Below are 111,550 nucleotides of genomic sequence, written 5' to 3'. Positions count from 1 at the left end.
TCATGCCGAAGTCGTCGCCCGGCACGAGATCGGCCGACTTGATGTTGAACTTGCGGTATTGCGACTTCCGGAACCCCTCCGGCCCGGCCACGATCATGCCGCCGACCGCGTTGGTGCCCATGATGTGGGAATTGTCGTAGACCTCGATGCGCTGCGGCGGCGCCTTGAGGCCGAAGGTGGCGGCGACACCCTCCAGCAGCTTCGCCTGCGTCGCGCTTTCGGCGAGCGTGCGGGCCAGCGCCTCACGGGCGTTCTGCAAGGCGTGGTCGACGAGGTCGCGCTTCTCCCCCCGCTGGGGCACGGCGATCTCGACCTTGTAGCCGGCCTTCTCGGACAAGGCCTCGGCCAGAAGCTCCTGCTCCTCCACCTTGTGGGACAGCAGGAGAAGGCGCGGACAGGGCTTGTCCTCGTAGAACTGGGCGAGGAAGGCGCCGAGCACCTCGGCTTCGGTAAGCGAGCGGTCGGCGCGGGGATAATAGGCGCGGTTGCCCCAATTCTGGCCGGTGCGGAAGAAGAACACCTCCACGCAGGTGGCGCCGCCCTGCTGGTGGCAGGCGAACACGTCCGCCTCCTCCACCCCGCGCGGATTGATGCCCTGCGACCCCTGCACGGCGGAGAGCGCGGCAAGACGATCCCGCAGGCGCGCGGCGCGCTCGAATTCCAGTTCCTCGGCCGCCTGCTCCATCTCCTTCGCCAGCTCTTCCTTGATGGCGCGCGAGCGGCCGGAGAGGAAGGCGCGGGCCTCGCGCACCAGCTCGGCATAGTCCTGATGGCTCACCTCGCCGGTGCAGGGGCCGGCGCAGCGCTTGATCTGGAAGAGAAGGCAGGGCCGCGTGCGATTCTCGTAATAGCTGTCGGAGCACGAGCGCAGCAGGAAGGCCCGCTCCAGCGCGTTGATGGTGCGATCCACCGCCCAGACACTGGCGAACGGGCCGTAATAGTCCCCCGGCCGGTTGCGTGCGCCGCGATGCTTGGCGATCTGCGGCGAGGCATGGTCGGCGGTGATGAGGATGTAGGGGAAGGACTTGTCGTCCCTCAGCAGCACGTTGAAGCGCGGCTTCAGCTGCTTGATGAGGTTGGCTTCCAGCAGCAGAGCCTCGGGCTCGGTGCGGGTGGAGACGAACTCCATCTGCGCCGTCCCGGCGATCATGCGGGCGATGCGGTTGGTGTGGCCGACAGGGCGCGTATAGCTGAGCACGCGCTTCTTGATGCTCTTGGCCTTGCCCACATAGAGCACGGTGCCGTCCGCCGCGATCATGCGGTAGACGCCCGGCCCGTTGGGCGCGTGCTTTACCGCGCGGATGATGGCGGCGCGGCCCGTGGCCAGGCTTTCCTCGCCCGGCAGGGTGTCGTCCGCGGGCTCGAGCTCGAGAAGGACGGCCTCTTCCGTCTCTTCCGCCGTCCCCTCACCCGCTCCCGGCGGCAAGGCTTCGCCCGGCGCGTCGCCATCGGCGCGGGCAAGGGCAATCTCGGGTGGGTCGGCGGGGCGGCGGCGGGTCATGGATGCGTATGTAATGCGCCCGACGCCCGGAGGGAACGGCGCACCCGGCCGCCCGTTTTCACCGGGCGTCAACCATAGCGGCATTCGCTTCTTTTGCCGGGCCGCGCGCCAGCTCCGCACAAGGCCAAAAATCCACATTCAACGCAAAGTCATAGATAGTTACTACGTCATCAACCATGTGCGCGAACGACAGCAACCGCAGAGAAATAGGCAAGTTTCACCTGCGAGGGTGCGCGGAAGGCCGGATGCAAACCGGCCGCCCCCTCTCGGAGGATGATCCATGCGTATCCGTCTGCTTGCTTCCGCCGCTGCGCTGGCGGGCTTCGCTCTCGCCGCGCCGGTTGAAGCGGCCGACCTCGGCTATCCCGCGCCCTACGTGCAGCCGGTGGCAGCCTTCACATGGACCGGCTTCTACCTGGGCGCCAACGCCGGCTACGGCTGGGGCTCCTCGTCCTTCAGCAGCCCCAGCGGCTTCCTCGGCGGCTTCCAGGCCGGCTACAATTTCCAGTTCGGTAGCCCCTTCGTGCTCGGCATCGAGACGGATTTCGACTTCGCGGGCATGTCGGCCGGCGCTTACAGCCTCAACAATCTCGGCACCGTGCGCGCCCGCCTCGGCTATTCGTTCGACCGCGTGCTCATCTATGGCACCGGCGGCTTCGCTTATGGGCAGGGCAGCGCGAATTTCTTCAGCCTGACCTCCTCCTCGACCCAGACCGGCTGGACGCTGGGCCTTGGTGCGGAGGTAGGATTTGACCGAAACTGGTCCGCGAAGCTTGAATACCTTTATGTAGACTTGGGGAGCGCCACGTTCCCCACTGCAGTCGGTCCGGTCACTACTGGCTTCGACGCAAATATTCTTAGAGCCGGTGTGAATTATCGATTCTGAGGAGAGACATAACGCAACGAAAAGAAATGCGGCAAAACATGGGAACAATCCCAAATCTGCCGCGTTTACGCGCCAATGTGTCGCGGAGATTAAAGAAAGTTAGGAAAAGGCCACATCTCTGCCCGGTTTGATTTTTCGGGTGTGGCCCGATCGCTACAGACTGCACCGGTCAGGAGCTGTAAGAAAGAACCACCCGACGGCGACCTCCTCAGGGAGCAGCCGGCGAAACCACAAAGGTAGATACTCATGTTGAAGCGTGCACTTCTGGGCGCCACCGCCCTGGTTCTCCTCGCCGGCACCGCCTCTGCGGCCGACCTGGCCACCCGCTATCCGGTGAAGGCCGCCCCGATCCCCGTGCAGGTCTTCTCCTGGACCGGCTTCTACATCGGCGGCAACGTGGGCTGGGGCTGGGCTGACAACACCTACGACTACACCCCCTTCGCTTCGCCCACCTACAGCTACAGCCCCGGCACCTCCAACGGCTTCACCGGCGGTCTGCAGATCGGCTACAACTACCAGTTCGCCAACAACGTCGTGCTCGGCGTCGAGACGGACTTCAACTGGGCCGACATCAACACCAGCGGCGTGCTGTTCGGCGGCCCGCTCGGCGGCGGCGTGATCGACCAGAAGGTTGACTACTTCGGCACCATCCGCGCCCGCCTCGGCTACGCGATGGACCGCTTCCTGCCGTACATCACCGGCGGCGTGGCTTATGCCAACACCAAGTACACCGACCCCTATGGTCTGTCCGACAGCAACCTGAAGTGGGGCTGGACCGCCGGTGCCGGCGTCGAGTACGCCATCACCAACAACTGGACGATCAAGGCCGAGTACCTGTACCTCGGCTTCGACAACAGCAAGACCAACTACATCAACGGCGATCAGCTGTCCGTCGGCAGCAACATCCAGACCGCCCGCCTCGGTGTGAACTACAAGTTCTGATCCGAAGCACCCCCTTGCATTGGGCCCCCGGCATCGCCGGGGGCCTTTTGCTTTGGGCGGCCCAGTCAGACATCCGTCCGCAGCGGTACCTTCTTCTCGCAGCCGCTTTCGTCGCGGACCGCGAATCGGTAGGTGCCCGCGCTGTCGCGGGTGACCTCGTAGGTGAGCCGGCCGGTGATGCGGTTCTCCCTGTCGAAGGTCAGCACCTTCGGCCGCAGCGCCACGATCTCCCCTTCCGGCACATAGACCGAATTGCAGATGATGACCTCGTCGCCCGGCTGGCAGGTGCGCGCCGCCGCGCCATTGAGGATGCAGCACCGTGACCCGCGCTCGCCGAGGATGACGTAAGTGGAGATGCGGGCGCCGGAATTGCGGTTCCAGATCTCCACGAACTCCAGCGGCAGGATGCCGGCTTCCTCGCAATGCTCGGGATCGAGCGTGATGGAGCCGTGATAATTGAGGTCGGCCCCGGTCACGGTCAGTCCGTGCAGCTTGCCGGCGACGATCTTGCGCATGCCCCTGTCCCCTCCTCCCGCAGTCTGGTCCCGGCGGGTGATAGGCCGGCCCATCGCCGGAGGGAATAGGACGCGGCCATGCCCCCGCGCCGGACCGCGCGGTAACACGGGGATGCAATTCTTGAACGGGGCCAGGGGCCGGATTTGACCCACTGCCTCGCCTTCTCAACTATGATCGTGCTAGAGCGCGCAATCGTTGAACGGCAGAAGAGGGCTGAAATGGCTCATCCGGCAGCGCCCGATCAGGAGCGCGCCTCGAACCGTCCGGTACGCATCGGCGTCACGGGCATCGGCATCATGGGATCGAATCACGCCCGCGTGCTGGCCGAACTCCCCGGCGCGGAACTGGTGGCGGTGGCGGATCCCGACCAGGCACAGGCACAGCGGGTCGCCAATTTTCTCGGCTGCAAGGCGGTGGGCGACCACCGCGAACTCCTCGCCCTCGGCCTCGACGCCGTCGTGGTGGCAGCGCCCACCCACCTGCACCACTCCATTGCCCTCGACGTGATCGCCGCCGGCTGCTCGGTGCTGGTGGAGAAGCCCGTCGCGTCCACAACCGAGGAAGGCCGCGAAATCGTGGCCGCCGCCCGCGACAAGGGCGTCACCCTCATGATCGGCCACGTGGAGCGGTTCAACCCGGCGGTGCGCGCCATCAAGGACGCCATCCGCGACGAGAACCTGCTCTCCATCGCCATCACCCGCGTCGGCCCCTTCCCGCCGCGCATGTCCAATGTGGGCGTGGTGATCGACCTCGCGGTGCATGACATCGACCTGATCCGCTGGTTCACCGGCTCGGACATCCTGGAAGTGCAGCCGCAGACCCGCGCCGCCATCGCCGAGCGCGAGGACATCGCTTTGCTCCAGTTCCGCACCGCCACCGGGGCGCTGGCGCACATCAACACCAACTGGCTGACGCCCTTCAAGGCGCGCACGGTCCACGTCGCCACCTCCAAGAAATACGTCATCGGCGATCTGCTCACCCGTCAGGTGACCGAGCATTTCGACTATCGCCCCGACGGCTCCTATTCCACCCGGCACCTGCCGGTGGCCTATGCCGAACCGCTGCGCGCGGAGCTGGAGAACTTCCTCTCCGCCGTACGCACCGGCCGTCCGCCGGAAGTGACCGGCGAGGAGGGCGTGGCGAGCCTGGAGATCGCCATGGCGTGCCTGCCCGGTGCCGCCGCCTCGTCGCGAGGCTCCTCCACCAAGCGCCGCGCGGTAGGCTGAGCCTGCTGCTGAACGCGCGCCGCGCCGGCCCCTGGCCGGCGGGCGGGTGCGCGCCTGCGAAACGCCCGACGACCGGGCCTTCTGAAACGGACCAGAGATGACCTCTCCCGCGTCGGGCGCCAGCGCCCCCATCGCCTTCATCGACCTTGCCGCCCAGCGCGCCCGCATCGGCGGGCGCGTGGATGATGCGGTGCAGGCGGTGCTCGCCTCCTGCCGCTTCATCAACGGCCCGGAAGTGACGGAATTCGAGCAGAAGCTCGCCGCCTTCGCCGGGGCGAAATACGCCGTCTCCTGCTCCAGCGGCACGGATGCGCTGGCCCTGCTGCTGATGGCCTGGGGCGTGAAGGCGGGCGACGCCGTGTTCTGCCCGGCCTTCACCTTCTGCGCCACCGCCGAGGTGGTGCCGTGGGTGGGCGCAACCCCTGTCTTCGTGGACGTGAAGGAAGACACCTTCAACATGGACCCGGAGAGCCTGGAGCAGGCGATCCAGGTGGCCATCGAGCAGGGCCTCGACCCGCGCGTGGTGATCCCGGTGGACCTGTTCGGCCAGCCGGCGGACTATGACGCCATCCTGCCGATCGCCGAGAAGTACGGCCTGAAAGTGCTGTGCGACACCGCGCAGGGCTTCGGCGGCACCTGGAACAACCGGCGCACCGGCTCCATCGGCGATGCCACCGCCACCTCCTTCTTCCCCGCCAAGCCGCTCGGCGCCTATGGCGACGGTGGCGCGATCCTCACCGACAACGAGGAACTGGTGACGATCCTCAAGAGCCTGCGCGAGCACGGCCAGGGCGTGGACAAGTACCAGAACGTGCGCATCGGCATGACGGCGCGCCTCGACACCATCCAGGCCGCCGTGCTGCTCGAAAAGCTCGCCATCTTCGAGGAGGAGATCGCGGCGCGCGAGAAGGTGGCCCGGCGCTACAATGAACTGCTCAAGGACGTGGCCGGCGTGCCGGTGGTCGATCCGCGTGCGACGTCGGTGTGGGCGCAGTACACCATCAGGCTCGCCCCCGGCGTGCGCGACGGCCTCGCCGAGAAGCTGAAGGCGGAGGGCGTGCCCACCGCCGTCTACTACCGCCTGCCCATGCACCTCCAGCCCGCCTATCGCCACTACCCCTCCGCCGGCGCCATCCTGCCGGTGTGCGAGGCGCTGGCGGAGGAGGTCATCTCCCTGCCCATGCACGCCTATCTGGACGAGGCGACGCAGGACCGCGTCGTCGACGCGGTGAAGCGGGCACTGGCGGCCTGAAAACGCAGCACGGACCCATAAAAAGGGCCGCGGGAGACGATCTCCCGCGGCCCTTTCTTTTTCAGGCCGGAATGAACCGGCCGCGCCTCACTTCCCGCGCTTGAAGGTGTTCCAGGTCTTGGTGATGACCCGCTGCACCGGCGGCTCGTTGGTGGTGACGATGAAGAGGCGGTCGAACACCTCCTTCGTCGGATAGATGGACGGGTTGTCCATGATATCCTTGTCGATGAACTTCTGCGAGGCGAGGTTGCCGTTCGCGTAGGAAATGAAGTTCGAATTCTTCGCCGCCACCTCAGGCCTCATCATGTAGTTGATGAAGGTGAGGGCATTGTCGATGTTCTTCGCATCCTTGGGGATGGCGAAGTTGTCGAACCACATGAGCGCGCCTTCCTTCGGCAGCGCATAGTCCACGTTCACCAGCTTCTTCTTGGTCTTCTTCGCCGCCTCCTGGGCGCGGGTCCTGGCCTGGTAGATATCGCCGGACCAGCCGAGGGCGATACAGATGTCGCCGCGGGCGAGGGCGTTGATGTAGCCCGAGGAATCGAACTTCTTGATGTAGGGCCGGACCGTCATGAGCAGAGTGCCGGCCTTGGCGATGTCGTCCGGGTTCTTGGAATTGGGATCAAGACCCAGATACTTCATCGCGGTGGGGATCACCTCCTCCGGGCCGTCGAGGAAATAGACGCCGCAATCCTTCAGCTTGGAGAGGATCTCCGGCTTGAACATGATGTCCCAGGTGTTGAGCGGGATGTCGCCGAGGCGCTCCTTCACCTTGTCCACGTTGTAGCCGATGCCGGTGGTGCCCCACATGTAGTTGACGGCGTGATCGTTGCCGGGGTCATACACGGCGAGGCGCTTGGTGACCTCGGGCCAGGCGTACTGCAGGTTCGGGATCTTGGACTTGTCGAGGGGGATGAACACGCCCGCCTTGATCTGCCGCTGCAGGAAGGAGCCGGACGGCACCACAACGTCGTAGCCGGTCTTGCCCGCCAGCAGCTTCGTCTCCAGCACCTCGTTGCTGTCGAAGACGTCGTAGCGGACCTTGATGCCGGTTTCCTTGGTGAAATCTTCCAGCACGGTCGGATCGATATAGTCCGACCAGTTGAAGACGTTGACGACCTTTTCCTGGGCCGTCGCCACGCCGGTAAGGCCGAGCGTGGCCACGACGACTGCAGCTAGCGTTTGGCGAAGCATCCGCCGTTCTCCTCTTGCGCGGGGCGGGCTTATCCTGCCGTCCCCGGTGGTGGAAGGCTATTGCGTTGCGGCACAACGCTCAACAGGAAACGGCCACGCCGCAGCGCTCAGAGGTAGGTGTCGTATTCCAGCGGTAGAATCTGCCGGGTGAAGGCGGCGAGTTCCTCCCGCTTCATCACGCCATAGATGCGGCGATAGTCCTCACCGAAGGCGCGGGCGATGAAGTCGGACGCAAAGAACCGCCGCACCGCCTCCTCCATGGAGGGGGAAAGGCGCTCGGCCGCGTGCTCGTAGGCATTGCCCGAGAGCGGCGCAGGCGGCTCGATCTCCCGTTCCAGCCCCTCCAGCATGCCGGCGAGAATGCCGGCGAGGACGAGATGGGGATGGGCTTCCGCCCCGGCGATGCGATGCTCCAGCCGGCGGGCGGCGGGCGGTCCGTTGGGCACGCGCACGGCCACCGAGCGGTTGTCATAGCCCCAGCTGATGGACACCGGCGCATAGGAGCCCGGCACGAGGCGGCGATAGCCGTTGTAGCTGGGCACGAACAACAGCGTTGAGTCCGCCATGGTGGCGAGCAGGCCGCCCGCCGCGTGGCGCAGCGCCCGGTCGCCCACACCATCGGGCTTGGCGAAGAGATTGCCGCCGCCCGTCTCCATCAGGCTCACATGGACATGCATGCCGTTGCCGGCAAAATCCACGAGGGGTTTGGCCATGAAGCTGGCGCGCAGGCCGTGGCGCCGCGCCACGCCGTCGATGAGCCGGCGCAGCAAAATGGCGTCGTCCGCTGCCGCCAGCGCATCCACGCGATGGTAGAGATTGACCTCGAACTGGCCGGGCGCCGCCTCGGAGATCACCGTATCCGCCGGCAGGCCCTGCTGCTCGCAGGCGGCGCGCATGTCGTGCAGCACTGGCGCGAAGGCGTCGAGGTCCGACATGGAATACATGTTCTGCCGCGCCTGTCCGGTGGCGGGGAACACCGGCTCCGGCGGCGCGCCGGGTACGTCGGACGGCTTCAGCAGATAGAATTCCAACTCAAAGGCGACGCAGGGGGCAAGGCCCCGCGCGGTGAAGCGGTCCACGATGCCGGCGAGCTGCTGGCGCGGATCGAGCTTCCACGGCGCGCCCTTGGCCGAGCCATCGGGCTCATGCATGGTGATGAGCACCTGCGCGGTGGGCCGCGGCGCCCAGGGCACCGGCTTCAGCGTGCCCGCCACCGGCCAGCACAGGCCGTCCTTGTCGCCGGTCTCCAGGTGGATCTCGGTGGCCTCCACCTCGCAACCCCAGATGTCGAGGCCGAAGATGGAGAGCGGGATGGCCACCCCGTCCTTCCAGATCTTGGTGATGGACCGGCCGGGGATCCATTTGCCGCGCAGCACCGCGGACGTGTCGGGCAGAAGCACTTCCACCACCTCCGGCTCGCCGTAGGTGGAAAGATAGGCCGCGACCTCGTCGGCAGGCTCTGCTGTGGCAGAGGCCTCGTCGGGTCGGCGGCCGGGGAGTGTGACCGGCATGATACTCCGTCTTCAAAAAAGCGACGTTCAAGCCGCATCCAAGCGCTAACGCGGGGAACCTTCAAGCGAGTCCGCACTTATCACACCTTGAGCGGGCGCGGATTGATCCTGCAGAGGTTTCTTGTTACCGCGCCGCCGGAGAGGCGGGACGAAATGGGACAATGGGCGGCTCGCGCCCTCGGTGAGGCGGCTTCCGCGCGCGGCACGGTTGAGGCCCGCTCGGCCACGTTCGGCGGGCGGGCGCATTGGCGCGCGCGCCTTCCCATTCCGCCCGTTGGTACCCCGTCATGACGGCCACCCTCAGCGAAACCGCCCCGCGCCCCTGGCAACGCCGCTTCGCGACACCGGGCCCGACGCTGCTCCTGCTGCTCGGCTTCGCCATCCTCGTCGCCATCAGCGCGTCGTCGATCTCCCTCATCCACCGTGCGCGGTCGGATGCGGAGAGCGTCGCCCATACGCTTCAGGTGATGAACGCCGTTTCCCAATTGCAGGTCCTCATCCGCCGCACGGAAAGTGCCGAACGCGGCTACCTGATCACCGGACGCGAGGGTTTCGCCCGCTTCTATGAGCAATCAAAGGCCCAGACCGGGCCGACGCTCGAACAGATCGGCGCCCTCACCGCCGATAATCCCGCGCAGCAGCAGCGCGTCGCGGAGGCCCGCACCCTGATCGCCGAACGCCTTGCGTCCTACGAGCGGTCCATGGCGCTCAGGACCGCGGGCGATCTGGAGGGCGCCACCGCCGACCTTCGGGCCGATCGCACCGAGGGCGCCATGACCCGCCTCGGTACGCTGCTGGTGGAGATGAAGGCGGCGGAGACCGAGCTGCTCGACGAGCGGACCGATGCCTCCCACGACAGCACGGTCTGGCTCACCGTGGTGAGCCTCGCCGGCCTCGCGGTGGTGCTGGTCCTCGGCGCCCTCGCCCTCACCCTCAATCGCCGGCAGGTCGGCGCCTTGCAGGCGGCGCAGCGCGAGCTGGAGGCCGCCAACCAGGGGTTGGAGAAGCGCGTCGCCGAGCGCACCGCCGACCTCAAGGAAGCCAACGACGAGATCCAGAGCTTCGCCTACATCGTCAGTCACGATCTGCGCTCGCCCCTCGTCAACATCATGGGCTTCACCAGCGAGATCGAGGCCATGCGCGGCGACCTGTTCGAGCGCCTCGCCCAGCTGAGGGCGCAGGCGGGCGAGGCGCCGGAGGCCGATGCGCAGATCGCCGCCGACTTCGAGGAGGCGCTCGGCTTCATCAAGACGTCCATCACCCGGATGGATCGGCTCATCCACGCCATCCTCGCCTTGTCGCGGGAAGGCCGGAAGGAATTCGTGCCGGTGGACGTGGACATGGGCCAGCTTTTCGCGAACCTGCGGGACAGCATGACCCACCAGCTTCACGAGGCCGGCGGCGAGATCGCCATCAAGCGCCTGCCGGTGATCCAGTCCGACCGGCTGGCGCTGGAGCAGATCTTCACCAACCTCCTCGACAACGCCTTCAAATACCGGCGGGACGACGTGCCGCTCCGGGTGGAGGTGAGCGCGGTGGATACGCCCGGCTTCGTCACCTTCGTCATTCAGGACAACGGACGAGGCATCGATCCCAAAGATCGCGGCCGGGTGTTCGAGCTGTTCCGCCGCTCGGGCCGGCAGGACCGCCCCGGCGAAGGCATCGGCCTTGCCCATGTCCGCGCGCTGGTGCGACGCATGGGTGGCCTCATATCCCTCGATTCCAAGCTGGGCGAAGGCTCCACCTTCAAGGTGACGGTGCCGCGCCGCCTGCCCACGGAGACCGGAAAGAAGGACCATGGTTGAGCACGTCACCATCATCATGATCGAGGACGACGAGGGCCATGCGCGCCTCATCGAGAAGAACATCCGGCGCGCCGGCGTGAACAACGAGATCGTCGCCTTCAGGGATGGCACCAGCGCCGTCAATTTCCTGTTCGGCGCCGATGGCAGCGGGCGGGAGAGCAGCGGTCGCGCGCTCCTCGTGCTGCTCGACCTCAATCTGCCCGACATGACCGGCGTGGAGATCCTCGGCCGCATCAAGCAGAACGAGCATCTCAAGCGCTCGCCCGTGGTGGTGCTCACCACCACCGACGACAAGGTGGAAATCCAGCGCTGCTATGACCTCGGCGCCAATGTCTATGTGACGAAGCCGGTCAATTACGAGAATTTCGCCAACGCGATCCGGCAGCTTGGCCTGTTCTTTTCCGTCATCCAGGTGCCGGAGACCGACTGATGGAATGCGCCGTGTCCGACCCTCTGGCAACCCAACTGGACGCGGCATCCGCTCCGCCGCCGCCGCTGCGCGTGCTCTATGTGGACGACGACCCCGCCCTCGGGCGGCTGGTGCAGCGCCAGCTCGGCCGGCTCGGGTTCGAGGTGGTTCCGGCCTTCTCGGGCGAAGACGGGCTGGCCCGGCTCGGCACCGAGCGGTTCGACGTGGTCGCCCTCGACCACTACATGCCCGGCCAGGACGGCATGACCACCCTGCGCGCCATCCGCGCCCTCGAGAACGCCCCGCCGGTGGTCTACGTCACCGGCGCGCAGGACGGGCGCCTCGCCGTCGCCGCCCTCAAGGCGGGCGCGGCCGACTATGTGGTGAAGGAGGTGCAGGCCGACTTCATCGAACTGCTGCGCGCCGCGTTCGTGCTGGCGGTGGAGCAGGTGCGCATGCGCCGCGCCCACGAGGCGGCGGAGGCCGAGATCCGCGCCGCCCGCGACCGGTTCGAGGCTCTGGCTGCCGAGCGGGCGCTGCTGCTGCGCGAGATGAACCACCGCGTCGGCAACTCGCTGCAGATCATCGTCTCGCTGCTCAACGTGCAGGCCGGCGCCACCGATGAGCCGCGGGTGAAGGAAGCGCTGAATTCCGCCCGCAACCGCGTCTCCGCCGTCGCGCAGGTGCACCGGCGCCTCTACACCTCCGACCAGATCGCCACCGTCGCCCTCGACCAGTATATCGGCTCGCTGCTGGACGACCTTCAGGTGTCGGCGCACCGCGAGCACGGCGGCATCACCCTCACCTATGATGCGGACCCCATCCACATTGACCCCGATCGTGGCGTGGCCCTGGGCATCATCGCCACCGAACTCGTCATCAATGCCATGAAATACGCCTATCCCGACGGCGAGGGGCCGGTGCGGGTGAAGCTGAAGCGCATGGGCGACCGGCTCGACTTCACCGTGGAAGACGACGGCGCCGGTATCTCCCCGGAAAAGCCCGCGAAGTCCACGGGCCTCGGCAACCGCATCGTCAAGGCCATGTCCATGAAGCTCGGCTGCGAGCCGACATTCGACCCGCGCGATCGCGGCACCTGCGTGCGCCTCACCTTCCGCCTCGCCGATCCCGCCAAGGCGTGAGGCGCGGCCTTCGATGTGATTAGCCGTCATCCCCCGGCTCGTCCGGGGGATCCACCTCTCCGCTTGTCCGGATTGCCGGAAAGCCGTCCCGGCCCGACCGTGGATCGCCCGCACAAGGCGGGCGATGACAGCAGTGAGGACGTTGCCCGCAGACTTTTCAGATGCGGGGAACGATGATGAGCCGCTCCACCGGCTTGCCGCCGAGGAGATGCTCGGTGACGATCTCGTCGATGTCCTCGGGGGTCTTGGGCGTGTACCAGATGCCCTGGGGATAGACGACCATGATCGGCCCCGCCTGACAGAAGCTCAGGCAGCCGGCGGAGGTCATGGCGATGTCGCGGCGGCCGGAGGCTTCCAGCTTCTTGCCCAGACGCTCCCACAAGGGCTGCGCACCGTTGGCCCCGCAGGAGCCGCGCGGATGCATCGGCGGCCGCTGGGTGAAGCAGCAGAAGACGTGGTGGGTGTAGACCTGCGGGATATCGAGGACTTCGACTTCGGCGGCTTCGGACATGACGGCTCGCGGCTCGGTGGGCGTTCCCTGGAGCCATTCAAATTGCATGCCGTCCCATCAAAGCCATCGGAAAGCTTCGGCCGTTCAAGGGAATAGCAGATGCAGAAACGCCGGCGCCCCCGAGGGACGCCGGCGCGAATTGCCGGACTGGCGGGAATGCGACACGCCCCGAGCCCCGCGCCCCGCGCCCCGCGCCCCGCGCCCGACGCGTCACACGGTCATTTGCCCACGAACAGGCTGTCGAGCTTGCCGCCGGAAGCGAAATGGGTGGCCTGCACCTTCTCCCACCCGCCGAACACGTCCTCCACCTTCACGAGGCGGATGGGCGGGAACTGGCCCTTGAATTCCTCGACCACCTTGGGGTCCACCACCCGGTGGAAGGCCTTGGCCGCCACCGTCTGCCCGGCCGGAGAATAGAGGAACTCGAGATAGGCCGTGGCGGAGGCGCGGGAGCCGCGCTTGTCCACCACCTTGTCCACCACCGCCACCGGGAACTCGGCGAGAAGGCTCACGGATGGCACGACCGTGAGGAGCTTCTTGTCGGGATAGAGCCCCTCGATGGTGCGGGTCTCGGCCTCGAAGGTCACCAGCACGTCGCCGGTGTCACGCTCCACGAAGGTGGTGGTGGCCGCGCGGCCGCCGGTGTCGAACACCGGGACGTTGGCGAGCAGCTTCTTCACGAAGGCGTCCGCCTTGGCGGCGTCGCCCTTGTTCTGCTCCAGCGCATAGGCATAGGCGGCGAGATAGGTGTAGCGCGCATTGCCCGAGGTCTTGGGGTTCGGGAAGATCACCTTCACGTCGTCGCGGACGAGGTCGGACCAGTCCTTGATGTTCTTCGGGTTGCCCGCGCGCACGAGGAAGGCCGGGAAGGAATAATAGGGCGAGGCGGAATTGGGGAATTTCTTCGCCCAGTCCTTGGCCACATAGCCGGCCTTGGCGAGCGTATCCACGTCGATCACCTGGTTGAAGGTGACCACATCCGCCTCCAGCCCCTCGATGACCGCGCGGGCCTGCCGCGAGGAGCCGGCGTGGCTCTGGTTCACCGTCAGCTGCTGGCCGGTCTTCTCCTTCCAGAACGGGATGAACTCGGCATTGATGGCCGTGAACAGCTCACGGGAGATGTCGTAGGAGACGTTCAGCAGCGTGTTCGGCCCCTGCTGGGCCAGCGACGGCGCGGCGCCGAACGGGGCCGCGGCCGCGCCGGCGAGCGCGGTGGCGAGGAGGGCGCGGCGGGTGATCATGGAACGTGCTCCCGATTTCACATTTCACAAATGATGAAATGTTATATTCACATGCACCATGTCTAGCATGTGAAATCGGGACTGTGAACCTCCCGGCGCGCCCGCCGCCCAGAAACTTTCCCCATGGGAATAGGAAAGGCCCGCGAACAGGTCGCGGGCCTTCAGAAATCGCGGGCGGATCAGACGTCCGGCGTCAGAGATTCAGCATCGCCATGGCGGCCTCGGGATAGCGGGTGCCGGCCACGGCCTCGGGTGCGAAGAGCGCGTCGAGGGTGGCGACCTCCTCCGGCGAGAGGCGGATGCGGGTCGCAGCCACGTTCTCCTCCAGATACTTCTGCCGCCGCGTCCCGGGGATCGGGATCACGTTGTCCTGCTTGTTGAGGATCCAGGCCAAAGCGATCTGCGCACTGGTCGCCCCCTTCCCTGCGGCGAAGTCCTTGAGCGCCTCCACCAGCGTGAGGTTGGCCTTGAGCGCATCGCCGCTGAAGCGGGGATTGGCGCGGCGGAAATCGTCGGCGGCGAGCGTGTCGGGGCTCGTCACCGCACCGGTCAGGAAGGAGCGGCCGAGCGGGGAATAGGCGACGAAGGCGACGCCAAGCTCGCGGCAGGCCGCCAGCATGTCCTCTTCGGGATCACGGCTCCACAGGGAGTATTCGATCTGCACCGCGGAGATGGGATGCACCGCGTGTGCCTTGCGCAGCGTCGCCACCGAGCATTCGGAGAGGCCGAGGAAGCGCACCTTGCCGGCCTCCACCAGCCCCTTCATGGCGCCCACCGTCTCCTCGATGGGTGTCTTGGGGTCCACGCGATGCTGGTAATAGAGGTCGATGGTGTCGATGCCGAGCCGTTCGAGGCTGGCGTCGCAGGCGGAGCGCACATAGTCCGGCGTGCCGGAGACGCCGAGGCGCTCGCCATTGGGGCCGCGCACATTGCCGAACTTGGTGGCGAGGATGATCCTGTCGCGCCGCCCTTTCAGGAAGCGGCCGAGCAGGCGCTCGTTGTGGCCGACGCCGTACATGTCGGCCGTGTCGAAGAAATTTATGCCGAGGTCGAGAGCGGCTGCTAGGGTCGCGAGCGACTGTTCGTCGTCGCTCGGCCCATAGAATTCAGACATGCCCATGCAGCCGAGACCGATGGCGGACACGGACAGACCCGAGCGACCGAGGGAGCGATGGTCCATGGGGGACCTCATATGAAGGGGAAAGAAGGGTACAGCCAGGCGGACCCGCGCTGGCCATGAATGTAAACTACACCGTATAGTGTACTTATGTCAAGCGACAGTCCCTCCCCTCCGCCCGTGCCGGGCGCCGCGACCGATTTCGCACCGGCTGACGCCCGCACGGGGCGCGACCGCCGCACCACCGTGCCGCGCATCCGCGCCGCCGCGCGCCGGCTGTTTCTGGAGCGCGGCTATGAGGGCACCTCCATGGACGCCGTCGCAGCGGCCGCCCCCGTTTCCAAGCGCACGCTCTACCAGCACTTTCCCGGCAAGGCCGAGCTGTTTGCCGCGGTCATCGACGACGCCTGGTCCCACTTCACCCGCGCGCCCATGCTGCCCGGCGACACCGCCGGCGATCCCCGAGCGGTATTGCGCGCGTATGTGGGGCGCCTCACCGAGCATTGGGAGCGGCCGGACGTCGTGCCGCTGCTGCGGCTGGTGATCGCCGAGGCGCCGCGCTTTCCCGAACTGTCGCAAGCCTATTTCGCCGTGGGCAAGGAGCCGGCGCTGAAGGGCCTCGGCGCCTATTTCGCCACCCTCGCCGGGGAAGGCCGCCTCGCCACCAGCGATCCGCAGCTGGCGGCGGCGCAATTCCTGGGGGCCATCAAGGAGCCGTTGTTCTGGCCGCGGGTGCTCGGCGTGCCGGTGGCGTTCGATGCCTCCGCCGCGGTGGAGCGGGCCATCGACGGGGTGCTGAAGGACCGCTGAGGGCGGGGCATTTCGCCCCTTCCCTTGCCCCTTGGGCGCCCCCCTGCTAAGAGCCGCGCCATCCGCGGGATGCTCGCGGCATTCCTTTTCCATGAACAGACAGGACGGTCCCCCATGGCGATCGAGCGCACTTTCTCGATCATCAAGCCCGACGCCACGCGTCGGAACCTCACCGGCGCCATCAATGCCGTCATCGAGAATGCAGGCCTCAAGATCGTGGCCCAGAAGCGCATCCGCATGACGCGCGAGGAGGCCGAGACCTTCTACGCCGTCCACAAGGAGCGCCCCTTCTTCGGCGACCTCGTGGCCTTCATGACCTCCGGCCCGGTGGTGGTGCAGGTTCTCGAAGGCGAGAACGCCGTCGCCAAGTACCGCGAAGTGATGGGCGCCACCAACCCGGCGAACGCCGCCGAGGGCACCATCCGCAAGCTGTTCGCCGAGTCCATCGAGGCGAATTCCGCCCACGGCTCCGACAGCACCGACAATGCGAAGGTGGAGATCGCCCAGTTCTTCTCCGGCAATGAAATCGTCGGCTGAACTGGTATTTGATTAGGATTCCGCGGCGCGCGATCGAATTTGTGCGCCGCGGCGTCCGGTTTTTGTTGAGCGTTCCCTTCCGGCAGAATAACGTAGCGTCAAAATCCAAAATACGGCGCACCAGACGCAGAATACAATCTGGCGGTGACGCTGACGCTCTAATGGCCCGGGGTAGGGATCATGTCGCTCGATTCACCAGTGCTCTGGCTGGCACTGCTGCAGATCATATGGATCAACGTCCTGTTGTCCGGCGACAACGCGGTGGTGATCGCCCTCGCCTGCCGCTCATTGCCGGAGAAGGTGCGCCGTACGGGCATCATCCTCGGTGCTGGCGTGGCCGTCGGCCTGCGCATCATCTTCACCGGCATCGTCGCGACACTTCTGGCCCTGCCGTGGCTGAAGCTCGTGGGCTCCCTCGCCCTCATGTGGATCGCGGTGGATCTCGCCAGTCCTGACGAAGGCGGCGAAGAGGCCATTCAATCCAGCGACAACCTCTGGAAGGCCGTGGGCACGGTGGCGGTGGCCGACATCGTCATGAGCCTCGACAACGTGGTGGCCGTGGCCGCCATCGCCGACGGCAACTGGTTCCTGCTGGTCTTCGGCCTCGCCATCTCCATTCCGCTCATCATCGCCGGCTCCTCGCTGGTGATGGCCCTCATCAACCGCTTCCCGCTGCTGGTCTGGGCCGGCGCGGCGCTGCTCGGCTGGGTCGCCGGCGACATGCTGCTCGGCGATGTGGCCATCATCGAGCGCCTGGGCGAAGAGACCACCCATCACCTCCACCGCATCGTTTCGGCTGGAGGCGCCGCGCTTGTGGTCGGTCTCGCGCTGGCCCTGCGCTGGTACAAGGGTCGGCGCGCGCACGCCCACGACGACCTCGCAGCCTGAGACGATCGAGACGAAAGGGGCCGCATCCGGCCCCTTTTTTCTGCCCCTTAATTGACGTAACGGAAGTTCTGCTGCGTCATCAACATGACGTAACGTAATAATAACTGCGGCGTGCCCAAACCCGAGGGCCCCGCCCGCATCACCCGCCTGCACCCCATGGAGTGGACGATGGATTTCACCGCGCCGACCTTCTGGGTCGCCCTCCTGCAGATCATCTGGATCGACCTGCTCCTGTCCGGCGACAATGCGGTGGTGATCGCGCTGGCCTGCCGCTCGCTGCCGGCGAAACAGCGCAAATGGGGCATCCTGCTCGGGGCTGGCGCGGCGGTTGGCCTGCGCATCCTGTTCGCGCTGGCGGTGTCCTACTTGCTCGGCGTGCCGTTCCTGAAGGTGGTGGGCGGCCTCCTGCTGTTCTGGATCGCCATCAAGCTCGTCACCGACAATGGCGGCGATGCCCACGAGGTGGCCGCTTCGGACAGCCTGTGGAAGGCGGTGCGCACCATCGCCATCGCCGACGCGGTCATGAGCCTCGACAATGTGGTGGCCATCGCCGCCGCCGCACGCGGGCACTGGGAATTGTTCGTGTTCGGCCTGCTGCTGACCATTCCGCTCATCGTCTTCGGCTCCCAGCTGCTTCTCTCGCTGCTCACGCGCTTCCCCATCCTCATCTGGGCCGGCGCGGCGCTGCTCGGCTGGATCGCGGGGGAGATGCTGGTGGGCGACGTGATGGCGCTCAGCTACCTGCAGCACATCAACCCGGCGCTGGTGAAGGTGGCGGAGAACGGGCTCCACCCGGCCGCCCTGCCCCACTACGTGGCCAGCACCATCGGAGCCCTCTTCGTGCTGGGGCTCGGCTACGTCCTGCGCAACCGGGAGCGTGAGCGCGCCGCCGAGGCCGGGCACGGCGCCTGAGCCTCTCCTAACGTAAGACCTGAAAAGGGGGGCGACGGAACGCGTCGCCCCCTTTATTGTCTCGGGGCCATGAACGTCCATGCCCCGACCGTTTCGCATGCCGCCCACAGCCCGGTTGCGACCCACCCGTCCGTCTGTCCCCATGACTGCCCGTCCGTCTGCGCCCTGAAGGTGGACGTGATGGCCGACGGCCGCATTGGCCGGGTGCATGGCTCCAAGGACCAGCGCTATACCGCCGGCGTCATCTGCGCGAAGGTCGCCCGCTACGCCGAGCGGGCGAACCATCCGGACCGGCTGACCCATCCCCTGCTGCGCACCGGCCCCAAGGGCTCCGGCCAGTTCACCCGCATTTCGTGGGACGAGGCGCTGGACCGGGTGGCCGAAGGCCTGCTGAAGGCCGAGCGCGAGCACGGGGCGGAGTCCGTCTGGCCGTACTATTACGCTGGCACCATGGGCCTCGTGATGCGCGACGGCATCAACCGGTTGACCCATGTGAAGCGCTATTCGCGCTTCTTCGCGTCCATCTGCGTCAATCCCGCCTGGAGCGGCTACATGGCCGGCGCCGGTCAGATCTCCGGCGTGGACCCGAGCGAGATGGCCTCTTCCGGCCTCATCACCCTGTGGGGCACCAATGCGGTGTCCACGCAGGTCAACGTGATGACCCACGCCATCCACGCCCGGAAGAAGCACGGCGCCAAGATCGCGGTGGTGGATGTCTATCGCACCCCCACCATGGAGCAGGCGGACATCCCCCTCCTCATCCGCCCCGGCACCGATGGCGCGCTGGCCTGCGCGGTGATGCACGTGCTGTTCCGCGACGGCCTCGCGGATCGTGCCTATATGGACGCCTACGCCCGCGACGCCGCCGCGCTGGAGGCGCATCTCGCCACCCGCACGCCCGAATGGGCCTCCGCGCTCTGCGGCCTGCCGGTGGACGAGATCGAGGCCTATGCGCGGCTCGTGGGCACGACGCCGGCCTCCTATTTCCGCATCGGCTATGGCTTCTCCCGCAGCCGCAACGGCGCGGTGAACATGCACTCCGTGGCGTCCATCCCGGTGGTGGCCGGAAGCTGGCAGCATCTGGGCGGCGGCGCGCTGCACTCCATGTCCGGCACCTATGGCTGGCGCAAGAAGATGATCGAGGGGCTGGACCGACTCGATCCCACCGTGCGCGCCCTCGACCAGTCCCGCATCGGCCCCATCCTGATGGGCGAGGAAGATGCGCTGGCGGGCGGCGGCAAGGTGGCGGCGCTGTTCATCCAGAACACCAATCCGGTCGCCGTCGCCCCCGAGCAGGAGAAGGTGAAGCGCGGCTTCGCGCGGGACGACCTGTTCGTCGCGGTCCACGAGCAGTTCATGACCGACACGGCGAAGATGGCCGACATCGTGCTGCCCGCCACCATGTTCACCGAGCATGACGACATCTATGGCGCGGGCGGGCATCCCCACATCCAGATCGGCACCAAGATCGTCGAGCCGCCGGGTGAATGCCGAACCAACCATGACGTGATCTGCGCCCTGGCCTCACGCCTCGGCGCCGAGCACCCCGGCTTCACCATGACCGCCCGCGAGCTGATCGACTGGACCCTGCGCGAGAGCGGTCGTGGCCCGGTAGAAGCGCTGGAAGACGCCCGCTTCATGGACGTGGGCCAAGACTTCCGCGCCGCCCATTTCCTCGACGGCTTCGCCCACCGCGACAAGCGCTTCCACCTGGCGGTGGACTGGGCGAACCTCGCATTCCCCGCGCCCGGCAAGTTCGGCCCGGTGGCGGACATGCCGGCTTTGCCCGACCATTGGGCGGTGATCGAGGAGGCGGATGCAGACCATCCCTTCCGGCTCGTCACCGCGCCGGCCCGCAACTTCCTCAACTCCTCCTTCACCGAGACCCCCACCTCGCAGGAGAAGGAGGGCGCGCCCTCTTTGCTGGTCCATCCCGAGGACGCAGCGGCGCTGGGTGTGGCCGAGGACGATCTCGTGGCAGTGGAGAACCCGCGCGGGCGGGTGGAACTGCGCGTCCGCCTGTTCGACGGGCTGCGGCGCGGGGTCGTCGTCTCCGAGCAGATCCAGCCGGCCGGCGCCCATCGCGGCGGGCACGGCATCAACACGCTGACAGGCGCCGACCCGGTGGCGCCGGTGGGCGGCGCGGCGTTTCATGACAACAAGGTGCGGGTGGTGAAGGTCGGGGCGTGAGACTCTCACGCCCGGCCGACTGCAACGAAACGCCAGCGCCGTGGAGCGAGAACAGGCACGAGGTCAGTTCCCCGGACAAGCGACGGCGCAGCCGGAGCTGCTGATCCGGGGGCTAGCGCAACACTCCCGCGCAGCGGGGCAATGCCTGGGTATCGCACATCAGGAAGCGCCTGCGGCGGTCTTTTGCGCTGGGCTCCGGCTCGCATTCCGCTGACGCTCCATGCGTCCGGAGCACGAGGGCTGCCCTCACACCCCCGGCGAAACCAGCGGCGGCAGCCCGCCTTTGGCGCCGGTGATCTCCACCCGCTCGTCGGCGACCTTCAGCCGGCCGGCGGCCAGAAGCTCCAGCCCCTTGGGATAGATCACGTGCTCCTGCGCCAGCACGCGGGCGGCGAGGACGTCCGGCGTGTCGTCGGCTTCCACCGGCACGGCGGCCTGGAGAATGATCGGCCCCTCATCCATCTCGGCGCGCACGAAATGGACGGTGCAGCCGTGGAACCGCACCCCCGCCTCCAGCGCCCGCTCATGGGTGTGCAGGCCCTTGAAGCTCGGCAAGAGCGAGGGGTGGACGTTGATCATCCGGTTGCGCCAGCGCTCCACCAGCCAGGGCGTGAGCAGGCGCATGAAGCCGGCGAGGCAGACGATCTCGATGCCCTCTGCCTTCAGATAGGCGTCAAGGGCGGCGTCGAAGGCGAGGCGGTCGGAATAGCCCTTGTGCGACAGCACGAGGGTCGGCACGCCGTGCTCCTTGGCGAAGTCGAGGCCGGCGGCGTCCTCGCGGTTGGAAAGGACCAGCGCGATCTCGGCCGGAAAATCCGGCGCCTCGGCGGCCGTCACCAAAGCCGCCATGTTGGAGCCGCGACCGGAGATGAGGATCGCGGTGCGTTTCGGCGCCGCCTCGCTCATGACGCGAACCCGAAGTCGGCGGCCCCGTCGTAGACCACATGGGCCGCGCCGGCGCCGGGCTCGATGACGCCGAGGCGGATCACCGTCTCGCCCGCGGCGGCGAAGGCGTCGGCCACCTCTTCCTCGCGCTCCACCGGCACCACCACGGCCATGCCGACGCCGCAGTTGAAGGCGCGCAGCATCTCTTCCGGCGCCACCGCGCCGACGCTGGCCAGCCAGCGGAAGACCGGAGGAACGATGAGGTTGGAAAGGTCGATGCGGGCGATGGTCCCGGCCGGCAGCACGCGCGGCAGGTTCTCGGTGATGCCGCCGCCGGTGACATGGGCGAGGGCCTTCACCGCGCCGGTCGCGCGGATGACGGAGAGCACGCTCTTCACATAGAGCCGGGTCGGCGTGAGGAGCGCGGTGCCGAGGTTCTGACCCTTGTGGAAGGGGGCCTCGTCGGTCCACGCGAGGCCGGAACGCTCGACGATGCGGCGCACCAGCGAATAGCCGTTGGAATGCACGCCGTCCGAGGCGAGGCCGAGGATCACGTCGCCCGGCCCCACATCCTTGCGCGGCAGCAGCTCGGTGCGCTCGACGGCACCGAGGGAGAAGCCGGCGAGGTCATAGTCGCCGTCGCGGTACATGCCCGGCATCTCGGCCGTCTCGCCGCCGATGAGGGCGCAGCCGGCTGCCTTGCATGCCCGCGCGATGCCCGCGACGATATGGGCGCCCACATCCGGCGCGAGGCGGCCGGTGGCGAAATAATCGAGGAACAGCAGCGGCTCGGCGCCCTGCACCACGAGATCGTTAACGCACATGGCCACGAGGTCGATGCCGATGGTGTCGTGCACGCCGGTATCGATGGCGATCTTGAGCTTGGTGCCCACGCCGTCGGTGGTGGCGATGAGGAGGGGATCGGCGAATCCCGCCGCCTTCAGGTCGAACACGCCGCCGAAGCCGCCGATGTCCGCGTCGGCGCCCGGCCGGGCGGTGGCCTTCACCAGCGGCTTGATGAGATCGACGAGCCGGTTGCCCGCATCGATGTCCACGCCCGCGTCGCGGTAGGAAAGTCCGTCCTGAGCCATAGGATCCCCGTCTTTGCGCGGGGCTTAGCCGCGAACGCGGGTCAAAGCAAGGCAGAGCGCCGGTCTTCGCCGTCTTGCACAGCCGGGCGGCAGGCCCGGACCATGGCGGCGACCTGCTCCACGTCGTCCCGGAACGGCAAAGTGCGCCGCCAGACGAGGCCGATGGTGCGCGACGGAGCGGGATCGGGAAAGCGCAGCAGCCGCACGCGCGGGATGCGCCCGCCCTCGGATGCAACGAACATCTGCGGCAGCAGCGTCACGCCCTGCCCGTTGGCGACCAGCTGGGCCAGCGTGGACAGGCTGGAGGCGCCGAAGCGCCGCAGCTGGCGCGCATCCACCTTGCGGCAGACGTTGAGCGCCTGGTCGCGGAAGCAGTGGCCGTCCTCCAGCAGCAGGAGGTCGGCGGCGAGGATGTCCTCGGCGGCGGCGGTCTCGCCCGGAAAATCCGCCGAGCTTTCGGGAACGGCGAGCAGGAACGGGTCCTCGAACAGCGCCTTGGTCTCCAGCGCCGGGTGCTCCACCGGCAGGGAAAGGATGACGAGGTCGAGGTCGCCATGGGCGAGGTCGTTCACCAATTGCTCGGTCTGGCTCTCCCGGAGCGCGATCTCGACGCCCGGCCAGCGCCCCGCCATCTCCGGCAACAGGCGCGGTAGGAGATAGGGCGCGATGGACGGGATGACGCCGAGCCGCATCCGCCCTTCCAGCAGGCGCCCGCGATCGCGGATGGTGCGCTCCATGTCGGCAAGGGCCGCGAGCACGCCGCGGGCGCGGGAGGCCGCCTCCTCGCCCACCGGCGTCAGCCGCACACCGCTGCGCCCCCGCTCGACAAGGCGCACGCCGAGCGCCTCCTCCATCTCGCGAATCTGCATGGAGAGGGCCGGCTGGGTGACGGCGCATTCCTCCGCCGCACGGCCGAAATGGCGGTGGCGGGCGAGGGCATCGAAGTAGCGGAGCTGACGGGTGGAGAGCACGTGATAAGATTACCTTATCGAAAACTCAATGCAATCTGATTTGTGCTTATTCCAACTCACGGCCATCCTGCGCCCCGGATGACCCGCAGCCGTCACGGCGCGAATCCAAGCAGGGAGCCCTTCATGACGCGACCCACCCTCACCACCACCGCCGGCAATCCCATCGCCGACAACCAGAATTCGCTCACCGCCGGTCCGCACGGTCCGGTGCTGATGCAGGACTACCAGCTCCTGGAGAAGCTCGCCCACCAGAACCGCGAGCGCATTCCCGAGCGCGTGGTGCACGCCAAGGGCTGGGGCGCCCACGGCACGTTGACCATCACCGGCGACATCTCGAAATACACCAAGGCGAAGGCCCTCCAGCCCGGCGCGCAGACGCCGATGATCGCCCGCTTCTCCACGGTGGCCGGCGAACTCGGCGCGGCGGATGCCGAGCGCGACGTGCGCGGCTTCGCGCTTAAGTTCTACACGCCCGAGGGCAACTGGGACCTCGTGGGGAACAACACACCGGTCTTCTTCGTCCGCGACGCCTACAAGTTCCCGGACTTCATCCACACCCAGAAGCGCCACCCCAAGACCAATCTGCGCTCGCCCACCGCCATGTGGGACTTCTGGTCCCTCTCCCCGGAGAGCCTGCACCAGGTGACGATCCTGTTCTCCGACCGCGGCCTGCCCGTGGGCGTCAGGAACATGAACGGCTACGGCTCGCACACCTATTCCTTCATCAACGAGGCGGGCGAGCGCTTCTGGGTGAAGTTCCACTTCAAGACCCTGCAGGGCCACAAGCACTGGACCAATGGCGAGGCCACCGAGGTGGTCGGCCGCACCCGCGAATCCACGCAGGAGGACCTGTTCACCGCCATCGAGCGCGGCGAATTCCCCAAGTGGAAAGTGCAGGTGCAGGTGATGCCGGAGCTGGATGCGGAGAAGACCTCCTACAATCCGTTCGACCTCACCAAGGTGTGGCCGCACGGCGAGTATCCGCCCATCGACATCGGCGTCATGGAGCTGAATCGCAATCCGGAGAACTATTTCAACGAGATCGAGCAGGCGGCCTTCTCGCCGTCCAACATCGTGCCCGGCATCTCCTTCTCGCCGGACAAGATGCTGCAGGCCCGCATCTTCTCCTATGCGGATGCCCACCGTTATCGCCTGGGCACGCATTACGAGCACCTGCCGGTGAACGCCGCCAAGTGCCCGGTGCACCACTACCACAAGGACGGCGCCATGCGGTTCTTCCCGCAGATGACCGGGAATACCGACGCCTATTACGAGCCCAACTCGTTCAACGGCGCCGCCGAGGACGCCAAATATGCCGAGCCGCCGCTGAAGATCTCGGGCGATGCCGAGCGCTACAGCCACCGCATCGGCAATGACGACTTCTCCCAGCCGCGCGCCCTGTTCGAGCTGTTCGACGCCGGCCAGCGCCAGCGGCTCTTCAGCAACCTCGCGGCGGCCATGTACGGCATTCCGCAGGAGATCGCCGACCGGCAGATCGCCCTCTTCACCAAGGTCCACCCGGAGTACGGGGCGGGCGTGAAGGCGGCGCTGGAGCACGAGACCCGGACCAAGGCGGCGGAGACGGCGCAGCAGCAGAAGAACCCGGCGGGCCCTGTCGCCGCCGAGTGACGTGATCCCGGAGCGGGGGTTTGCCGGGAGCCCCGACCCGGCAAACGGAAAGGGGGCGCGCCTTGCCGGCGCGCCCCCTTTTTATGCGTCCTGCCGACGGAGCCTCAGTCCTCGAGCACCTTCAGCTTGAACAGAAGGCCGGCGAGATAGGCGCCCACCAGCGGCACCACGATGAACAGCCAGAGCTGCGAGATGGCCTTGCCGCCCGCGAACAGGGCCGGGCCGATGGAGCGGGCGGGGTTCACCGACACGCCGGTGACGGGGATGAAGACGATGTGGATCATCACCAACGACAGGCCGATGGCGAGACCCGCCGCCTGGGTGATGCCGGCCTTGGAGGTGGAGCCGAGGATCACCACCAGGAACACGAAGGTGCCCACCAGTTCGGCGAGGATCGCGGCGCCGAGGCCGTAGCCGCCGATATAGCCCTCACCCCAGCCGTTCTGGCCGAGACCCGCGGTCTTCACATCGAAGCCGGCCAGCTTGCCGGAAGCGATCATGAACAGGATGGCGGCGCCGGCGATGCCGCCCAGGATCTGGGCGATCCAGTATTTCGGCACTTCGGAGGTGGGGATGCGGCCGGCGGCCCAGACGCCGATGGTGACGGCGGGATTGATGTGGCAGCCGGATACATGGCCGATGCCGTAGGCCATGGAGGTCACGGCAAGGCCGAAGGCGAAGGCGATGGCGAGCATCCCGATGGGCGCGGAGCCGTAGCCGGTGAGCACGGCGGAGCCGCAGCCGAAAAGGACGAGTACCGCGGTTCCGATGAACTCGGCGACGTATTTGTTCATTGCCCAGTCTCCCCCCGCGCGCCTCCGCCCGTCGCGACCGGGCAGTTGGCACGCATCCAGCACAGGTTCAGGGGCCGAATTCACCGCCAAGGCCGATCGAAACCGGGCGGATCCGGCTCCCCCGCGGCGCATTGAAGGCGCGCCGCAGCCCAAGCGAACTCCGGCTAACGGCAGAGATCAAGACTGGAATTTCAAATCGGAGCCGCTCCCGCCCACCTTTTTGACGTGCGGCGACGCAGCATCGCGTGCCGCGCTCGCGAAAAGATGAACAGAAGGTAAAGGCCCGTGTCGGCACGGGTTCAGCCCCGGCGTCGTACAAGCAGGATGAAAACATCCTCCATTGAGGGGACGACCTGCCTCGGTCCGGCGTTCTAAGCCGGCCACGCGACGTCGAACAAAGAGCTGCCCCGGACCCTGCCATGAAGACCTCATCCCTGATCGCGGCTGCCGCCACCACCTTCATCGCCATCGCTGCCTGGGGTGGCGGCGACCTCGTGCGTGCCTTCCCCGGCGATGCCGCTCCCGCCATGGCGAAGGCGGACCAGCCCGTGGCACGCAACGTCGCCTACCAGTGGCGCGACTATTGGGATCGCGGCGGGGCAGACGCTACGACGCGGGCCTGCCCGGCGCGCAAGGCCATCAGCCTGTCGTGGCAGGGACCGCGCCTCTCCTGGCAGCGCAGCTGCGCCCGGGCTGGCTGAGCTTCATGCCTCACGCGCCACGGCCCCGCGTCGCAACCCGAAGGTGCCGCGCGGCCACGCTGACGTTCGACTGCGAACATGGTAGGTGTGCGCGCCCCGGTGTTTCGGGAGGGAGGGAGTTCATGAAGCGACTTTGGAGCGGCGCCTCAGCCGCCGCGCTGGTTGCAGCGGCGATGCTGTGGACCGCGACGGCCGACGCCCAGCAACCCCAGTCGACACCTCAGGCGCAGGCCCAGCCCGGAGCCACGCCCTCCGCGCCGCCTACCTGGCCGCGCGTCTATGACCTGCCCGACAATCAGGTCCTCCAGCTCTATCAGCCGCAGATCGACGTGTGGACCGGCGACACCATGTCCGGCCGCGCCGCCGTCGCCATCGGCGTCAAGACGGGGACGCCCACCTACGGCATGGTGAAGTTCACCACCCGCGTCGCCATCGACAAGCCGGCCGGCCTCGTCCATTTCGCCACCTTCACCATCGATGGCGTGCAGGTACCCACCGAGCCGGCCAAGGCGGGGGAAATCCGCTCGGCGCTCCAGACCCGCCTGCCGCCCGACGGCATGACCGTGCCGCTCGACCAGCTCCAGGCGAGCTATGCGGTGAACCAGGAACTGGCCAAGGTCCAGACCCAGCCGGTGGACAACACCCCGCCGCAGATCCTGTTCGCCACCACGACCACGATCCTCGTTCCGGTCGCCGGCGAGCCGGTGCTGCGCCCGATCAAGAGCGTCAGCGGCTTCCAGCGGGTCGTCAACACCCGCCCGCTGCTGCTGAAGGACGATGCCGGCACCTATCATCTGGAAGCCGCCGGCCACTGGTATGAGACGCCGAACCTCGGCGGCACGTGGATCGTCACCCCCCAGGTCTCCGATGCCCTCGCCTCCGCCGGCAAGGCCGCCATCGCCGAGACCCCGGCCGATCCGCTGCTCAACAACGACAAGAAGCCCATCAACCCGGCCCCGGCCATCATCGCCGTCACCAAGCCGTCCGAGCTGATCCAGACCGACGGCCAGCCGCAGATGCTCCCGGTCGCGGGCACCAACCTGCTCACCATGAACAATGCCGACCATGCGGTGTTCATGGAGACCACCTCCAATTCCTATTTCGTCCTGATCTCGGGCCGCTGGTTCAAGGCGCCCGACCTCAAGGGGCCGTGGGCCTTCGTCGCCAGCAACGCGTTGCCCAAGGACTTCTCGAAAATCTCGCCGAACGATCCGAAGGCCAACGTGCTGGTCTCGGTCGCGGGCACGCCGCAGGCGAAGGAAGCGGCCATCGCCGCCACCATCCCGCAGACGGCAACCGTGAAGCGCAGCGTGGAGCTGAAGGTCGCCTATGAGGGCGCGCCGAAGTTCGAGCCCATCAGCGGCACGGCACTCGCCTATGCGGTGAACACCGCAACGCCGGTGATCCGCCTCGCCCCCGACCGCTTCTATGCGGTCAACAACGGCGCCTGGTTCGTGGCCGTCGATCCCGCCGGCCCCTGGCGGGTCGCCGACGTGGTGCCGGACGTGATCTACACCATCCCGGTGTCCTCGCCGATGCACTACGTCACCTACGTCCGCATCTACGGCTCGACGCCGGACGCGGTGGTGGTGGGCTATACCCCCGGCTACATGGGCGTCGTGGTCGCGCCCGGCGGCACGGTGGTCTACGGCACCGGCTACAATTGCGTCGGCTATGTGGGCTTTGCCGACTGGTATTCCTGCCCGGTCACCTACGGCGTCGGCGCCGGCTTCGCGCTGGGCCTCGACACCGGCTTCGCCTTCGGCTTCGCCGCCGGCTGGGGCTGGGGCGCTGCGGTCTACCCCTATTGGGGTCCCTACTGGCATCCCTATGGCCCCTATGGACCTTATGGACCCTACGGCCCGTGGGGCGGCCACTGGGGCTACACCAACCTGAACCAGACCAACCTCTATGGCCGCTGGGGCGGCGCCGCGACCGTCAACCACGCCTGGGGCACCACCTGGAACGGCACCGACTGGTCGGGCCGCGACTGGCACGGCACCACGGCCAACGGCACCAACTTCGCCGGTCGCTCGGCCGCCGCGTTCAATCCCTATTCCGGCAATTATGCCGCCGGCCGGGAGAACGCCCGCTACAACCCCACCACCGGCGCCCGCGGCGAAAGCCGCGCCGGGGTGGAAGGCAACGCCTATACCGGCAATGCCGCCGCCGGGCGTGAGTCCGCCGGCGCCAACCCCACCACCGGCACCTATCACGCCTCCCAGACCGGCGTGACCGACAACCACGGCAACGTGAACGTCAACAGCCGCGGCGTCGCCGGCAATGCCAAGACCGGTAACGCGGTGGCCTGGGACAACGGCCATGTGGCGGTGGACCACGACGGCAACGTCTACCAGCACAACGACAACGGCAGCTGGAGCCAGCACACCACCTCCGGCTGGCAGAACACCACCCGCGACACCTCCAGCCTCGATCACGAGGAGCAGGCCCGCTCCTGGGGCAACCAGCGGGTGTCGAGCTATGGCGGCGACGGCTTCGGCGGCGACGCCTATGGCCGTGGCGACAGCTTCGGCTCCGGCGGCTTCGACCGCGACTTCGGCGGCTTCGGCGGCGGCGATCGCTTCGGCGGCGGCGGCAGCTGGGGCGGTGGAGACCACTTTGGCGGAGGCTTCGGCGGTGGTCGTGGCTTCGGCGGCGGGTTTGGCGGCGGCTTCGGCCGGCGCTGATCGCACCCTATCGCACGGAACAGGAAAGGCCGGGCTCGCGCCCGGCCTTTTCGTTTCTGCACCGTCTCAGATCAGGCCGCCCGGCGGGCCTCGAAGCTCTCGCCCGCGAGCAGGCGCTGCACCCGGCTCGGGCGGAACTCCTCCGGCACAGCGCACAGGCCGAGGCGCACGCACAGCCGGCCGAGACGCGGATCGGCGGTGGCCATGGTGAAGGGAATGGCGAGCACGTAGCCCGCCAGAACCGGCGACGCCCACAGCGCCAGCACCGGCTGCACCGCCAGCAGCGCGGCAAGAACGGCGAGACCGAACACCGTCTGCGGCCAGAACGCCCGGGCCGCATGGGCGAAGTCCACCCCGTGGCCATCGCGCGCCTGCGCGCGCCACGAGGCCCGCACCCGGCCCAGCAGCAGGCGGACCATCTCCAGCGTCACCGCCATGGCGGTGATGGCGCTGAGCAGGAAGGAGAACACCAGCTCCACCGCCACGGACGCCGCAAATCGCAGTGCGCCGCCATAACGGGCGACGCCGCCCGAGGTCAGCAAAACGTCGGCGACGCCGGCGAGCTTGGGCAGGAGCGCCATCGCCATCATGCCGGCGTAGAGCGCCAGAGCGAGCGCGGCGGGATAGGCCGGCCCCGCATCCGCCGCCGCCAGCGGCAGCAGCGCCAGCAGCGCCGGATGGGCCGGCACCGTCACGAACATCAGGATGGCCCAGACGAGCTGGAACCGGCTCATGGGCTGGAGGCTCCTTGCGAAGCCCGGAACGGTCAGCAGGCGCAGATACTGGAGATTGCCGAGGCACCAGCGCAGGTCGCGGCCGACGAAATCGGTGGCGGCCGGCGGGTTCTCCTCATAGCTCTCGCTCTCCACCGGCAGCACCCGCACCTCGTAGCCGGCGCGGCGCATGAGCACCGCTTCCACCTGATCGTGGGAGAGCACCGGTCCGCCGAACGGCGCGCCACCGGGAAGCTCGGGCAGATGGCAGGCGTCGCGGAAGGGGGCGACGCGGATCACTGCATTGTGCCCCCAGAACGGCCCGCAATCCCCCGCCCACCAGCTCGCGCCGAGGGTGTAGCTGCGCATGCCGTGCCGCATGCCGAACTGGAAGATGCGCCCGAACGCGCTCTGCGAGGGGAGCCCCACCACGAGGCTCTGCAGGATGCCGAGGCGCGGATAGGCCGCCATCAAGCGCACCATGGAGAGGATGGTGTCCGCCCCCATCAGGCTGTCGGCATCGAGCGGCAGCATGAAGTCGTAGCGCTCGCCCGCATCCGTGCAGAAGGCGCGGATGTTGCCGGCCTTGAACCCGGCATTGTCGGCGCGGCGGCGGTAGAAGATGCGGGATGGTCCCTCCTGCGCCCGCCACGCCGCCACCAGCGCCTCCTCGGCGGCGGCGATCTCCGGCCGCGAGGTGTCGCTGAGCACATGGAAATCGAAGGCGCCGCCGTGGCCGGTGAGGTCGAGGTCGGCCTTCACCGCCTTCAGCCGCGCCAGCGCCCGCGACGGGTCCTCATTGCGCACGGTGAGGAGGATGGCGGTGCGTGCGGTGATCTGCCCCTCGGGCAGAGGCGGGGCCAGAAACGGCGCGGCCGCCTCCACGCCCCGGCGCCGCCCGTGCAGCAGATAGAGACCCACCGCCGCATTCCAGAAGCCGATGGAATTCCACGGCGTGATGGCGAGCGCGCAGACCAGCAGCAGCCCATCCACCAGCGAGAAGCCGTCATGGGCGCCCAGCGCCACCATGCCCGCGAGGACGAGGGCCACCGTCGCCAGATTTGCGACCAGCATGAACAGACGGCGCCGCCGGAGCGTTGAGAGCGGCTGGATCAGGGCCGGCGTCAGCGTGGCCGACGCGTGTGCGGGTTTTTCCGGAAGCGTGGACAGTGGACCGGACCTTGAAGACATGCATAGCTCCCTGGGTGCCGGCGGCCCGCGGCGACGAAACCCCAAGCGTATACGAGAGCCAAAGCATGGCCGTTCATCCTGCGTCAACTTGCCACGCTTCGGTTTTTGCCCGCGCCCTCTGGTACGTCGCGCCCGGCGTCAGCGAGCTGAGGCCCGGCGTGTTGCCGGCAGTGGACGAGGCGACCGCGCAGGTCCGCACCGAATACAGCGCGATCAGCCGCGGCACCGAGCGGCTGGTGGCCGCCGGGCTCGCCGATCCCGTCCACCGCAAGCGCATGCGCGCACCGTTGCAGGAGGGCGAGTTCCCGTTTCCGGTGAAGTACGGCTATTGCGCCGTCGGCGCGGTGGAAGTGGGGCCGCCCGAACTTCTCGGCCGCCGCGTGTTCTCCCTTGCGCCTCATCAGGAGCGCTTCGTCGCGCTCACCGAGATGCTGGCCCCGGTGCCCGATGCCGTGCCGGCGCGGCGCGCCACCCTCGCCGCCAACATGGAGACGGCCCTCAATGCGGTGTGGGACGGCGGCGCCGGCCCCGGAGACCGCATCGTGGTGGTGGGCGCGGGGCTCGTCGGCCTGCTGGTCGCCTATCTCTGCGGCCGCCTGCCCGGTGCCGAGGTGACGGTGGTGGACACCGATCCCGCCCGCGCGGCGGTGGCCGCGACGTTCGGCGCCGGTTTCCTGCCCGCCGAGCCCGGCCCGACCGATCTTGATGCCGATCTCGTCTTCCACACCTCCGGCTCCTCGGCGGGCCTCAACACCTGCCTCGCCTGCTGCGGCGACGAGGGCCGCGTGATCGAGATGAGCTGGTACGGCGACCGTCCGGTGGATGTGGCGCTGGGCGGCGGCTTCCATCACAAGCGCCTCGCCATCCTCTCCTCGCAGGTGGGCGCGGTCAGCCCCGCCCGCCGCCCGCGCTGGAGCCGTCGCCGCCGCCTGCTCAAGGCGCTGGACCTCCTCGCCGACGACCGGCTCGATGCCCTCATCACCGAGGAGGTCGCCTTCAATGATCTGCCGGCCCGGATGCCGCGTATTCTCGCAGCCGGTTCGGAAGGGATCGCCACCGTCGTCAAATACGGCTGAAGCCGGACCACCGGACAGAAAGGACATTCCATGTACGCGGTAGAGGTGCGGGACCACATCATGATCGCCCATTCCTTCCGGGGCGACCTGTTCGGCCCGGCGCAGGCGCTGCACGGGGCGACCTTCGTGGTGGATGTGGCCTTCTATCGCGAGGACCTCACCGAAGAGGGCGTGGTGGTGGACATCGCCCGCGCCCATGAGGCGCTGAAAGGCGTGCTCGGCCCGCTCAACTACAAGAACCTCGACGAGGTGCCCGCCTTCGCCGGCCGCAACACCACCACCGAGGTGCTGGCCCGCCACGTGTTCGACCACATGGCGGCCGCTGCCCGCTCCGGCGATCTCGGCACCGGGGGCGACGGCATCGTGCGCATCCGGGTGTCGCTGCACGAATCCCACGTCGCCCGCGCCTGGTACGAGGCCGATATCGGCCCCGCCGCGTGAGCACCCCCGTGCGGCCGGCGGTGGCGCTGGTCCATCCCGGCGCCATCGACACCCCCAGCGGCGGCTATGCCTATGACCGGCGCATCCTCGCAGGTCTCAAGGCGCAGGGTTTCGATGCGACGCCACTCTCCCTCGAAGGCGGCTTCCCCTGTCCCACGGCGGACGAGATCGAGGCGGCTCTCGCCGCTCTTGCTGCGACACTTCCCGGCACCGTGCTGCTGGCGGATGGCCTCGCCCTCGGCGCCCTGCCGGGCGAGGGCCTGCGGCAGCTCGGACGGCCCGTGGTGGCGCTGGTGCATCATCCCCTCGCGCTGGAGACCGGCCTCTCGCAGGAGGTCGCGGCCCGCCTGCTGGAAAGCGAGGCCGCCGCGCTTGCCGCCGCCGCCGCCGTCATCGCCGTCAGCCCGGAGACGCGGCGGATGCTGGTGGAGCGCTATGGCGTGCCGCCGGAAAAGATCACCCTCGCCTTGCCCGGCACCGCCCCGGCGGCCCGCGTGCCGGCGGACGGCCAGCCGCCCCGACTCATCGCAGTGGGGTCGCTGACGCCCCGCAAGGGCTATGGCGTGCTGCTCGACGCCCTCGACGGCCTCACGGATCTCGACTGGACGCTGACCATCGTCGGCAGCCCGGATTTCGAGCCGGAGACGGCGCGGGAGATCGCCGCGCGCGCGGCCGGGTTCGGCCCCCGCATCCGCCTCGCCGGCGCGCTCCATGTGACGGCGCTGGACGAGGCCTATGCCGCCGCCGACATCTTCGTCCATCCCTCCTTCTATGAGGGCTACGGCATGGTGCTGGCCGAGGCGCTGCGGCGCGGCTTGCCGGTCATCTGCACCACCGGCGGTGCGGCCGGCGAGACGGTCCCGGACGGGGCCGGCCTGAAGGTGCCGCCCGGCGATGCGGACGCCCTCGCCGCGGCGCTGCGCCCGCTGCTAATCGATCCCGTGCGGCGGCGGGCGATGGCCGATGCCGCCTTCGCCGCCGGCACCGCCCTGCCCGACTGGTCGGACACCGTGGCCGTCATCGGCCGGGTGCTGATGGAGGTCGCCGACCGATGAGCGAATTGGCTCCCGCCCCTGCCGCGACCTTCTCCGCCGGATGGCTCGCCTTGCGGGAGGCCGCCGACCATCGCGCCCGATCGGCGGCGCTGGAGGCGAAGCTCGCCGCCCGGCTGTCGTCCCTGGTAGAGCAACGCATCGTCGATCTCGGCGCCGGTTCCGGCTCCAACCTCCGCGCCCTCGCGCCGAAGCTCGGACCGCGCCAGCACTGGATATTGGTGGACCACGACAACACCCTCGCCGAGGCCGCCCGCACCGCTTTTCGTGCCTTCGCGGACGGCTGGCGGGAGGTCGGCGGAACGTTGGTGCTCGATCTCGCGGGCAAGGAGGTGACGGTGGAATTCGCTTTGCGCGACATCGCCGCCGATCCCGCCGCGCCGCTGGCCTTCCAGCCCCACCTCGTCACCGCCTCGGCCTTCTACGATCTCGTGTCGGCGGACTGGTGCCAACGCTTCGCGGCAGCGTTCGCCGGCACCGGCGTGGTGCTCCATGCGGCGCTGACGTGCGACGGCCGGGATGCGTGGTCGCCACCGCATCCGGCGGACGTGGAAATCGCGGATGCCTTCCGCGCTCATCAGGGCACCGACAAGGGCTTCGGTCGCGCCGCCGGCGCGGATGCGGGCACCATCCTGGGCGAGGCCCTTGGGGCGGCGGGCTATGTCATCGAGACGGCAGACAGCCCGTGGCGGCTCGACGCCGGCGACAGTCAGCTGATCGCCGAGCTTGCGAAAGGCACCGCGCAGGCGGCGGTGGAGAGCGGGCACGTACCGGCTGAGGTCGCAGCCGATTGGCATCAGGCGCGGGCGATGGCGCAGGGCAGCGTCATCGGCCATGTGGACCTGCTGGCCCTGCCCCGCGACTAGTCCTCAGCTGCAGTTCGTGACCTGGTTGGAGCAGATGCCGCGCCACCAGCCGCGTTTGCCATCCCGGCTCTTGGTCAGCGCCCAGTTGGCGGAGCAGGCGTAAAGGCGCTCCAGCGTGCCGTCGATGGGCAGATTGCCGGAGGGGTCGGCCGCGTCGTCGCCGGGCGGGATGTCTTTGGAATCGACGCTCGGCGCCTGATGCAGGCGCATGACAGGCATCTGCGTGTTGGCATAGGCACCGCCCGCCTTGTCCGCCGGAATCCAGCCGGCGCCCTTGTAGGTCTTCGGGTAGGAGCGCGGCGGCGGATCATCGTAAGGCGCGCCGGGCGGGGTGGCGTTGCGGATGCGGAACCAGCCGTCCTTGTAGCCGGTGACCTCGAACTCCGCGTGCCAGCTGTCGTCCTCGCCCTGTCCCGACTCGGGCGTATGGCGCGGCGGGGCAAGGGTGCCGACCACCTTCGCCGTGGCCGAAGGCGCGGCGCGCACAGCAAGGCCCTTGCGGCTGGTGTCGATGGACCATGCCTTGATCTGGCAGGGCTCGACACCCGGCTCCGCCTTCTGCTTCGCCAGACCGGCAAGGATCTCCGCCTGCTCCTCCACAAAGGGATCGTCCCCGGCCGGGTCCTGTGGGGTGCGCGGGCGCACGGTGGCGGAGACGACCTTCCGGGCATCGCCCTCAGGCGTCAGCGTCACCTCCAGCACCTGCCCGGGCGGGAAGGCGCTGCCCGGCGTCCTGGGATCGTCCGCGCCAGCGGGAAAGACGGCGATCAGCGCCGTCTGCCCCAGCTCCCCCGCGCGCAGAACGCGGCCGGCCACCAGCGTCTTCGGCAGCTGCGCCGTGGCGGCGGCGACCCACGCCGGGTCTTCCGCGCGGGCCTCGCCCGCCAGCACAGGCACGGCAAGCGCGAGGAGGACGAGGCGCCTCATTGGGGCGCGATGATCTTCAGCGGGGTGGTGTAGGGCTCGACCCGCAGGCTGTCATTGCCGAGGATGCTCACGCGCGCCACCGGCGCCTGCTCCAGCGCCCCGTCGGCGGCCTTGCGCACCGCATAGCGCCAGAGCGTCACCTCACCCTTCCCCTTCAGCGCCTTGCCGATGGCGGTGACATCGCTGCCGCCGAGGGCCGCCACATCCTGCGGCGAGAGGCCGACGACGATCTCGTCCTTCACCGTGACGATCTTGAACAGCGGCGTCGTTTCCGCAGCAAAAGCCGCTCCGGAGAGGGCCAGAAGCGTCCCTGTGGCCAGCGAGAGGGAGAAGAGGCGTCGGGAAGACAGGGTCATTGCGGCGATCCTCGGGATGGCGCACGGCGGCGCTCAAGGCCGACATTTCCCGAGGAACGGCGGATTCGCAACCGCCGCGTGCCGAAACGGCAGCAGGGCGGCAGAGCGCTACCGCACAGGCGCGAAAGACCTCATTCCAGCCCGGCGATGGCCCGCGCGAAATCCCGCGCCGCGAACGGCTGGAGGTCGTCCTGCCCCTCGCCCACGCCGATGAGATGGATGGGCAGCTTGTGCTTCGCCGCGATGGCCACAAGGATGCCGCCGCGCGCCGTGCCGTCGAGCTTGGTCATGACGAGGCCGGTGACACCGGCGATGCGCGCGAAAGCCTCCACCTGCGAGAGCGCGTTCTGGCCCACGGTGGCGTCGAGCACGAGGAGCACCGCGTGCGGGGCGGTGGGCTCCTGCTTCCTGATGACCCGCACCACCTTTTCCAGCTCGGCCATCAGCTCGGCGCGGTTTTGCAGGCGGCCGGCGGTGTCGATCATCAATATGTCGGCGTTCTGGGCGCGCGCCTCGGTGATGGCGTCGTGGGCAACACCCGCCGCGTCCGCCCCCTGCTCGCGGGCGATGACGGTGGCGCCGGTGCGTTCGCCCCACACTTTCAGTTGCTCGATGGCGGCAGCGCGGAAGGTGTCGCCGGCGGCGAGCACAACCTTGCGGCCCTCGGCGCGCCACTGGGAGGCGAGCTTGCCGATGGTGGTGGTCTTGCCCGATCCGTTGACGCCCACCATCAGCAGGATGAACGGCTTGTGCGCGGTGTCCACCACCAGCGGCGTCGCCACCGGGGCGAGGATGCGCTCCACCTCGGCCGCGATGAGGCTCTTCACCTCCTCGGCCGAGATCATCTTGTCGTGCCGGCCGCGCCCCACGTCCTCGACGATGCGCATGGAGGTCTCGACGCCGAGATCGGCGCGGATCAGCACCTCCTCCAGCTCCTCCAGCGTCGCCGCATCGAGCTTGCGCTTGGAAACAAGGTCGGTGATGCCCTGCCCAAGGCTGGAGGCGGTGCGGGCAAGGCCCGAGGCGAGCCGGCTCCAGAACCCCTTGCGCGGCTCCGGGGCCGGGGCGGCTGTGGCGGCGGGCTCGGGCGACGGCGTGGGACGCTCGGGCGCGGGGGCTTCGGGCGCGACGGCCGGGGTCGGCTCAGGAGCGGGAATTTCGACCGGCTCAGGCTCCGCCTCGGCGACGGGCTCCGGCGCAGCCTCGGCGACCGGCTCGGGTTCGGCGGGCTCAAGCGCGGGGGCTTCGACGGGCGACGCGGCGACGGGCTCCGCCGGCGGCGCGGTAGGCTCCGCCGCAGCGTTCTCCACCGAGGTCGGCAGCGGCACGTCCGGCGCAACAGGCGCGGGCACGGCTTCCGCCGTATCGGGAACAGGCGCGTCGGGCGGCGGCGCAACCGGCGTTTCGGCCGCCGGCTCGCCCTTCAGCCAGCCCCAGAAGCCACGCTTCTTCTTGTCGTTTCCGCCGTCCTGCTGGCTCATGCCCGAGATCCCATGAAATGTGTCACGCCGCGATGAGCCGCGCGCCGTCGTGCCCGGCGATCCTGAGATCGGCGAGGCTGCCGCGCACGGCCGCGCCCGAGAGGCGCACCGGGGTGAAATGTTCGGTATGTCCGCGCCCGCCGGCCTCCACCAGCACCGTGCGGCGGCGGCCGACTTCGGCCGACAGGTGCCGGCGCAGCAGCCCTGCCCCGGTCTCGCGCAGCCGCGCCGCGCGCTCGGCCACCAGCGCCGGGGCGAGTTGGGGCATGCGGGCCGCCGCCGTGCCCGGCCGGGCGGAAAAGGGGAAGGCGTGGAGGAAGGCGAGGCCCGCCTCCTCCGCGAAGTCGCGCGTGGCGCGGGCCTGCGCCTCGGTCTCGGTGGGAAAGCCGGCGATGATGTCGGCGCCCAGCACCACGTCCGGCCGCGCCTGCCGCAGCGCGGCGATGAAGGCCAGCGCCTCGGCCCGGCTGTGGCGGCGCTTCATGCGCTTCAAGATGAGGTCGTCGCCGGACTGGAGCGAGAGGTGCAGATGCGGCATCAGCCGCTCTTCCTCGGCGAGGGCGCGCATCAGTTCGGCATCCGCCTCCACCGCGTCGATGGAGGAGAGGCGCAGCCGCTTCAGCTCCGGCACGCCGGCGAGCACCGCCCGCACCAACCGCCCGAGGGTCGGCGCGCCCGGAAGGTCGGCGCCGTAAGCGGTGAGATCGACGCCGGTCAGCACCACCTCGCCATGGCCGCTTGCGACGAGCCGCGCCACCTGCGCCACCACCGCGCCCATGGGCACGCTGCGCGAGGGGCCGCGCCCGAACGGGATGATGCAGAAAGTGCAGCGGTGGTCGCAGCCGTTCTGCACCTCCACGAAGGCACGGGTATGCCCCTCGAACCGGTCGGCGAGATGGGGCGTCGCCTCGCGCACGGCGGAAATGTCCTGGACCTGCACCTTCTGCTCGGCGCTGATGCCGAAATCGAGGCGGGAAGCGAGCATCTGGCGGGCGCCCGCCCACGTCTCGACGCCGGTCTTGGCCGCATTGCCGAGCACGAGGTCCACCTCGTCCATGCCGGCGAAGGTGGCGGGCTCGGTCTGGGCGGCGCATCCGGTGACGACGATGCGGAGGGACGGATCGCGCCGACGGGCACGGCGGATGGCCTGCCGCGCCTGCCGCACGGCCTCGGCCGTCACGGCGCAGGTGTTCACCACGAAGGCGCGCTCCAGCCCCGCGGCCGCAGCGGCGCGGGCGATACCGTCACCTTCCAGCGCGTTCAGGCGACAGCCGAAATTGACCACTTCCACGCTGGCTTGCACGCCCGGCCCCTCCGCCATCAGGCGGCCTCCCCCAGCATGGCAGGGGTGAGGGTGCCGGCGAACTCGTGCTCCACGGGGCCGGTCATCAGCACGTGGCCGTCGCTCTCGCGCCATTCGATCTCCAGCGGCCCGCCGGGCAGCGTCACCGTGACGGCCCGGCCGGTGCGGCCGGTGCGAACGGCGGCGACGCCGGTGGCGCAGGCGGCGGTGCCGCAGGCCCGCGTGCGGCCGGCGCCGCGTTCCCACACATGCAGCAGGATGCGATCCGGCGCGGTGAGGCTGGCGAAGGAGATGTTGGCGCGCTCGGGGAAGAGCGGATGGTGCTCCAGCGCGGCGCCGAGGCCTTCCACATCCATGGCGTCCGCGTCGGGGACGAAGAAAATGGCGTGGGGGTTGCCCATGCTCACCATCACCGCCGGCCCGAGAGTCTCGAAGCCGGGCACGAGAATGGAAGCGGTATCGCCCACGTCTTGAGCCAGCGGAATGTCGCGCCAGCCGAGGCGGGGGGCGCCCATGTCCACCTTCACCTGCCCGTCCGGGCGCACGGTGCAGTCGAGCAGCCCCGCCTCGCTCTCGAACAGAACGTGGGGCGTGCCGGTGCGCTCGGCCTCCAGCGCGGCGATGCAGCGGGTGCCGTTGCCGCAGGCGGCGGAAAGCGAGCCGTCATTGTTGAGGATGCGTACGAAGGCGGCGGTGTCGGCGCGGCGCGGGGGATAGAGCACCATGGCCTGGTCGAACGGCAGGACCGAGGGCCGCGCCAGCGCCCGCGCGGCGGCGGGCGGCACCTCCACCGGATCGGCGCGCAGGTCGAGGACGAGGATCTCGTTGCCGAGACCGTTCATCTTCACGAAGGGGCGGTGGCTGAGCGGGTTCACGGGCGTCCGGGCTGTCCGACAAGGTCTTTGCCCTATATGGCGCCGTTCCGTCCATCACACCACCCCCGCGCCGCCCGCAAGGCGCCGCAATCACGCCGAACTGCGCCATGAGAACATGCTAGACAGAGTGCGTCGCGGCCCTTCGGCCCGCGGGAGGATGGACGATGACGGGCGTTTGGGGGACGAGGCTCGGACGGGCGGCGGTTGTTTTCGGGCTCATGATGGCGCTGGCGGCTCCCGCGGTCGCGCAGGCGCCCAAGGATGCCCCGCAGAAGGATGCTCCGCAGAAGGGGCAGGACACGCTGACCCCGCCGCCGGTGGTGGACCCGAAGAAGGTGGAAACGACGCCCGTCACACCCGGCGCGCCCGCCGCATCCACCTTTGCGCCGGACGAACTGACGCTGTCGCCCGTGCCGGTGCTGACGCTCTCGGGCTCGTCCTCGTGGGAAGACGCCTATGACAAGCTGGTGGAGGCCGTCCGCAAGGCCGACACCGAGCTGAAGCGGCTGGGCCTGACGCGGGCCGGCCAAGTGTTCGTCATGTACACCACCAGCGACGACCGCGGCTTCGACTATGAGGTGCAGGTGCCGTTCTCGGGCACCACCACGCAGAAGCCGGCGGAGCCCATGAAGCTCGGCGGCTCCTTCGCGGGCAAGGTGCTGCGGTTCGTCCATACCGGCTCGTTCGGCGACATGGACAATACCTACGAGCAGATCGCCAATTATCTCGACGAAAAGAACGTCGAGCAGAACGACCTCTATATCGAGCGTTACCGCACCGACCTCCTGACCGCCTCCCCGGAGGCCCTTGAGATCGAAATCCTCGTGCCCCTGCCCTGAGCAGACACCCCGAGAAAATAGAGCAACATCAAGGAACGACGGCGCCCGCGGATCTAACCTAGGGTCAAAGCGCCGCCACAAGGAGGGCCGCATGGGTGGCATATCCGTAAGAAACTGCGTCAAGGGGCGGACGGGAAACCTCTCGCGCATCGCACTCGCGGCGGTGTTCGGCTGGTCCACCATCTATCCCGCCCTCGCCCAGAACCCGCCTCCCGGCCCGCAGGGCGCACAGGGCTATCCGCAGGGAGGGCCTCCGGCCGTCCAGCCCGGCGCCGTCCCGCCGCCGCAGGGCCAGCCGCTGCCGCCGCCCCAGCCGGGCGATCAGGTGCAGCCGGCCTATTCGCTCAGCGAGCTCGAGTACCTGCTCGGCCCGGTGGCGCTCTATCCGGACCCGCTGCTCGCCATCCTGTTCCCGGCGACCCTGTTCCCGGAACAATTGGTGGAAGCCTACAACTGGATCGTCGCCAATCCCGGCCTCGTGCAGGAGCGCAACTTCACAGCTGTGGATGCCTTCAACTGGGATTCCTCGGTGAAGGCGCTGGTCCGCTTTCCGGACGTGGTCACGCTCCTCCATGAGCACATGGAATGGTCGGAATCCCTCGGCCTCGCCTTCTCGACCCAGCCGCAGGACGTCTCCAACACCATCCAGATGCTGCGCGCCAAGGCGCAGGCCGTCGGCAACCTGCAGACGACGCCGCAGCAGGTGGTGACGACGCAGGAAGTCCCCGCCAGCAGCGGCGGCAGCGGCCCCGCGCGCACCATCTACATCCAGCCGGCCGATCCCGAGCGGATCTACGTGCCGGCCTATGACAGCTCGGAGGTCTTCACCACCTTCGCCACAGGTGCGCTCGCGTTCGGCGCCGGCGTGCTGGTCGGCTCCTACTGGAACAACAACTGGGGCTGGAACAACCGGCCTTGGAATTCGGTGTGGGTCGTGCCGCCGCGCTGGGTGCGCCCGCCCTACTGGGGTCCGGGCTGGGGTGGCCGTCCGCCGGCATGGGGTCCGGGACCGTGGGTTCCCGGCCGTCCCGGCTTCCCGCCGCCGGTCCGTCCCGGCTGGCCGGGTGGCCCCGGAGGTCCCGGTCGTCCGGGCTGGCCCGGTGGTCCTGGTGGCCCCGGCGGTCCCGGTTGGCCGGGTGGACCGGGTGTACCCGGTCGTCCTGGCTGGCCCGGAGGACCTGGTGGTCCCGGTGGACCCGGTGGACCCGGCCGTCCCGGAATGCCCGGATATCCGGGTGGACCGGGCGTCGGTCCCGGCCGGCCCGGTATGCCGCTTGTTCCCGGAGCCCCCGGCCGTCCGGGCTATCCCGGGGGTCCCGGCCGTCCCGGCACGCCCGGCTATCCCGGCGGACCCGGCGTCGGACCCGGCCGTCCCGGAATGCCGCTTGTTCCCGGAGCCCCCGGCCGTCCGGGCTATCCCGGTGGTCCGGGCCGTCCCGGCACGCCCGGCTATCCCGGTGGACCCGGCGTTGGTCCCGGCCGTCCCGGTATGCCCGTCGTTCCCGGCACGCCTGGCCGTCCGGGCTATCCCGGGGCGGGACCGGGTCGTCCCGGCTATCCCGGCACACCCGGCGTCGGCCCCGGCCGTCCCGGTCGCCCCGGCATGCCCGGCAATATCCCCGGCCAGCCCGGCGGCCCCGGTGTGGGTCCGGGCCGTCCCGGATATCCCGGCACCCCAGGTGTCGGCCCCGGTCGGCCCGGCCGTCCCGGCCAGCCCGGTGTTCCGGGCGCTGGACCGAACCGTCCCGGTTATCCGAATGCCGGCCCGAACCGGCCCGGCTATCCGAACGCGGGTCCCAACCGGCCCAACCGGCCGTCGGTCCAGCCGAACCGGCCGGCCAACCGTCCCGCCAACGTGCGGCCGCAGAACCGGCCGCAACAGGTTCGCCCGCAGCAGCGGCCCCAGCAGATGCGACCCCAGCAAAGGCCGCAGCAGATGCGCCCGCAACAGCGGCCCCAGCAGATGCGGCCTCAGCAACGGCCGCAGCAGATGAGGCCCCAGCAGATGCGTCCGCAGCCGCGGGCCATGCCGCAGCAGCGGGCGGCGCCGCAGAACCGCCCGCGGCCCGGCCAGCGCTGAGCCCTAGACATTCCGCCCGGCTTCGGCCGGGCGGTTTGTTTCAGCGCCGCCGAAGACGGGGCAGAGCCCTTTCCTTCGGCGCGCGAATCTCCTTCACTGGAAGCGTTGGGCCCGCGGTTGCGCCGCGGTTCCTCGTGAGACCGGCCCCGTTCCGCCGGCCATCGCGGAGGGTTCAATGCCGCGACTGTTCACCGCCATCGAGATCCCCCCCGAGGTGGGGCTCGACCTCTCCATGCTGCGAGGCGGGCTGTCCGGCGCGCGCTGGATCGATTCCGAGAACTATCACGTCACCCTGCGCTTCATCGGCGACGTGGACGACGCCACAGGCCGCGACATCATGCTGATGCTCGGGCAGGTGCGCCGCCCCGCCTTCGATATCGCGCTGGACGGGCTGGACCAGTTCGGCGGCCACAAGCCGCGCGCCGTGTTCGCGGCCGTGAAGGCCAATGCGGCGCTTATGGAGCTGCAGGCCGAGCAGGAGCGCATCATGCAGCGGCTCGGCCTCGGTGCCGAGCGCAACTACAAGCCCCACGTCACCCTCGCCCGGCTCCGGGATGCGTCCTCGCGGCAGGTGGCAGATTACCTTGCCGCGCGCGGCTCCTTCCGCACCCCGCCGTTCCACGTGCCGCGCTTCGTGCTGTTCTCCTCGCGGGATTCGGTGGGCGGCGGCCCCTACCTCGTCGAAGCGGCCTACCCTCTCCTGTAGGGCGCCCCTCTGTAGGACGACCCGCCTCTTGCAGCGCTGTGCGCGGTCCCCATTTCATTGGCATGACCACGCACACGCTGAACTCCGACGATTTCGACCGCCTCTCGGGCGCCGAGCGGGACAAGGCCGCGCAAGACGAGGCCAGCGTCCGCAAGGGCTTCTGGAAGAAGATGCGCGGCGCCGCCCGCCACGTCCCCTTCGCCGAGGACGCGGTGGCGAGCTATTACGCCGCCTTCGACCGCGAGACGCCGCTGCGCGTGCGGGCGACGCTGCTCGGCGCGCTGGCCTATTTCGTCCTGCCGTTCGACATCGCGCCGGATTTCCTGCCGCTCGTGGGCTTCGGCGACGATGCCGCCGTGCTCATGGGCGCGCTGAAGCTGCTCTCCGGCCACGTGAAGCCCGAGCATTATGAAGCGGCCAAGGCAGCCCTCGATCCCGACCATCAGGCGAGCGGGGAGGAAGGCCGCCCGGCCTGAGCTTCAGTCCGCCACGGTCAGCACCACCTTGCCCTTCACCCGGCGCCCGGAAATTTCGCCGAGGGCCTCGGCGCAGTGTTCCAGCGGGAAGGTCTTGTCCACGTGCGCGGAGATGCGCCCGTCACGGGCATAGCCCATCAGCTCGGCCACCGCGTCGCGGAGCCAGCCGGGATTGGCCCGGGCATGGGCACCGAAGGCGACGCCGCGCATGTCGCAATTCTTCACCAGCAGCAGGTTGAGCGGGATCTTCGGGATTTCACCCGCGGCGAAGCCCACCACCAGGAAGCGGCCGAGCGAGCCCAGCGCGCGCAGGGCCTGCTCCGCCATGTCGCCGCCCACGGGGTCGTAGATCACGTCCAGCCCCTTCTCGCCGCCGAACGCCTTGAGCGCGGCCTTGAGGTCGCCGGAGGCATAGTCGAAGCCTTCGTCCGCGCCATGCTCCTGGGCGAAGCGCACCTTCTCCGGCGAGGAGGCGCAGGCGATGATGCGCGCCCCGAGCACCCGGCCGAGCTCCACCGCCGCAAGCCCGACGCCGCCCGAGGCGCCGAGCACGGCGAGCCGCTCACCCGCCTTCAGTTCGCCGCGGTCCCTGAGGGCATAGAGCGCCGTGCCGTAGGTGACGATGAGGCCGGCGGCCTTCACGAGGTCGACGTCGTCCGGAACCTTGGCCAGGAACTGGGCCGGTGCCGCGACATACGCGCGCGCCGCGCCGTAGGTCTGATAGCCGCACACCCGGTCGCCCACGGCAAAGCCGGTCACGCCCGCGCCCAGGGCCGCCACATGGCCGGCATATTCCGCGCCGGGGGAGAAGGGCAGCTCGGGCTTCACCTGGTAGAGATCGCGGATGATGAGCGTGTCGAAGAAATTGAGGCCGATGGCCGCGACCTTCACCAGAACCTCGCCGGGACCGGGCACCGGCAGCGGCAGGTCGCGAATCTCGAGGGTTTCGGGGGCACCATGGCGCGCGCACACCACCGCTTTCATGAACGCTCCTTCTCTCCCGCGTGACGGGATCGGATTACCAAAAATTAACCCAAACGGGCGGAAGCACGGGGTAAACACGCCCTTCCGCGACGGCACCGGCCCCTTACGATCCCTGCGCCTTGCGCTTCACCGAGCGGCCGGACAGTCTCGCAAAGTCCCATGGCGCAACGAATCGGGCGACTTCGCACGTCCGGCGCATTGAGCGGAGCCGAGCCTTTGGGTTAGGAAAACGCAAGACCACCCCGCCATTTTTTTGACCGCCTGCCTCGCTACCCGACAGCCGGCGGCCAGCCTGAAGTCCGATTGCCTTAAAGGGCCCCAGCGATTTAGGAGAAGCCATGACGCTTCCTCGTGTCCATCCTGCACTCCTGGGCGTGTTCCTCGCCTGCGCCGCAGCCGTCCCGGCCGTCGCGCAGGGTCAGCCTCAGTCGAAAGCGGTGGCGCAGTTCGGCGACTGGAGCGTCTACGTCTCCACCTCCAGTCCGAAGGTCTGCTACGCCATCTCCCAGCCGAAGACCCGCGCGCCCGAGGGCCTGAAGCGCGATCCGGCCTATTTCTTCATCTCCACCCGTCCCGGTGAGAACGTGAAGAACGAAGTGACCGTCACCATGGGCTTCCCCCTGAAGGAGGGCTCGGACGCCACCCTGACGGTCGGCAACGCGACGCTCCAGCTCTACACCAAGGATCAGGGCGCCTGGGTGCGCAACGTGGCGGACGAATCCAAGCTCGTGGAAGCCATGAAGCGCGGCAAGGACCTCACGGTCGCCTCCACCTCCCTGCGCGGCAACGTGACCACCGACAAATATTCGCTGGTCGGCCTCGGCCAGGCCATCGATCGGGTGGCGCAGGAGTGCAAGTGAACGACGTCGTTTGAACGACGTCGGCTGAGCGGATGCCGCTGAGCGCGTTCAGGTGATGCGGAAGGGACGGGCCAAGCCCGTCCCGGAAATCACCGTCCCAATCGTCACCGGCCGGGCAATCACCGCCCGGGAAGTTCCAGCACGCCGTTGGGGCTGAAGCGGTCGATGATGGCCGGCAGGTGCTTGGCCAGCAGTTCCGGCAGCATCTCCGGCTGGAGGCCCAGCCCGTTCGCGATGGCGGTGAGAGGTTCGGCGCCAAGCGCGTTGACGATCTCGTCCGCGCTCACCGGCACGTTGGGGCCGGTGGACAGCCAGCTCTCCACCTCGTGGGCAAGCCCTGCCTCGTGCAGTTGCGCCAGCACGCCCTCGATGCTGCCATAAGGCGTCTTCGCCAGTGCGCCGTCGAGGATGCCGGGCAGCGCCGAGGCCATGGGGCCGCTGAGCAGCGTGTCGATGAGGGCGCCGGCGCCCTCCGGACCGGCGCGTCCGAGCATGTTGGAGAGCATGCTGCCCGCCATCTGATCGAACAGGCCCATCCCCATCTCCTCCTGCTGCGCTGCACGATGCGGCGCACTTCGGGTTGGTGTACCGGATCGCCCGAGCGGTGTCGATCTGGCGTGGATCGGTCACGAATGCCTGATCGCCTGCGGCTCCGCGCCGCTGGGACGGCGTGTGACCTATGCACGACGATCGTCAGCCGCTAACGGCTCGCAGGTGATGATCCCACTCCCTCTGTTCACGGCCCTCGCCCTCATGACCGCCGTCGCGGCCCTCGCCGTGCTGTGGCCGCTGTCGCGCGCCCGCACCATGAAGGCGACACGGGAGGCGGACCTCGCGGTTTATCGCGACCAGCTGGCCGAGCTTGCCCGCGATGCCAAGTCCGGCCGCCTGCCCGCCGCCGAGGCGGAGGCCGCGCGCATCGAGGTGGCCCGGCGGATGCTGGCCGCCGACGCAGCGGCCGATGCCGCCTCCGCCGACCCTGCGGTCGCCGGCCGGCGCCGGCGCGCGGCAGCCATCGTGGCGCTGGTCTTCGTGCCCGTCTGTGCCGCCGCGCTCTATGCTTTCATGGGCTCACCCGGCATCCCCGGCGCGCCCCTCGCCGAGCGCCTGTCGGCGGCGCCGGATCGCAGCGACGTCGCGATCCTGGTGCGCCGCGTGGAGGAACACCTCCAGAAGAACCCCAATGACGGGCAGGGCTATGAAATCCTCGCCCCCATCTATCTGCGCCTTGGCCGGCCGGAGGATTCCGCCCGCGCCTACGGTGAAGCCATCCGCATCCTCGGCCCCACCGCCGAGCGCCTGTCGGCACGCGGCGACGCGCTTGTCGTGGCGGCGGACGGCCTCGTCACCGCAGACGCCGCCAAGGCCTTCGCCGCCGCGCTCGCGCTGAACCCGGACGAGCCGCGCGCCGCCTATTTCCTCGGCCTCGCCGCCGAGCAGGACGGTCGCGCGCAGGATGCGGCGCGCATCTGGAGCGAGCTGCTTGCCCGCACGCCGGCTTCGGCCCCCTACCGGCCCGTGGTGGCAGAGGCGCTGGCCCGCGTCGGTGGCACGGCTCCGCCCGCAGCCGCTTCCCCTGCGACACCTGGTCCCGGTGCCGCCGATGTCAATGCGGCCGCCCAAATGTCGCCGCAGGACCGGAACGCCATGATACGTGGCATGGTGGACCGTCTCGCCGCCCGGCTCGACAAGGAGCCGAACGACATCGACGGCTGGGAGCGGCTGATCCGCGCCTACGGCGTGCTCGGCGACAAGGACAAGGCGGACGCCGCGCTCAAGACGGCGCGCGCCGCCTTCAAGGACGATCCGGCGGCCCTCGCCCGTCTCGACGCGGCGGAGAAGGCTCTGCCGACAGGAGGAAAAGGATGACGCGCAAGCAGCGCAGGCTGATCCTCATCGGCGCCGGACTCGGCGTGCTCGCGCTCGCTGCCGGCCTCATCCTCTCGGCGCTCAACGACACCATCGTCTTCTTCCGCACCCCCACCGAGGTGGCGCAGAAGCAGGTGACGCCGGGCGCCCGCCTCAGACTCGGCGGACTGGTGGAGACCGGCAGCGTGGTAAAGGCCGGCACGCTCACCACCTTCTCCATTACCGACGGCAACGCCGCGGTGAAGGTCGCCTATCAGGGCATCCTGCCGGACCTGTTCCGCGAGGGTCAGGGTGTGGTGGCCGAGGGCGCGTTGCAGCCGGACGGCCAGTTCAAGGCCGACAGCGTGCTCGCCAAGCACGACGAGAAATACATGCCCCGCGAGGTCGCCGACGCGCTGAAGCAGCAGGGTCTGTGGAAGGACGGCGCGCCCGCGCCGGGCGCCGCCTCCCCCTCCACCCGCCAGCCCGGGAGCTGAGGCATGATCGCCGAGATCGGACAATACGCCCTCGCCCTCGCCTTCGCGCTGGCCCTCGCGCAGGTGATCCTGCCCGGCTGGGGCGCGACGCGGAGCGATGCGGTGCTGATGGGGTCGGCAGGGCCGATCGCCCTCGCGCTGTTCGGCTTCGTCGCCTTCGCGTTCGGCGCGCTGGTGCAGCTCTACGTCACCTCCGACTTCACGGTGGTGAACGTGGTGGAGAATTCCCACTCCCAGATGCCGCTCATCTACCGCGTGACCTCCACCTGGGGGAATCACGAAGGTTCCATGCTGCTGTGGGTCTTCGTGCTCGCCATCTTCGGCGCGCTGGTGGTGGTGTTCGGTGCCAACCTGCCGGACCGGCTGAAGGCGCTGGTGCTGTCGGTGCAGGGCGCCGTGGCGTCGGCTTTCCTCTCCTTCATCCTGTTCACCTCCAACCCGTTCGCGCGGATCGTGCCGCCGCCGGCCGAGGGGCGCAGCCTCAATCCCATCCTCCAGGACCCCGGCCTCGCCATCCATCCGCCGTTGCTCTATCTCGGCTATGTGGGGCTCTCCATCTCCTTCTCCTTCGCCATCGCGGCGCTGATCGAGGGGCGGATCGACGCTGCCTGGGCGCGCTGGGTGCGTCCCTGGACGCTGGCGGCCTGGGTGTTCCTCACGCTGGGCATCGCGGTCGGCTCCTACTGGGCCTATTACGAATTGGGCTGGGGCGGCTGGTGGTTCTGGGACCCGGTGGAAAACGCCTCCCTGATGCCGTGGCTCGCCGCCACCGCGCTCTTGCATTCCGCCGTGGTGATGGAGAAGCGCGACGCGCTGAAGGTGTGGACCATCCTCCTCGCCATCCTCGCCTTCTCGCTGTCGCTGGTGGGCACCTTCCTGGTGCGCTCGGGGGTGCTGACCTCGGTGCATGCCTTCGCCACCGATCCGGCGCGCGGCGTGTTCATCCTCGGCATCCTCACCTTCTTCATCGCCGGCGGGCTCGCTCTGTTCGCCTTCCGCGCCTCGGAGCTGAAGCAGGGCGGCCTCTTCGCGCCCATCTCGCGGGAGGGGGCGCTGGTGTTCAACAACCTGTTCCTCACCGCGGCAGCGGCGGCGGTGCTGGTGGGAACGCTCTATCCGCTGGCGCTTGAAGCCTTCACCGGCGCCAAGATCACGGTCGGCCCGCCCTACTTCAATCTGGTGTTCGGCGGGCTGATGCTGCCCCTCATCTTCGCCATGCCGTTCGGCCCGCTGCTGGCCTGGAAGCGGGGCGACATCCTGGGCGCGGCGCAGCGGCTGATGCTCGCCGCGGGCCTCGCCATCGTGGCGGCAGTGGTGACGGCGGCCGCGACCACAGGCGGCCCGGTTCTGGCGCCGCTTGCGGTGGGCCTTGCCGCCTTCATCATGCTCGGCGCCCTGACCGACCTCGCCGAACGTGCCGGCCTCGGCCGGGTGGGGGCGAAGGTGGCTCTGGCCCGGCTCGCCGGCGTGCCCCGCTCGGCCTATGGCACGGCCATCGCCCATTTCGGCGTGGGCGTGTGCCTGCTCGGCATCGTCTGCGAGACCTCTTGGAGCCTTGAGAAGATCGCGGCGGTGAAGCTCGGCGACACCATCACCATCGGCTCGCGCACCCTCACCCTCGACCGGCTGGAAAACCGCACCGGGCCGAACTTCCGCGCCCGCACCGCCGTGTTCTCCATCCGCGACGGCGACGTCCCGGAAGGCACCGTCGAAGCCTCCCGCCGCACCTTCGCCGCGCGGCAGATGGCGACCACCGAGGCGGGCCTGCGCACCTTCGGCTTCAGCCAGCTCTATGTGAGCATGGCCGAGGAAGCCGCCGACGGCCACGTCTCCGTCCGCGCCACCTTCAAGCCGTTCGTGACGCTGATCTGGCTCGGCGCGGTGGTGATGGCGCTGGGCGGCGTGCTCTCCCTCGCCGACCGGCGCCTGCGGGTGGGCGCCCCACGCCCGGCGGCGAAGAAGCAGCGGCAAGCCGTGGCGCCGGCGGAGTAGGCCGTGGCGCCGCGCATACGGCTCGCGCAGCATGCCGAGGTGGTCATGCGCGAGCGCGATATCGCCTCCGCGTGGATCGAGCGAACCCTCGCCGCGCCGGACTGGGATGTGGAGGATCCAAACGATCCCACGCTGCGGCGATCCTATGCCGCCATTGCCGAGCGCGGCGGCCGCATCCTGCGCGTAGTATATCGACCCGACGAGACGGACATCTTCGTTGTGACCGTCTTTTTCGACCGCGGAGCGCGACGGCCATGAAAGTGGACTACGATAAAGAGACGGACGCCATGTTCGTCCGCTTTGCCACGGGCGCCATCGTGGAGAGCGAGGAAGTCTCGCCCGGCATTGTCCTTGATTTCGATGCCGAAGGGCGGATCGTGGCGATGGAAGTGCTCGACGCGCGCAAGCGGCTTGCGCCCGGCGCCGTCCCCTCGGCGGCGGAGTAGACGGGTATGGCACAGAACACGCGCACGCTCCTCGCCTCCTTCCTCCTCCTGCTCTCCCTCGGCGCGCCGGCCTTCGCCGTGCAGCCGGACGAGGTGCTGGGCGATCCGGTGATGGAGAGCCGGGCGCGGACCATTTCGGCGGAACTGCGCTGCATGGTCTGCCAGAACCAGTCCATCGACGATTCCGACGCCCCGCTGGCCAAAGACCTGCGCATCATCGTGCGCGAGCGGCTGAAGGCGGGCGACAGCGACAGCCAGGTGCTGGACTTCATGGTGGCCCGCTACGGCGAGTTCGTGCTGCTCCGCCCGCGCATGTCCTGGCGCAACGCGCTTTTGTGGGGCGCGCCTATCCTTGTGCTGCTGCTGGGCGGCTTCGGCGCCATCCTCGCCATGCGCCGCCGCAGCGCCGCGCCCCCGGCCCCGCGCCTTTCGGCGGCCGAGGAGGCCCGGCTGAAGGCGCTGCTCGCCGAGGGCGACGGGGCCGGCCCGACCAAGCCCTGAGGCGGACGCGGGACGGCTCCCGCATTCTTCCCGTGGAAAGGTGGGCCGCGAGGGATTATGTGTGGCGGATGATGCCCACGCCCGAAACCATGCCTGAAGCCACGCTCACGCCTGAAACCGCCATGCCGCCCATGGCTCCCGAGGCCGCGCCGGCGCCTGCGCGCGCGTCCCTCGTCGGCCTCGACCGGGACAAGCTCGGGGATGCGCTCGACGCCATCGGCGTCAAGGGCTCGGAGCGGCGCATGCGCGTGAACCAGCTCTGGCACTGGATCTACCTGCGCGGCGCCCTCGACTTCTCGGAGATGACCAACGTCTCCAAGCACCTGCGCGCGCGGCTGGAGGAGGCCTATACCCTCGCCCGGCCCGAGATCGTGGCCGAGCAGGTCTCGCAGGACGGCACCCGCAAGTGGCTGCTGCGCTTCCCGGCCGATCATCCCGGCGAGCGGCCCCACGACATCGAGACGGTCTACATCCCCGAGAGCGACCGCGGCACCCTGTGCGTCTCCTCGCAGGTGGGCTGCACCCTCAACTGCTCCTTCTGCCACACCGGCACCCAGCGCCTCGTGCGCAACCTCACCGCGGCAGAGATCGTGGCGCAGGTGATGGTGGCCCGTGACCGGCTGGGCGACTATCCCGGCCGCGAGCGTGCCGTCGGCCCCGGCCTGCCCACCGAGGGCGACCGGCTCGTCACCAATATCGTCTTCATGGGCATGGGCGAGCCGCTCTATGCCTATGACAGCGTGAAGGAAGCCATCGAGACCCTTTCGGACGGCGACGGCCTCGGCCTCGGCAAACGGCGCATCACCGTATCCACCTCCGGCGTGGTGCCGGAGATCGAGCGGCTGGGCTCCGAGGTCGGCCCCATGCTCGCCATCTCGCTGCACGCCGTGCGCGACGATCTGCGCGACGTGCTGGTGCCCATCAACAAGAAATACCCCATCAGGGAGCTGATGGAGGCCTGCCGCACCTACCCGGCCGCCTCCAACGCCAAGCGCATCACCTTCGAATACGTGATGCTGAAGGGCGTGAACGACTCGCCCGCCGACGCCCGCGCGCTGGTGAAGCTGCTCGAAGGCGTGCCGGCCAAGATCAACCTCATCCCGTTCAATCCCTGGCCCGGCACGCAATATGAGTGCTCGGACTGGGAGACCATCGAGCGCTTCTCGGACATCGTGTTCCGCGCCGGCTATGCGAGCCCGGTGCGCACGCCGCGCGGACGCGACATCCTCGCCGCCTGCGGCCAACTCAAGAGCGAGAGCGAGAAGCTGACCGCCCGCGAGCGCCTCGCCTATCGCGCCATGATGGCCCAGGCAGAGGATTAGCCCCCACCCCTTTCCGGAGACGCGTGCCATGCTCGACCATGTGGGGATCTCGGTGCGCGACGTGTCGCGCTCCCGCGCCTTCTACCTCGCGGCGCTGGCGCCCCTCGGCTACGGCATCCTCATGGAGGCGAGCCCGCCGGGCGGCCATACCTATATCGGCTTCGGCGTGATCGGCTCCGGCAAGCCGGACTTCTGGATCGGCGATGCGCCGGTCGCCACCGGGCACCTGCATCTGGCCTTCGCAGCGAAAGACCGCGTGGTAGTGGATGCCTTCTACGCCGCCGCCATCGCCGCCGGTGCGCGGGACAATGGCGCGCCGGGCCTGCGGCCGCACTATCATCCCAACTATTACGGGGCTTTCGTGTTCGACCCGGACGGGCTGAACGTGGAAGCCGTCTGCCACATGCCCGAGACCGCCTGAGCCCATGGACAACTTGGTCCGCCTGCTGCTGCGCTTCGTTCTGGTACCGCTCGGCTATTTCGCGTCGGTGATCGCCGGGGCGTGCGTGATCCTCATAGGCGAATGGCGCATCGGCACGCTGTTCACCGCCGACGATCCCAATGTACGGGCGTGGGGCATCATCATCGCCATCGTCACCACTGTCGTGGTGCTGTTCCTGCTGCTGATGCTCATGTGGCTGGTGGCGGCGGTGGGCATCCTGTTCTCGGAGGCCTTCGCCATCCGCTCGTGGATGTTCCACGTGGCCAACGGCGTGGTCTCGGCCTGGATCGGCGCCCAGCTCTTCTCACCCAGCGATGGCGCACCGGCGGTGGCGGGCGATCCCTTCTATGTGGTGGCGGCGGGCCTTGCCGGCGGGCTCGCCTATTGGCTGGTGGCGGGCTCCACAGCGGGCTTCTTCAAGCCCATTCTGCGCTCCCCCGCCGAGCGGGCCGGCACCCTGCCCCGCCGCCGCGCCGGCCGGACCTGTCGCCGCCGTCCCCTGAGTCGCCCCCCAGATGAGCCCCGCCGCCGACGACCCCGGTGCGGCCCGGCGCACGGGTCGTCTGGCGTTGGCCTATCTCGCGTCCGTCCTCGTCACCGTAAGCCTGCTGCCGCTCGTGGGCGCCGCCATGGACCGGATAGCGCCCGCGCCCGGCACGTCCGAGGGGCTGGCGCTGTATTATGGCGTGGCGATCGCGTCCGCCGGCTTCGCCTACCTGCTGGCGGCCGTGTGCGGACTTGCGCCGGCAATGGTGTGGATGGCCATCTCGGAGCGGAAAAGCCTGCGCCACCCGCTGGCCCATGTGGCGGCGGGCGCGATCTGGGCCGCGGCAGGCTGGTTGGGCTTCTCCCTCGTCACCGATTCTCTCGGCGATCCGCTGCTGGCGCGGGTGACGATGGACCTTCTCATCGCCGGTGCCGGCGGCGGCCTTGCCTATTGGGCGGTGGCCGGGCGCAGCGCGGGCGGCAGCACGCCCCTTCGCTGAGGAATGCACGCACGACGAAAAACCGCGGACGTTGCCGTCCGCGGTTCAAAACGTCTCGGAAAGCCGAAAGCTCAGGCCGCGGCAGCGGCCGCGACGGCCTTGGCGATCTGGCGCTTGAGGTCGAGGGCGACGGGAGACAGCTCCTCGTCGCGGGCCTTGGCGAGGAAGGCGTCGAGGCCACCACGGTGGTCCACGCTCTTCAGCGCATTGGCGCTGACGCGCAGGCGCACGGAACGCTTCAGCGTCTCGCTCTCCAGCGTCACGTTGCACAGGTTCGGCAGGAACCGGCGCTTGGTCTTGCGGTTCGAGTGGCTCACGAGGTTGCCGCTCTGAACCCCCTTGCCGGTCAGGTCACACCGCCGGGACATGGCGAAAGTCCTTTTTTCTTCGTATGGCGCGGGGAACGCGTCGGGGCCAGAAGACCCGCGTGCACTCACCCGCTCTATCGGGAAGCGGCTCGTATAGGGGGAGAGGGGGAGCCAGTCAAGGTGCGGAGCATATTGCGCCCGCCCGCCCCCTGCTGTGAGAATGACGTTACGGTCAGGCTCGACGGGGAACAAGGGTCGGGCTTCACGGCCTGGATGGGGGATTTCATGAAGTTCGGAAACTGGCTGTTCGCCGCCGCTCTGTCGACGGCGGGGATTTTCTGCGCGGGCGAGGCGAGCGCGCAGGGCAGGTTCATCGTCAACCAGCTCTCGGGCAAGTGCATCGATGTCTCGGGTGCGCCCGGCGTCAAGAACGGCTCCCCGCTGATCCTTTATACCTGCGAGTTCTCCGCGCTGAACCCTAACGGGTCGCCCACCGACCAGATGTGGGAAATCCTGCCCCAGGGCTTCATCCGCAACGCCCTCTCCGGCAAGTGCATCGACGTGCCCGGCGCCCCCGGCATCAAGGCCGGCACGGCGCTGATCCTTTATGATTGCGAGCTTTCAGGTAAGAACCCCAACGGCTCGACCACCGACCAGCAGTGGCAGTTCACCAAGGAGGGCTTGATCCGCCACAAGCTGTCCGGCCTCTGCCTCGACGTGAAGGGTACGCCTGCCTCCAACAACGGCGCGCGCCTCCAGCTTGCGACGTGCGAGGTGGCCGGAGGGCCGTCTGACCAGTACTGGCGCCTCAAGTAGCGCCCGCCCTCACCCCGGCATCAGCACGCCCCTGCCCTTCTGCGCCGCCTCGGCGATGAAGTCGGCGGCCACGCGGATGCGGGCGAGGTCGCGCGTGTCGGCGTGGGTGAGGAGCCAGAAGGTGCGCGTGAGGCCCACCTCCGTGGGCAGGATGGGCACCAGCCCTTCCGGCCCCTCGCCCGCGAACAGGTCGGCCATGAAGCAGGGCAGCACGCATACGCCGGCGCCCGCGCGGGTGGCGGTCATCTGGGCGACGAGGCTGGAGCTTTTCAGCCGCACCCTGAGGTCCTTGGCCACCAGCGGCACGTAATCCAGCTCGGGCGCATAGATCAGGTCGTCCACATAGCCGATGAAACGGTGGCGCTGGAGCGCGGCGCGGCTCTCGATGGCGCCATGCTTCTCCAGATAGGCGCGGGCGGCATAGAGGCCGAGCCGGTAGTCCGTGAGCTTCCTCGCATGGAGCCGCCCCTCCTTGGGCCGGGACAGCGAGATGGCGATGTCGGCCTCGCGCTTCGACAGGGAGAACAGGCGCGGCATGGCGAGGAGCTGGATGTCCAGCTCCGGATGCAGATCGGACAATGCGCCGATGCGCGGGGCGAGGAAGAAGGTGCCGAAGCCATCCGGCGCCCCGATCCGAACCGTGCCGGAGACGCCGAGGTCCGATCCGGCGATCTCGCCCTGCGCGGAAAGCGCCAGCGTCTCCATGCCCTCGGCGGCGGCGAGCAGGCGATCCCCGGCGGCGGTCAGCGCATAGCCGTGGGGGCGCCGGTCGAACAGCTTCGCCCCCAGCGCCGTCTCCAGCGCGGCGATGCGCCGGCTCACGGTGGAGTGCTCCACCTTCAGCCGCGCCGCCGCCACCGTGAGCCGCCCGGCCCGCGCCACCGCGAGGAAGAAGGTGAGGTCGGACCACTCGAAATCGCCGCCGGGCATGGCTCTCAGGACTGTGAAAGGGCGCACATCAATGGTGCGGAGATTGCCGTAGCTGTGCACAAAAAGATAGGGCAGTGTGCCGGCCAACGAACGTCGTCCCAAAACGGCGTCCCTCGTCTGGAAACGTTTTTCCCAAGAAGGAACCGCATCATGCGCGAGATTGGCCATTTCATCGGCGGCAAGCACGTTGCCGGCACGGCCGGGCGCTTCGCCGACGTCTACCAGCCCATGACGGGCGATGTGGTCGGCCACGTGGCCCTCGCCTCCAAGGACGAGCTGAACGCCGCCGTCGCCAACGCCAAGGCCGCGCAGCCCGCCTGGGCCGCCACCAATCCCCAGCGCCGCGCCCGCGTGCTGATGAAGTTCCTGGAGCTGGTGCACCGCGACTACGACATGCTGGCGGACCTGCTCGCCCGCGAGCACGGCAAGACCGTTCCCGACGCCCGCGGCGACATCCAGCGCGGCCTTGAGGTGATCGAGTTCGCCATCGGCATCCCGCACCTGATGAAGGGCGATTTCTCCGACAGCGCCGGCCCGGGCATCGACATCTATTCCATGCGCCAGCCGCTGGGCGTGGTGGCCGGCATCACGCCGTTCAACTTCCCGGCCATGATCCCCATGTGGAAGTTCGGCCCGGCCATCGCCTGCGGCAACGCCTTCATCCTGAAGCCGTCCGAGCGCGATCCCGGCGTGCCCATGCACCTCGCCGAGCTGATGCTGGAAGCCGGCCTGCCCCCCGGCATCCTCAATGTGGTGAACGGCGACAAGGAGGCCGTGGACGGCCTTCTGGACCATCCCGACGTCCACGCCATCGGCTTCGTCGGCTCGTCCAATATCGCCCAGTACATCTATGCCCGCGGCGCGGCCAACGGGAAGCGCATCCAGGGCTTCGGCGGCGCCAAGAACCACATGATCATCATGCCCGACGCGGACATGGACCAGGCCGTGGACGCCCTCATCGGCGCCGGCTACGGCTCCGCCGGCGAGCGCTGCATGGCCATCTCCGTGGCGGTTCCGGTGGGCCCCGAGGCGGCCGACAAGCTGCTGGAGAAGCTCGTTCCCCGTGTCGAGAACCTGAAGATCGGCCCGTCCACCGACGGCTCCGCCGACTTCGGCCCCCTCGTCACCCGCGAGGCGCTGGAGCGCGTGCGCAGCTATGTGGACCTCGGCGTCCAGGAGGGCGCAAAGCTGCTGGTGGATGGCCGCGGCTTCAAGATGCAGGGCTATGAGAACGGCTTCTACATGGGCGGCTGCCTGTTCGACCATGTGACCGCCGACATGCGCATCTACAAGGAAGAGATCTTCGGCCCTGTCCTCTCCGTCGTGCGCGCGCCGGACTACAAGGAGGCCCTGCGCCTTCCCACCGAGCATGAGTATGGCAACGGCGTCGCCATCTTCACCCGCGACGGCGATGCCGCCCGCGACTTCGCCTCCAAGGTGAACGTGGGCATGGTGGGCATCAACGTGCCGATCCCGGTGCCGCTCGCCTACCACACCTTCGGCGGCTGGAAGCGCTCCGGCTTCGGCGACCTGAACCAGCACGGCCCGGACGGCGTGCGCTTCTACACCAAGACCAAGACCGTGACCTCCCGCTGGCCCTCGGGCATCAAGGACGGCGCGGACTTCGTGATCCCCACCATGGGCTGACGCCGGATCGGCCGCTCCGTCCTCAGGGCGGGGCGGCTCTGGCATCGGCGGGTCCGTCGGGCGCATATCTCGGCGGGCACTGGATGGCTCGCACGAAGGCGCCCCCTGCATGTTCACGCTCTCCGAGGACCAGATCGCCATCCGGGACATGGCGCGCGATTTCGCCAATGAGCAGATCGCGCCCTATGCCGTGGAGTGGGACGAGAAGAAGCACTTCCCCGTCGAGCAGTTGCGCGCTGCCGCCGCGCTCGGCATGGGTGGCATCTATGTGCGGGAGGATGTGGGCGGCTCCGGCCTCACCCGCCTCGATGCGGCGCTCATCTTCGAGCAGCTCGCCACCGGCTGCCCTGGCACCTCCGCCTATCTCTCCATCCACAACATGTCGACCTGGATGATCGACCGCTTCGGCGACGACGCCCAGCGCAGGAAGTGGGTGCCGCGCCTCGCCAGCATGGAGCACTTCGCCTCCTACTGCCTCACCGAGCCCGGCGCGGGATCGGACGCGGCGGCGCTGAAGACGAAGGCGGTGCGGAACGGCGACCACTACGTCGTCGACGGCCAGAAACAGTTCATCTCCGGCGCCGGCTCCGCCGACATCTATGTGGTGATGGTGCGCACCGGCGGCGACGGGCCGAAGGGCATCTCCACCCTCGTCATCGAGGCGGGCGCGCCGGGCCTCTCCTTCGGCGCCAATGAGCGCAAGATGGGCTGGAACGTGCAGCCCACCCGCACCGTCACCTTCGAGGGCGTGCGCGTGCCGGTGGAGAACCGGCTGGGCGAGGAAGGCGAGGGCTTCAGGATCGCCATGGCCGGGCTCGACGGCGGCCGGCTGAACATCGGCGCCTGCTCGCTGGGCGGGGCGCAGGCGGCGCTGGAAAAGGCGCTGTCCTACATGCGCGAGCGCAAGGCGTTCGGAAAGCGCCTCGACGAGTTCCAGGCGCTGCAATTCCGCCTCGCCGACATGGCGACCGAGCTGGAATGCGCCCGCACCTTCCTGTGGCGCGCGGCGTCCGCGCTGGATGCCAAGGCGCCGGACGCGACGCAGCTCTGCGCCATGGCCAAGCGCATCGCCACCGATCGCGGCTTCGAGGTGGCCAACGATGCCCTGCAGATGCACGGCGGCTACGGCTACCTCGCCGACTATGGCATCGAGAAGATCGTGCGCGACCTCAGGGTTCACCAGATTCTCGAAGGCACCAACGAGATCATGCGCCTCATCGTCGCCCGCGCGCTGATCGCGCAGGGGAACTGAGGGCGCGTCTTACGCGCGGCGTCTGCGGTCATGCCCGGGCTTGTCCCGGGCATCCACGTGGAGAGGCCGGGCGCCCCGTCTGCGGTCGTGCAGGCGGCACGACGTGGATGGCCGGGACAAGCCCGGCCATGACGGCGGCGAAAACCATCGATAGCTGCACCGGCGGCACCCAATTCGGGAGGAAACCATCATGGCCACCATCGCATTCATCGGCCTCGGCAACATGGGCGGGCCCATGGCCGCCAACCTCGTGAAGGCCGGCCACACTGTCACCGGCTTCGACCTCGTGCCGGCCGCGCTGGAGGCGGCGAAGGCCAAGGGCGTCGCCATCGCCGACAGCGCCAAAGCGGCGGTGGCGTCCGCCGACGCGGTCGTCACCATGCTGCCCTCCGGCAAGCATGTGGTGGGCGCCACCACCGGCGCGGACGGCCTGTTCGCGGCGGCGAAGCCCGGCACGCTCTTCATCGACTCTTCCACCATCGATGTCGCCTCCGCCCGCGCCTTCCACGAGGCGGCCAAGGCGGCGGGTCACGCGAGCGTAGATGCGCCGGTCTCCGGCGGTGTCGGCGGGGCGGAAGCGGGCACGCTGACCTTCATGGTGGGCGGCACGGACGAGGCGTTCGCGGCGGCGAAGCCCATCCTGGAACTGATGGGCAAGAAGATCGTCCATTGCGGCGGCGCCGGCGCGGGCCAGGCGGCGAAGATCTGCAACAACATGATCCTCGGCATCTCGATGATCGCGGCCTCGGAAGCCTTCGTGCTGGCCGAGAAGCTGGGCCTCTCCCATCAGGCGCTGTTCGACGTGGCCTCCACATCTTCCGGTCAGTGCTGGTCCATCAACACCTATTGCCCCGTGCCCGGCCCGGTGCCGACCAGCCCCGCCAATCGCAACTATGTGCCGGGCTTTGCCGCCGCGCTGATGCTGAAGGACCTGAAGCTCTCGCAGGAAGCCGCCGAGACGGCCGGCGCCGCCACCGCGCTGGGCGCCGCGGCGACCGCCCTCTACACCGCCTTCGCGGCGGAGGGGAACGAGGGCAAGGATTTCTCCGGCATCATCGAGTGGATCCGCACGCGAGCGGACGAGACCTGAGCCCGAGCGATCGACGCACGGACATGAAAAAGGCCCGCCGCAGGATGCGCGCGGGCCTTTTTGATTGGGCGCGAGGCTTACCGCGCCGGCAGCAGCGGCGGCCCGTAGACATTGGGCTCGCGCTGGGAGGGCTGCACCCACCAGAACAGGAGCACGAAGAAGCCGAACGGGATGAACAGGATCAGGAACCACCAGCCGGTGCGGCCGATATCGTGCAGCCGCCGCACGGCCACCGCCAGCGAGGGCAGGATCAGGCCGAGGTGGACGACGGTCGAAAGCCAGTTGGGCCCGGCAAAGAAATACCACGCATCGATCTGGCCACCGCTGACCTGCGTCGCGGTGATGGACCCGGCGAGCAGCATGGTGCCGATGACGAAGGCCGCGATCTCCGTCAGCAGGGTGAATACCCAGAACCACCAGAATTCGCTGCGGGGCGCCCGTCCCTGAAAGCCGGCATATTGGCTGAGGCAGCTGCGAACGGCTTGCGTGAATGTCATGGCCCCTCCTCGCGCGCCGTGACCCTGCGGCTGCGCCGGGCTACCTATAGCGGAAGCGTCCGCGCGCGGCCAACCGGGCCGGCGGTCGCCGGGCCGGAGCCGCGGGGGACTTCATGGACCTGATCTTTGCGCTTATCGCCGGCGCGGCCGTGCTGGCGCTGGCCGTGGTGGTCGCCCGAAGGTTCAGAGTGTTCCACCGGCAGGCGCTCGCGCGCGTCGCCGCCGGCAGCGAGATGGCCGCGCTTCCGAGCGGCGCCGTGGAGTATGCCGACCGGGGCGCGGGGCCGGTTCTGCTCTCCATCCATGGCGCGGGCGGCGGGTTCGACCATGGCCTGTTCTTCGCCGACGAACTGATGGGCGGCGGCTTCCGCCTCATCTCGCCCTCGCGCTTCGGCTATCTCCGCACCGGCACGCCCGCCGCAGCGGTGGATGCGCCGGACGGCGGCATCGCCGCGCAGGCGGATGCCCATGCCGACTTGCTCGACCATCTCGGCCTCGACAAGGTGATCGTGATGGGCCTGTCGGCCGGCGCGCGGTCAGCGGCGGCACTGGCCGTGCGCCATCCCGAGAAGGTCCGCGCATTGGTGCTGCTGGTGCCCGCGCTCGACGCCCCGCACAGCCCGGTGGCGACAGACCCCACCGGGGGAAGCCGCCTCGCCTTCGCCATCGTGAAGGCCGGGGGCGATTTCTTCTGGTGGCTCATCGGCGCCCTCGGCCCCTCGATGGTGATCCGCTTCGTGGGCGTGCGGCCTGCGCTCCTGAAGGAGGCGGGGGAGAGCGAGCGGGCGCGGGTGCTGAAGATCGCCGCCGCCATCGCGCCGGTGTCCGAGCGCGCGGCCGGCATCCGGCTCGACAGCGCCTGCCCGCACCCGGTGCTGCCGCTGGAGCGCATCACCGCGCCCACCCTCATCGTCTCGGCGCGGGATGATCTCTTCAACACGTTGCCGGCGGCGGAGGTGGCGGCGGCGCGCATCCCCGGCGCGCGGCTCATTGCCTACGACACCGGCGGCCATCTGCTGGTGGGGCGGGCCACGCAGACACGCGCGGCGGTGCGCGCATTTCTCGATGAAGTCGCGCCGTGAAGAGAATTTGGAGGCAGGGGGTGGATGGTAGCAGCGGGTGGATTTGAACCACCGACCTCCGGGTTATGAATCCGGCGCTCTCACCGACTGAGCTACGCTGCCACAACACATCCGACGCAAGTTGCGTCAGGAGACGCGCATATAGAGGCGGGGCCACGCGGGTGTCAAGAATCCCCGCGCGCCCTGTGAACAGAAGGCTTGTGGGCAGAACTTGCGGCCAAAAGGCTCAGGCCGCCTTCTTCTTGATGCGCACCATCTTGAAGAAGCCCACGGGGAAGACGGGGGCGATGCTCACCACTTCCATGTCGGGATACTTGGCCGCCCAGTTGCGCAGGCGGCTGGCCTTGAAGGCGATGCTCCAGCCGATCTTCTTCACCAGCGGGGCAAGGGCCGCCTCCACATGCATGGTCGCGCCTTCATCGGCACCCAGCTTGGAGGCGATGACGATCTCGCCGCCCGGCCGCAGCACGCGGTACATCTCGTCCAGCGCGCCCTCGGGGTCGGGCACCAGCGTGATGACGAAAGGCACGGTGACGGCGTCGAAGCTGTGGTCGGCGAAGCCGAGCTTGCAGGCGTCCATGGCGCAGAGCAGGCCCACCTGCTTCAGGCCCCGCTCCACCTTCTTCTCCACCGCCTTCTGCAGCATGTGGAAGGACAGGTCGATGCCGGTGACGCGGCAGCCGGCGGGATAGTAAGGCAGCACCAGCCCGGTGCCGACGCCCACTTCCAGAATGTCGGGACCACAGGCGGCGGCGGCGGCGGAGGTCTTGCGCTGGGCGTCCGCCAGCAGCTTCACATAGACCTTGTCGTAGATGGGCGCCCACTTGGCATAGGCCTTCTTCTGGCCTTCGAGATCGTACTGAACCGCCATTGTGCCGTCTCTCCCGCCCCAAGCCCCGAGGGCAACCCGTCCTCAGGCGACCTCTGCGACCGCCTTCGCCACCCGCTCCGCCTTCACGATGGTGCCGCCGCCCAGAAGGCGGGCACCGGCGCCGGGGGCATCGTAGAGCACGCAGGCCTGCCCCGGCGCAACGCCTTCCTCGCCGAGCGCGAGATGCACGGCCGGGGTGCCATCCGCCGTGCGGCCGAGGCGCGCCGGTACCGGGGGACGGGTGGATCGCACCTTCACATGGACTTCAGCCTCGGCATCCAGCGCCGCGGCGAAGGGGATGTCCCCCAGCCAGTTCACGTCGGCCATGGAGATGGCCCGCACCGCCAGCGCCTCGCGTGGGCCGACCCGCACCTCGCGCCGGGAGGCATCGATGGAGATCACATAGAGCGGCTCGGGCGTGGCGATGCCGAGGCCCTTGCGCTGGCCGATGGTGTAATGGAGCACGCCCTTGTGGCGGCCCAGCACCCGGCCATCCAGATGCACGATGTCACCCGCTTCGCCCGCTTCGGGCCGCAGGCGCTGCACCACCTCGGCATAATCGCCGCCGGGCACAAAGCAGATGTCCTGGCTGTCGGGCTTCTCCGCCACCGGCAGGCCGAACTCGGCCGCGAGCGCCCGCACGTCCGCCTTCTGCATCTCGCCGAGGGGGAAGCGCAGCTTGTCGAGCTGGGCGGCCGTGGTGGCATAGAGGAAATAGGACTGGTCCCGCGCCTCCTCAGCCGCGCGGAACAGGCCGCGCCCACCACCGGGCAGCGCGCGGCTCGCCACATAATGCCCGGTCGCGAGATAGCGCGCGCCCAGCTCCTCGGCGGTGGCGAGCAGGTCGCGGAACTTGACGGTGCGGTTGCAGTCCACGCAGGGAATGGGCGTGACGCCGGCCGCATAGCTCGCGGCGAAGCGGTCGATCACCTCCTCGCGGAAGCGGCTTTCATAATCGAGCACGTAATGGGGGATGCCCAGCGTGCGCGCCACTTCACTGGCGTCATAGATGTCCTGCCCCGCGCAGCATGAGCCGGGCCGGTGCGCCGCCTCGCCATGGTCGTAGAGCTGGAGGGTGACGCCCACCACGTCATAGCCGGCGCGGGCCAAAAGGGCCGCCACCACGGACGAATCCACCCCGCCCGACATGGCCACCACGACGCGCGTCGCCGCGCGATCGGCACGGGCGGCGTCGGAAGCATCGAGGAGGAGGTCGTCGGTCATCTCGGTCGTCGGCTTTCGGCCGTGGGATCGGAAGGAGGCGCGGCAGAACGTATGCCGCACCGTCGCCAAGTGCAAACAAGGTGCAAACGATTGGCATCTGAGCCACGCGAGCGCGGCGAAAAAACGGCCTTCCCGCCCGCTCCGCGGCGCCCCGTCACCCCCGCGCCACCCGGCGGGTCGGCTCCTCGTCCTCCACCGGGCCCTCGAACACCGAGACAAGGGCGCGGCGGATGGTGGACTGGCGGGCGGCGCCGGTGATCTTCGCACCCATCAGGTCGGTGACGTAGAACACGTCCACCGCCCGCTCGCCGAAGGTGGCGACATGGGCCGAGGCGATGTTGAGGTTGAGCCGCGACAAAGTGTTGGTGAGGGCGAACAGCAGGCCCGGCCGGTCGAGGCCGGACACCTCCACCACCGTGTGGCGGTTCGACCAGGAATTGTTCACCGTCACCTCGGGCTCGACGGTAAAGGTCCGCCGGCCCTTGGGCAGCTTCTTGGCCATCACCTCCGGCAGGCGCACCTCGCCGGTGAGCGCCTGCTCCACCGCTTCCCGGATGCGGTTGGCGCGTCTGAGTTCGTCCTCGTCATGGTCGAAGGCGCGGCGGATGGCGATGGTGTCCAGCGCCAGCCCGTCGGTGGTGGTGGATATCTGCGCATCCACGATGTTGGCGCCCGCCGCGGCGCAGGCCCCGGCGATGATGGACAGGAGCTTGGGATGGTCCGGCGCCAGCACGGTGAGCGTGGTGATGCCGCGGCCGGGCTCCAGCGACGCATGGGTGGCGATGGAGCGGCCGGCCGTCTCCGCCTCGTCCACGAAGCGGGCGTGGCGCAGCTTGGTCTCGAGGTCCACGCGCAGCCAGTAGGGCGGATAATGGCGCGCCACATAGGCGGCGACCTTCTCGTCGTCCCAGTCGGAGAGGGCCGAGCGGAACTGCGACTGGGCAGCGGTGACGCGCTTGCCCCGGTCCACTTCCGAGAAGCCGCCGGTGAGCACCGGCTCGGTCTCGTAATAGAGCGTGCGCAGAAGCTGCGCCTTCCAGCCATTCCAGGTGCCCGGCCCCACCGCCTTGATGTCGGCCGTGGTGAGGATGGTCAGCAGCTTCATCCGCTCCAGGTTCTGCACCACGGAGGCGAAATTCTCGATGGTCTTGCGGTCGGACAGGTCGCGGGACTGGGCGACCGTGGACATGACGAGGTGCTGCTCCACCAGCCACGCCACCGTCTCGGTCTCCACCGGCGACAGGCCGAAGCGCGGGCAGAGCTTGCGGGCGATGCGGGCGCCGGCCACCGAATGGTCCTCCGGGCGACCCTTGGCGATGTCGTGCAGCAGCAGGGCGACATAGAGCAGGTTGCGGTTCTTCACCGTGCCCATCAGCTCGTTGGCGAGCCCGTTCTCCGGGTTCACCTTGCGCTCGATCTCCGAGAGGATGCCGATGCAGCGCAGGAGGTGCTCGTCCACCGTGTAGTGGTGGTACATGTTGAACTGCATCATGGCGACGATCTTGCCGAACTCCGGCAGGAACCGCCCCAGCACGCCCACCTCGTTCATCCGCCGCAGCACCGTCTCGGGCGCGTCCTTGGAGGTGACGATCTCCAGGAACAGCCGGTTCGCCTCCGGATTCTCGCGCACGCTCGCATCGATGAGGCCGAGGGAGCGGGCGGCGAGCTGGCTGGCGTCGGGATGCAGCGCCAGGTTGCGCTTGTCGGCCACGTGGAAGATGCGGATGAGGTTCACCGGGTCGCGGTTGAACGCCTCCGGGTCCGCCACATTCAGGCGGTCATGGTCGAGGATGAAGTCCGTCGTGTCCTTCAGCGTGATGCGGCGGGAGCCGGCGCGGAAGCGCTCCACCATGCCCTTGAGGCCCGGCACCGGCTTCTCGTGGCGCTCCTCCAGCGCGGCGGAGAGGATGGCGGTGAGATCGCCCACATCCTTCGCCACGAGGAAATAGTGCTTCATGAAGCGTTCCACGTCCTTCTGGCCGGGATGCTCCGTATAGCCGAGGCGCAGCGCCATCTCCCGCTGCAGGTCGAAGGAGAGGCGGTCCTCGGCGCGGCCGGTGAGGAAGTGCAGGTGGCAGCGCACGGACCACAGGAAGTCCTCGCACTTCTTGAAGAGGTTCGCCTCCTCGCGGGTGAACACGCCCTTGGCGACGAGCTGGCTCGCGGTCTGCACCCGGTAGACGTATTTGGAGATCCAGAAGAGGGTGTGCAGGTCGCGAAGGCCGCCCTTGCTCTCCTTGACGTTGGGCTCGACGAGGTAGCGCGACTGGCCGGAGCGGCGCAGGCGATCCTCGCGCTCGGCCATCTTGGCGGCGACGAACTCGGCGCCGGTGCCCTCCACCACTTCCTTGTCGAAGCGCTTCTCCAGATCCTCGAACAGCGCCTTGTCGCCGACGAGGAAGCGGGCTTCGAGAATGGAGGTGCGGATGGTGAAGTCGGCCCGGGCCTGCCGCAGGCATTCCTCCACCGAGCGGGTGGCATGGCCCACCTTCAGCCCGAGATCCCAGAGAATGTAGAGCATGGCCTCGGCGACGCTCTCGCCCCAGGCCGTCTGCTTGTAGGGCAGCACGAACAGGATGTCGGTGTCGGAGCCCGGCGCCATCATGCCGCGGCCGTATCCGCCCACCGCCACCACCGCCATGCGCTCGGAGCGGGAGGGATTGTCCACCGGATAGAGGAAGGTGGTGGCCACCTCATAGGCGCTGGAGATGACCGCATCCTGCAGCGCGGAGAGGCGCATGGCGCAGCAGCGGCCGCAGCCGTCTTCCAGCAGGAGGCGCTCGGCGGCGGCACGGCCGTCCTGCATGCCCTTCTTGAGGCGTGCGACGACGGCGTTGCGCAAATCGAGGTCGCGGCCCTTGTGGGCGGAAGCGATTTCCCGGATCTCGGCCTTGAGGGCCTGGCCTTCGAAGGGTTCGCCGATGACGCGGTTGACCTTGGAGGAACGGACGGTGGGCATTGCTCGGCGATCTGGAGGCACGAAGGGCAGGAGCCTTCATCTTTACCGCAATCAGCGCCCGGCCGCGAGCGGCGTTCATTGGTCGCTCTCGAATCGGCCGCAGCGGAACCTATATTTCTGTGATGGAACACATGCCGTACGGACAGCTTCGCGCTCGGGCCACCCAGACATTCCGAAAGGTGATGTATGGCGCGATGGCACTGGGGATCGCGCTCGCGCCGGCCAGCGCCCTGGCCGCGACGGGTGTGGGCACGCCCATCGTGGGCGGAGCGGCGGTCATTCCCCCGATCCAGCGGCCGGCACCACGTCCCGTGGTGCGGCCGGCCCCGACCGTCCCGCGCGCGCCGACGGTCGTGACGCCCAGGCCGAAGCTGCCGGCGCCGAAGCCGGTGGTGCCGGCAGACCCCACGCCCATCATCCAGCCCGCGCCGTTCCGCAGCAACACGCCCATCGGCGCCCAGCCCGGCTCCGGCGCGCCGCTCGGCGTGCTGCCGGGCGGCCTCGCCACGCCGCTTGTGGGTCCGGCGCCGGCGCCGAACACCTGCTGGTTCTACACGACGCCGGCGAAGACGGTGGGCTACTGGAGCAAGTGCCCGTAAGGCATCAGCCTGAAGACCACCCGCGAAAACGCTTGCGGCGTAACGCTTCCTTGAGGTGAGGCGGGCACCATCTGCCCCAGCGGCTGATCTTCGCCCCATTTTGGTGGTGGAAGGAGCCGCGCGGCCCGAGAGCAGGCCGGCTATGCGACGGGAATTGGAATGACCGCACAGGGACGGGGGGACGGCATGAGGCGCGAGCCGCTCATGGAGCGGCCCGAATCCCTGTTCGACATCCGTCTCGACCCGCGCGACCGCTCCGCCGCACCGCCCCCGGAACCACCCCGCCCCGCCCGCAAGCCGGCCGCGCGGCCCAAGGCCAAGGCGGAACCCGACATGCGTCCCGATCCCGCCCCGCGCCGCGGCCGCGCCGAGCCGCCGCCCCGCCGGCCCCGCCGTGGCGGTGGGGGGCGTCTCGTGTTCCGGCTGGTGAAATGGGGCTTCATCCTGGGCATGTGGGCGCTGCTCGCCCTCGCCGGCGTCATCGCCTACGAGGCGTCGAAGCTGCCGCCCATGCAGACGCTGATGATCCCCAAGCGTCCGCCCACCGTCACCGTGCAGGGGGCGGACGGTAAGACCATCGCCACACGCGGCGACATGGGCGGCGTGGCCGTGCCCATCGGCGAGCTGCCGCCTTATCTGCCCAAGGCTTTCGTCGCCATCGAGGACCAGCGCTTCTACAGCCATTTCGGCCTCGATCCCGAAGGCCTCGCCCGCGCCCTCGTCACCAACCTCACCTCCCGGCGGCTCAGGCAGGGCGGCTCGACGCTGACCCAGCAGCTCGCCAAGAACCTGTTCCTGACCCAGGAGCGCACGGCCTCGCGCAAGATGCAGGAGCTGGTGCTGGCCCTGTGGCTGGAGCACAAGTTCAGCAAGGACCAGCTGCTCGACCTCTATCTCAACCGCGTCTATTTCGGCGCCGGCGCCTATGGCGTGGAGGCAGCGGCGCAGCGCTATTTCGGCAAGTCCGCCCGGCAGGTGACGCTGGCCGAGGCCGCCATGCTGGCCGGGCTCGTCAACTCGCCCTCGCGCCTCGCCCCGACCCGGAACCTGAAGGGCGCGCAGACCCGCGCCAATCTGGTTCTGGCCGCCATGCGCGACCAGAAGATGATCTCCGCGGACATGGCGAGCACCGCCCAGGCGCGCCCGGCGCAGCTCGCGCGCAGCGGCATGCCCGATTCCTCCGGCTACGTGGCCGACTGGGTGATGGACCAGCTGGATTCCGTGCTCGGCGACGGCGAGCTGCCCGGCGACGTCACCGTGCGCACCACCATCGATCCCGCGCTCCAGAAGGCGGGCGAGGCGGCGCTGGAGGACACGCTGGCGAAATCCGGCACCAAGTACGGCGTCGGCCAGGGTGCCATCGTGGTGCTCGACCCCGATGGCGGGGTGAAGGCGCTCATCGGCGGTCGCTCCTATGCGGACAGCCAGTACAACCGCGCCGTCACCGCCCGGCGGCAGCCGGGCTCGGCCTTCAAACCGTTCATCTATCTCACCGCCGTCGAACACGGCCTGACGCCGGAGAGCGTGCGCGAGGACGCGCCCATCCAGCTCAAGGGCTGGCGGCCGGAGAACTCGACCCGCGATTATCGCGGCCCGGTGACGCTCACCACCGCGCTCGCCCTCTCCCTGAACACGGTGTCGGTGCGCCTTGTGCTGGAGTTCGGCCCCAAGGCCGTGGTGCAGACGGCCCACCGCATGGGCATCTCCTCGAACCTCGACCCCAACCCCTCCATCGCGCTGGGCACCTCCGAAGTGTCGGTGCTGGAGCTGGCGGGCGCCTACACGCCCTTCGCCAACGGCGGCCTCGGCGTGATGCCCCATGTCATCGACAGCGTGATCGGGCCGGACGGCAAGCCGCTCTACGAGCGCAACGTCACCGGCATGGGCCGCGTGGTCGCCTCCGAATATGTGGCGATGATGAACCACATGATGACCCAGACGCTGGCCACCGGCACCGCGCGCCGCGCCGACCTGCCGGGCTGGGAGGCGGCGGGCAAGACCGGCACCTCGCAGGATTACCGCGACGCCTGGTTCGTCGGCTACACCGCCAAGTACGTGACGGCGGTGTGGCTCGGCAATGACGATTCCTCGCCCACCAAGAAGGCCTCCGGCGCCAACCTGCCGGTGGAGATCTGGAGCCGCGTGATGAAGGCGGCGCACCAGGGCGTGCCGGTGGCGGAGCTTCCGGGCGGGCTGAGGTCCTACGGCTTCGGCGGCAACGGCTACGGCCAGCCGGGCGCCACCTACCTGCCGCCGGCCGACATGCCAGACGACCGTCCGTCGGCCGTGGTCGGCCAGATGCCGGCGCCCCCGCCCCAGCAGGAGCCACCCATGACGCTGGACCGCTGGTTTGCAGAGACCTTCCTCGGCCAGGGCCGGCGGTAACCGGAGGCGCGCGCCGCGCCACGGGCGCTCCCGCCTTGCGCCCGCCGTCTGGCTCTAGGATAAGGCGTCATGACCGAGACCCCTTCCCCCGCCGACGCCGATCCCTATCTCGAGCCCGGCCGCCTGCTGTTCGCCGGCGACTGGCAGTTCGTCTCCGCGGCACCCACCGTCGAGGTGCTGCCGCCCATGCAGGGCATGGAGATCGCGCTGGCCGGCCGCTCCAACGTGGGCAAGTCCTCCCTCGTCAATGCGCTGACCGGCCGCAAGGCGCTGGCGCGCACCTCGGTGACGCCGGGGCGCACGCAGGAATTGATCTTCTTCCGGGTGGGGCCGGAGCTGTGCCTCGTGGACATGCCCGGCTACGGCTTCGCCAAGGCGCCGAAGGAGAAGGTCGACGCCTGGACGCGCACCATCAAGGATTACCTGCGCGGCCGGGTGAACCTCGCACGCGTCTTCGTGCTCATCGATTCCCGCCACGGCATCAAGCCGGTGGACGAGGAGATTCTCGACCTCCTCGACAAGGCGGCCGTCTCCTACGCCATCATCCTCACCAAGGTGGATCAGGTGAAGCCGAGCGCTTTGCCCTCGGTGATCGCCGGCGTGGAAGACAAGATCCGCCGGCGGCCGGCGGCCTATCCGAAGATCTTTCCCACCTCCAGCAACACCGGGCAGGGCTTCCCGGAGCTGCGCGCGGCGGTGGCGCAGCTTCTCGCCGAGCAGGGCTGAAGCCCGCGCGGCGCTTGAGCGTGATCTTGCGAAAACCGATTGGCCTCGATCAAAGACCGACGCCAAAAGGGCTCAGGCCAGCAGATCGGCAACCGTGAGCGCGATCACCAGCGTCGCCTTGTCGAGGTCGGAGAGCAGCAAATTCTCGTCCGCCCGGTGGCCGTTGGCCTCCTCGATGGTGTGCGGGCCGGCGCCGTAGAGCACCACGGGCACGCCGGCCTCGGCATAGAGGCGCGCATCCGTATAGAGCGGCACGCCGGTGGTCTTCACCTCCTCGCCGGTCACGGCCGAGGCATTGCGGCAGATGACGCCGGCGAGGTGCATGGCCCTGTCGTCCGGCACCAGCGGGCGGGCGATCAGGATGCGCCGAACCTCGGCCTTCGCCTTCGAGCCCTCCAGCGCCTTGGCGATGACGCCACGCACCTCGGCCTCCACCTGTTCCGGGTTCTCGCCGGGCACGATGCGGCGGTCGAGGCGGAAGGTGACGCGATCGGGCACCACATTGGTGTTGATGCCGCCGGAGATGAGACCCACCGTGAGCTGCGGCGAGCCGATGCCGGGCACGTCGGAGACCTTCGCCTGCAGCGTGTCGCGATAGGCATAGAGCGCGGTCAGGATATGGGTCGCGCCCTCCAGCGCGTCGATGCCGGTGAAGGGCAGCGCGGCATGGGCCGACTTGCCGATCACCTCGACTTCGAGGTGCAGGCAGCCGTTGTGCGCCACCACGACCCCATAGGAGAAGCCGGCCGAGACGGCATAGTCGGGCTTGGTGAGGCCGGTTTCCAGAATCCAGCCCGGCCCCACCTCGCCGCCGATCTCCTCGTCATAGGTGAAGTGCAGTTCCACCGTGCCCTTGAGCGGCAGGCCGGAGCGCTTCAGGGCGTCGAGGGCGAAGGCATAGGTGGCGAAATCGGACTTGGAGACGGCGACGCCGCGGCCATACATGCGCCCGTCCACCACCTCGGCGCCATAGGGGTCCTTGGTCCAGCCCTCGCCGGGGGGCACCACGTCACCATGGGCGTTCAGCGCCACCACGGGGCCCGCGTCTGCCTCTGCACCGAACCGGTGGCGGATGATGAGGTTGGTGGCCGTGACCATGCCCGCCGCCTTCACCCGGTCGGCCGGCACGGCGTGGCGCTCCACCGTGTAGCCAAGGGCTTCCAGCAGTTCGGCGGCGCGCGCCGCATGGGGGGCGCAATCGCCGGGGGGATTGTCGGAAGGCACCTTCACCAGCTCCGCCAGAAACTGGCGCTGCGCTTCGATGCGCTCGGCGATCAGGCTGCGGAGGGTGTCGGCGTCGGCGGTGGACATGACGTCTTCCTTGTTCTTGGGGCGGGCCGCAGCCCGCCGGTTCTCTCGTTTTAGGGTTCTAGGAGGATGCGGTCTATTTCCCGGACGCCCATTCCTTCAGCATCGCGCGGTCCTCATCGGACAATTCGGTGATGTTGTTGGGCGGCATGGCGTGGCTCAGGCCGGCCTGCACGAGGATGAGCTTGCGGTTCTTGTAGATGGCCTCCTCCGTGTCGAGGAGGATGCCGCGCGGCGCGATGGCGAAGCCCTCATAGACCGGCTCGGCGGCGTGGCACATGGCGCAGCGGCCCATGACGATGTTCTGCACATCCACCGGCACGCCCACCGCAGGCCCGCTCTTGGCGAAGGCCGGGGAGACCAGCGGCGGCAGGCCCAGCGCCATGCGGCCGGCGGGCGTAGTGGTGGCCGAGATGAATATCGCGAGGATCAGGCACACGGCCGCCACCAGCCAGCACCACGCCTTGTCGCCGCGCCCGGCATGCCGCTCGTTGTAGAAATAGCGGATCACCGTTCCCGCCACGAGCGCCAGCGCCACGATGACGAAGGCGTAGGGCGTGGAATAGGTCAGTGGGTAATGGTTGGAGATCATCAGGAAGACGACGGGCAAAGTGAAGTAGTTGTTGTGCCCGGAGCGGAGCTTGGCGGTCTTGCCGTAATAGGGGTTCGGCACCTCGCCCGCCTTCAGCGCCGCCACCACCTTGTACTGGTTGGGGATGATGACGAAGAAGACGTTGCCGCTCATGATGGTGGCCATCAGCGCGCCGGTATGGATGAAGGCCGCGCGGGGCGAGAACACCTGCTGGTACAGGAACGCCGCCAGCACCACGCCAGCGAACACGATGATGCCCACCACCAGCGGCTTGTCGCCGAGCTTCGAACGGCAGAGCTGGTCGTAGGCGATCCACCCCGCCGCAAGCCCGCCGAGGCCGATGGCGACGGCGGTGACGGGCTTCAAATTCATCACCGCCGGATCGATCAGGAAGATCGAGGACTGGTAGTAATAGACCCAGATAAGCAGGAAGAATCCGGTGATCCAGGTGGCATAGGACTGCCACTTGTGCCAGCCCAGTTCCTCGGGGAGAAAATCGGGCGCCACCAGATACTTCTTCACCTGGTAGAAGCCGCCGCCATGCACTTCCCACGCCTCCCCGCCCTTGCCGGCGGGGATGTCGGGCGTCGCCTTCAGGCTGGCATCAAGGTGCATGAAGTAGAAGGACGCGCCGATCCACGCCATGCCGGCGATGATGTGCGTCCAGCGCAGCAGCAGGCTGCCATACTCGTGGAGGATGGGTTCCATTGCCGTTTCAGATCCCGTGGCTGGAAGATGCGGGCGCATTGGCCCCTGTCACGCCCACGGACGGGGACCATTGGCCCCGGCCCGCGGCGTGGGTATCGTTCTTGTGGCGTCGGGTGAGGGGTGACGAAGCGTGCTGGAGAACATGAAGGCCTTCGTCGCCTCGGTGGAGAGCGAGAGCTTCTCGGAGGCCGGGCGTCGGCTGCATTTGTCGGCCAACGTGGTCAGCCACCGCATCCAGATGCTGGAGAAGCACCTCGGCTGCCGGCTGTTCAACCGCACCACCCGCCGCATGAGCCTGACCGAGCAGGGGCGCGTCTACTACGAGGCGATCACCGAGGCCCTGCGCCTCATCGAGGCGGCGGAGAGCAACGTCTCGGAACTCGGCGCCCTGCCCCGCGGCGCGCTGCGCGTCACCGCCCCGCTCCATCTCGGCCGCCGGCTGGTGGCGCAGGTGGCGGCGCGCTACCAGGAGACCCATCCCGAGATCGACGTGCGCCTGCGCCTGTCGGAACATACCCTCGACCTCATCGCCGAATCCATCGACGTGGCGCTGCGCCTCGCCACCTTCGAGGATTCCAGCATGATCATGCGCAAGGTGGCGCAGGTCGAGCGCATTGTGTGCGCCGCACCCAGCTATCTGGAACGGGCCGGCGTACCGCAGCGGCCGCAGGATCTGCTCACCCATCAATGCCTCCTCCTGCGGTTCGCGAGCCTTCGGGAATTGCGCTGGATGCTCACCGACGAAGGCCGGGACCTCGCCGTTCCCGTCACCGGCCATCTGGAGGCCGACGACGGCGACGTGCTCACCGTGTGGGCCGTCGAGGGTCGCGGCATCGTGGTGAAGCCGCGGTTCGAGGTGGCGGACGCCCTCGCGGACGGCCGCCTCGTGCCGCTGCTGGAGAAGAACCCGCCCCAGCCGGCGACGCTGGCGGTGCTCTACCCCGCCCGCCAGCTGGTGCCGCTGAAGGTGAAGGCCTTCGCCGACATGCTGGTGGATCAGGGCCGGCGCTACATCGCCCGCGAGCTGGCCAAGATCGGGGAGCGGCTGCCGGCCTGAGCCGGCCCGCGTCCCGATGGTTCCCCTGAAGCCCGCGCGGCGCCTGAGCGAAAGCAACGCCAACCACCCGCGCGGCGCCGGGCTCCGGCGGAAGCCGGAACCCGTCTTTGACCGGCTCAACTCGGGAACACCCGAGTTGAGTGCGTGGCCCACTCGACATCGGTCGCAGACCGATGTCGATGGCATCATCAGTGCGCCTCGGCCTGCTTGGCGGCGGCGACGATCTCCTCGGTGGAGGTCTTCTTCACGCCGTTGAAGAACACGTTGAGCGCCACGGCGACGATGGCGCAGAGCAGGATGCCGCTCTCCAAGAGCGGATGCAGCTCATGCGGCAGCGCCTTGAAGAAGTTGGGCGACACCAGCGGGATCATGCCGAAGCCCACCGCGATGGCGACGATGAAGAGGTTGTTGCGGTTGGTCTTGAAATCGACGCCGGTGAGGATGCGCGCGCCGGTGGCGGCCACCATGCCGAACATCACGAGACCCGCGCCGCCCAGCACCACCTGCGGCACCGCCTCCACCAGCGCGGCCATCTTCGGCATCAGGCCGAGGCCGAGCATGATGACGCCGCCCGTCACCGTCACCCAGCGCGAGCGCACGCCGGTGACGCCGACGAGGCCCACATTCTGCGAGAAGGAGGTGTAGGGGAAGGTATTGAAGATGCCGCCGAGCAGCGTGCCCACGCCATCGGCCCTGAGGCCGCGGGCCAGCGCCTTCTCGTCCACCGGCTTGCCGGTCATGTCGGAGAGGGCGAGGAACATGCCCAGCGACTCGATCATGACCACGATCATCACGATGCACATGGTGATGATCGGCACGAGGTGGAACGTGGGCATGCCGAAGTGGAACGGCAGGATGACGTCGAACCACGGCGCTGCCGCCACCTTCTCGAAGTGCATGATGCCGATGACCGAGGCGAGGATCGCGCCGGCGATGATGCCGAGCAGCACCGCCACATTTGCCACGAAGCCCTTGCCGAAGCGGATGAAGGCGAGGATCACCAGCAGCACGAACAGGGCGATGCCGAGGCCCTGGAGCTGGGCGTAATTGGGATTGGCGACCTGCACCACCTTGCCGTCGATGGTCTGGGTGAGGAAGGGAATGCCGCCGCCGGCCCAGTTGATGCCGACACGCATCAGGGAGATGCCGATCACCATGATGATGGTGCCCGTCACCACCGGCGGGAACAGAGGCAGCAGGCGCGAGATGAAGGGCGCGACGACGATGCCGAAGATGCCGGCAGCGATGACCGAGCCATAGATGCCGAGGATGCCGATGGCGGGATCGTTGGCCATGGACAGCATGGGGCCGACCGAGGCGAAGGTGACGCCCATCATCACCGGCAGGCGGATGCCCACCCCGAGGAAGCCGAGGCATTGGGCCAGGGTCGCGAGACCGCAGGCGAACAGGTCAGCCGAGATCAGGAACGCCACCTGCTCCGGCGGCAGCTTGAGCGCGCGGCCAATGATGAGCGGCACCGCGACCGCGCCGGCATACATGACGAGGACATGCTGGAGGCCGAGCGCGGCGAGTTTCGGCGCCGGCAGGATTTCGTCTACGGGATGAACGGCTTGTGACATCTGGTTCCCCCAAAGGAAGAGCGATCGAAATCAGGAAGGGCGTTCTTCAAATTTGTTGGCGACGGCAACGCTCCGGCGCGGCTCCGAACGGGCACTGCCCAACGCATCGGCATGCCTCATTGGAGATCAATTCCCGAGCCGGGGAAATACGTGTGGTAATCGGAATATCTTCCGATTTTTTTGGAAAATCGATCCACCCGGCGCGGGTTATGCTGCCGCGCAGCGGAGCGTTCGCCCGGCTGCCGGCCCTGCACCCGCAAGGCTTCCGCCGGGCGCGGCGCCAGAGAGTCAGGAAGGACGAGGAAACGATGGGGCGCCTGTCCACTCACGTGCTCGATACGGTCTCCGGCGGCCCGGCCGCCGATGTTGCGGTGGAACTTTACCGGCTGACGGCCGATGGCGGGCGCACCCTCGTCACCACCCGCCGCACCAATGCGGACGGCCGCACCGATACCCCCCTGCTCGCGGGCGACGATTTCCTCCCCGGCACCTATGAGCTGGTCTTCCACATCGGCGCGCATTTCCGCGCCACCGGCGCCCCGGTGGCCGACCCGCCTTTCCTCGACGTGGTGCCCCTGCGCGTGACCCTGATCGAGGGGCACTATCACGTGCCGCTGCTCTGCTCCCCGTGGAGCTATTCCACCTATCGGGGGTCCTGAGCCCATGCCCGCTCCCTTCACCGGCCGCGACAATTCCGGCATCCCCACCGATCCCGTCACCGGCAAGCCCTATCCGCGCGATCTCGTGGGCTACGGCCGCAATCCGCCCCACCCCCATTGGCCGGGGGATGCGCGCATCGCCGTGCAGTTCGTGGTGAATTACGAGGAGGGCGGCGAAAACTCGGTGCTCCATGGCGACAATGCCTCGGAGGCCTTCCTCTCCGAGATCATCGGCGCCGTGCCCTGGCCCCGCCAGCGGCACATGAACATGGAGTCCGTCTACGAGTTCGGCGCCCGCGTCGGCATCTGGCGGCTGCTGCGCCTGTTCGGCGAGCGCAACATGCCGGCCACCGTCTACGGCGTCGCCACCGCCCTCGCCCGCAATCCCGATGCCGTCGCCGCCATGCAGGAGGCCGGCTGGGAGCTGGCCAGCCACGGCTACAAGTGGATCGAATACAAGGATTTCACCCGCGACGCCGAGCGCGAGCATATCGAGGAGGCCGTGCGCCTGCACACCGAGGTGACCGGCGCCCGCCCGCTCGGCTTCTACCAGGGCCGCTCCGCCGAGCACACGGTGCCCCTCCTGATGGAGGAAGGCGGCTTCCTCTATGTGGCCGACAGCTATGCGGACGAACTGCCCTACTGGATCTATGGGCCGCGCGGCCCGCAGCTTGTGGTGCCCTACACGCTGGACGCCAACGACATGCGCTTCTCCGTGGCCGCAGGCTTTTCCAACGGCACCGAATTCTTCGACTATCTGAAGGACAGCTTCGACCTGCTTTATGCCGAGGGGGCCACCGCCCCGCGCATGATGTCCATCGGCCTCCATCCGCGCCTCGCGGGCCGGCCGGGCCGGGCGCAGGCGCTGGCGCGCTTCCTCGACTACATCGCCGGCCACGAGAAAGTGTGGGTGGCGCGCCGCCTCGACATCGCCCGCCACTGGATCGCCCATCACCCGCCCGCCGGCGGATACCGGCCCACCTACATGCCGCGCGGCCTGTTCGTGGAGCGGTTCGGGGGCGTCTACGAGCATTCGCCCTGGATCGCGGAAGGCGCCTACGACCGTGGCCTCACCACCCGCGCCGACACGGCCGAGGGCCTCAACGAAGCCCTCGCCGCCGTGCTGCGCGCTGCGCCCCTTGAGAAGCAGATGGGCGTCATCCACGCCCATCCCGACCTCGCCGGCAAGCTCGCGGAAGCAAAGCTCCTCACCGCCGAGTCCGCCGCCGAGCAGGCCTCCGCCGGCCTTGACCAGCTCACGGCGGAGGAGAAGGCGCGCTTCACCGCACTGAACGACGCCTACAAGGCGAAGTTCGGCTTCGTCTTCATCATGGCCATCCGCGGACGCAGCAAGGCCGACATCCTCGCCGCCTTCGAGCGTCGCCTCGCCCACGACCGCGACACCGAAGTTGCGGAGGCGCTGGCGCAGATCGAGCGCATCGCGCTGCTGCGCCTCTCCCAGATGCTGCCGGCCGCCCCCTGAACAAGGTCTCTTCCGTGCCCCGATCTGCCCCCGGTTCCGCCCCGCTCCCCTCCCCCCTCGACGGCGAGATCATCGTCTCCCGCCTGAAGGAACTCGCCGCCTGCACCGACGTGCCCGGCGAGATGACCCGCCTGACGCTGACCCCCGCCCACAAGAGGGCGGCGGCGCAGGTGTCATTCTGGATGCGGGAGGCGGGGCTGGCGCAGGTCCATATGGACGCCACTGGCTCCATCGTCGGGCGCTACGCGGCGGACCGGGCCAACGCCAAGACCCTCGTCCTCGGCTCGCACATCGACACCGTGCGCAACGCCGGCATCTATGACGGCAATCTCGGTGTGCTCACCGCCATCGCCGCCGTGGAGGCGCTGAAGCAGCAGGGCATCCGCCTGCCCTTCGCCATCGAGGTCGCGGCCTTCGCCGATGAGGAGGGCGTGCGCTTCCTCTCCACCCTCACCTCCTCCAAGGCCATGGCCGGCATCTTCGATCCGAAGAGCCTGGAGGATGTGGACGCGCAGGGCATCTCCCGCATGGAGGCGCTGCGTTCGTTCGGGGCGCCGGTGGATCGCGTCGCCGACTGCCGGCGCGATCCCGCCGAGACGCTGGGCTATGTGGAAGTGCATATCGAGCAGGGGCCGGTGCTGGAGGCGGCGGGCGCGCCCCTCGGCATCGTCACCGGCATCGCCGGGGCCTCGCGCGGGCATGTGCGCATCCGGGGCGAGGCCGGCCATTCCGGCACCCTGCCCATGGCCATGCGCCACGATGCGCTCACCGCCGCCGCCGAGATGATCCTCGCCGTGGAGGCGCGCGGCCGGGCCGACGGCAAGGAGCTGGTGGCCACGGTCGGCACGCTCATCATCGCCGGCAGCGCGGTGAACGTGGTGCCCGGCGAGGTGCAATTCTCCCTCGACGTGCGCGCCCTCTCCGACGAATTGCGGACCCGCGCCGTCGCCGACATCCGCGCCGCCGTGGCCGACATCGCGGCGCGGCGCGGGGTGAAAGCGAGCGTGGACATCGGCCACGAGGTGCCCGCCGCGCCCTGTCACGGTCCGCTCAAGGAGCGCATGGCCAAGGTGGTGGAGGGCCTTCAGCTTCCCGTCGTGCGGCTACCCTCGGGCGCCGGCCACGACGCCATGGTGTTTCGCGGCGTAATGCCCATGGCCATGCTGTTCGTGCGCTCGGAGAACGGCAGCCACAACCCCCGCGAATACGCCGCCCCCGCCGACATCGGCCTCGCGGCAGAGGCGCTCTATGCGTTCCTGCTGAAGACGGCGGAGGAGATGTGAGGGGCTGCCGGAGCCCTCACCGGTCCGCTGTCATCATCCGAGAGTCTCCACCGCTCAACCGTCATCGCCCGGCTTGTCCGGGCGATCCACGGGCGGTCTGACGCTAAGCCTTAATGGCTGGGCGCCGACAGGCGGAGGGGTGGATCCCCCGGATGAACCGGGGGATGACGGCTCTCGCGGCGCGGGCGCCGCCTCTTACCCCCGCCCACCAAACCGGAGCACGACGGCACACCTGAAGTGTCACCCGTCCGCCCGGCCGAGAACCTCCTCGGCGGTGAACTTGTAGGTGCGGCCGCAGAATTCGCAGGTCACGGTGACCTTGCCGTCGTCCTGGATCATCTCCCGCCGCTCCTCCGGGCCGAAGGAGGCGAGGACGCCCGAGACCTTCTCCCGCGAGCAGGAGCAGCGCGCGGCGATGGGCAGCGGATCGAACACGCGCACCCCGCGCTCGTGGAACAGGCGGTAGAGCAGCCGCTCGGAAGAGAGGTCGCGGTCGATCAGTTCCACGTCCTCCAGCGTGCCGACGAGGGAGCGCGCCTCCACCCAGGCGTCGTCCTCGTCCACCTTGTGCTCTTCCACGCCCTCGGGCGCATCGCCGGGGGAGAGGTCGGCCATGCGGGCGCGGGAGGCGTCCTGCGGCAGGAACTGGGCGAGCAGGCCGCCGGCCCGCCAAGAGGACTCCTTACCGCCCGGCTTCATCTCCTCGCCCACGGCGAGGCGCACGCGGGTGGGGATCTGCTCGGACTGGTGGAAATATTCGTGCGCCGCCGCCTCCAGCCCCGAGCCGTCGAGGGCGACCACGCCCTGATAGCGGTTGGTGCTGATGCCCTGGTCGATGGTCATGGCGAGATGGCCGCGCCCCAGCAGCGCCGCCGGCGAGGTCTCGTTGCGGCGCTCGGCCTCGGCCAGCGCATCGGCATCGTAGCGGGCATAGGCGCGGATCTTGTCGGGGCTCACGAAGTCGGCCACCACCATGTCCACCGGCCCGTCGGTCTGGGTCTGGAGGATGAAGCGGCCCTCGAACTTCAGCGAGGAGCCGAGCAGCACGGCGAGCGTCACCGCTTCTCCCACCACGCGCTTCACGGCGGGGGGATAGGCGTGATGGGCGAGCAGCGCATCGAGCGTGGGGCCGAGGCGGACCGTGCGGCCACGGATGTCGAGGGCATCCACCTGGAAGGCGGTGACGATGTCGTCCTGCGCGGCCTCGGATGCGGCGCGGGTGGCGGTGCGGGTGCGCTCGCCCTTCATGAAAGGTCTCCGGACGTGCCGGACCCGCATGCCAGCGCTCAGCGCACGATCATGGGTCCAGGGGGTTGCATGGTTTCAAGTGTCTGGACCCACACATATTCACGAGCCGGGCTGTTTCAACCCGGCTCGCAATGTCCCCGCTGCGGAAGGCTCAGCCGCCCACCGCGTCGAAGCACCAGGCGAGCACGCCCTTCTGGGCGTGCAGGCGGTTCTCCGCCTCGTCGAACACCACGGACTGCGGGCCGTCCATCACCACGTCCGTCACCTCCTCCCCGCGATGGGCGGGCAGGCAGTGCATAAAGATGGCATCCTTGTCCGCCCGCGCCATCAGGGCCGAATTGACCTGATAGGGCTTGAGGATGTTGTGACGGCGCTCGGCCTCCTTGTCGCCCATGGAGACCCAGGTGTCGGTGATGACGCAATCCACGCCCTCCACCGCCTCTTCCGGGTCGCGCATGAACTTCACCTTGGCCTTGGTGCGCTTCACGAAGTCCTTCAGCGCCTGACGCGGCGACAATTCCTTGGGCGTCGCCACCTTCAGGGTGAAGTCGAAGCGGTCGGCGGCATGAACCCACGAGGCCAGCACGTTGTTGGCGTCGCCCGTCCAGGCCACCGAGCGGCCGGTGATGGGGCCGCGATGCTCCTCGAAGGTCATCACGTCGGCCATCACCTGGCAGGGGTGGGAGATGCGGGTGAGGCCGTTGATGACCGGCACCGTGGCGTATTTCGCCAGCTCGGTCAGGTCGTCATGGTCCAGGATGCGGATCATGATGGCGTCGACGAAGCGCGACAGCACGCGGGCCGTGTCGGCGATGGTCTCGCCGCGGCCGAGCTGCATCTCCTGGCCCGTGAGCATGATGGTCTCGCCGCCCAGCTGGCGCATGGCGAGGTCGAACGACACGCGCGTGCGGGTGGACGGCTTGTCGAACACCATGGCCAGCGACTTGCCGGCGAGCGGCTTTTCCACCGGCTCCCCCGCCTTGCGGCGGGCCTTCAGATCCTTGGAAAAGTCCAGGACCCGGCGCAGTTCCTCGGCCGGGATCTCGGACAGATCGAGAAAATGACGCACCCCATTCCCCTTCATTCGGCCGCTCCCTTCACCGGATCGGCGGCGAGGCGCGCCTCGATGCGCCGGCAGGCGGCTTCGATCTTGTCGGCTGCGATGCCCACCTCTTCCTCGCTCACGGTGAGCGGCGGCAGGAGGCGGATGACGTTCTCGGCGGCGCCGGGCACCAGCATGCCCTCCTCGCGCAGCGCGGCGATCAGCTCGGGCGCGGGCACGGCGGCCTTGATGCCGAGCAGCAGGCCCTGCCCGCGCACCTCGGCGATGACGGCCGGATGGGTGTCGCGCAGTTCGGCGAGACGCTGCTGGAAGCGGCCGGCGACGCGGTTCACGCGCGGGAGGAAGTCATCCTCCAGCACCACGTCCAGCACCGCATTGCCCACCGCCATGGCCAGCGGGTTGCCGCCATAGGTGGAGCCGTGGGTGCCCACCGTCATGCCCTTGGCTGCCTCTTCGGTGGCAAGGCACGCCCCCATGGGGAAGCCGCCGCCGATGCCCTTGGCCACCGACATGATGTCCGGGGTAATGCCGGTCCACTCATGGGCGAACAGGCGTCCGGTGCGCCCGACACCGCTCTGCACCTCGTCCAGCACCAGGAGCAGGCCGTTCTCGTCGCACAGTTCGCGCAGGCCGGCGAGGAAGCCGGCCGGCGGCACGCGCACGCCGCCCTCGCCCTGCACCGGCTCCACCAGAATGGCGGCGGTCTCGGGTGTCACGGCGGCGCGGGCGGCGTCGAGATCGCCGAACGGCACCTGGTCGAAGCCCGGAAGATCCGGGCCGAAGCCTTCGAGATATTTCGGGTTGCCGCCGGCGGCGATGGTCGCCAGCGTGCGGCCGTGGAAGGCGCCCTCGAAGGTGATGATGCGGTTCTTCTCGGGATGGCCGCTCACATACTGGTAGCGGCGCGCCATCTTGATGGCGCACTCCAGCGCTTCCGCACCGGAATTGGTGAAGAACATGGTGTCCGCGAAGGTCGCGGCCTTCAGCCGGTCGGCCAGCTTCTCGGCGCCGGGGATGCGGAACAGGTTGGACACATGCCACAGCTTCGTCGCCTGCTCGGAGAGCGCGGCGGCGAGATAGGGATTGGCGTGGCCCAGCACGTTCACGGCGATGCCGGCGGTGAAGTCGAGGAAACGTCGCCCGTCCGTCGTGACGAGCCAGCAGCCCTCTCCCCTCTCGAACTGGAGGTCGATGCGTGCGTAGGTCGGCAGAACGGGGGTGATCACACTATCCTCCTGGTGGACTTCGATGCAGGCTTCCTGGCCTTCGAGGTTGCACGGGTTTGCGAACAACGTGCGACAGCGGGGTTTCGGCCCGGCCGCGCGCACAAACTAAAAAAGGCCGCCCATGCGGGGGCGGCCCGACCGCGCGATTCTAATGAACACGCGCACGAGGTCAACCGATCGCCTGCCATGATGCGAATCGGGACCGCGACCGGCCGCCGCACAAGGGTAAACGAAGCCTTAAGGAGCTGGGGAAAACGCTCCGCGACCCCTTGCCGACTCTGTTGCAGGGACCGGCCATATTGTAGGTTCTTGAGGGTCAGCCACGAGATGTCGTGCGCAGGGGCATCAGGAACCCTCTTCCAGGAACCGCGATCCGGGTCCATCCGAGCGCTTTGCCGCGCACGGGAACGGGGAGGGAGTCCGCCCTGCGGAAATCACGATCCGGGACGCGCCCCAACCGGCGTTCCCGCCCATGGCTGAAGCGGCGCCGAGCGTTTCCGGCGCCCGCGGCGTTCTTGAGATGCTGCCGGTTGAAATGCGGCAAGTAGATGCGGCAAATGGAGAAGAGCGATGAGCTGGAATGACGAGCGCGTCGAACTCTTGAAAAAGCTCTGGAGCGAAGGCCTCTCCGCGAGCCAGATCGCGACCGAGCTTGGCGAGGTGACGCGCAATGCCGTCATCGGCAAGGTGCATCGCCTCGGCCTGTCCGGCCGGGCGAAGGCCGCCCCTGCCCCGGCGCGTCCCCGCGCCAGCGGAACGGCGCCGGCCAAGGCCGGTCCGATGAACGGGCCGATGGGCGCCCCCGCCGGTCGCCCCGACAACCAGGCGCGGCCGCAGCGGCCGACCACCATCGGCAACACCGCCCTCGCGGCCGATCTGGACGAGGCACCGGAAGAGGCACCGGCGCCCGCTCCCGTCATGAGCGACAACGTGGTGCCCATGACCCAGGGCTGCACCATCATGCAGCTCACCGAGAGCACCTGCCGCTGGCCGCTGGGCGAGCCGGGCACCGAGAGCTTCCACTTCTGCGGCGGCAAGGCCAATCCGGGCATGCCCTATTGCCAGACCCACGCCCGCATCGCCTACCAGCCGGTGCAGGACCGCCGCCGCGACCGCCGCCTCGCCTATCTCTGAGGCGGGGGAGCCAGACAGAAAAGGGCCCGCCTCCGGCCGGAGGCGGGCCCTTTTTCGTTCAGGGGACGGCGGGAGGGCTCAGTCGTCCAGTCCCAGAGACGGCGCCGCGCGGCGTTCCAGCACGTCGCGGATGGCGGCGACCATCTCGCTCTCCTTCACCGCGAACTGGGCGGGGCGGGCGGCGCGGTATTCCGCATTGTCGGCGATGCCGGCGGCGATCTTCGCGCCTTCCACCAGATCCTTGATCTGGACCTCGCCGGCGTCCTTCTCGTTCGACCCCTGGATGATGACGGCCGGGGCGCCGCGGCGGTCGGCATATTTCATCTGCGCCTTCATGCCGGCGCCGCCGAGATACATCTCGGCGCGGATGCCGTTGGCGCGAAGCTCGGACACCATCTTCATGTAGTCGGCAATGCGGGCCGGCTCCTTGTCCATGGCCAGCACCACGACGGGGCCGACCTCGGCGTCCGCATCCATCTTGCCGAGGAAGGCGAGAGCCGCGAGCAGGCGGGAGACGCCGATGGAGAAGCCGGTGGCCGGCACCTTCTCGCCGCGGAAGCGGGCGACGAGGCCGTCATAGCGCCCTCCCCCCGCTACCGAACCGAAGCGCACGGGGCGGCCGGTCTCGTCGGTGATCTCGAAGGTGAGTTCCGCCTCGTAGACGGGGCCGGTGTAATATTCGAGGCCGCGCACCACGGAAGGGTCGATCTTCACCCGGTCCTGATAGCCGCCGGCGGCGAGCAGGGTGCGGATGTCGTTCAATTCCGCCATGCCTTCCTGGAAGGCGGCATTGCCGGCCAGCGCGGCGGCAAGCGCGACGTCGTCCAGCTCCACCTCGACGCCCACATCGGTGGCGCGCACGCCCTTGCCCGTGAGCATGGCCAGCACCACGGACGCCTGACGCTCATCGAGGCCCGCGCCCTTGGTGAAATCGCCGCTCTCGTCCTTGCGGCCGGGGCCGAGCAGGAGCGCGACGCCCTCGGCGCCGAACTTGTCGAACTTGTCGATCGCGCGCAGCACGGTGAGGCGGCGGCCGGCATTCTCATCGCCGCCGAGGCCGATGGCCTCCATCACGCCGTCGAGGACCTTGCGGTTGTTCACCTTCACCACATAGGAGCCGCGCGGAATGCCCACCGCCTCCAGCGTGTCGGCGGCCATCATGCAGATCTCGGCATCCGCCGCGACCGAGGGGGCGCCCACCGTGTCGGCGTCGAACTGCATGAACTGGCGGAAGCGGCCGGGGCCGGGCTTCTCGTTGCGGAAGACGTAGCCCGCCCGGTAGGAGCGGTAGGGCTTGGGCAGCTGCTCGAAATGCTCGGCCACGTAGCGCGCCAGCGGCGCCGTGAGGTCGTAGCGCAGGGAGAGCCACTGCTCGTCGTCGTCCTGGAAGGAGAAGACGCCCTCGTTGGGCCGGTCGAGGTCGGGCAGGAACTTGCCGAGCGCGTCGGTATATTCGATGGCCGGGGTCTCCAGCGCCTCGAAGCCGTAGAGCGCGTAGACGGCGCGGATCTTCTCCAGCATGGCGCGGGTGGCGCTCAGCTCCGCACCGGTGCGGTCGACAAGGCCGCGCGGGAGTCGCGCCTTCGGCTTGAATTCTTTGGCCATGATGCTTCGGGACCTGTGTCCCGCTCGGTCAATAAAGGGGTTGGGGCGTCTTAGAGGACGGGGCCGGTGACGGCAAGGTCGCTGGCCGGGAAGGGCCGGCAACCCGCGAAAAACCTGCCGCTCCGTTACCTCTGCCATGACAGCGCCGTGTTCTGCGCGCATCATGAAGTCGGGTCGCGGCAGCCGTCGCACTGGCCCTCATCCCAGACCTGTCGTCATGCTGCGCCCTAAGGCGTGTGGCGGCGCCATTGCAGCATGGAGGACACGCTTGCCCCACGACACGCCGCTCATTGCGACCCTCGTCGGGGCCTTCGTCCTCGCCTTCGTGCTCGGCGCCATCGCGCAGCGCCTCAAGCTGTCGCCGCTGGTGGGCTATCTCCTCGCCGGCGTGCTCGTGGGGCCGTTCACCCCCGGCTTCGTGGCCGACGAGCATCTGGCGCTGGAACTGGCGGAGATCGGCGTCATCCTCCTCATGTTCGGCGTCGGCCTGCACTTTTCCTTGTCCGATCTCCTCTCGGTGAAAGCCATCGCCATCCCCGGCGCCATCGTGCAGATCACGGCGGCGACCGTCATGGGCATGGGCCTCGCCTGGGCTTTGGGGTGGAATCTCGGCGCCGGCCTCGTCTTCGGCATCGCCTTGTCCGTCGCCTCCACCGTCGTGCTTTTGCGGGCGTTGCAGGAGCGGCGGATGGTGGAGAGCGAGCAGGGGCGCATCGCGGTGGGCTGGCTCATCGTCGAGGACCTCGCCATGGTCCTCGCGCTGGTGCTGCTGCCCGCTTTGTCCGGCGCGCTCGGCGGACGGACCGTCACCACCGGCACCATCGACTGGCTGGGCCTCGGCGGCGACGTGTGGACCACCCTCGCCGTCACGCTGGTCAAGGTCGCCGGCTTCGTGGTGCTGATGCTGGTGGTGGGCCGCCGCGTCATTCCCTGGATCATGCACTGGGTGGCGCACATCGGCTCGCGCGAGCTGTTCCGCCTCGCTGTGCTGGCCATCGCGCTGGGCGTGGCGTTCGGCTCGGCCAAGCTGTTCGGCGTCTCGTTTGCGCTGGGCGCCTTCTTCGCCGGCATGGTGCTGAGCGAGAGCCCCCTCTCCCACCGCGCCGCCGAGGAGACGCTGCCCCTGCGCGACGCCTTCGCCGTGCTGTTCTTCGTCTCGGTGGGCATGCTGGTGGACCCCTCCATCGTGGTGAAGAGCCCGGTCTCGCTGCTGGTGACGGTGCTGATCGTGCTGTTCGGCAAGTCGCTCGCCGCCTTCTTCATCGTGCGGGCGTTCGGCTACGGCAACTCCACCGCCCTCACCATCTCCGCCTCGCTGGCGCAGATCGGCGAATTCTCCTTCATCCTCGTGGCGCTGGGCGTGGACCTGCAATTGCTGCCGGCCGAGGGACGCGACCTGATCCTCGCCGCGGCGATCATCTCCATCCTCGCCAACCCCTTCTTTTTCCTGGTGCTGGACCGCTACCGCGCGCGCCATGCGCCGCTGCGGCCCGAAAAGGCGGCCCCTGCTGCCGCTGCGCCCGCCCCGGCGCCCCATCCCGCGCCCAAGCCCGCGCCCAAGCCTGTCCCGGCCCTGCCGGAAACCGCGCTCGCCAACCACACCGTGCTCGTCGGTTACGGCCGGGTCGGCCGCCTCGTCGCCGACGGACTGAAGGCGGCGGGCACGCCCTTCCTCGTCATCGAGGACCAGGGCGACCGGCTGGAGGAGCTGAAGCGCCTGGACATCGAAGCGGTGAACGCCAACGCCGCCTCCGCCCCCGCCATCGCGGCGGCCAATGTCGCCGGAGCGCGCCGCATCATCCTCGCCATCCCGGACGGGTTCGAGGCGAGCAACGTGCTGAAGAAGGCACGCCAGCTCAATCCCGCCATCGAGATCGTCGCCCGCGCCCATTCGGATGCGGAGGTGGAGCACCTGCGGCAGAGCGGGGCCAACTTCATCATCATGGGCGAGCGGGAGGTGGCGCGCGGCATGCTGGCGCACGTGCTGGAGACCTCCCAAAACGACATCGCCGGCGCGGCCGCCGCAGAGCAGGCGGTGGAAGGCGGAAACCGGGCCGATCCCTCGGTTTCCATGGACATCGCGGCCCCTGTTGACGCTGGGCCCGGTCTTGCGGAGCCGGCGGCCGCGGCGCAGAAAGAGACGCTGTAGCTCGACCTTTATTGCGAATAAGTTGCAATTGCAGGAAGGGTGCGGTAATTTTTGCGAATTGATCGCAACTAAGGCGGCCGCGCCCGTCACGACCGCCGGACCGGAGCATTCCCGTGCCCGACGCCTTTGTCCTGTCCCGCCGGCATTTTCCGGCGCTCGCCCTCGCCGCCGCGGCGGCGTTCTTCGTCTCGAACCCCGCCCGCGCGGCCGCGCCGTTCAAGGTGGTCACCACCTTCACCGTCATCGCCGACATGGCGAAGAACGTGGCGGGCGACGCCGCGCAGGTGGAGAGCATCACCAAGCCCGGCGCCGAGATCCATAATTACCAGCCCACCCCCGGCGACCTCATCAAGGCGCAGGGCGCGAACCTGATCCTGTGGAACGGGCTGAACCTGGAACTGTGGTTCGAGAAATTCTTCTCGCGCCTCAAGAACGTGCCGAGCGTGGTGGTGTCGCAGGGCGTCGAGCCCATGGGCATCACGGACGGCCCCTACAGCGGCAAGCCGAACCCCCACGCCTGGATGTCGCCCTCCGCCGCGCTGATCTACGTGGACAACATCCGCGACGCGCTGGTGAAGTACGATCCGGCCAACGCCGCGACCTACGCGGCCAATGCCGCCGCCTACAAGGCGAAGATCACCGCCGCCATCGACCCCATCCGCGCCGAGCTGGAGAAAGTGCCGGCGGAGCAGCGCTGGCTTGTCACCAGCGAGGGCGCCTTCTCCTACCTCGCCCGCGACTTCGGGCTGAAGCCGCTCTATCTCTGGCCCATCAACGCCGACCAGCAGGGCACGCCCCAGCAGGTGCGCCGCGTGGTGGACCTGATGCGGAAGGACCACATCCCGGTCATCTTCTCGGAAAGCACCATCTCCGCCGAGCCGGCCAAGCAGGTGGCGCGGGAGACCGGCGCGCGCTACGGCGGCGTGCTTTATGTGGACTCCCTCTCCGACCCCTCCGGGCCGGTGCCCACCTATCTCGACCTCCTGAAGGTGACGAGCGGCACCATCGCCGCCGGGCTGACCGGGAGCGCCAAGCCATGAACGCTCCCCTTTCCCGCCAAAACCTCGCCGAGGCCGGCGCCGGCATCCTGGTCGAGCATGTCACCGTCACCTATCGCAACGGGCACACCGCCCTGCGCGATGCCAGCTTCGCCATTCCCACCGGCACCATCACCGCTCTGGTGGGGGTGAACGGCTCGGGCAAGTCCACCCTGTTCAAGACCATCATGGGCTTCCTCAAGGCGGCGCGGGGCGAGGTGCGCATTCTCGGCATGAGCGTGCCCGAGGCGCTGAAGCGCAACGTGGTCGCCTATGTGCCGCAGGCCGAGGAGGTGGACTGGACCTTCCCCGTGCTGGTCGAGGACGTGGTGATGATGGGCCGCTACGGCCACATGAACCTCTTGCGCATTCCCGGCGCCGCCGACCGCGCGGCGGTGGAGGCGGCGCTCGCCCGCGTCAACATGCTGGACTTCCGCACGCGGCAGATCGGCGAGCTCTCCGGCGGGCAGAGGAAGCGCGTCTTCCTCGCCCGCGCGCTGGCGCAGGACGCCCGCGTGATCCTGCTCGACGAGCCCTTCACCGGCGTGGACGTGAAGACCGAGGACGCCATCATCGGCCTCCTGCGCGCCCTGCGCGACGAGGGGCGGGTGATGCTCGTCTCCACCCACAATCTCGGCTCCGTGCCGGAATTCTGCGACCGCACCGTGCTGGTGAAGGGCACCGTGCTCGCCTACGGCCTCACCTCCGAGGTGTTCACGCAGGCCAATCTTGAGAAGGCCTTCGGCGGCGTGCTGCGCCATTTCGTGCTGGACGAGAGCCACGCGACGACGCCCGGCACGCTGGGCGTGCTCACCGACGACGAGCGCCCCCTCGTCCTCTACAAGGACCGCCCCGCCCAGAGCGGCACGGCGGGCTCATCCGAGGGGATCGGGTGATGGCGACCGGAACCGCCTTCGCGCCCCGGACAAGCGACAGCGCAGCTGGAGCGCCGAGCCGGGGCCCAGCGCAAGACTTCTGCGCAGCAGCCCCAATCCAGCGGTCTCCGAAGCACGGCGCCTTCGGCATGTCGTTGCGCTGGATCCCGGCTCTCCCTCCGCTGCGCTCGCGCTCCGCTGCGGTCGGCCGGGATGCGGGCCGGTGCCGGAGGACGGCGCCATGACCCTCCTCCTCGAACCCTTCACCTATTCCTACATGGTCAACGCCATGTGGGTGTCGGCGCTGGTGGGGGCCGTCTGCGCCTTCCTCTCCGCCTTCCTGATGCTCAAGGGCTGGTCGCTGATCGGCGATGCGCTGTCGCACTCCATCGTGCCGGGCGTGGCGGGGGCCTACATGCTGGGGCTGCCCTTCTCGGTGGGCGCCTTCTTCGCGGGGGCGCTGGCGGCAGGGGCGATGCTGTTCTTGCAGGAGCGGACCAAGCTGAAGGAGGATGCCGTCATCGGCCTCATCTTCACCTCCTTCTTCGGGCTCGGCCTGTTCATGGTCTCGCTGTCGCCGACCTCGGTGAACGTGCAGACCATCGTGCTCGGCAACATCCTCGCCATCTCGCCCGGCGACACCTTGCAGCTCGCCATCATCGGCTTCGTCTCGCTCGCGCTGCTGCTCGTCTTCTGGAAGGACCTGATGGTGACCTTCTTCGACGAGAGCCACGCCCGCTCCATCGGCCTGAAGCCCACCGCGCTCAAGGTGATGTTCTTCACTTTGCTTGCCGCCTCGACCGTCGCGGCGTTGCAGACGGTTGGCGCCTTCCTCGTCATCGCCATGGTGGTGACGCCGGGCGCCACCGCCTATCTCCTCACCGACCGCTTCCCCCGCCTCATCGCCTTGTCCGTCGCCATCGGCGCGACCACCTGCTTCGTCGGCGCCTATGCCTCCTATTTCCTTGATGGCGCGACGGGCGGCATCATCGTGGTGTTGCAGACGCTGATCTTCCTCACTGCCTTCGTCTTCGCCCCCAAGCACGGCGTGCTGGCGGCGCGGCGGCAGGCGGCCGAGGCGCTGAAGGAGGGCGCGGCATGAGCCTTCTCGCGCCCTTCCAGTTCGATTTCATGCAGACCGCCCTCGTCATCGCCGCGCTGGTGGCGGTGCCCATGGCGCTGCTCTCCTGCTTCCTGGTGCTGAAGGGCTGGTCGCTGATGGGGGATGCCGTCTCCCACGCGGTGCTGCCGGGCGTGGTGCTGGCCTATATGGCCGGCCTGCCGCTGGCCTTCGGCGCCTTCGTGGCGGGCATGATCTGTGCGCTCGGCACCGGCTATCTCAAGGCGAACAGCCGGGTGAAGGAAGACACTGTCATGGGCGTGGTCTTCTCCGGCATGTTCGGGCTGGGGCTGGTGCTCTACACCAAGATCCAGACCGACGTGCATCTCGACCACATCCTCTTCGGCGACATGCTGGGCGTGAGCTGGGGCGACATCGCCGAAAGCGCGATCATCGCCGGCCTCGTGACCTTGGTGCTGCTCGCCAAATGGCGCGATCTGCTGCTGAACGCCTTCGACCCCGCGCAGGCGAAGGCGGTGGGGCTCCACACCGGCCTCCTGCACTACGGCCTCTTGGTGATGCTCTCGCTGACCATCGTCGCGGCGCTGAAAGCCGTGGGCATCATCCTCGCCGTGGCGCTGCTCATCGCGCCGGGGGCCATCGCGTTTCTCGTGACGAAGCGCTTCGGCTGGATGCTGGTGACGGCGGTTCTTGTGGCCGTCTCCTGCTCGCTCGCCGGCGTCTACCTCTCCTTCTTCCTGGACTCGGCACCCGCCCCCACCATCGTGCTGCTGATGACGGGCGTGTTCATCGCGGCGTTCGTGGGCGTGCGGGTGAAGGCGCGGCGGGTGGAGGCGGCGGAGGGGGCGTCATGATGATCGCGGAACGGGTGCTCATGCTCACGCAGGACGGCACCGAAGTCCCCGTCCACGTCCGCATCTTCGCGCCGGTGGAAGGTACTGTGGACTGGAGCTGCCGCGCCGAGATTCACTGGCCGGAGGGACTCGCGGTGAGCACCACCTACGGCCTTGATTCCGCACAGGCGCTCCATCTCACCCTGCAGGCGATCGGCTCCCGCCTCTACATGAGCGACGCCCACAAGGAAGGCCGGCTGCGCTGGGGCGAGCCCGGGTCAGGCTATGGCTTTCCCATCATCAAGATGCTGCGGCACGAGCTGATCGGCGATGATGCGCGGTTTGACGGGAATGATTGAGAATATGGGTAAACCCCCCGGATTGACGGGCCATGATCCAAGATAGCTTCAATCCATTTTTCTACGTTCTAATTGTAATTACGCCTTCCACTTATACCTATATCGCGATTTATTTCATCAATAAGGCAAAAACAAAAATCCCAGAATGGTCACGTCAACATATCGTAGCGTTTATTTTCTCGATGGCAGATACCCGCACGCGGAAGGAAAAAGCTTGGAGGAACGTCGGAGTCCGCGATGAAGCAGCCATTGCGTTCGCAATGAGAATGCAGGTGTGCTGCCTGTTTTTAGGGTTTTCAGGCGCATCGCTGATATTTCTGGCCACCGCAAGATTTTTCACATGGCAGCATTGGATATAGGTGAACCGGTTCGCTCCACCTGCCCCCAAATTAAGCGCCAAGATCAAGCCTTCGGCACCCGCCCCCTCATCACCCTTGACGCCCCATCCCCTCAGGCGTAACCCCATCTGCGGGACACCTCCCCCCAACGGGAGGCGCCCATCTGTAAGGATGGACTGCATGACGACGAATCCTGCTCCGGCCACGCGTCCGGAGAACCCCAATTTTTCCTCCGGCCCCTGCGCCAAGCGTCCCGGCTGGACGCTGGAAGGGCTTTCCGACGCCCCCCTCGGCCGCTCGCACCGCGCCAAGGTCGGCAAGGTGAAGCTGAAGGAAGCCATCGACCTCACCCGTGAGGTGCTGGAAGTCCCGGCCGACTACCGCATCGGCATCGTCCCCGCCTCTGATACCGGCGCCGTGGAAATGGTGCTGTGGTCCGTGCTCGGCGCGCGCCCGGTGGACATGCTGGCCTGGGAAAGCTTCGGCGAGGGCTGGGTGACGGATGTCGTCAAGCAGCTCAAGCTCACCGATGCCCGCGCGCTGACCGCCCCCTATGGCGAGCTGCCGGACCTCAAGAGCGTCGATTTCACCCACGACGTGGTCTTCACCTGGAACGGCACCACCTCCGGCGTCATGGTGCCGGACGCGGACTGGATCCCGGCCGACCGCGAGGGCCTGACCATCTGCGACGCCACCTCGGCGGCGTTCGCGCAGAAGCTCGATTTCGCCAAGCTCGATGTGGTCACCTTCTCCTGGCAGAAGGTCCTCGGCGGCGAGGCGGCCCACGGCATGCTCATCCTCTCCCCCCGCGCGGTGGCGCGGCTGGAGAGCTACAAGCCGGCGTGGCCCCTGCCCAAGATCTTCCGCATGACCAAGGGCGGCAAGCTCATCGAAGGCATCTTCGAGGGCGAGACCATCAACACCCCGTCCATGCTGTGCGTCGAGGACTATCTCGATGCGCTCAAGTGGTCGAAGAACATCGGCGGCCTCTCGGCGCTGCAGGAGCGGTCCAACCGCAACTTCGAGGCCATCGCCCAGTGGGTGCACCGCACCCCGTGGGTGGATTTCCTCGCCACCGATCCGGTGACGCGCTCCAACACCTCCGTGTGCCTGAAGGTGGTGGATGCGGACGTGACCGCGCTTCCCGCCGACGCGCAGGCGGCCTTCGCCAAGGCCATCGCCTCGGGCCTCGAGAAGGGCGGCATCGCCTACGACATCGGCGCCTATCGCGACGCCCCTCCCGGCCTGCGCATCTGGTGCGGCGCCACCGTCGAGCGTGCCGACGTGGAAGCCCTGACCCACTGGCTCGACTGGGCCTTCACCGAGGCGAAGTCCGCGCTGCCCAAGGCGGCGTGATTTCGATCGGATGACTGCGGCGGCCTGCGCCGCCTCCTGAACATCGTCATGCCCGGGCTTGTCCCGGGCATCCACGTCGAGCCGCCGGCGCCACGGCCGAAGGTGCGCCCGGACCATCCACGTGGATGGCCGGGACAAGCCCGGCCATGACGGCTGCGTGCGCGGTTCGGCCCATCCCATTCGCGAAACGGAGCCCATCCCATGGCACCCCGCGTTCTCATCTCCGACAAGCTCTCCCCGGCCGCCATCCAGATCTTCAAGGACCGCGGCGTCGAGGTGGATTTCCAGCCGGACCTCGGCAAGGACAAGGACAAGCTCGCCGAGATCATCGGCAATTATGACGGCCTCGCCATCCGCTCGGCCACCAAGGTGACGCCGAAGATCCTGGAGAAGGCCAACCGCCTCAAGGTCATCGGCCGCGCCGGTATCGGCGTCGACAACGTGGACCTGCCGGCCGCGACCGCCAAGGGCGTGATCGTGATGAACACGCCGTTCGGCAATTCCATCACCACCGCCGAACACGCGATCGCGATGATGTTCGCCCTCGCCCGCGAGATCCCGGCGGCGGATGCCTCCACCCAGGCCGGCAAGTGGGAGAAGAACCGCTTCATGGGCGTCGAGGTCACGGGCAAGACCCTCGGCATCATCGGCTGCGGCAACATCGGCTCCATCGTCGCCGAGCGCGGCGTGGGGCTGCGGATGAAGGTCATCGCCTTCGACCCCTTCCTCTCGCCCGAGCGCGCCCTCGACCTCGGCGTGGAGAAGGTGGAGCTGGACGACCTCCTCGCCCGCGCCGATTTCATCACCCTGCACACGCCCCTCACCGAGAAGACCAAGAACATCCTCTCGGCCGAGAACCTCGCCAAGACCAAGAAGGGCGTGCGCATCATCAACTGCGCCCGCGGCGGCCTGGTGGACGAGGAGGCGCTGCGCGCGGCTCTCGACTCGAAGCACGTGGCCGGCGCGGCCTTCGACGTGTTCACCGTCGAGCCGGCCGAGACCAACCCGCTGTTCGGCCATCCCAACGTGGTCTGCACGCCGCACCTCGGCGCCGCCACCACCGAGGCGCAGGAGAATGTCGCGCTGCAGGTGGCCGAGCAGATGAGCGATTATCTCCTGACCGGCGCCATCTCCAATGCGGTGAACTTCCCCTCCATCACCGCGGAAGAGGCGCCGAAGCTCAAGCCCTTCATCGAGCTTTCCGAAAAGCTGGGCTCCTTCGCCGGCCAGCTGACCGACACCGACATCAAGACCGTGCGCATCATCTATGAGGGCGCGGTGGCGGACCTGAAGGTGAAGGCGCTGACCTCGGCGGCCGTGGCCGGCCTGCTGCGCCCGGCGCTGGCCGACATCAACGTCGTCTCCGCCCCCTCCGTCGCCAAGGAGCGCGGCGTGGTGATCGAGGAGACCACCCGCGCCGCCACCGGCGACTATGAGAGCCTGATCACGGTGACTGTCGTGACGGAGCAGTTCGAGCGCTCCGTCTCCGGCACGGTGTTCGCGGACGGCCATCCGCGCATCGTCAACATCAAGGGCATCAAGGTGGATGCCGAGTTCGCCCCCGCCATGGTCTATGTGACCAACGAGGACAAGCCCGGCTTCATCGGCCGCTTCGCCGGTCTCCTCGGCGATGCCGGCATCAACATCGCCACCTTCGCCCTCGGCCGCGACCATGCGGGCGGCGATGCCATCGCGCTGGTGGCGGTGGATGGCGCGGTGCCCGCCGAGCTGCTGGCGAAGGTGCAGGCCCTGCCGCAGGTGAAGGCGGCCAAAGCCCTCGCTTTCTGAGGGCCCTCGCGTTCTGAGGGCCCTCGCCTTCTGAGCCTGACGCCGACCCAAAAGCAGAAGCCCCGTCCGGCCGGACGGGGCTTCTTTCGTTTCAGGCAGCTCACGCCGCGTGCTTCACGTCCGTCCCGCCGCCGGTGCGCCAGAGCGAGAAGAGGATGCCGGCGCCGATCATCGCCACCGTCACGCCAAGCGAGATGGCCGGGTCCACCTTGCCGAAGACGTAGCTCCAGAAGATCTTGCCGCCGATGAAGACGAGCACGCCGGCCAGCGCGTACTTCAGGTGCGAGAAGCGGTGAACCATGGCGGCCAGCGCGAAGTAGAGGGCGCGCAGGCCGAGGATGGCCATGATGTTGGCGGTGAACACGATGTAGGTGTCCGTGGTGATGGCGAAGATCGCCGGCACCGAATCCACCGCGAACACGAAGTCCGCGATATTGATCACCACGAGGGCGAGGAACAGCGGCGTCGCCCAAAGCACGGCCTTGCCGGTGACGGGATGGGGCTGGCGCACGAAGAAGCGCTCGCCGTGCAGCTCGGGCGTCACCCGCATGCGCCTGGTGAGGAAGCGCAGTGCCTTGTTCTGCGAGATGTCCGTCTCGCCTTCGCTGGCGAACAGCATCTTGATGCCGGTGACGACAAGGAACGCGCCGAACAGCAGCAGCACCCAGTCATAGGACTGCACCAGCGCCGCGCCCACGCCGATCATGAGGCCGCGCAGCACCAGCACCGCGATGATGCCCCACACCAGCGCCCGGTATTGATAGGCGCGGGGAATGGCGAAGTAGCTGAAGATCAGCGAGATGACGAAGACGTTGTCGATGGAGAGCGCCTTCTCGATGGCATAGCCGGTGAAGTATTGCATGCCGGCCTGTGGCCCCATGGAGACCCAGATCCAGCCGCCGAACACGGCCGCGACCGCAATGTAGAAGACGGAGAGCCTGAGGCTTTCGGCGATGCCGATTTCCCGCGAGTCGCGGTGCAGCACGCCCAGGTCGAAGGCGAGCAAAGCGAAGACGATGGCGAGGAAGCCGAGCCAGAGCCAGAGCGGCTTGCCGGCGACATCGAGGAAGAGAAGAGCGATCAGCTGGTCCATGGCACGGTCCTGTCAGTGGCCTGCGGCACCGGCGGCCCGCGAGGCTCGCGGCGCCGGGCAGGAAACCGGATAGGAGGACCGACATGGCGGGCGGGCACGGACCCGGCCTGCCCCGGGCAGCTGGGACAGGCCGGGCCGCATCCGCGCCCGTCAGAGGGGCCCGGACCTCGCGTGTTGAGGGAAAGGGGCCGAGCGCTGGGGGGCGCGCGGGACAGGTGCCGCCTATCTCGCCGGCTTGAGAGGAATTTCGGCCCACCTCTTGCGGCGGACCACCACGACGCGGGCCATGTCGGCCCCCTCCCGGCGCAGATATTCGATCTGGTCGCGCAGGCGGAGCTTCATCTTCTTCAGCGCGAGCACGCGGGTGCGATCGGGCTCGGGCCGCGTCTGCTCGGAGGAGATCTCCTCCTCGATCAGGCTGTGGCGCGTCGTCAGCGATTTCATGAACTGGTCCACGACAACCTCCTTTCGATGGAGAAAGGATGGGGCCGGACGCTTGATAGCTCCAATCCATAGTCGCTATATTCATTATAGCTCTGGACTATGAAACCGCCATGCCCTTCCGGCCGCGCCATCGCCAGCTCGAATATGTGGTCGCCCTTGCCGAGACCGGGCACTTCGGCGCGGCGGCCAAGCGCTGCCACGTCTCCCAGCCGACGCTCTCCGTGCAGGTGGCCCTGCTGGAAGAGCAGCTCGGCACGCCGCTGTTCGACCGCACGCGCGGCCGCGTGATCCCCACCGCCGTCGGCGAGCGGATCATCGCTTCGGCCCGTGCCGTGCTTCAGGCGCTGGACGATATCGTCGCCACCGCCGCCACCGGGGCGGACAATCTCGGCGGGCTGATCCGGCTGGGCGTCGCGCCCACCTTCGGGCCCTATTTCCTGCCCCACCTGCTGCCGGTGCTGCACCGGCGCTATCCCGGCCTCCAGATCTATATCCGCGAGGAGCGCCCCTCGGTGATCGAGCGGGAAGTCACCGCTGGCAATCTCGATTGCGGCCTCGGACCGCAGCCTTTGTCCGGCTCGGTGCTCACCTTCCGCCGCCTGTGCCGGGAAGCCATCTATCTCGGCGCCGCCAAGGACCATCGCCTCGCGGACGGCGCCAGCGTGGAGATCGCCCAGCTCAAGGGCGAGCGGCTGCTCACCCTCGGGCGCGGCCATCAGCTGTTCGAGAGCGCGCGGGCGCTCGCCGCCGCCTCCGGCGCCCAGGTGCGGGAGGATTACGAGGGAACCAGCCTCGATGCCCTGCGCCAGATGGTCATCATGGGCATGGGCCTGTCGCTCTTCCCCGAGCTTTACGCGCGCTCGGAATTCCGCGTGCAGGACCACATCGCCCTGCTCACGGTGGAAGGCTGGCCGGCGACGCGGGACATGGGCTTCTTCTGGCGCGCGGGCAACAACCGCGCCGCCCATTTCGACCAGCTGGCGCGCGAGAGCGAGGGCACCTGCCGGGAGCTCGGCCTCGAACCCGGCTGATGCCTCCCAACGGCGTGCGGCCCACCCGGGGGAAGCGGGCGGGCCGTCACCCCTCGCCCGGGCGGGGGCGGGGCGAGGCGGCGCGCGGCCTGGCGAACGGCCGCGCCTCCGTTTGGGGAGGAGGGATTAGAGCCGATCAGCGGCGCAGCAGGGCAGACACCTCGCGGCGCAGGCGATCGGCATAGCCCGCCACATGATCGGCAATTGACCGCACGCCCACCGCCGCGCGGCGGATGTCGGACGCGGCATGGGAGACACCGTCGATGCTTTCGCTGACGGCACGCGAGGTGGACGACTGCTGCGCCATGGCCGCGGACAGCTCCACGAACAGGTCGCCCAGGTTGGAAATGCTGCGGGTGATGTCGGACACCGCCTCGACGGCGACGCCGCCGTCCTGCTGCACCTGCTCCACCTGATGGCGGATGTCCTGCGTCGCCTTGGCGGTCTGGAGCGCCAGCGCCTTCACCTCCTGCGCCACCACCGCGAAGCCCTTGCCCGCCTCGCCCACGCGCGCCGCCTCGATGGTGGCGTTGAGCGCGAGCAGATTGGTCTGGGCCGCGATCTTCTCGATCAGGGTGGTGACATTCCCGATGCGGCCGACGCTGGTGGCAAGGCTCTCCACCAGCTCGTTGGTGCGCACGGCTCGCTGGGTCGCTTCCTGCGACATGGTGGTGGCACGCTCGATCTGGTGCGAGATACCGGTGAACGAGGCAGACATCTCCTGCGCCGCCGTTGACACGGCGGTGGACATCTCCTCGGTCCGCTCGGTGAGCTGGAGCAGTTCGGCGGAGGCCGATTGGCCGGCCTCGGAGGTCTGTGTCATCTCCTGGCCGACCGCGGTCACGCCCTCGGCGGTGGCGACGGCGGCCGTCACCACGTCCCAGGTGAGCATGGGGCCGTCATAGCTGCCATCCGCCTTGAAGATGGCCGAGACACGCAGGTCCAGCGTCTCCGGCCCCACCCGGATGCGCGCGTTGTGCGGCAGGTTCGCCGGATCGGCGAGGAGGCCGCGCTGGTGCGCGGGGTGCTTGTGGAACACGTCGATGGACGTGCCCAGCATCTGGTCGGCCTTGACCTTCAAATGGGAGTCGATGCGCCGCAGGGTCTCGATGCTGGTGCGGTTCAGATAATCGATGACCAGCGTCTCGCGATCGCAGGTCATGATGTTCACCGGCATGTTCTCCATCATCTGCTGGAGCCGTTGCGTGCGGGCCTCCAGCGCGGCGCGGGCGGTGTCGGCCCGCAGCGTGACCATCACATGGGCGATGACGCCGTGCCGGTCGCGCAGGGCCGAGAGGGTCACGGCCAGCGTCTCGCCGGCCACCGCGAGATTCAGCTCGCGCGGCAGGAAGCCGGGCTCGGCGATGTGGCGGCCGAGATCCGCCAGCGCCGGATGAAGCGCGCCGAGGGGCATCCCCTGAAGCCCCGCCGGGGATGTGGCGAGGCCCGAGGCGACGGCGTTCAGGAGTTCGGTGGCCGCCGCATTGGCCTGCACCACGGCGAGGCCGCGGCCCTCGCACAGCAGCACACCCCATGGCAGAGCCGCCATCAGCTGCGCCGCCATGCCGGTGGCCACCGTGCCGAATTCCCTGGCTGCCCGATCTCGCCCGGAATGCAGGGGCTCGGGCCTGGCCCGCAGCGCGCTTGCCGTCATGCTGTTCGTCCTGTCCTCGGCGGCGATGCCGCGCCGCTTCAGCGCCACCCTGTGCAGCGCGCGATGCCAGCAAAGGGCTAGGCCGCGTAGCTTGCCCGAAGCTGGGGCGGGCCGACTGACGCGGCGTCGCCAACAGGACTTTCACGTTTGTGCGATGCACATGGCGGGCCGGGTGTGGCCCATGCGCCACCCCCCACCGGCGGGAAGATGCTAGATCAGGGAAATGGCTGGGCAGCCCCGCCCAAGGTTGGGCTTCAACCTTCGGGCGTTAACCTTAACGCCACCTTATCCGGCTTCAATGCAACGGAGCGCAGACAGGAAACTGAAGCGCGGCGTCGTGCGTTGTGTGCGTCGTAGGGTCTCGCATCGTCTGAGTGGTCAAAGCATGCCTCGGTTCCTGCCCCGGTTGTTCCCGAAGGTTCTGGTCAAGGCTTCCCGAGCTACGGCCGAAATGGTGAAGGGTGCCGACGTGCCCGTGATGGGCCGCCGCCTGTTCGTCATGGGCGCGCCGCTGGCGCTGGCCGCGTGCGTCACCAATCCGCCGCCGGCTCCGCTGAGCCGCGCGAACATGATGTACGGCCCGGTGGACGGCGAGCCCTTCCCGGTGGACGCGGTGGACCTCTCCGAGGTGGACCCCAAGTGGCTGCGGCAGGAGGTTCCGGCCCCGGCCGGCTACGCGCCCGGCACCATCGTGGTCGATATCAACGAGCGCTTCCTCTACCTCATCGGCCGCAACGGCACGGCGATCCGCTACGGCGTGGGCGTCGGCAAGCAGGGCTATTCGTTCCGCGGCTGGGCCACCATCAAGCGCAAGGAGAAGTGGCCCCACTGGACGCCCACCGCCAACATGGTGCGCCTCCAGCCCGCGCGCTACGGACCCTACCAGGCCGGCCTGCCGGGCGGCGAGACCAATCCCCTCGGCCCGCGCGCGCTCTATCTCTATGACGGCGACCGCGACACCATGTTCCGCATCCACGGCACCATCGAGCCGTGGAGCATCGGCCAGCAGGTGTCCTCGGGCTGCATCCGCCTGCTCAACCAGGACATCATCGACCTCTACGAGCGCGTCCCGCTCGGCACCCGGGTCTATGTGAAGGGCTGAAGTCGCAGCACCTGAACGCCCGACGATTCCCGCCGCCGTCATCGCCCGCCTCGTGCGGGCGATCCACTGTTGGGCACAAGGGGTGTCGGATCACTGACAGGTGGACAAGCGGATGGCGCGGGGCCGGCGCTGGCCTGCGAGGATCGTTTGCTGCCCTACCCGCCCGCCGCCCGGGGCAGCAGGCGGTAGAGCTGGGCGGTGCTGTCGATGATCTGGAAGCGGTTGCGCGCCTGCGAGAATTCAAGGTTCTCCCGCGTGCCGATGCACAGGAAGCCGCCGCGCACGAGGCTCTGGGCGAAGCGTGCCAGCACCTTGTCCTGCAATGGCGTGGTGAAATAGATCAGCACATTCCGGCACAGGATGAGATGCGCCTCGCAGAACACCCCGTCGGTGACGAGGTTGTGCTCGGCGAAGGTGACGTTGGCGGTGAGCTTCTGGTCGAGCTTCATCAGCTCGTAGCGGGCGTGGAAATAGTCCGAGAAGCTTCCCGCCCCGCCCGCCGCGCGATAGCGCCGGCCCGCCTCGCGCGCCTCCTGAAGGGGGTAGATTCCCTCCGCCGCGCGGTCGAGGGCGGCCTTCGAGATGTCGGTGGCGAAGATGCGCGTGCGCTCGTAGAGCCCCGCCTCGGTGAGCAGGATGGCGAGGGAATAGATCTCCTCTCCATGGGCGCAGCCGGCCTGCCAGATGTTGATCTCCGGATAGGAGGCGAGCAGCGGGAACACCCTCTCCTTCAGCGCCAGGAAGACGTGCGGATCGCGGAAGAATTCCGACACCGGCACCGAGAGGCCGGCGATGATGTCCGGCAGCCGCTCGGGCGCGTGCAGCATCCGGGTGGTGAGGTCCGAGACGGTAGCGGCGCCGAAGCCGGTGGCGAGGTTGCGCACCCGCCGCGTCAGCGAGGCCTTGCCATAGTCGCGGAAATCGTAGCCGTAGCGGCGGAACAGCGCCTCCACGAAGAGATCCACCTCGATGGTCTCCAGCGCCAGCGCATCCCGCGCCTCCGCGGCCGAACCCGGGGGCGGCGGATCGTCCGGCGCGTCGATGTCCCCCGTCATTGCGCGGCGAGCCAGGTGCGGATCATGGTCAGCAGCTTCGGCACGTCCACGGGCTTGGCGAGATAATCGCTGGCGCCGGCGGCGAGGCACTTCTCGCGGTCGTCCTTCATGGCCTTGGCGGTGAGGGCGATGACCGGCAGCTTGGCGAAGCGCGGCTGGGCGCGGATCTGCGCCATCGCCTCGTAGCCGTCCATCACCGGCATCATCACGTCCATGAGCACGATCTCGATATCCGGCTGCTCGTCGAGCTGCGCCAGCGCCTTGGCGCCGTCCTGCGCCAGCACCACGTTGACGCCCCGCGCGCGCAGCACCTTGGCGAGAGCGTAGATGTTGCGCATGTCGTCGTCGACCAGCAGGAGCTTCCGGCCTTCGAGATCGCCGTCCGGATTGGCCGCGAGCTGTTCCGGCTCGCGCTGCACCGAGTGGAGGAACAGCGACACCTCGTCCAGCAGGCGCTCGGGCGAGAGGGCGCCCTTCACCACGATGGCGTCGGTGAAGGCGCGCAGCTTCATGCGCTCCTCGGTGGTGAGGTCGCGGCCCGAATAGACCACCACCGGCACATGCCTGCCGCCGCCGGCGAGGCGCTCGATCAGCTCGAAGCCGGACATGCCGGGCAGGCCGAGATCGAGCACGATGCAGTCGAGATCGCCCTGCGCCACCACCTCCAGCGCCTCCTCGGCGCTCCCCGCCTCGACGATCTGCGCCTTCTCGCGGGCGAGCAGGGTGCGCACCGCGTGGCGGGCGGCGGCGTCGTCGTCCACCACCAGCACGCGGCGGGGACGGTCGGCGGAATAATGGGTGAGGAGGCCGAGCGCCTCGGACAGCTGGTCCGCGCTCACCGGCTTGGTGAGGAAGCCCACGGCGCCGAGGTCGCGGCCGCGCCGGCTCTCGTCCAGGGCCGAGACGAAATGCACCGGGATATGCCGGGTGGCGGGATCGGCCTTCAGCCGCTCGATCACCGTCCAGCCGTCGAGGCCCGGCAGCATCACGTCGAGCAGGATGCCGGTGGGCTTGTAGGTGCGGGCGAGGGCGAGGCCGCTGCCGCCGTCGCCGGCCGCCAGCGCCAGATAGCCCTTGCGCCGCACCAGCCCCACCAGCGTGCGGGCGAACACCGGATCGTCCTCCACCACCAGGATCACGGTGGCGCCGGGGGTGAGGCGGTCGCGGTCGTCCTCCACGCTCACGGCGGGAACGGGGGGCAGGCCGGACAGACCCGCCGCCTCGCGCTCCTGCCGGCTCGTGTCGAAGGCCACCTGTCGCGCATCCATCGCCGGCTGGGGCACGGGCGCAGGGATGGGCGCCGCCTCCCCGTCCTCGTCCGGCAGCGGCTCGCCGACCGGAATCTCCAGGGTGAAGGTGGAGCCCTGCCCGAGCGCGCTTTCCACGGTCACGCTGCCCCCCAGCAGCCGGGCGAGGCGCTGGGTGATGGCGAGGCCGAGGCCGGTGCCGCCGAACTGGCGGCGGGTGGAGGCGTCCACCTGCTCGAACGCCTCGAAGATGGCGTCGAGCTTGTCCCCGGGAATGCCGATGCCGCTGTCGGCCACCGCGACCTTCAGGATCTTGCCGGCCTCATCCTTCGAGAAGGTCACGGAGACCCGGCCCTGCATGGTGAACTTCAGCGCATTGCCGACCAGGTTGGTGAGGATCTGGTCCAGCTTGCCGGGATCGGTGAAGACCATGTCCGGCGCGTCGGCGACGGAGACCGCGAGGCGGAGCCTGCGCTCCTGCGCGAGGCGCCGGAAGTTGCGCTCCAGCCGCTGCGCCACGTTCGCGATCTTCACCGGCTCGTGCACCACCTCCATCTTGCCGGCCTCGACCTTGGAGAGATCGAGGATGTCGTTGATGAGGCGCAGCAGGTTCGAGCCGGACGAGTGGATGATGCTCGCCGCCTCCACCTGGTCGGCATCGAGATTTCCGGTGCGGTTCTCGGCCAGATCCTGGGAGAGGATGAGCAGGCTGTTGAGCGGCGTGCGCAGCTCGTGGGACATGTTGGCGAGGAACTGGGACTTGTACTCGTTGGCCCGCAGCAATTCCTCGGCCCGCGCCTCCATCTGCTGGTTCAGGGCCTCCAGCAGCTCCTTCTGCTCCGTCATCTCCTGCGAGGAGCGGCGCAGCACGTCGTTGGAGGCCTGCAGCTCGTCCGCCTGCACCCTCAGCTCCTCCTCGGAGGCGGCGAGGCGCAGCGAGCGCTCGTGCAGTTGCTCGTTGGTGGCGCGCAGCTCTTCCTGCTGGGTGCGCAGCTCCTCCTCGGCGACGCGCAGCTCCTGCGCCTGCTTCTGGCTCTGCTCCAGCAACTCGCGGGTGCGGGCGGCGCGGACGAGATTGTCGAGGGAGAGGGCGACGAGCGGCGCGACCTCGTGGAGCAGCCTGCGGGCGCGGTCCTCCAGCGGCGCGAGCAGCGCCAGCTCGATGACGCCGAGCAGGCGCTTCTTGAGCACCAGCGGCACCGCGACCACGGAGTGCGCCGACGCCTCCCCGGTGCCGGTGCGGATGCGCAGATGGTCGGCCGGCACGGGAGAGAGGACGATGGTCTTCCTCTCCAGGGCGCACTGGCCGACGAGCCCTTCACCGATGCGCACGCGGGTGGACAGATGCCGCCGCTCGGAAAAGGCATAGCTGCCGACCAGCTCCAGCGCCTCCGCGTCCGGCCCGGCCGCCTCGTCATGGGCGTAGAACACGCCGACCCCCGCGCCGAGCAGCGGCGCAAGCTCGGTCAGCAGCATGTCGGCGAAGGCGCGCGGCTCCTCCTGCGCCTGAAGGCGGGCGGCGATGGCGTTGAGGCCCGACTTGACCCAATCGGTATCCTGGGCCGCGATGGAGGTCGCCTTGAACACCCGGAGCGCGCGGGCCAGCGTGCCCACCTCGTCCTTACGCTCGGCGTAGGGCACCTCGATGGTGTGGTCATGCTCGGCGAGGCGCGTCATCAGCTCGGCAAGGCGGCGCAGCGGGATGGCCATGAAAACCGCGCCGAGGAACACGCCCGCCACCGCGACCAACAGCGTCGCCACCAGCGCGATGACATCGATGGCGCCGACGATGGCCTCGGCCCGGTCGAGGTCGGCCTGGGCGCTGACGATCTCGGCGGATGCGGCGGCGCTCAGTTCATCGATGGCGCCGACGATGCCGCGATAGCCCTCCTCGCTGGCTTCCGCAGCGAGAAAGACACGTAGCGCCGCATCGATGGCGGCGGGGTCCCCCTTCTCGGCCGCCGCCAGGAGGGGCGCCGCCACCGCGTCGCTCCAGCGCCCGGCAATGCGCGAGGCCCGCTCGGCGAGGGGCAGGAGCGAGGGCTCGCCCGTCACCGCCGTCCGCAGGGCCGCGAGCTTCTCGCCGGTGAGCGCGGTCGACGCCGAAAGCCGGGCCTTGAGGCCGCGGGGATCGGCGAGCGCGGTGCGCATGGTCTCGAGCTGGCGGCGATTGAAGGCGCGCGTCGCCTCGGCCGCGAGCAGGCTGACCTGGCGGATCTGCTCCACCCGGACTTCCTGCGTCTTCGCCATGCGGGCCGTCACCCAGTTGGCGCCGAGCAGCAGGGCGAACATGGAGATGAGGAGTCCGACGATCAGCCCGGCCTTGGCCTGCATGCCGAGATTGGCGAACCACGACCGTTCGGTCAGATTTTCCAGCATTCCCCGCGACCCCTTCCGACCCCGCCGCAGAATGCATAGGCGGGGGTGAAGAAGGATTGAAGAGGAAAATCAGGCCCGGCCGCCCGGCCGCCTCAGCGCTGCGCCATGCTCCGCCGCGCCGAGAGCGTCGCCAGCGCGATGCCGGAGATGACCAGCGCATAGCCCGCGAGGTGGTACCAGGCCATGGTCTCGCCGAGGAAGACGATGGCGAGCGCCGTGCCGAACACCGGCAGGAGGTGCAGGAACGGCGCCGCCGCATTCGCGCCCACCAGTTCCACCCCCCGGTTGAAGAACAGATAGGCCACCAGCGACGGCCCGGTCATCACGTAGGCCAGCGTGAAGAAGGTCACATGGTCCAGCGGCAGCACCTGTCCGTGGAGATATTCCCAGAGCGCGAAAGGCGCAAGCAGCAGCGAGCCCAGCGCCATGATGACGGCGAGGAAGGACAGCGGCCCGAGCGGCGGCCGCTTGCGCAGGATCGCCGCGTAGAAGGCGTAGATCACCAGCGCGATGATGATGACCACGTCGCCGATATTGGGCTTGAGATGGAGGAAGGTGTCGAGGTCGCCGTGGCTGATGATGACCATCACGCCCACGAGAGAGGTAATGACCCCTGCCGCCTGGCCGAGACTGAGCTTTTCCCGGAACAGCACGAAGGTCCACACCGCCACCAGAAGCGGCGCCGTGGACTGCACCAAGAGGCCGTTCACCGCCTGCGTATATTGCAGGCCGTAGTAGCTCATGGCGTTGTAGCAGGCGATGCCGGTGGCCGCGAGCAGCACGAGGAACGGCAGGTTCCTGCGGATGATCGGCGCGTCGCGGACGATCTGCTTCCAGGCGAACGGCAGCAGGATGAGCGTCGCGCCGATCCAGCGCACCATGGCGAGGGTGATGGGCGGGATGTGCCCGGCGATGTAGCGCCCCACCACGAGGTTGATGGCCCACAACAGGGCCACCAGGGTCAGGAGCACATAGGGGGCATCGTAAAGCGCGAAACGGCTGGGGCGGACCGGTGTGGCGGACATGTCTTCTCCCGAGACGCACCTGTGCGATGCGCCATGTGATGACCTGTTGGCCGGGAGTGCCGTCCGTCCCCTCTTATTGTAACGGCCTGCGGGCCCCTTCCTCTAACCCGAGGGGAGCCATGAGGGAAATCGAATTTCACTGTGTGAAGCATCACAATGGGTGATGACTCAGGCGGTGTCGTGAGATGTTTCGGCCGCGGCCGAAAGGTCAGCGGCCCAGCAGGCGGTTGAGGGTGCCGTCCTGGATCAGCTGGTAGCTGGTCGGGTTGTCGGCGCACAGGCCCGAGCCGCATTCCAGGATGGTGGAGACGCCGTTCGCCAGCGCCAGCAGCAGCACCAGCACGATCGCCGCCGTGCCGAGCAGCGGGCGATGAAGCGGCGCACCGTCCGGCCGCCGCTCGAACTGGCCGTCGAACAGCAGCAGCACGGCCGAGCCGAGCACGCACACGCCGAACAGCACCAGCGCCCAGGCATAGAAGTGCAGGCCGAAGAAGGCGTCGCCATAGGCGCCCTCGCCGGGGATGATGTGCAGCAGCGTCTGCCGGGTGGAGACCGCCCCACCCGCCAGCGACGACAGGATCATGATGGCGTAGTGCGAGGGGCGCGGGCCGAACTTCACGTTCAGCGCCAGCCCGGCGGCGACGCAGACGAAGCCAGCCCGCTGCAAGAGGCAGAGCGGGCACGGCAGGTCGTTGAACACGAGCTGATCGAAGAAGGCGGCGATGAGCACCGCCGACACGGCGAGAAGGCCGAGCGCGTTGAGCACCCGGAAGCGGTCCGCGAGGGTGAGGCCGGTGTCCATGGCGTCCCTCACAGCGCGATGTTGAGCGGATCGGTGACGTGCAGGCGGAACAGCACCAGCATGGTCGCCACCGAGAGCACCCAGAGCGCGAGCGCGGCCATGCGCTGGCCCATGAGCGTCGCCGCGAGGGCGAGGAACACGCCGAAGAACGGCAGCGACATCATGGCTTCGGCCCCCCGGCCCGCACCGGCGCGGATGTGCGATTCGGTGCCTGCCGAGGGTAGCTGAGCCCTGGCCCAGCGTCACGCTGCGGCGCGGAACTCCACCCCGTTGCCGGAGGGGTCGACAACCCGCAGCGCGCCGTCATCGGACGGCTGCGTTTCCACGCCCGCCGCGGCGAGGCGGGCGGCGAGGGCGGCGAAGGCATCGGCGGCCAGCGTCACGGTGAAATGGTCGAGCCCCACCGTCCCCGCCGCCGGCACCGGGGCGCCGCCCGACTGCCAGACGTTCAGCCCCACATGGTGGTGATAGCCATCCGCGCTCACGAACAGCGCACCGGGATAGCGGGCCATGATGGCGAGCCCCACAATATCCACCCAGAAGCGCTTCGCCGCGTCGAGGTCGTTCACCTTGAGGTGGACATGGCCCATGTCGGTGCCAGCCGGGGCGGGACCGCCCGCCACCTTCGCCTCGCGGGCGAGGGCCTGGAGATCGAGCGGCAGGGTCTGCATGGCGATGGAGCCATCCGGCTGCAGCGGCCATTCCGCCCGCGGCAGATCGCGATAGATCTCGACGCCGTTGCCGTCCGGATCGTCCATATAGAGCGCCTCGCTCACCAGATGGTCGGAGGCGCCGAGGCGCAGGCCGGCCCCATGCAGCGCGAGAAGCCGCGCGGCGAGGCTGGTGCGGTCCGGCACGCGGAGCGCCATGTGGAACAGGCCGGGCGCCCGGCGCGGCGCCGGCGGGGCCGAAGGACGGGAAAGGATCTCCACCAGCGGCCTGCCGCCCGCGCCGAGCACGGTCGCCTCGCCCTCGGCCAGCACCTCGAGGCCGAGGAGGTCACGGTAGAAGGCGATCAGGCGGCCGGGGTCCGGGCTGGCGAGGCTGACGGCACCGAGCACGAGGTCGTGCGGTGCGGTCCCGGCGGACAGGTCGGTGGTGGGGGTGGCATGCGGGCCGGTCGAGCCGGCGGGGGCGGCGGTGGTCATAGCGAAGCTCCTTGGCGCCGGGCTGGTATCTGCCCTGCCCGGCTGGGCGTTGTCCCAAATATGGACACGGCCCACGCAAGGCGCCATTGCACCGATGCAAGCAAAGGCTGGCGCCTCAGCCCTCGAACCACTCTTCCGAGACCTTGCGCAGCTTGCCGCGGCGCCATTCGTAGATCTGGGTGCAGCGCATGAAGCGCTCCGGGTTCGGCCGCGTGCAATAGGCCGAGTGGGAGAAGACGATCACCTGCGGCCGCCCGCCGCCCTTCGGCGCGATGATGTCGAAGCCCCGCGCGCCCCGGTCGAAGGCGCGGGTCCAGCGGCCGGGGCCGGTGGAGATGAAGAGGATGTGGCGGAAGCCGTCGGAGCCGATCCACGGCGTGATGCCGCCCTCGCATTCCATGGCGTGGGTGTCGATGAGATAGTCCGGCTGGCTATCCGGCGAGACGTTCACCACGTCAAAGACGGTCTTGGGGTTCCATTTGGGCGTTCCCTCCTCCGCCCGACAGGCCGCCTCCAGCTCCTTCACCGCCTTGGCCACCACCTTCGGCAGGCCGGCATAGGGATTGGAGGCGGGAGCCGCGGCCACGAGCGCGGGCGCGGGCGCGGTAGCGTCGGCTGAAGCGGGTGGGGCGCGGCAGGTGGTGCAGCGGCGGGTGGAGGCGGCGCCTCGGCCGCCCATGCGATGCCGGTCGCGCCCAGCCCCATGGCCGCACAGAATGCCGCGACGAGAACCGTCCTCATGCTCGCCCCCATGCCGGGACCCAGAGCCCGGACCGGGGACAATCTAGAACCGGGCGCCGCCGGATTGAACAGGCCGCGCCCGGTGCATCACGCGTGGATCACGCCGCCTTCTGGGCCTCGCGGTCCACGATGGTCACGATGTCCGCCATGATCCGGTTCAACTCGAAATTCTTCGGCGTGTAGACGGCGGCGACGCCGAAGCCCTTGAGCTGGGCCTCGTCCTCCGGCGGGATGATGCCGCCCACCACCACCGGCACGTCGGAGAGGCCTTCCGCCCGCATCCGCTCCATCACGTCGCGCACCAGCGGCACGTGGGAGCCGGAGAGGATGGAGAGGCCCACCACGTGGACGCTCTCCTCCAGCGCGGCGTTGACGATCTCGGCCGGGGTCAGGCGGATGCCCTCGTAGACGACTTCCATACCGCAATCGCGGGCGCGCACGGCGATCTGCTCGGCGCCGTTGGAATGGCCGTCGAGGCCGGGCTTGCCCACCAGGAACTTGATGCGGCGGCCGAGCTTCTCGGAGACCGCATCCACGTTCTTGCGCACCTCCTCGAGGCCCTGCGTGTCCACGCGGGCGGCGCGGCCGACGCCGGTGGGGGCGCGGTATTCGCCGAACACCTCGCGCAGGCAGGTGCCCCACTCGCCCGTCGTCACGCCCGCCTTGGCGCAGACGATGGAGGGCTCCATGATGTTGCGGCCTTCCTGGGCCGCGCTCTTGAGGTCCGCCAGAGCCGCGTCCACGGCCTTGGCGTCGCGCGCCTCGCGCCACGCCTGAAGCCGCGCGATCTGCTCGGCCTCGACGCCCTCCGGCACGGTGAGGATGGCACCTTCGCCCGTGGTGAGCGGCGAGGGCTCGCTCTCGGTCCAGCGGTTGACGCCCACGACCACCTGGTCGCCGCGCTCGATATTCTCGAGGCGCCGGGTGTTGGACTCCACCAGCTGCTGCTTCATGTAGGAATTCTCGATGGCCGCGACGGCGCCGCCCATGCCCTCGATGCGGGCCAGCTCTTCGCGCGCCTCGGCCTTCAGCTCCTCCACCTTCTTGGCGATCTCGGTGGAGCCGTCGAAGATGTCGCCGTATTCGAGCAGGTCGGTCTCGTAGGCCACCACCTGCTGCATGCGCAGCGACCATTGCTGGTCGAACGAGCGCGGCAGGCCCAGCGCCTCGTTCCAGGCGGGGAGCTGCACGGCGCGGGCGCGGGCCTTCTTGGAGAGGGTGACGGCAAGCATCTCCAGCAGGATGCGGTAGACGTTGTTCTCCGGCTGCTGCTCGGTGAGGCCCAGCGAGTTCACCTGCACGCCGTAGCGGAACAGCTTCTGCTTGGCGTCGGTGATGCCGTAGCGGTTGACGCAGATCTCGTCCCAGAGGTCCACGAACGCGCGCATCTTGCACATCTCGGTGATGAACCGCATGCCCGCGTTCACGAAGAAGGAGATGCGTCCCACCACCTCGCCGAACACGGCGCCTTCCGCCTCGCCGGACTTCTTCACCGTGTCGAGGATGGCGATGGCGTTGGCCAGCGCGAAGGCCAGCTCCTGCACCGGCGTCGCCCCGGCTTCCTGCAAATGGTAGGAGCACACGTTCATCGGGTTCCACCGGGGCAGATGCTCGGTGGTGAAGATGATGGTGTCCTTGGTGAGCCGCATGGAGGGCGCGGGCGGGAACACATAGGTGCCGCGCGAGAGGTATTCCTTGATGATGTCGTTCTGCGTGGTGCCCTGAAGCCGGGTGCGGTCCGCGCCCTGCTCGTCGGCCGTGGCGATATAGAGCGAGAGCAGCCACGCCGCGCAGGCGTTGATGGTCATGGAGGTGTTCATCTCGGCGAGCGGGATGCCCTGGAACAGGGTGCGCATGTCGCCGAGGTGGGAGATGGGAACGCCGACCTTGCCCACTTCCCCGCGGGCGAGGGGATGGTCGCTGTCGTAGCCGGTCTGGGTCGGCAGATCGAAGGCGACGGAGAGGCCGGTCTGTCCCTTGGCGAGGTTGGAGCGATAGAGCTTGTTGGATTCCGCGGCGGTGGAATGCCCCGCATAGGTGCGGAAGAGCCAGGGTTTGTCGCGGAGCACCATTTCCTAATCCCCATCCATCGCTTTTGGATATTTGCCGCGATTGTGCGTCGCAATGCGCGCGCCGTCGATGGGAAATTTTTCCAATACCGGAGGGCGGCCGACCCGCGCAGGGCGCCCCGAATCGGGCGCCCGTCTCAACCGTCGCGTCAAACGCGCTGATTGCATTTCTAAATAATTTCTCGTTTTGATTGTATTGATGCTAGCCTTCCACCCGTTTCGGATCCGGGGGGACAGGGGTGCGGCAGGTGGTGGTTCTCATGGCGGCGCTGGCGACCGCCGCATGCGCGAAATCGGCCGACAAGGTCTCGGCGGCCTATGTCTCGCCGATGCAGTTCCAGAGCTACAGCTGCCAGCAGCTCGCGCAGGAAGCCGAGCGCATATCGGCCCGCGCCATCGCCCTGACCGGAGCGCAGAACAACCGGGCGACCAGCGATGCGGTGGCGACCACCGTGGCCGTGGTCATCTTCTGGCCCGCCGCCTTCCTGGTCGGCGGCGACGATGCGCAGACCGCGGAACTGGCGCGGCTCAAGGGCGAGATGGACGCCATCGAGCAGGTCTCGATCCAGAAGAAATGCGGCATCTCCTTCCAGCGTGAGGACGCCCAGAAGGCCTCCTGAAACGCGCCGCGAAATCGCGCACCCGCCCGGCCCATGCTGCCCCGGATCGATGGCGCAGCACGGGCCGGCGGTGCGTGCTCTCTTTATTCGAGTTAGAGGGCGATTCACCGATCAAGTTGTTCCAAACTTGATCGGATCGCGCTCTAGCGCTTCACCAGCGAGATGACGAACAGGAGGATCACCGCACCGATGGTTGCGGAGATGATCTGTCCGATCACGCCGCCCACGAGGATCACGCCGCCGAACAGGAAGCCGCCGATGATGGCGCCAACGATGCCCACGGCGATGTTGCCCACGAGGCCGAAGCCGTAGCCCTGGAAGAGCTGGCCCGCCAGGAAGCCGGCGACCGCCCCGACGATGATCATCCAGATGATGCCCATGAAC

103 protein-coding genes and 1 tRNA gene (1 of these 104 cut by a window edge) are annotated in these 111,550 nt (G+C 68.7%); 58 read left to right on the top strand and 46 right to left on the bottom strand.

Translation table 11 applies throughout. The features are described 5' to 3' along the window. On the bottom strand, window positions 1–1,501 hold the 5' portion of the coding sequence (gene uvrC / locus A37E_RS0112470) for an excinuclease ABC subunit UvrC (protein WP_051678979.1). 809 nt of this gene lie to the left of the window's left edge; the window shows 1,501 of its 2,310 coding nt (coding positions 1–1,501); it begins with the start codon at window positions 1,499–1,501; the stop codon falls past the left edge of the window. Window positions 1,502–1,781: 280 nt separating this feature from the next. Between uvrC and A37E_RS0112460 the strand changes: the two genes are divergently transcribed. Both A37E_RS0112460 and A37E_RS0112455 read left to right on the top strand, forming a co-directional pair. Then, complete coding sequence (locus A37E_RS0112460; RefSeq protein ID WP_029556890.1) at window positions 1,782–2,387, top strand: outer membrane beta-barrel protein; 606 nt, start codon at window positions 1,782–1,784, stop codon at window positions 2,385–2,387. 246 nt (window positions 2,388–2,633) lie between these two features. Then, entirely contained in the window at window positions 2,634–3,329 is a 696-nt protein-coding gene (locus A37E_RS0112455) for an outer membrane protein (protein WP_029556889.1), read from the top strand. A gap of 65 nt (window positions 3,330–3,394) precedes the next feature. Here A37E_RS0112455 and panD read toward each other — a convergent pair whose 3' ends face one another. After that, the gene (gene panD / locus A37E_RS0112450; protein ID WP_029556888.1) at window positions 3,395–3,844 is read right to left on the bottom strand and encodes an aspartate 1-decarboxylase; all 450 of its coding nucleotides are present in this window, start codon (window positions 3,842–3,844) and stop codon (window positions 3,395–3,397) included. Between the two features lie 219 nt (window positions 3,845–4,063). Here panD and A37E_RS0112445 point away from each other — a divergent pair, with 219 nt between their 5' ends. Then, window positions 4,064–5,071, top strand: a complete 1,008-nt coding sequence (locus A37E_RS0112445) for a Gfo/Idh/MocA family oxidoreductase (RefSeq protein WP_029556887.1) — start codon at window positions 4,064–4,066, stop codon at window positions 5,069–5,071. Window positions 5,072–5,168: 97 nt separating this feature from the next. Next, window positions 5,169–6,323: a DegT/DnrJ/EryC1/StrS aminotransferase family protein gene (locus A37E_RS0112440; protein ID WP_029556886.1), complete on the top strand. Its 1,155-nt coding sequence runs from the start codon at window positions 5,169–5,171 to the stop codon at window positions 6,321–6,323. An 87-nt stretch (window positions 6,324–6,410) separates the two neighbouring features. Here A37E_RS0112440 and A37E_RS0112435 read toward each other — a convergent pair whose 3' ends face one another. Together A37E_RS0112435 and A37E_RS0112430 are read right to left on the bottom strand one after the other, a co-directional pair. Beyond that, entirely contained in the window at window positions 6,411–7,517 is a 1,107-nt protein-coding gene (locus A37E_RS0112435; protein ID WP_029556885.1) for a polyamine ABC transporter substrate-binding protein, read from the bottom strand. Between the two features lie 107 nt (window positions 7,518–7,624). Beyond that, window positions 7,625–9,028, bottom strand: a complete 1,404-nt coding sequence (locus A37E_RS0112430) for a glutamine synthetase family protein (protein ID WP_029556884.1) — start codon at window positions 9,026–9,028, stop codon at window positions 7,625–7,627. 287 nt (window positions 9,029–9,315) lie between these two features. Here A37E_RS0112430 and A37E_RS0112425 point away from each other — a divergent pair, with 287 nt between their 5' ends. From A37E_RS0112425 to A37E_RS0112415, 3 genes are read left to right on the top strand one after another with little or no spacing between them, the layout of a single operon-like run. Then, a complete protein-coding gene (locus A37E_RS0112425; protein ID WP_081837566.1) occupies window positions 9,316–10,833 on the top strand; it encodes a sensor histidine kinase in 1,518 nt (505 codons plus the stop codon). Then, window positions 10,826–11,263, top strand: coding sequence for a response regulator (locus A37E_RS0112420; protein ID WP_024277276.1), 438 nt, complete (start codon window positions 10,826–10,828; stop codon window positions 11,261–11,263). The genes A37E_RS0112425 and A37E_RS0112420 overlap by 8 nt, the downstream gene beginning before the upstream one ends. 11 nt (window positions 11,264–11,274) lie before the next feature. After that, on the top strand, window positions 11,275–12,384 hold the full coding sequence (locus A37E_RS0112415) for a histidine kinase dimerization/phosphoacceptor domain -containing protein (RefSeq protein WP_245279323.1): 1,110 nt from the start codon (window positions 11,275–11,277) through the stop codon (window positions 12,382–12,384). Window positions 12,385–12,541: 157 nt separating this feature from the next. On the opposite strand, the gene A37E_RS0112410 is transcribed toward A37E_RS0112415, so the two are convergent. The 3 genes from A37E_RS0112410 to A37E_RS0112400 all read right to left on the bottom strand — a co-directional run bounded on the left by A37E_RS0112410 (window position 12,542) and on the right by A37E_RS0112400 (window position 15,316). Next, entirely contained in the window at window positions 12,542–12,895 is a 354-nt protein-coding gene (locus tag A37E_RS0112410) for a (2Fe-2S) ferredoxin domain-containing protein (RefSeq protein WP_029556881.1), read from the bottom strand. Window positions 12,896–13,113: 218 nt separating this feature from the next. Beyond that, complete coding sequence (locus tag A37E_RS0112405; RefSeq protein ID WP_029556880.1) at window positions 13,114–14,136, bottom strand: sulfate ABC transporter substrate-binding protein; 1,023 nt, start codon at window positions 14,134–14,136, stop codon at window positions 13,114–13,116. Window positions 14,137–14,329: 193 nt separating this feature from the next. Further along, on the bottom strand, window positions 14,330–15,316 hold the full coding sequence (locus A37E_RS0112400) for an aldo/keto reductase (RefSeq protein WP_029556879.1): 987 nt from the start codon (window positions 15,314–15,316) through the stop codon (window positions 14,330–14,332). 87 nt (window positions 15,317–15,403) lie between these two features. On the opposite strand from A37E_RS0112400, the gene A37E_RS0112395 reads away from it, so the two are divergent. From A37E_RS0112395 to A37E_RS0112375, 5 genes are all read left to right on the top strand, one after another. Continuing rightward, window positions 15,404–16,063, top strand: coding sequence for a TetR/AcrR family transcriptional regulator (locus A37E_RS0112395; protein ID WP_051678977.1), 660 nt, complete (start codon window positions 15,404–15,406; stop codon window positions 16,061–16,063). A 114-nt stretch (window positions 16,064–16,177) separates the two neighbouring features. Then, on the top strand, window positions 16,178–16,600 hold the full coding sequence (ndk, locus tag A37E_RS0112390; RefSeq protein WP_024277270.1) for a nucleoside-diphosphate kinase: 423 nt from the start codon (window positions 16,178–16,180) through the stop codon (window positions 16,598–16,600). A gap of 180 nt (window positions 16,601–16,780) precedes the next feature. Continuing rightward, the gene (locus A37E_RS0112385) at window positions 16,781–17,488 is read left to right on the top strand and encodes a TerC family protein (protein WP_029556877.1); all 708 of its coding nucleotides are present in this window, start codon (window positions 16,781–16,783) and stop codon (window positions 17,486–17,488) included. A gap of 168 nt (window positions 17,489–17,656) precedes the next feature. Beyond that, window positions 17,657–18,400 (top strand): TerC family protein, encoded by a 744-nt coding sequence (locus A37E_RS0112380; RefSeq protein WP_029556876.1) that lies wholly within the window; start codon window positions 17,657–17,659, stop codon window positions 18,398–18,400. A gap of 69 nt (window positions 18,401–18,469) precedes the next feature. Continuing rightward, window positions 18,470–20,590 carry a molybdopterin oxidoreductase family protein gene (locus A37E_RS0112375; protein ID WP_051678976.1) on the top strand — a complete coding sequence of 707 codons (2,121 nt, stop codon included), beginning with the start codon at window positions 18,470–18,472 and terminating at the stop codon, window positions 20,588–20,590. 246 nt (window positions 20,591–20,836) lie between these two features. Here the strand turns inward: A37E_RS0112375 and purN are convergent, their stop codons facing one another. The 3 genes from purN to A37E_RS0112360 are packed head-to-tail and all read right to left on the bottom strand — an operon-like array spanning window position 20,837 to window position 23,537. Next, on the bottom strand, window positions 20,837–21,496 hold the full coding sequence (gene purN, locus A37E_RS0112370; RefSeq protein ID WP_029556874.1) for a phosphoribosylglycinamide formyltransferase: 660 nt from the start codon (window positions 21,494–21,496) through the stop codon (window positions 20,837–20,839). Beyond that, window positions 21,493–22,566: a phosphoribosylformylglycinamidine cyclo-ligase gene (purM, locus tag A37E_RS0112365; protein WP_029556873.1), complete on the bottom strand. Its 1,074-nt coding sequence runs from the start codon at window positions 22,564–22,566 to the stop codon at window positions 21,493–21,495. The genes purN and purM overlap by 4 nt, the downstream gene beginning before the upstream one ends. A gap of 41 nt (window positions 22,567–22,607) precedes the next feature. Further along, window positions 22,608–23,537, bottom strand: a complete 930-nt coding sequence (locus tag A37E_RS0112360; protein WP_029556872.1) for a hydrogen peroxide-inducible genes activator — start codon at window positions 23,535–23,537, stop codon at window positions 22,608–22,610. A 123-nt stretch (window positions 23,538–23,660) separates the two neighbouring features. On the opposite strand from A37E_RS0112360, the gene A37E_RS0112355 reads away from it, so the two are divergent. Beyond that, window positions 23,661–25,166 (top strand): catalase, encoded by a 1,506-nt coding sequence (locus A37E_RS0112355; protein WP_029556871.1) that lies wholly within the window; start codon window positions 23,661–23,663, stop codon window positions 25,164–25,166. A gap of 104 nt (window positions 25,167–25,270) precedes the next feature. Here the strand turns inward: A37E_RS0112355 and aqpZ are convergent, their stop codons facing one another. Beyond that, a complete protein-coding gene (gene aqpZ, locus A37E_RS0112350) occupies window positions 25,271–25,960 on the bottom strand; it encodes an aquaporin Z (RefSeq protein ID WP_029556870.1) in 690 nt (229 codons plus the stop codon). Between the two features lie 419 nt (window positions 25,961–26,379). Here aqpZ and A37E_RS0112345 point away from each other — a divergent pair, with 419 nt between their 5' ends. Continuing rightward, window positions 26,380–26,661, top strand: a complete 282-nt coding sequence (locus tag A37E_RS0112345; RefSeq protein WP_029556869.1) for a hypothetical protein — start codon at window positions 26,380–26,382, stop codon at window positions 26,659–26,661. 122 nt (window positions 26,662–26,783) lie between these two features. Then, window positions 26,784–29,348, top strand: a complete 2,565-nt coding sequence (locus A37E_RS0112340) for a hypothetical protein (RefSeq protein WP_029556868.1) — start codon at window positions 26,784–26,786, stop codon at window positions 29,346–29,348. A gap of 71 nt (window positions 29,349–29,419) precedes the next feature. Here A37E_RS0112340 and mdoH read toward each other — a convergent pair whose 3' ends face one another. Further along, entirely contained in the window at window positions 29,420–31,252 is a 1,833-nt protein-coding gene (gene mdoH / locus A37E_RS0112335) for a glucans biosynthesis glucosyltransferase MdoH (RefSeq protein ID WP_029556867.1), read from the bottom strand. A gap of 65 nt (window positions 31,253–31,317) precedes the next feature. Between mdoH and A37E_RS0112330 the strand changes: the two genes are divergently transcribed. From A37E_RS0112330 to A37E_RS0112315, 4 genes are read left to right on the top strand one after another with little or no spacing between them, the layout of a single operon-like run. Next, a complete protein-coding gene (locus A37E_RS0112330) occupies window positions 31,318–32,328 on the top strand; it encodes a zinc-binding alcohol dehydrogenase (RefSeq protein WP_029556866.1) in 1,011 nt (336 codons plus the stop codon). A gap of 30 nt (window positions 32,329–32,358) precedes the next feature. Continuing rightward, window positions 32,359–32,769 carry a 6-carboxytetrahydropterin synthase gene (locus A37E_RS0112325; RefSeq protein WP_024277257.1) on the top strand — a complete coding sequence of 137 codons (411 nt, stop codon included), beginning with the start codon at window positions 32,359–32,361 and terminating at the stop codon, window positions 32,767–32,769. Next, window positions 32,766–33,824 carry a glycosyltransferase family 4 protein gene (locus A37E_RS0112320; protein ID WP_245279322.1) on the top strand — a complete coding sequence of 353 codons (1,059 nt, stop codon included), beginning with the start codon at window positions 32,766–32,768 and terminating at the stop codon, window positions 33,822–33,824. The genes A37E_RS0112325 and A37E_RS0112320 overlap by 4 nt, the downstream gene beginning before the upstream one ends. Next, complete coding sequence (locus A37E_RS0112315; protein WP_029556864.1) at window positions 33,821–34,687, top strand: hypothetical protein; 867 nt, start codon at window positions 33,821–33,823, stop codon at window positions 34,685–34,687. Before A37E_RS0112320 ends, A37E_RS0112315 begins: the two co-directional genes overlap by 4 nt. Before the next feature lie 3 nt (window positions 34,688–34,690). Here the strand turns inward: A37E_RS0112315 and A37E_RS0112310 are convergent, their stop codons facing one another. The 5 genes from A37E_RS0112310 to dapF form a co-directional block, all read right to left on the bottom strand. Continuing rightward, on the bottom strand, window positions 34,691–35,614 hold the full coding sequence (locus A37E_RS0112310; protein WP_029556863.1) for an SH3 domain-containing protein: 924 nt from the start codon (window positions 35,612–35,614) through the stop codon (window positions 34,691–34,693). After that, on the bottom strand, window positions 35,611–35,970 hold the full coding sequence (locus A37E_RS0112305; RefSeq protein WP_029556862.1) for a hypothetical protein: 360 nt from the start codon (window positions 35,968–35,970) through the stop codon (window positions 35,611–35,613). The genes A37E_RS0112310 and A37E_RS0112305 overlap by 4 nt, the downstream gene beginning before the upstream one ends. 131 nt (window positions 35,971–36,101) lie before the next feature. Next, window positions 36,102–37,451 (bottom strand): signal recognition particle-docking protein FtsY, encoded by a 1,350-nt coding sequence (gene ftsY / locus A37E_RS0112300; RefSeq protein ID WP_029556861.1) that lies wholly within the window; start codon window positions 37,449–37,451, stop codon window positions 36,102–36,104. Window positions 37,452–37,473: 22 nt separating this feature from the next. Beyond that, a complete protein-coding gene (gene mtaB / locus A37E_RS0112295; protein WP_029556860.1) occupies window positions 37,474–38,772 on the bottom strand; it encodes a tRNA (N(6)-L-threonylcarbamoyladenosine(37)-C(2))-methylthiotransferase MtaB in 1,299 nt (432 codons plus the stop codon). Next, complete coding sequence (gene dapF, locus A37E_RS0112290) at window positions 38,772–39,629, bottom strand: diaminopimelate epimerase (RefSeq protein ID WP_029556859.1); 858 nt, start codon at window positions 39,627–39,629, stop codon at window positions 38,772–38,774. The genes mtaB and dapF overlap by 1 nt, the downstream gene beginning before the upstream one ends. A gap of 164 nt (window positions 39,630–39,793) precedes the next feature. On the opposite strand from dapF, the gene A37E_RS0112285 reads away from it, so the two are divergent. From A37E_RS0112285 to A37E_RS0112260, 4 genes are all read left to right on the top strand, one after another. Beyond that, the gene (locus tag A37E_RS0112285; RefSeq protein ID WP_081762507.1) at window positions 39,794–40,468 is read left to right on the top strand and encodes a GyrI-like domain-containing protein; all 675 of its coding nucleotides are present in this window, start codon (window positions 39,794–39,796) and stop codon (window positions 40,466–40,468) included. Window positions 40,469–40,559: 91 nt separating this feature from the next. Further along, complete coding sequence (locus tag A37E_RS25955; RefSeq protein WP_051678975.1) at window positions 40,560–42,548, top strand: DUF3300 domain-containing protein; 1,989 nt, start codon at window positions 40,560–40,562, stop codon at window positions 42,546–42,548. 175 nt (window positions 42,549–42,723) lie between these two features. Then, on the top strand, window positions 42,724–43,254 hold the full coding sequence (thpR, locus tag A37E_RS0112265) for an RNA 2',3'-cyclic phosphodiesterase (protein WP_029556856.1): 531 nt from the start codon (window positions 42,724–42,726) through the stop codon (window positions 43,252–43,254). A gap of 62 nt (window positions 43,255–43,316) precedes the next feature. After that, window positions 43,317–43,730, top strand: a complete 414-nt coding sequence (locus tag A37E_RS0112260; protein ID WP_081837818.1) for a YkvA family protein — start codon at window positions 43,317–43,319, stop codon at window positions 43,728–43,730. Between the two features lie 3 nt (window positions 43,731–43,733). Here the strand turns inward: A37E_RS0112260 and A37E_RS0112255 are convergent, their stop codons facing one another. Next, on the bottom strand, window positions 43,734–44,714 hold the full coding sequence (locus A37E_RS0112255; protein WP_029556854.1) for an NADPH:quinone oxidoreductase family protein: 981 nt from the start codon (window positions 44,712–44,714) through the stop codon (window positions 43,734–43,736). 338 nt (window positions 44,715–45,052) lie between these two features. Between A37E_RS0112255 and A37E_RS0112250 the strand changes: the two genes are divergently transcribed. Further along, window positions 45,053–45,574 (top strand): invasion associated locus B family protein, encoded by a 522-nt coding sequence (locus A37E_RS0112250; protein WP_024277242.1) that lies wholly within the window; start codon window positions 45,053–45,055, stop codon window positions 45,572–45,574. 119 nt (window positions 45,575–45,693) lie between these two features. Here A37E_RS0112250 and A37E_RS0112245 read toward each other — a convergent pair whose 3' ends face one another. Continuing rightward, window positions 45,694–46,110: a YidB family protein gene (locus tag A37E_RS0112245; RefSeq protein ID WP_024277241.1), complete on the bottom strand. Its 417-nt coding sequence runs from the start codon at window positions 46,108–46,110 to the stop codon at window positions 45,694–45,696. 181 nt (window positions 46,111–46,291) lie between these two features. Between A37E_RS0112245 and ccmI the strand changes: the two genes are divergently transcribed. The 8 genes from ccmI (at window position 46,292) to A37E_RS0112205 (ending at window position 52,601) form a co-directional block, all read left to right on the top strand. Then, window positions 46,292–47,443, top strand: coding sequence for a c-type cytochrome biogenesis protein CcmI (ccmI, locus tag A37E_RS0112240; protein ID WP_029556852.1), 1,152 nt, complete (start codon window positions 46,292–46,294; stop codon window positions 47,441–47,443). After that, a complete protein-coding gene (gene ccmE / locus A37E_RS0112235; RefSeq protein WP_029556851.1) occupies window positions 47,440–47,919 on the top strand; it encodes a cytochrome c maturation protein CcmE in 480 nt (159 codons plus the stop codon). Before ccmI ends, ccmE begins: the two co-directional genes overlap by 4 nt. A gap of 3 nt (window positions 47,920–47,922) precedes the next feature. Then, the gene (locus A37E_RS0112230) at window positions 47,923–49,911 is read left to right on the top strand and encodes a heme lyase CcmF/NrfE family subunit (RefSeq protein ID WP_029556850.1); all 1,989 of its coding nucleotides are present in this window, start codon (window positions 47,923–47,925) and stop codon (window positions 49,909–49,911) included. Between the two features lie 3 nt (window positions 49,912–49,914). Beyond that, the gene (locus A37E_RS0112225; RefSeq protein ID WP_029556849.1) at window positions 49,915–50,169 is read left to right on the top strand and encodes a DUF4258 domain-containing protein; all 255 of its coding nucleotides are present in this window, start codon (window positions 49,915–49,917) and stop codon (window positions 50,167–50,169) included. After that, the gene (locus A37E_RS0112220) at window positions 50,166–50,357 is read left to right on the top strand and encodes a DUF2283 domain-containing protein (protein ID WP_029556848.1); all 192 of its coding nucleotides are present in this window, start codon (window positions 50,166–50,168) and stop codon (window positions 50,355–50,357) included. Before A37E_RS0112225 ends, A37E_RS0112220 begins: the two co-directional genes overlap by 4 nt. Before the next feature lie 6 nt (window positions 50,358–50,363). Beyond that, a complete protein-coding gene (locus A37E_RS0112215; RefSeq protein ID WP_029556847.1) occupies window positions 50,364–50,858 on the top strand; it encodes a cytochrome c-type biogenesis protein in 495 nt (164 codons plus the stop codon). A gap of 122 nt (window positions 50,859–50,980) precedes the next feature. After that, window positions 50,981–52,180: a 23S rRNA (adenine(2503)-C(2))-methyltransferase RlmN gene (gene rlmN / locus A37E_RS0112210; protein ID WP_245279449.1), complete on the top strand. Its 1,200-nt coding sequence runs from the start codon at window positions 50,981–50,983 to the stop codon at window positions 52,178–52,180. Between the two features lie 28 nt (window positions 52,181–52,208). After that, window positions 52,209–52,601, top strand: a complete 393-nt coding sequence (locus tag A37E_RS0112205; protein ID WP_029556845.1) for a VOC family protein — start codon at window positions 52,209–52,211, stop codon at window positions 52,599–52,601. Window positions 52,602–52,655: 54 nt separating this feature from the next. Here A37E_RS0112205 and A37E_RS26880 read toward each other — a convergent pair whose 3' ends face one another. Continuing rightward, a complete protein-coding gene (locus tag A37E_RS26880; RefSeq protein ID WP_156026301.1) occupies window positions 52,656–52,838 on the bottom strand; it encodes a hypothetical protein in 183 nt (60 codons plus the stop codon). 299 nt (window positions 52,839–53,137) lie between these two features. On the opposite strand from A37E_RS26880, the gene A37E_RS0112195 reads away from it, so the two are divergent. Then, window positions 53,138–53,608 carry a hypothetical protein gene (locus tag A37E_RS0112195; RefSeq protein WP_051678974.1) on the top strand — a complete coding sequence of 157 codons (471 nt, stop codon included), beginning with the start codon at window positions 53,138–53,140 and terminating at the stop codon, window positions 53,606–53,608. 71 nt (window positions 53,609–53,679) lie between these two features. Here A37E_RS0112195 and rpmB read toward each other — a convergent pair whose 3' ends face one another. Continuing rightward, window positions 53,680–53,976, bottom strand: a complete 297-nt coding sequence (gene rpmB, locus A37E_RS0112190) for a 50S ribosomal protein L28 (protein ID WP_024277232.1) — start codon at window positions 53,974–53,976, stop codon at window positions 53,680–53,682. A 225-nt stretch (window positions 53,977–54,201) separates the two neighbouring features. Between rpmB and A37E_RS0112185 the strand changes: the two genes are divergently transcribed. Next, on the top strand, window positions 54,202–54,732 hold the full coding sequence (locus tag A37E_RS0112185) for an RICIN domain-containing protein (RefSeq protein WP_197022967.1): 531 nt from the start codon (window positions 54,202–54,204) through the stop codon (window positions 54,730–54,732). Between the two features lie 9 nt (window positions 54,733–54,741). Here A37E_RS0112185 and A37E_RS0112180 read toward each other — a convergent pair whose 3' ends face one another. Beyond that, on the bottom strand, window positions 54,742–55,662 hold the full coding sequence (locus tag A37E_RS0112180) for a LysR family transcriptional regulator (protein WP_029556841.1): 921 nt from the start codon (window positions 55,660–55,662) through the stop codon (window positions 54,742–54,744). Between the two features lie 150 nt (window positions 55,663–55,812). Here A37E_RS0112180 and A37E_RS0112175 point away from each other — a divergent pair, with 150 nt between their 5' ends. The 3 genes from A37E_RS0112175 to mmsB all read left to right on the top strand — a co-directional run bounded on the left by A37E_RS0112175 (window position 55,813) and on the right by mmsB (window position 59,651). Further along, window positions 55,813–57,309: a CoA-acylating methylmalonate-semialdehyde dehydrogenase gene (locus tag A37E_RS0112175; protein WP_029556840.1), complete on the top strand. Its 1,497-nt coding sequence runs from the start codon at window positions 55,813–55,815 to the stop codon at window positions 57,307–57,309. A gap of 109 nt (window positions 57,310–57,418) precedes the next feature. Then, the gene (locus tag A37E_RS0112170; RefSeq protein ID WP_029556839.1) at window positions 57,419–58,561 is read left to right on the top strand and encodes an isobutyryl-CoA dehydrogenase; all 1,143 of its coding nucleotides are present in this window, start codon (window positions 57,419–57,421) and stop codon (window positions 58,559–58,561) included. 190 nt (window positions 58,562–58,751) lie between these two features. Beyond that, window positions 58,752–59,651, top strand: a complete 900-nt coding sequence (gene mmsB / locus A37E_RS0112165; protein ID WP_029556838.1) for a 3-hydroxyisobutyrate dehydrogenase — start codon at window positions 58,752–58,754, stop codon at window positions 59,649–59,651. 77 nt (window positions 59,652–59,728) lie between these two features. Here the strand turns inward: mmsB and A37E_RS0112160 are convergent, their stop codons facing one another. Then, on the bottom strand, window positions 59,729–60,148 hold the full coding sequence (locus A37E_RS0112160) for a DUF805 domain-containing protein (protein WP_029556837.1): 420 nt from the start codon (window positions 60,146–60,148) through the stop codon (window positions 59,729–59,731). 113 nt (window positions 60,149–60,261) lie between these two features. On the opposite strand from A37E_RS0112160, the gene A37E_RS0112155 reads away from it, so the two are divergent. After that, window positions 60,262–61,230, top strand: a complete 969-nt coding sequence (locus tag A37E_RS0112155; RefSeq protein WP_051678973.1) for an alpha/beta fold hydrolase — start codon at window positions 60,262–60,264, stop codon at window positions 61,228–61,230. 25 nt (window positions 61,231–61,255) lie between these two features. Here A37E_RS0112155 and A37E_RS0112150 read toward each other — a convergent pair. The 4 genes from A37E_RS0112150 to A37E_RS0112135 form a co-directional block, all read right to left on the bottom strand. Next, a tRNA-Met gene (locus A37E_RS0112150) sits at window positions 61,256–61,332 on the bottom strand. A gap of 124 nt (window positions 61,333–61,456) precedes the next feature. Continuing rightward, window positions 61,457–62,101: a class I SAM-dependent methyltransferase gene (locus tag A37E_RS0112145; RefSeq protein ID WP_029556835.1), complete on the bottom strand. Its 645-nt coding sequence runs from the start codon at window positions 62,099–62,101 to the stop codon at window positions 61,457–61,459. 42 nt (window positions 62,102–62,143) lie between these two features. Continuing rightward, the gene (mnmA, locus tag A37E_RS0112140; RefSeq protein WP_038192966.1) at window positions 62,144–63,325 is read right to left on the bottom strand and encodes a tRNA 2-thiouridine(34) synthase MnmA; all 1,182 of its coding nucleotides are present in this window, start codon (window positions 63,323–63,325) and stop codon (window positions 62,144–62,146) included. Window positions 63,326–63,479: 154 nt separating this feature from the next. Next, complete coding sequence (locus A37E_RS0112135) at window positions 63,480–66,284, bottom strand: [protein-PII] uridylyltransferase (RefSeq protein WP_051678972.1); 2,805 nt, start codon at window positions 66,282–66,284, stop codon at window positions 63,480–63,482. 194 nt (window positions 66,285–66,478) lie between these two features. Here A37E_RS0112135 and A37E_RS25320 point away from each other — a divergent pair, with 194 nt between their 5' ends. The 3 genes from A37E_RS25320 (at window position 66,479) to yihA (ending at window position 69,994) form a co-directional block, all read left to right on the top strand. Further along, window positions 66,479–66,883: a hypothetical protein gene (locus A37E_RS25320; protein WP_156026300.1), complete on the top strand. Its 405-nt coding sequence runs from the start codon at window positions 66,479–66,481 to the stop codon at window positions 66,881–66,883. A gap of 186 nt (window positions 66,884–67,069) precedes the next feature. Then, window positions 67,070–69,268, top strand: a complete 2,199-nt coding sequence (locus A37E_RS0112125) for a penicillin-binding protein 1A (protein ID WP_245279321.1) — start codon at window positions 67,070–67,072, stop codon at window positions 69,266–69,268. A gap of 69 nt (window positions 69,269–69,337) precedes the next feature. Beyond that, window positions 69,338–69,994: a ribosome biogenesis GTP-binding protein YihA/YsxC gene (gene yihA, locus A37E_RS0112120; protein WP_029556830.1), complete on the top strand. Its 657-nt coding sequence runs from the start codon at window positions 69,338–69,340 to the stop codon at window positions 69,992–69,994. A 72-nt stretch (window positions 69,995–70,066) separates the two neighbouring features. Here yihA and A37E_RS0112115 read toward each other — a convergent pair whose 3' ends face one another. Then, the gene (locus A37E_RS0112115) at window positions 70,067–71,305 is read right to left on the bottom strand and encodes an ArgE/DapE family deacylase (protein WP_029556829.1); all 1,239 of its coding nucleotides are present in this window, start codon (window positions 71,303–71,305) and stop codon (window positions 70,067–70,069) included. A gap of 73 nt (window positions 71,306–71,378) precedes the next feature. After that, entirely contained in the window at window positions 71,379–72,602 is a 1,224-nt protein-coding gene (locus tag A37E_RS0112110) for a urate hydroxylase PuuD (protein ID WP_029556828.1), read from the bottom strand. A 130-nt stretch (window positions 72,603–72,732) separates the two neighbouring features. Here A37E_RS0112110 and A37E_RS0112105 point away from each other — a divergent pair, with 130 nt between their 5' ends. Then, the gene (locus tag A37E_RS0112105) at window positions 72,733–73,659 is read left to right on the top strand and encodes a LysR family transcriptional regulator (protein WP_024277214.1); all 927 of its coding nucleotides are present in this window, start codon (window positions 72,733–72,735) and stop codon (window positions 73,657–73,659) included. A 188-nt stretch (window positions 73,660–73,847) separates the two neighbouring features. On the opposite strand, the gene A37E_RS0112100 is transcribed toward A37E_RS0112105, so the two are convergent. After that, window positions 73,848–75,239 (bottom strand): nucleobase:cation symporter-2 family protein, encoded by a 1,392-nt coding sequence (locus A37E_RS0112100; protein ID WP_029556826.1) that lies wholly within the window; start codon window positions 75,237–75,239, stop codon window positions 73,848–73,850. A 308-nt stretch (window positions 75,240–75,547) separates the two neighbouring features. Here A37E_RS0112100 and uraH point away from each other — a divergent pair, with 308 nt between their 5' ends. Genes uraH through A37E_RS0112085 form a run of 3 tightly spaced genes read left to right on the top strand, consistent with a single transcriptional unit; the run spans window position 75,548 to window position 78,664 of the window. Next, window positions 75,548–75,898 (top strand): hydroxyisourate hydrolase, encoded by a 351-nt coding sequence (gene uraH / locus A37E_RS0112095; protein ID WP_029556825.1) that lies wholly within the window; start codon window positions 75,548–75,550, stop codon window positions 75,896–75,898. 4 nt (window positions 75,899–75,902) lie between these two features. Next, window positions 75,903–77,381: an allantoinase PuuE gene (puuE, locus tag A37E_RS0112090; protein ID WP_081837565.1), complete on the top strand. Its 1,479-nt coding sequence runs from the start codon at window positions 75,903–75,905 to the stop codon at window positions 77,379–77,381. Window positions 77,382–77,395: 14 nt separating this feature from the next. Next, complete coding sequence (locus A37E_RS0112085; RefSeq protein ID WP_245279320.1) at window positions 77,396–78,664, top strand: allantoate amidohydrolase; 1,269 nt, start codon at window positions 77,396–77,398, stop codon at window positions 78,662–78,664. A gap of 240 nt (window positions 78,665–78,904) precedes the next feature. On the opposite strand, the gene A37E_RS0112080 is transcribed toward A37E_RS0112085, so the two are convergent. From A37E_RS0112080 to A37E_RS0112070, 3 genes are all read right to left on the bottom strand, one after another. Then, on the bottom strand, window positions 78,905–79,912 hold the full coding sequence (locus A37E_RS0112080; RefSeq protein ID WP_029556822.1) for an Hsp33 family molecular chaperone: 1,008 nt from the start codon (window positions 79,910–79,912) through the stop codon (window positions 78,905–78,907). 151 nt (window positions 79,913–80,063) lie between these two features. Continuing rightward, the gene (gene argF, locus A37E_RS0112075) at window positions 80,064–80,996 is read right to left on the bottom strand and encodes an ornithine carbamoyltransferase (RefSeq protein WP_029556821.1); all 933 of its coding nucleotides are present in this window, start codon (window positions 80,994–80,996) and stop codon (window positions 80,064–80,066) included. After that, entirely contained in the window at window positions 80,993–82,201 is a 1,209-nt protein-coding gene (locus A37E_RS0112070) for an aspartate aminotransferase family protein (protein WP_029556820.1), read from the bottom strand. The genes argF and A37E_RS0112070 overlap by 4 nt, the downstream gene beginning before the upstream one ends. 570 nt (window positions 82,202–82,771) lie before the next feature. On the opposite strand from A37E_RS0112070, the gene A37E_RS0112065 reads away from it, so the two are divergent. Further along, window positions 82,772–83,335 (top strand): GcrA family cell cycle regulator, encoded by a 564-nt coding sequence (locus A37E_RS0112065; RefSeq protein WP_029556819.1) that lies wholly within the window; start codon window positions 82,772–82,774, stop codon window positions 83,333–83,335. A gap of 78 nt (window positions 83,336–83,413) precedes the next feature. Here A37E_RS0112065 and hisS read toward each other — a convergent pair whose 3' ends face one another. Then, on the bottom strand, window positions 83,414–84,940 hold the full coding sequence (gene hisS / locus A37E_RS0112060) for a histidine--tRNA ligase (protein WP_029556818.1): 1,527 nt from the start codon (window positions 84,938–84,940) through the stop codon (window positions 83,414–83,416). Window positions 84,941–85,208: 268 nt separating this feature from the next. Between hisS and ybaL the strand changes: the two genes are divergently transcribed. From ybaL to serA, 9 genes are all read left to right on the top strand, one after another. After that, entirely contained in the window at window positions 85,209–87,089 is a 1,881-nt protein-coding gene (gene ybaL, locus A37E_RS0112055) for a YbaL family putative K(+) efflux transporter (RefSeq protein WP_081837564.1), read from the top strand. 113 nt (window positions 87,090–87,202) lie between these two features. Further along, complete coding sequence (locus tag A37E_RS0112050; protein WP_051678971.1) at window positions 87,203–88,129, top strand: metal ABC transporter substrate-binding protein; 927 nt, start codon at window positions 87,203–87,205, stop codon at window positions 88,127–88,129. Beyond that, complete coding sequence (locus A37E_RS0112045) at window positions 88,126–89,022, top strand: manganese/iron ABC transporter ATP-binding protein (protein ID WP_029556815.1); 897 nt, start codon at window positions 88,126–88,128, stop codon at window positions 89,020–89,022. Before A37E_RS0112050 ends, A37E_RS0112045 begins: the two co-directional genes overlap by 4 nt. A gap of 220 nt (window positions 89,023–89,242) precedes the next feature. Continuing rightward, the gene (locus A37E_RS0112040) at window positions 89,243–90,103 is read left to right on the top strand and encodes a metal ABC transporter permease (protein ID WP_029556814.1); all 861 of its coding nucleotides are present in this window, start codon (window positions 89,243–89,245) and stop codon (window positions 90,101–90,103) included. Continuing rightward, window positions 90,100–90,936, top strand: coding sequence for a metal ABC transporter permease (locus A37E_RS0112035; protein ID WP_029556813.1), 837 nt, complete (start codon window positions 90,100–90,102; stop codon window positions 90,934–90,936). The genes A37E_RS0112040 and A37E_RS0112035 overlap by 4 nt, the downstream gene beginning before the upstream one ends. Further along, window positions 90,933–91,274, top strand: a complete 342-nt coding sequence (locus A37E_RS0112030; protein ID WP_029556812.1) for a hypothetical protein — start codon at window positions 90,933–90,935, stop codon at window positions 91,272–91,274. The genes A37E_RS0112035 and A37E_RS0112030 overlap by 4 nt, the downstream gene beginning before the upstream one ends. A gap of 32 nt (window positions 91,275–91,306) precedes the next feature. Continuing rightward, window positions 91,307–91,633 carry a hypothetical protein gene (locus tag A37E_RS26875; protein WP_156026299.1) on the top strand — a complete coding sequence of 109 codons (327 nt, stop codon included), beginning with the start codon at window positions 91,307–91,309 and terminating at the stop codon, window positions 91,631–91,633. A 159-nt stretch (window positions 91,634–91,792) separates the two neighbouring features. After that, window positions 91,793–92,968 (top strand): phosphoserine transaminase, encoded by a 1,176-nt coding sequence (locus A37E_RS0112025; protein WP_029556811.1) that lies wholly within the window; start codon window positions 91,793–91,795, stop codon window positions 92,966–92,968. Between the two features lie 201 nt (window positions 92,969–93,169). Beyond that, complete coding sequence (serA, locus tag A37E_RS0112020) at window positions 93,170–94,756, top strand: phosphoglycerate dehydrogenase (protein ID WP_029556810.1); 1,587 nt, start codon at window positions 93,170–93,172, stop codon at window positions 94,754–94,756. Window positions 94,757–94,856: 100 nt separating this feature from the next. Here serA and A37E_RS0112015 read toward each other — a convergent pair whose 3' ends face one another. Next, the gene (locus A37E_RS0112015) at window positions 94,857–95,849 is read right to left on the bottom strand and encodes a TerC family protein (RefSeq protein ID WP_029556809.1); all 993 of its coding nucleotides are present in this window, start codon (window positions 95,847–95,849) and stop codon (window positions 94,857–94,859) included. 222 nt (window positions 95,850–96,071) lie between these two features. After that, entirely contained in the window at window positions 96,072–96,305 is a 234-nt protein-coding gene (locus A37E_RS0112010; RefSeq protein WP_024277194.1) for a DUF465 domain-containing protein, read from the bottom strand. A 98-nt stretch (window positions 96,306–96,403) separates the two neighbouring features. Between A37E_RS0112010 and A37E_RS0112005 the strand changes: the two genes are divergently transcribed. Next, the gene (locus A37E_RS0112005; RefSeq protein ID WP_029556808.1) at window positions 96,404–97,324 is read left to right on the top strand and encodes a hydrogen peroxide-inducible genes activator; all 921 of its coding nucleotides are present in this window, start codon (window positions 96,404–96,406) and stop codon (window positions 97,322–97,324) included. Between the two features lie 136 nt (window positions 97,325–97,460). Here the strand turns inward: A37E_RS0112005 and A37E_RS0112000 are convergent, their stop codons facing one another. Continuing rightward, window positions 97,461–98,900 carry a methyl-accepting chemotaxis protein gene (locus A37E_RS0112000; RefSeq protein WP_051678970.1) on the bottom strand — a complete coding sequence of 480 codons (1,440 nt, stop codon included), beginning with the start codon at window positions 98,898–98,900 and terminating at the stop codon, window positions 97,461–97,463. Window positions 98,901–99,429: 529 nt separating this feature from the next. Between A37E_RS0112000 and A37E_RS0111995 the strand changes: the two genes are divergently transcribed. Beyond that, window positions 99,430–100,080: a L,D-transpeptidase gene (locus A37E_RS0111995; protein WP_029556806.1), complete on the top strand. Its 651-nt coding sequence runs from the start codon at window positions 99,430–99,432 to the stop codon at window positions 100,078–100,080. Between the two features lie 155 nt (window positions 100,081–100,235). Here A37E_RS0111995 and A37E_RS0111990 read toward each other — a convergent pair whose 3' ends face one another. From A37E_RS0111990 to A37E_RS0111955, 8 genes are all read right to left on the bottom strand, one after another. Then, window positions 100,236–101,135, bottom strand: coding sequence for a CheR family methyltransferase (locus A37E_RS0111990; RefSeq protein ID WP_081837563.1), 900 nt, complete (start codon window positions 101,133–101,135; stop codon window positions 100,236–100,238). Then, on the bottom strand, window positions 101,132–104,761 hold the full coding sequence (locus tag A37E_RS0111985; RefSeq protein WP_029556804.1) for a response regulator: 3,630 nt from the start codon (window positions 104,759–104,761) through the stop codon (window positions 101,132–101,134). Before A37E_RS0111985 ends, A37E_RS0111990 begins: the two co-directional genes overlap by 4 nt. 92 nt (window positions 104,762–104,853) lie before the next feature. Further along, the gene (locus A37E_RS0111980; protein WP_029556803.1) at window positions 104,854–105,786 is read right to left on the bottom strand and encodes a DMT family transporter; all 933 of its coding nucleotides are present in this window, start codon (window positions 105,784–105,786) and stop codon (window positions 104,854–104,856) included. Between the two features lie 208 nt (window positions 105,787–105,994). Further along, a complete protein-coding gene (locus tag A37E_RS0111975) occupies window positions 105,995–106,588 on the bottom strand; it encodes a disulfide bond formation protein B (RefSeq protein ID WP_038192956.1) in 594 nt (197 codons plus the stop codon). 8 nt (window positions 106,589–106,596) lie between these two features. Next, window positions 106,597–106,752, bottom strand: a complete 156-nt coding sequence (locus A37E_RS27190) for a DUF5993 family protein (RefSeq protein ID WP_029556801.1) — start codon at window positions 106,750–106,752, stop codon at window positions 106,597–106,599. Window positions 106,753–106,830: 78 nt separating this feature from the next. Beyond that, on the bottom strand, window positions 106,831–107,736 hold the full coding sequence (locus A37E_RS0111965) for a VOC family protein (RefSeq protein WP_081837562.1): 906 nt from the start codon (window positions 107,734–107,736) through the stop codon (window positions 106,831–106,833). A 115-nt stretch (window positions 107,737–107,851) separates the two neighbouring features. Further along, window positions 107,852–108,415, bottom strand: a complete 564-nt coding sequence (locus A37E_RS0111960; protein ID WP_029556799.1) for a hypothetical protein — start codon at window positions 108,413–108,415, stop codon at window positions 107,852–107,854. A 160-nt stretch (window positions 108,416–108,575) separates the two neighbouring features. Next, window positions 108,576–110,549 (bottom strand): protein meaA, encoded by a 1,974-nt coding sequence (locus tag A37E_RS0111955; RefSeq protein WP_029556798.1) that lies wholly within the window; start codon window positions 110,547–110,549, stop codon window positions 108,576–108,578. A gap of 245 nt (window positions 110,550–110,794) precedes the next feature. Here A37E_RS0111955 and A37E_RS0111950 point away from each other — a divergent pair, with 245 nt between their 5' ends. Beyond that, on the top strand, window positions 110,795–111,166 hold the full coding sequence (locus tag A37E_RS0111950) for a hypothetical protein (RefSeq protein ID WP_245279319.1): 372 nt from the start codon (window positions 110,795–110,797) through the stop codon (window positions 111,164–111,166). A 143-nt stretch (window positions 111,167–111,309) separates the two neighbouring features. Here the strand turns inward: A37E_RS0111950 and A37E_RS0111945 are convergent, their stop codons facing one another. Then, window positions 111,310–111,546, bottom strand: coding sequence for a GlsB/YeaQ/YmgE family stress response membrane protein (locus A37E_RS0111945; RefSeq protein WP_024277182.1), 237 nt, complete (start codon window positions 111,544–111,546; stop codon window positions 111,310–111,312). Window positions 111,547–111,550: the final 4 nt, after the last annotated feature.

The sequence above is a fragment of the Xanthobacter sp. 91 genome (assembly GCF_000702385.1).
GTDB lineage: Bacteria > Pseudomonadota > Alphaproteobacteria > Rhizobiales > Xanthobacteraceae > Xanthobacter > Xanthobacter aminoxidans.
This window is presented reverse-complemented; position numbering and strand designations above follow the sequence as displayed.

Bases quoted from the DNA above. Each gene is read 5' to 3' on its own strand.
- A37E_RS0112345 (WP_029556869.1), top strand. From the start codon at position 26,380: ATGAAGACCTCATCCCTGATCGCGGCTGCCGCCACCACCTTCATCGCC.
- A37E_RS0112155 (WP_051678973.1), top strand. From the start codon at position 60,262: ATGGACCTGATCTTTGCGCTTATCGCCGGCGCGGCCGTGCTGGCGCTG.
- A37E_RS0111995 (WP_029556806.1), top strand. From the start codon at position 99,430: ATGGTGAAGGGTGCCGACGTGCCCGTGATGGGCCGCCGCCTGTTCGTC.
- ccmI (WP_029556852.1), top strand. From the start codon at position 46,292: ATGATCCCACTCCCTCTGTTCACGGCCCTCGCCCTCATGACCGCCGTC.
- A37E_RS0112180 (WP_029556841.1), bottom strand. From the start codon at position 55,662: ATGCCCGGCGGCGATTTCGAGTGGTCCGACCTCACCTTCTTCCTCGCG.
- A37E_RS0111975 (WP_038192956.1), bottom strand. From the start codon at position 106,588: ATGGACACCGGCCTCACCCTCGCGGACCGCTTCCGGGTGCTCAACGCG.
- A37E_RS0112430 (WP_029556884.1), bottom strand. From the start codon at position 9,028: ATGCCGGTCACACTCCCCGGCCGCCGACCCGACGAGGCCTCTGCCACA.
- A37E_RS0112410 (WP_029556881.1), bottom strand. From the start codon at position 12,895: ATGTCCGAAGCCGCCGAAGTCGAAGTCCTCGATATCCCGCAGGTCTAC.
- thpR (WP_029556856.1), top strand. From the start codon at position 42,724: ATGCCGCGACTGTTCACCGCCATCGAGATCCCCCCCGAGGTGGGGCTC.
- A37E_RS0111965 (WP_081837562.1), bottom strand. From the start codon at position 107,736: ATGACCACCGCCGCCCCCGCCGGCTCGACCGGCCCGCATGCCACCCCC.
- A37E_RS27190 (WP_029556801.1), bottom strand. From the start codon at position 106,752: ATGATGTCGCTGCCGTTCTTCGGCGTGTTCCTCGCCCTCGCGGCGACG.
- A37E_RS0112045 (WP_029556815.1), top strand. From the start codon at position 88,126: ATGAACGCTCCCCTTTCCCGCCAAAACCTCGCCGAGGCCGGCGCCGGC.
- hisS (WP_029556818.1), bottom strand. From the start codon at position 84,940: ATGGCCAAAGAATTCAAGCCGAAGGCGCGACTCCCGCGCGGCCTTGTC.
- serA (WP_029556810.1), top strand. From the start codon at position 93,170: ATGGCACCCCGCGTTCTCATCTCCGACAAGCTCTCCCCGGCCGCCATC.
- A37E_RS0112355 (WP_029556871.1), top strand. From the start codon at position 23,661: ATGACGCGACCCACCCTCACCACCACCGCCGGCAATCCCATCGCCGAC.
- A37E_RS0112405 (WP_029556880.1), bottom strand. From the start codon at position 14,136: ATGATCACCCGCCGCGCCCTCCTCGCCACCGCGCTCGCCGGCGCGGCC.
- A37E_RS0112380 (WP_029556876.1), top strand. From the start codon at position 17,657: ATGGATTTCACCGCGCCGACCTTCTGGGTCGCCCTCCTGCAGATCATC.
- ndk (WP_024277270.1), top strand. From the start codon at position 16,178: ATGGCGATCGAGCGCACTTTCTCGATCATCAAGCCCGACGCCACGCGT.
- A37E_RS0112395 (WP_051678977.1), top strand. From the start codon at position 15,404: ATGTCAAGCGACAGTCCCTCCCCTCCGCCCGTGCCGGGCGCCGCGACC.
- A37E_RS0112435 (WP_029556885.1), bottom strand. From the start codon at position 7,517: ATGCTTCGCCAAACGCTAGCTGCAGTCGTCGTGGCCACGCTCGGCCTT.
- A37E_RS0112030 (WP_029556812.1), top strand. From the start codon at position 90,933: ATGATGATCGCGGAACGGGTGCTCATGCTCACGCAGGACGGCACCGAA.
- A37E_RS0112285 (WP_081762507.1), top strand. From the start codon at position 39,794: ATGACGGGCGTTTGGGGGACGAGGCTCGGACGGGCGGCGGTTGTTTTC.
- panD (WP_029556888.1), bottom strand. From the start codon at position 3,844: ATGCGCAAGATCGTCGCCGGCAAGCTGCACGGACTGACCGTGACCGGG.
- A37E_RS0112035 (WP_029556813.1), top strand. From the start codon at position 90,100: ATGAGCCTTCTCGCGCCCTTCCAGTTCGATTTCATGCAGACCGCCCTC.
- A37E_RS0112425 (WP_081837566.1), top strand. From the start codon at position 9,316: ATGACGGCCACCCTCAGCGAAACCGCCCCGCGCCCCTGGCAACGCCGC.
- A37E_RS0112205 (WP_029556845.1), top strand. From the start codon at position 52,209: ATGCTCGACCATGTGGGGATCTCGGTGCGCGACGTGTCGCGCTCCCGC.
- A37E_RS0112420 (WP_024277276.1), top strand. From the start codon at position 10,826: ATGGTTGAGCACGTCACCATCATCATGATCGAGGACGACGAGGGCCAT.
- A37E_RS0112160 (WP_029556837.1), bottom strand. From the start codon at position 60,148: ATGACATTCACGCAAGCCGTTCGCAGCTGCCTCAGCCAATATGCCGGC.
- A37E_RS0112260 (WP_081837818.1), top strand. From the start codon at position 43,317: ATGACCACGCACACGCTGAACTCCGACGATTTCGACCGCCTCTCGGGC.
- A37E_RS0112340 (WP_029556868.1), top strand. From the start codon at position 26,784: ATGAAGCGACTTTGGAGCGGCGCCTCAGCCGCCGCGCTGGTTGCAGCG.
- A37E_RS0111985 (WP_029556804.1), bottom strand. From the start codon at position 104,761: ATGCTGGAAAATCTGACCGAACGGTCGTGGTTCGCCAATCTCGGCATG.
- A37E_RS0112015 (WP_029556809.1), bottom strand. From the start codon at position 95,849: ATGGACCAGCTGATCGCTCTTCTCTTCCTCGATGTCGCCGGCAAGCCG.
- A37E_RS0112125 (WP_245279321.1), top strand. From the start codon at position 67,070: ATGAGGCGCGAGCCGCTCATGGAGCGGCCCGAATCCCTGTTCGACATC.
- A37E_RS0112215 (WP_029556847.1), top strand. From the start codon at position 50,364: ATGGCACAGAACACGCGCACGCTCCTCGCCTCCTTCCTCCTCCTGCTC.
- A37E_RS0112375 (WP_051678976.1), top strand. From the start codon at position 18,470: ATGAACGTCCATGCCCCGACCGTTTCGCATGCCGCCCACAGCCCGGTT.
- A37E_RS0112185 (WP_197022967.1), top strand. From the start codon at position 54,202: ATGAAGTTCGGAAACTGGCTGTTCGCCGCCGCTCTGTCGACGGCGGGG.
- A37E_RS0112040 (WP_029556814.1), top strand. From the start codon at position 89,243: ATGACCCTCCTCCTCGAACCCTTCACCTATTCCTACATGGTCAACGCC.
- A37E_RS0112385 (WP_029556877.1), top strand. From the start codon at position 16,781: ATGTCGCTCGATTCACCAGTGCTCTGGCTGGCACTGCTGCAGATCATA.
- A37E_RS26880 (WP_156026301.1), bottom strand. From the start codon at position 52,838: ATGCCCACCGCCGCCACCAGCCACATGAGCATCAGCAGCAGGAACAGC.
- A37E_RS0111980 (WP_029556803.1), bottom strand. From the start codon at position 105,786: ATGTCCGCCACACCGGTCCGCCCCAGCCGTTTCGCGCTTTACGATGCC.
- A37E_RS0112135 (WP_051678972.1), bottom strand. From the start codon at position 66,284: ATGCCCACCGTCCGTTCCTCCAAGGTCAACCGCGTCATCGGCGAACCC.
- uraH (WP_029556825.1), top strand. From the start codon at position 75,548: ATGGGGCGCCTGTCCACTCACGTGCTCGATACGGTCTCCGGCGGCCCG.
- A37E_RS0112170 (WP_029556839.1), top strand. From the start codon at position 57,419: ATGTTCACGCTCTCCGAGGACCAGATCGCCATCCGGGACATGGCGCGC.
- A37E_RS0112025 (WP_029556811.1), top strand. From the start codon at position 91,793: ATGACGACGAATCCTGCTCCGGCCACGCGTCCGGAGAACCCCAATTTT.
- ccmE (WP_029556851.1), top strand. From the start codon at position 47,440: ATGACGCGCAAGCAGCGCAGGCTGATCCTCATCGGCGCCGGACTCGGC.
- A37E_RS0112310 (WP_029556863.1), bottom strand. From the start codon at position 35,614: ATGAGGCGCCTCGTCCTCCTCGCGCTTGCCGTGCCTGTGCTGGCGGGC.
- purM (WP_029556873.1), bottom strand. From the start codon at position 22,566: ATGGCTCAGGACGGACTTTCCTACCGCGACGCGGGCGTGGACATCGAT.
- A37E_RS0112460 (WP_029556890.1), top strand. From the start codon at position 1,782: ATGCGTATCCGTCTGCTTGCTTCCGCCGCTGCGCTGGCGGGCTTCGCT.
- A37E_RS0112065 (WP_029556819.1), top strand. From the start codon at position 82,772: ATGAGCTGGAATGACGAGCGCGTCGAACTCTTGAAAAAGCTCTGGAGC.
- puuE (WP_081837565.1), top strand. From the start codon at position 75,903: ATGCCCGCTCCCTTCACCGGCCGCGACAATTCCGGCATCCCCACCGAT.
- A37E_RS0112455 (WP_029556889.1), top strand. From the start codon at position 2,634: ATGTTGAAGCGTGCACTTCTGGGCGCCACCGCCCTGGTTCTCCTCGCC.
- A37E_RS0112110 (WP_029556828.1), bottom strand. From the start codon at position 72,602: ATGGAACCCATCCTCCACGAGTATGGCAGCCTGCTGCTGCGCTGGACG.
- A37E_RS0112245 (WP_024277241.1), bottom strand. From the start codon at position 46,110: ATGGGCCTGTTCGATCAGATGGCGGGCAGCATGCTCTCCAACATGCTC.
- A37E_RS0112195 (WP_051678974.1), top strand. From the start codon at position 53,138: ATGAGCCCCGCCGCCGACGACCCCGGTGCGGCCCGGCGCACGGGTCGT.
- aqpZ (WP_029556870.1), bottom strand. From the start codon at position 25,960: ATGAACAAATACGTCGCCGAGTTCATCGGAACCGCGGTACTCGTCCTT.
- A37E_RS0112325 (WP_024277257.1), top strand. From the start codon at position 32,359: ATGTACGCGGTAGAGGTGCGGGACCACATCATGATCGCCCATTCCTTC.
- purN (WP_029556874.1), bottom strand. From the start codon at position 21,496: ATGAGCGAGGCGGCGCCGAAACGCACCGCGATCCTCATCTCCGGTCGC.
- A37E_RS0112440 (WP_029556886.1), top strand. From the start codon at position 5,169: ATGACCTCTCCCGCGTCGGGCGCCAGCGCCCCCATCGCCTTCATCGAC.
- A37E_RS25320 (WP_156026300.1), top strand. From the start codon at position 66,479: ATGGCACTGGGGATCGCGCTCGCGCCGGCCAGCGCCCTGGCCGCGACG.
- A37E_RS0112400 (WP_029556879.1), bottom strand. From the start codon at position 15,316: ATGGACCATCGCTCCCTCGGTCGCTCGGGTCTGTCCGTGTCCGCCATC.
- A37E_RS0112145 (WP_029556835.1), bottom strand. From the start codon at position 62,101: ATGGCGGTTCAGTACGATCTCGAAGGCCAGAAGAAGGCCTATGCCAAG.
- A37E_RS0112005 (WP_029556808.1), top strand. From the start codon at position 96,404: ATGCCCTTCCGGCCGCGCCATCGCCAGCTCGAATATGTGGTCGCCCTT.
- A37E_RS0112080 (WP_029556822.1), bottom strand. From the start codon at position 79,912: ATGAAGGGCGAGCGCACCCGCACCGCCACCCGCGCCGCATCCGAGGCC.
- A37E_RS0111960 (WP_029556799.1), bottom strand. From the start codon at position 108,415: ATGGGCGGCCGAGGCGCCGCCTCCACCCGCCGCTGCACCACCTGCCGC.
- A37E_RS0112330 (WP_029556866.1), top strand. From the start codon at position 31,318: ATGGCCGTTCATCCTGCGTCAACTTGCCACGCTTCGGTTTTTGCCCGC.
- A37E_RS0112255 (WP_029556854.1), bottom strand. From the start codon at position 44,714: ATGAAAGCGGTGGTGTGCGCGCGCCATGGTGCCCCCGAAACCCTCGAG.
- ftsY (WP_029556861.1), bottom strand. From the start codon at position 37,451: ATGAGCCAGCAGGACGGCGGAAACGACAAGAAGAAGCGTGGCTTCTGG.
- A37E_RS26875 (WP_156026299.1), top strand. From the start codon at position 91,307: ATGATCCAAGATAGCTTCAATCCATTTTTCTACGTTCTAATTGTAATT.
- yihA (WP_029556830.1), top strand. From the start codon at position 69,338: ATGACCGAGACCCCTTCCCCCGCCGACGCCGATCCCTATCTCGAGCCC.
- A37E_RS0112220 (WP_029556848.1), top strand. From the start codon at position 50,166: ATGAAAGTGGACTACGATAAAGAGACGGACGCCATGTTCGTCCGCTTT.
- mtaB (WP_029556860.1), bottom strand. From the start codon at position 38,772: ATGGCGGAGGGGCCGGGCGTGCAAGCCAGCGTGGAAGTGGTCAATTTC.
- mnmA (WP_038192966.1), bottom strand. From the start codon at position 63,325: ATGACCGACGACCTCCTCCTCGATGCTTCCGACGCCGCCCGTGCCGAT.
- A37E_RS25955 (WP_051678975.1), top strand. From the start codon at position 40,560: ATGGGTGGCATATCCGTAAGAAACTGCGTCAAGGGGCGGACGGGAAAC.
- A37E_RS0112315 (WP_029556864.1), top strand. From the start codon at position 33,821: ATGAGCGAATTGGCTCCCGCCCCTGCCGCGACCTTCTCCGCCGGATGG.
- A37E_RS0112115 (WP_029556829.1), bottom strand. From the start codon at position 71,305: ATGTCCACCGCCGACGCCGACACCCTCCGCAGCCTGATCGCCGAGCGC.
- A37E_RS0112230 (WP_029556850.1), top strand. From the start codon at position 47,923: ATGATCGCCGAGATCGGACAATACGCCCTCGCCCTCGCCTTCGCGCTG.
- A37E_RS0112100 (WP_029556826.1), bottom strand. From the start codon at position 75,239: ATGTCACAAGCCGTTCATCCCGTAGACGAAATCCTGCCGGCGCCGAAA.
- A37E_RS0112250 (WP_024277242.1), top strand. From the start codon at position 45,053: ATGACGCTTCCTCGTGTCCATCCTGCACTCCTGGGCGTGTTCCTCGCC.
- A37E_RS0111945 (WP_024277182.1), bottom strand. From the start codon at position 111,546: ATGGGCATCATCTGGATGATCATCGTCGGGGCGGTCGCCGGCTTCCTG.
- A37E_RS0111990 (WP_081837563.1), bottom strand. From the start codon at position 101,135: ATGACGGGGGACATCGACGCGCCGGACGATCCGCCGCCCCCGGGTTCG.
- A37E_RS0111955 (WP_029556798.1), bottom strand. From the start codon at position 110,549: ATGGTGCTCCGCGACAAACCCTGGCTCTTCCGCACCTATGCGGGGCAT.
- rlmN (WP_245279449.1), top strand. From the start codon at position 50,981: ATGCCGCCCATGGCTCCCGAGGCCGCGCCGGCGCCTGCGCGCGCGTCC.
- A37E_RS0112175 (WP_029556840.1), top strand. From the start codon at position 55,813: ATGCGCGAGATTGGCCATTTCATCGGCGGCAAGCACGTTGCCGGCACG.
- A37E_RS0112305 (WP_029556862.1), bottom strand. From the start codon at position 35,970: ATGACCCTGTCTTCCCGACGCCTCTTCTCCCTCTCGCTGGCCACAGGG.
- A37E_RS0112445 (WP_029556887.1), top strand. From the start codon at position 4,064: ATGGCTCATCCGGCAGCGCCCGATCAGGAGCGCGCCTCGAACCGTCCG.
- rpmB (WP_024277232.1), bottom strand. From the start codon at position 53,976: ATGTCCCGGCGGTGTGACCTGACCGGCAAGGGGGTTCAGAGCGGCAAC.
- argF (WP_029556821.1), bottom strand. From the start codon at position 80,996: ATGAAGGGGAATGGGGTGCGTCATTTTCTCGATCTGTCCGAGATCCCG.
- mdoH (WP_029556867.1), bottom strand. From the start codon at position 31,252: ATGTCTTCAAGGTCCGGTCCACTGTCCACGCTTCCGGAAAAACCCGCA.
- mmsB (WP_029556838.1), top strand. From the start codon at position 58,752: ATGGCCACCATCGCATTCATCGGCCTCGGCAACATGGGCGGGCCCATG.